103 protein-coding genes, 2 tRNA genes and 1 pseudogene (1 of these 106 running past the window's edge) are annotated in these 114,476 nt (G+C 60.3%); 75 read left to right on the top strand and 31 right to left on the bottom strand.

The annotated features are described in order from the left end of the window. From hrpB to proX, 5 genes are all read left to right on the top strand, one after another. A protein-coding gene (gene hrpB, locus ACODTY_RS04165) for an ATP-dependent helicase HrpB (RefSeq protein WP_488993025.1) crosses the window boundary here: on the top strand, nt 1–1,075 show its final stretch. Its footprint begins 1,406 nt before the window's first position; the window shows 1,075 of its 2,481 coding nt (coding positions 1,407–2,481); the start codon falls outside the window, past its left edge; the stop codon is at nt 1,073–1,075. A gap of 100 nt (nt 1,076–1,175) precedes the next feature. After that, nucleotides 1,176–2,093 carry a LysR substrate-binding domain-containing protein gene (locus ACODTY_RS04160; protein ID WP_488993024.1) on the top strand — a complete coding sequence of 306 codons (918 nt, stop codon included), beginning with the start codon at nt 1,176–1,178 and terminating at the stop codon, nt 2,091–2,093. Between the two features lie 278 nt (nt 2,094–2,371). Next, nucleotides 2,372–3,466 (top strand): quaternary amine ABC transporter ATP-binding protein, encoded by a 1,095-nt coding sequence (locus tag ACODTY_RS04155; protein WP_488993023.1) that lies wholly within the window; start codon nt 2,372–2,374, stop codon nt 3,464–3,466. A 5-nt stretch (nt 3,467–3,471) separates the two neighbouring features. Continuing rightward, nucleotides 3,472–4,389 carry an ABC transporter permease gene (locus tag ACODTY_RS04150; protein WP_488993022.1) on the top strand — a complete coding sequence of 306 codons (918 nt, stop codon included), beginning with the start codon at nt 3,472–3,474 and terminating at the stop codon, nt 4,387–4,389. 75 nt (nt 4,390–4,464) lie between these two features. Beyond that, on the top strand, nt 4,465–5,499 hold the full coding sequence (gene proX, locus ACODTY_RS04145) for a glycine betaine/L-proline ABC transporter substrate-binding protein ProX (RefSeq protein ID WP_488993021.1): 1,035 nt from the start codon (nt 4,465–4,467) through the stop codon (nt 5,497–5,499). A gap of 73 nt (nt 5,500–5,572) precedes the next feature. Here proX and yidC read toward each other — a convergent pair whose 3' ends face one another. From yidC to rpmH, 3 genes are read right to left on the bottom strand one after another with little or no spacing between them, the layout of a single operon-like run. After that, nucleotides 5,573–7,375, bottom strand: a complete 1,803-nt coding sequence (gene yidC / locus ACODTY_RS04140; protein ID WP_488993020.1) for a membrane protein insertase YidC — start codon at nt 7,373–7,375, stop codon at nt 5,573–5,575. 8 nt (nt 7,376–7,383) lie between these two features. Next, nucleotides 7,384–7,737, bottom strand: coding sequence for a ribonuclease P protein component (gene rnpA / locus ACODTY_RS04135; RefSeq protein ID WP_488993019.1), 354 nt, complete (start codon nt 7,735–7,737; stop codon nt 7,384–7,386). A 16-nt stretch (nt 7,738–7,753) separates the two neighbouring features. Continuing rightward, nucleotides 7,754–7,888 (bottom strand): 50S ribosomal protein L34, encoded by a 135-nt coding sequence (rpmH, locus tag ACODTY_RS04130; protein WP_008833937.1) that lies wholly within the window; start codon nt 7,886–7,888, stop codon nt 7,754–7,756. A 404-nt stretch (nt 7,889–8,292) separates the two neighbouring features. Here rpmH and ACODTY_RS04125 point away from each other — a divergent pair, with 404 nt between their 5' ends. Together ACODTY_RS04125 and ACODTY_RS04120 are read left to right on the top strand one after the other, a co-directional pair. Next, nucleotides 8,293–9,780, top strand: a complete 1,488-nt coding sequence (locus ACODTY_RS04125; protein WP_488993018.1) for a sensor histidine kinase — start codon at nt 8,293–8,295, stop codon at nt 9,778–9,780. A 167-nt stretch (nt 9,781–9,947) separates the two neighbouring features. Beyond that, nucleotides 9,948–10,024, top strand: a tRNA-Arg gene (locus ACODTY_RS04120). A 173-nt stretch (nt 10,025–10,197) separates the two neighbouring features. Here ACODTY_RS04120 and ACODTY_RS04115 read toward each other — a convergent pair. Beyond that, nucleotides 10,198–10,365 carry a hypothetical protein gene (locus ACODTY_RS04115; protein ID WP_488993017.1) on the bottom strand — a complete coding sequence of 56 codons (168 nt, stop codon included), beginning with the start codon at nt 10,363–10,365 and terminating at the stop codon, nt 10,198–10,200. A gap of 208 nt (nt 10,366–10,573) precedes the next feature. On the opposite strand from ACODTY_RS04115, the gene ACODTY_RS04110 reads away from it, so the two are divergent. The 9 genes from ACODTY_RS04110 to ccmE all read left to right on the top strand — a co-directional run bounded on the left by ACODTY_RS04110 (nt 10,574) and on the right by ccmE (nt 20,653). Then, entirely contained in the window at nt 10,574–12,277 is a 1,704-nt protein-coding gene (locus ACODTY_RS04110) for a multiheme c-type cytochrome (protein ID WP_488993016.1), read from the top strand. A 21-nt stretch (nt 12,278–12,298) separates the two neighbouring features. Further along, nucleotides 12,299–13,309 (top strand): hydroxylamine oxidation protein HaoB, encoded by a 1,011-nt coding sequence (gene haoB / locus ACODTY_RS04105; RefSeq protein WP_488993015.1) that lies wholly within the window; start codon nt 12,299–12,301, stop codon nt 13,307–13,309. Between the two features lie 114 nt (nt 13,310–13,423). Then, complete coding sequence (pdxR, locus tag ACODTY_RS04100; RefSeq protein ID WP_488993014.1) at nt 13,424–14,926, top strand: MocR-like pyridoxine biosynthesis transcription factor PdxR; 1,503 nt, start codon at nt 13,424–13,426, stop codon at nt 14,924–14,926. After that, nucleotides 14,919–16,928 (top strand): heme lyase CcmF/NrfE family subunit, encoded by a 2,010-nt coding sequence (locus tag ACODTY_RS04095; protein WP_488993013.1) that lies wholly within the window; start codon nt 14,919–14,921, stop codon nt 16,926–16,928. The genes pdxR and ACODTY_RS04095 overlap by 8 nt, the downstream gene beginning before the upstream one ends. Beyond that, nucleotides 16,925–17,485 carry a DsbE family thiol:disulfide interchange protein gene (locus ACODTY_RS04090; RefSeq protein WP_488993012.1) on the top strand — a complete coding sequence of 187 codons (561 nt, stop codon included), beginning with the start codon at nt 16,925–16,927 and terminating at the stop codon, nt 17,483–17,485. The genes ACODTY_RS04095 and ACODTY_RS04090 overlap by 4 nt, the downstream gene beginning before the upstream one ends. Next, complete coding sequence (locus tag ACODTY_RS04085) at nt 17,482–17,940, top strand: cytochrome c-type biogenesis protein (RefSeq protein ID WP_488993011.1); 459 nt, start codon at nt 17,482–17,484, stop codon at nt 17,938–17,940. Before ACODTY_RS04090 ends, ACODTY_RS04085 begins: the two co-directional genes overlap by 4 nt. After that, nucleotides 17,937–18,899, top strand: coding sequence for a hypothetical protein (locus ACODTY_RS04080; protein WP_488993010.1), 963 nt, complete (start codon nt 17,937–17,939; stop codon nt 18,897–18,899). The genes ACODTY_RS04085 and ACODTY_RS04080 overlap by 4 nt, the downstream gene beginning before the upstream one ends. 10 nt (nt 18,900–18,909) lie before the next feature. Further along, entirely contained in the window at nt 18,910–20,199 is a 1,290-nt protein-coding gene (gene hemA, locus ACODTY_RS04075) for a 5-aminolevulinate synthase (protein WP_488993009.1), read from the top strand. Between the two features lies 1 nt (nt 20,200). After that, a complete protein-coding gene (gene ccmE, locus ACODTY_RS04070) occupies nt 20,201–20,653 on the top strand; it encodes a cytochrome c maturation protein CcmE (RefSeq protein WP_488993008.1) in 453 nt (150 codons plus the stop codon). A gap of 77 nt (nt 20,654–20,730) precedes the next feature. On the opposite strand, the gene ACODTY_RS04065 is transcribed toward ccmE, so the two are convergent. From ACODTY_RS04065 to ACODTY_RS04050, 4 genes are read right to left on the bottom strand one after another with little or no spacing between them, the layout of a single operon-like run. Further along, on the bottom strand, nt 20,731–21,858 hold the full coding sequence (locus tag ACODTY_RS04065) for a DmpA family aminopeptidase (protein WP_488993007.1): 1,128 nt from the start codon (nt 21,856–21,858) through the stop codon (nt 20,731–20,733). A 2-nt stretch (nt 21,859–21,860) separates the two neighbouring features. Beyond that, the gene (locus ACODTY_RS04060; RefSeq protein ID WP_488993006.1) at nt 21,861–22,688 is read right to left on the bottom strand and encodes an ABC transporter permease; all 828 of its coding nucleotides are present in this window, start codon (nt 22,686–22,688) and stop codon (nt 21,861–21,863) included. Beyond that, nucleotides 22,685–23,605, bottom strand: coding sequence for an ABC transporter permease (locus tag ACODTY_RS04055; protein ID WP_488993005.1), 921 nt, complete (start codon nt 23,603–23,605; stop codon nt 22,685–22,687). Before ACODTY_RS04055 ends, ACODTY_RS04060 begins: the two co-directional genes overlap by 4 nt. After that, a complete protein-coding gene (locus ACODTY_RS04050; RefSeq protein ID WP_488993004.1) occupies nt 23,602–24,696 on the bottom strand; it encodes an ABC transporter ATP-binding protein in 1,095 nt (364 codons plus the stop codon). Before ACODTY_RS04050 ends, ACODTY_RS04055 begins: the two co-directional genes overlap by 4 nt. 155 nt (nt 24,697–24,851) lie before the next feature. Between ACODTY_RS04050 and ACODTY_RS04045 the strand changes: the two genes are divergently transcribed. The 9 genes and pseudogenes from ACODTY_RS04045 (at nt 24,852) to ACODTY_RS04005 (ending at nt 33,724) form a co-directional block, all read left to right on the top strand. Beyond that, nucleotides 24,852–25,913 carry a polyamine ABC transporter substrate-binding protein gene (locus ACODTY_RS04045; protein ID WP_488993003.1) on the top strand — a complete coding sequence of 354 codons (1,062 nt, stop codon included), beginning with the start codon at nt 24,852–24,854 and terminating at the stop codon, nt 25,911–25,913. A gap of 4 nt (nt 25,914–25,917) precedes the next feature. Beyond that, nucleotides 25,918–26,775, top strand: a complete 858-nt coding sequence (locus ACODTY_RS04040; RefSeq protein ID WP_488993002.1) for a MurR/RpiR family transcriptional regulator — start codon at nt 25,918–25,920, stop codon at nt 26,773–26,775. 233 nt (nt 26,776–27,008) lie between these two features. Continuing rightward, a pseudogene (locus ACODTY_RS04035) lies at nt 27,009–27,200 on the top strand (helix-turn-helix domain-containing protein); the annotation flags it as partial. Between the two features lie 15 nt (nt 27,201–27,215). Continuing rightward, nucleotides 27,216–27,959, top strand: a complete 744-nt coding sequence (locus tag ACODTY_RS04030; RefSeq protein ID WP_488993165.1) for a LysR substrate-binding domain-containing protein — start codon at nt 27,216–27,218, stop codon at nt 27,957–27,959. Between the two features lie 143 nt (nt 27,960–28,102). Further along, entirely contained in the window at nt 28,103–28,906 is an 804-nt protein-coding gene (locus ACODTY_RS04025; RefSeq protein ID WP_488993001.1) for a 5-formyltetrahydrofolate cyclo-ligase, read from the top strand. Between the two features lie 114 nt (nt 28,907–29,020). Further along, a complete protein-coding gene (locus tag ACODTY_RS04020; protein WP_488993000.1) occupies nt 29,021–30,028 on the top strand; it encodes a BMP family protein in 1,008 nt (335 codons plus the stop codon). Between the two features lie 102 nt (nt 30,029–30,130). Then, a complete protein-coding gene (locus tag ACODTY_RS04015) occupies nt 30,131–31,675 on the top strand; it encodes an ABC transporter ATP-binding protein (RefSeq protein ID WP_488992999.1) in 1,545 nt (514 codons plus the stop codon). Next, nucleotides 31,672–32,784 carry an ABC transporter permease gene (locus ACODTY_RS04010; RefSeq protein WP_488992998.1) on the top strand — a complete coding sequence of 371 codons (1,113 nt, stop codon included), beginning with the start codon at nt 31,672–31,674 and terminating at the stop codon, nt 32,782–32,784. Before ACODTY_RS04015 ends, ACODTY_RS04010 begins: the two co-directional genes overlap by 4 nt. A gap of 1 nt (nt 32,785) precedes the next feature. Then, entirely contained in the window at nt 32,786–33,724 is a 939-nt protein-coding gene (locus ACODTY_RS04005) for an ABC transporter permease (RefSeq protein WP_488992997.1), read from the top strand. 476 nt (nt 33,725–34,200) lie between these two features. On the opposite strand, the gene ACODTY_RS04000 is transcribed toward ACODTY_RS04005, so the two are convergent. Next, the gene (locus ACODTY_RS04000) at nt 34,201–36,465 is read right to left on the bottom strand and encodes a TonB-dependent receptor family protein (RefSeq protein ID WP_488992996.1); all 2,265 of its coding nucleotides are present in this window, start codon (nt 36,463–36,465) and stop codon (nt 34,201–34,203) included. A 257-nt stretch (nt 36,466–36,722) separates the two neighbouring features. Here ACODTY_RS04000 and ACODTY_RS03995 point away from each other — a divergent pair, with 257 nt between their 5' ends. From ACODTY_RS03995 to ACODTY_RS03980, 4 genes are read left to right on the top strand one after another with little or no spacing between them, the layout of a single operon-like run. Further along, nucleotides 36,723–37,745 (top strand): ABC transporter substrate-binding protein, encoded by a 1,023-nt coding sequence (locus tag ACODTY_RS03995; RefSeq protein ID WP_488992995.1) that lies wholly within the window; start codon nt 36,723–36,725, stop codon nt 37,743–37,745. Between the two features lie 11 nt (nt 37,746–37,756). Further along, on the top strand, nt 37,757–38,566 hold the full coding sequence (locus tag ACODTY_RS03990; RefSeq protein ID WP_488992994.1) for an ABC transporter permease: 810 nt from the start codon (nt 37,757–37,759) through the stop codon (nt 38,564–38,566). Beyond that, nucleotides 38,563–39,312 carry an ABC transporter ATP-binding protein gene (locus ACODTY_RS03985; RefSeq protein WP_488992993.1) on the top strand — a complete coding sequence of 250 codons (750 nt, stop codon included), beginning with the start codon at nt 38,563–38,565 and terminating at the stop codon, nt 39,310–39,312. Before ACODTY_RS03990 ends, ACODTY_RS03985 begins: the two co-directional genes overlap by 4 nt. Before the next feature lie 5 nt (nt 39,313–39,317). Further along, nucleotides 39,318–40,520, top strand: coding sequence for an NnrS family protein (locus ACODTY_RS03980; RefSeq protein WP_488993164.1), 1,203 nt, complete (start codon nt 39,318–39,320; stop codon nt 40,518–40,520). Between the two features lie 55 nt (nt 40,521–40,575). Here ACODTY_RS03980 and ACODTY_RS03975 read toward each other — a convergent pair whose 3' ends face one another. Continuing rightward, nucleotides 40,576–41,322: a Crp/Fnr family transcriptional regulator gene (locus ACODTY_RS03975; RefSeq protein WP_488992992.1), complete on the bottom strand. Its 747-nt coding sequence runs from the start codon at nt 41,320–41,322 to the stop codon at nt 40,576–40,578. Between the two features lie 170 nt (nt 41,323–41,492). On the opposite strand from ACODTY_RS03975, the gene ACODTY_RS03970 reads away from it, so the two are divergent. The 10 genes from ACODTY_RS03970 to ACODTY_RS03925 all read left to right on the top strand — a co-directional run bounded on the left by ACODTY_RS03970 (nt 41,493) and on the right by ACODTY_RS03925 (nt 50,064). Beyond that, on the top strand, nt 41,493–41,657 hold the full coding sequence (locus ACODTY_RS03970) for a hypothetical protein (RefSeq protein WP_164480455.1): 165 nt from the start codon (nt 41,493–41,495) through the stop codon (nt 41,655–41,657). Between the two features lie 21 nt (nt 41,658–41,678). Next, nucleotides 41,679–42,212 (top strand): cupredoxin domain-containing protein, encoded by a 534-nt coding sequence (locus ACODTY_RS03965; protein WP_056246256.1) that lies wholly within the window; start codon nt 41,679–41,681, stop codon nt 42,210–42,212. Nucleotides 42,213–42,229: 17 nt separating this feature from the next. Next, entirely contained in the window at nt 42,230–43,957 is a 1,728-nt protein-coding gene (locus ACODTY_RS03960) for a cbb3-type cytochrome c oxidase subunit I (protein WP_488992991.1), read from the top strand. Between the two features lie 23 nt (nt 43,958–43,980). Then, nucleotides 43,981–44,844, top strand: a complete 864-nt coding sequence (cyoE, locus tag ACODTY_RS03955) for a heme o synthase (RefSeq protein WP_488992990.1) — start codon at nt 43,981–43,983, stop codon at nt 44,842–44,844. 5 nt (nt 44,845–44,849) lie between these two features. After that, on the top strand, nt 44,850–45,662 hold the full coding sequence (locus ACODTY_RS03950; protein WP_488992989.1) for an SCO family protein: 813 nt from the start codon (nt 44,850–44,852) through the stop codon (nt 45,660–45,662). Between the two features lie 2 nt (nt 45,663–45,664). Beyond that, a complete protein-coding gene (locus tag ACODTY_RS03945; protein ID WP_488992988.1) occupies nt 45,665–47,269 on the top strand; it encodes a cytochrome b N-terminal domain-containing protein in 1,605 nt (534 codons plus the stop codon). Next, a complete protein-coding gene (locus tag ACODTY_RS03940) occupies nt 47,266–47,766 on the top strand; it encodes a hypothetical protein (protein WP_488992987.1) in 501 nt (166 codons plus the stop codon). The genes ACODTY_RS03945 and ACODTY_RS03940 overlap by 4 nt, the downstream gene beginning before the upstream one ends. Nucleotides 47,767–47,788: 22 nt before the next feature. Further along, nucleotides 47,789–48,193, top strand: coding sequence for a bacteriohemerythrin (locus ACODTY_RS03935; RefSeq protein ID WP_488992986.1), 405 nt, complete (start codon nt 47,789–47,791; stop codon nt 48,191–48,193). Between the two features lie 128 nt (nt 48,194–48,321). Beyond that, complete coding sequence (locus ACODTY_RS03930; protein WP_488992985.1) at nt 48,322–49,485, top strand: cytochrome P450; 1,164 nt, start codon at nt 48,322–48,324, stop codon at nt 49,483–49,485. 144 nt (nt 49,486–49,629) lie between these two features. Continuing rightward, the gene (locus ACODTY_RS03925; RefSeq protein WP_488992984.1) at nt 49,630–50,064 is read left to right on the top strand and encodes a hypothetical protein; all 435 of its coding nucleotides are present in this window, start codon (nt 49,630–49,632) and stop codon (nt 50,062–50,064) included. 19 nt (nt 50,065–50,083) lie between these two features. Here the strand turns inward: ACODTY_RS03925 and ubiV are convergent, their stop codons facing one another. Genes ubiV through ubiT form a run of 3 tightly spaced genes read right to left on the bottom strand, consistent with a single transcriptional unit; the run spans nt 50,084 to nt 52,524 of the window. Continuing rightward, a complete protein-coding gene (gene ubiV / locus ACODTY_RS03920; RefSeq protein ID WP_488992983.1) occupies nt 50,084–50,986 on the bottom strand; it encodes a ubiquinone anaerobic biosynthesis protein UbiV in 903 nt (300 codons plus the stop codon). Nucleotides 50,987–50,990: 4 nt separating this feature from the next. After that, a complete protein-coding gene (gene ubiU, locus ACODTY_RS03915) occupies nt 50,991–51,974 on the bottom strand; it encodes a ubiquinone anaerobic biosynthesis protein UbiU (protein WP_488993163.1) in 984 nt (327 codons plus the stop codon). Nucleotides 51,975–51,981: 7 nt separating this feature from the next. Then, nucleotides 51,982–52,524 (bottom strand): ubiquinone anaerobic biosynthesis accessory factor UbiT, encoded by a 543-nt coding sequence (ubiT, locus tag ACODTY_RS03910; protein WP_488992982.1) that lies wholly within the window; start codon nt 52,522–52,524, stop codon nt 51,982–51,984. A 207-nt stretch (nt 52,525–52,731) separates the two neighbouring features. Between ubiT and ACODTY_RS03905 the strand changes: the two genes are divergently transcribed. From ACODTY_RS03905 to ACODTY_RS03875, 7 genes are all read left to right on the top strand, one after another. After that, nucleotides 52,732–54,249 carry a UbiD family decarboxylase gene (locus ACODTY_RS03905; RefSeq protein WP_488992981.1) on the top strand — a complete coding sequence of 506 codons (1,518 nt, stop codon included), beginning with the start codon at nt 52,732–52,734 and terminating at the stop codon, nt 54,247–54,249. Continuing rightward, complete coding sequence (locus ACODTY_RS03900; RefSeq protein ID WP_488992980.1) at nt 54,234–54,806, top strand: UbiX family flavin prenyltransferase; 573 nt, start codon at nt 54,234–54,236, stop codon at nt 54,804–54,806. Before ACODTY_RS03905 ends, ACODTY_RS03900 begins: the two co-directional genes overlap by 16 nt. A 388-nt stretch (nt 54,807–55,194) precedes the next feature. After that, nucleotides 55,195–55,809 (top strand): glucose-6-phosphate isomerase family protein, encoded by a 615-nt coding sequence (locus tag ACODTY_RS03895; protein ID WP_488992979.1) that lies wholly within the window; start codon nt 55,195–55,197, stop codon nt 55,807–55,809. A 73-nt stretch (nt 55,810–55,882) separates the two neighbouring features. Beyond that, nucleotides 55,883–56,875, top strand: coding sequence for a sugar ABC transporter substrate-binding protein (locus tag ACODTY_RS03890; RefSeq protein WP_488992978.1), 993 nt, complete (start codon nt 55,883–55,885; stop codon nt 56,873–56,875). Nucleotides 56,876–57,088: 213 nt separating this feature from the next. Continuing rightward, nucleotides 57,089–58,603, top strand: coding sequence for a sugar ABC transporter ATP-binding protein (locus ACODTY_RS03885; RefSeq protein WP_488992977.1), 1,515 nt, complete (start codon nt 57,089–57,091; stop codon nt 58,601–58,603). Between the two features lie 131 nt (nt 58,604–58,734). Beyond that, nucleotides 58,735–59,700 carry an ABC transporter permease gene (locus tag ACODTY_RS03880; protein ID WP_488992976.1) on the top strand — a complete coding sequence of 322 codons (966 nt, stop codon included), beginning with the start codon at nt 58,735–58,737 and terminating at the stop codon, nt 59,698–59,700. Nucleotides 59,701–59,752: 52 nt separating this feature from the next. Beyond that, nucleotides 59,753–61,297 carry an FGGY-family carbohydrate kinase gene (locus ACODTY_RS03875; protein ID WP_488992975.1) on the top strand — a complete coding sequence of 515 codons (1,545 nt, stop codon included), beginning with the start codon at nt 59,753–59,755 and terminating at the stop codon, nt 61,295–61,297. A 7-nt stretch (nt 61,298–61,304) separates the two neighbouring features. Here the strand turns inward: ACODTY_RS03875 and ACODTY_RS03870 are convergent, their stop codons facing one another. Continuing rightward, a complete protein-coding gene (locus ACODTY_RS03870) occupies nt 61,305–62,342 on the bottom strand; it encodes a sugar-binding transcriptional regulator (protein WP_488992974.1) in 1,038 nt (345 codons plus the stop codon). Nucleotides 62,343–62,730: 388 nt separating this feature from the next. After that, the gene (locus ACODTY_RS03865; RefSeq protein WP_488992973.1) at nt 62,731–63,993 is read right to left on the bottom strand and encodes a pyridoxal phosphate-dependent decarboxylase family protein; all 1,263 of its coding nucleotides are present in this window, start codon (nt 63,991–63,993) and stop codon (nt 62,731–62,733) included. A 351-nt stretch (nt 63,994–64,344) separates the two neighbouring features. Between ACODTY_RS03865 and ACODTY_RS03860 the strand changes: the two genes are divergently transcribed. After that, complete coding sequence (locus tag ACODTY_RS03860) at nt 64,345–65,049, top strand: GntR family transcriptional regulator (RefSeq protein WP_488992972.1); 705 nt, start codon at nt 64,345–64,347, stop codon at nt 65,047–65,049. A 45-nt stretch (nt 65,050–65,094) separates the two neighbouring features. Here ACODTY_RS03860 and ACODTY_RS03855 read toward each other — a convergent pair whose 3' ends face one another. The 7 genes from ACODTY_RS03855 to ACODTY_RS03825 all read right to left on the bottom strand — a co-directional run bounded on the left by ACODTY_RS03855 (nt 65,095) and on the right by ACODTY_RS03825 (nt 75,263). Continuing rightward, entirely contained in the window at nt 65,095–66,225 is a 1,131-nt protein-coding gene (locus tag ACODTY_RS03855) for an ABC transporter ATP-binding protein (RefSeq protein WP_488992971.1), read from the bottom strand. After that, nucleotides 66,225–67,109, bottom strand: a complete 885-nt coding sequence (locus ACODTY_RS03850; RefSeq protein WP_488992970.1) for an ABC transporter permease — start codon at nt 67,107–67,109, stop codon at nt 66,225–66,227. The genes ACODTY_RS03855 and ACODTY_RS03850 overlap by 1 nt, the downstream gene beginning before the upstream one ends. Further along, complete coding sequence (locus ACODTY_RS03845) at nt 67,040–67,996, bottom strand: ABC transporter permease (protein ID WP_488992969.1); 957 nt, start codon at nt 67,994–67,996, stop codon at nt 67,040–67,042. Before ACODTY_RS03845 ends, ACODTY_RS03850 begins: the two co-directional genes overlap by 70 nt. Before the next feature lie 223 nt (nt 67,997–68,219). Beyond that, complete coding sequence (locus ACODTY_RS03840) at nt 68,220–69,371, bottom strand: ABC transporter substrate-binding protein (protein ID WP_488992968.1); 1,152 nt, start codon at nt 69,369–69,371, stop codon at nt 68,220–68,222. Between the two features lie 142 nt (nt 69,372–69,513). Then, nucleotides 69,514–71,064, bottom strand: coding sequence for a N,N-dimethylformamidase beta subunit family domain-containing protein (locus tag ACODTY_RS03835; RefSeq protein WP_488992967.1), 1,551 nt, complete (start codon nt 71,062–71,064; stop codon nt 69,514–69,516). 779 nt (nt 71,065–71,843) lie between these two features. Beyond that, entirely contained in the window at nt 71,844–73,136 is a 1,293-nt protein-coding gene (rhaI, locus tag ACODTY_RS03830; protein WP_488992966.1) for an L-rhamnose catabolism isomerase, read from the bottom strand. A 24-nt stretch (nt 73,137–73,160) separates the two neighbouring features. After that, the gene (locus tag ACODTY_RS03825; RefSeq protein WP_488992965.1) at nt 73,161–75,263 is read right to left on the bottom strand and encodes a bifunctional rhamnulose-1-phosphate aldolase/short-chain dehydrogenase; all 2,103 of its coding nucleotides are present in this window, start codon (nt 75,261–75,263) and stop codon (nt 73,161–73,163) included. Nucleotides 75,264–75,451: 188 nt separating this feature from the next. Here ACODTY_RS03825 and ACODTY_RS03820 point away from each other — a divergent pair, with 188 nt between their 5' ends. From ACODTY_RS03820 to ACODTY_RS03790, 7 genes are all read left to right on the top strand, one after another. Next, nucleotides 75,452–76,261, top strand: a complete 810-nt coding sequence (locus ACODTY_RS03820; protein ID WP_488992964.1) for a DeoR/GlpR family DNA-binding transcription regulator — start codon at nt 75,452–75,454, stop codon at nt 76,259–76,261. A gap of 55 nt (nt 76,262–76,316) precedes the next feature. Further along, nucleotides 76,317–77,312, top strand: coding sequence for a rhamnose ABC transporter substrate-binding protein (gene rhaS / locus ACODTY_RS03815; protein WP_488992963.1), 996 nt, complete (start codon nt 76,317–76,319; stop codon nt 77,310–77,312). 63 nt (nt 77,313–77,375) lie between these two features. Continuing rightward, on the top strand, nt 77,376–78,917 hold the full coding sequence (locus tag ACODTY_RS03810) for a sugar ABC transporter ATP-binding protein (RefSeq protein WP_488992962.1): 1,542 nt from the start codon (nt 77,376–77,378) through the stop codon (nt 78,915–78,917). Continuing rightward, nucleotides 78,914–79,891: an ABC transporter permease gene (locus tag ACODTY_RS03805; RefSeq protein WP_488992961.1), complete on the top strand. Its 978-nt coding sequence runs from the start codon at nt 78,914–78,916 to the stop codon at nt 79,889–79,891. Before ACODTY_RS03810 ends, ACODTY_RS03805 begins: the two co-directional genes overlap by 4 nt. Continuing rightward, nucleotides 79,888–80,889: an ABC transporter permease gene (locus ACODTY_RS03800; protein ID WP_488992960.1), complete on the top strand. Its 1,002-nt coding sequence runs from the start codon at nt 79,888–79,890 to the stop codon at nt 80,887–80,889. Before ACODTY_RS03805 ends, ACODTY_RS03800 begins: the two co-directional genes overlap by 4 nt. Beyond that, on the top strand, nt 80,889–81,206 hold the full coding sequence (gene rhaM, locus ACODTY_RS03795) for an L-rhamnose mutarotase (RefSeq protein WP_488992959.1): 318 nt from the start codon (nt 80,889–80,891) through the stop codon (nt 81,204–81,206). Before ACODTY_RS03800 ends, rhaM begins: the two co-directional genes overlap by 1 nt. A 2-nt stretch (nt 81,207–81,208) precedes the next feature. Continuing rightward, complete coding sequence (locus tag ACODTY_RS03790; protein ID WP_488992958.1) at nt 81,209–82,582, top strand: FGGY-family carbohydrate kinase; 1,374 nt, start codon at nt 81,209–81,211, stop codon at nt 82,580–82,582. Nucleotides 82,583–82,603: 21 nt separating this feature from the next. Here the strand turns inward: ACODTY_RS03790 and ACODTY_RS03785 are convergent, their stop codons facing one another. Next, complete coding sequence (locus ACODTY_RS03785; RefSeq protein WP_488992957.1) at nt 82,604–83,296, bottom strand: FadR/GntR family transcriptional regulator; 693 nt, start codon at nt 83,294–83,296, stop codon at nt 82,604–82,606. Between the two features lie 180 nt (nt 83,297–83,476). Here ACODTY_RS03785 and ACODTY_RS03780 point away from each other — a divergent pair, with 180 nt between their 5' ends. From ACODTY_RS03780 to ACODTY_RS03750, 7 genes are read left to right on the top strand one after another with little or no spacing between them, the layout of a single operon-like run. Further along, nucleotides 83,477–84,472 carry an ABC transporter substrate-binding protein gene (locus ACODTY_RS03780; RefSeq protein WP_488992956.1) on the top strand — a complete coding sequence of 332 codons (996 nt, stop codon included), beginning with the start codon at nt 83,477–83,479 and terminating at the stop codon, nt 84,470–84,472. Nucleotides 84,473–84,483: 11 nt separating this feature from the next. Continuing rightward, a complete protein-coding gene (locus ACODTY_RS03775; protein ID WP_488992955.1) occupies nt 84,484–85,308 on the top strand; it encodes an ABC transporter permease in 825 nt (274 codons plus the stop codon). 35 nt (nt 85,309–85,343) lie between these two features. Then, nucleotides 85,344–86,114, top strand: coding sequence for an ABC transporter ATP-binding protein (locus tag ACODTY_RS03770; protein ID WP_488992954.1), 771 nt, complete (start codon nt 85,344–85,346; stop codon nt 86,112–86,114). Nucleotides 86,115–86,120: 6 nt separating this feature from the next. Further along, nucleotides 86,121–86,873, top strand: a complete 753-nt coding sequence (locus ACODTY_RS03765; RefSeq protein ID WP_488992953.1) for an ABC transporter permease — start codon at nt 86,121–86,123, stop codon at nt 86,871–86,873. Further along, nucleotides 86,873–87,577: a fumarylacetoacetate hydrolase family protein gene (locus tag ACODTY_RS03760; RefSeq protein ID WP_488992952.1), complete on the top strand. Its 705-nt coding sequence runs from the start codon at nt 86,873–86,875 to the stop codon at nt 87,575–87,577. The genes ACODTY_RS03765 and ACODTY_RS03760 overlap by 1 nt, the downstream gene beginning before the upstream one ends. Then, on the top strand, nt 87,537–89,090 hold the full coding sequence (locus ACODTY_RS03755) for an acyl--CoA ligase (RefSeq protein ID WP_488992951.1): 1,554 nt from the start codon (nt 87,537–87,539) through the stop codon (nt 89,088–89,090). The genes ACODTY_RS03760 and ACODTY_RS03755 overlap by 41 nt, the downstream gene beginning before the upstream one ends. Further along, a complete protein-coding gene (locus ACODTY_RS03750) occupies nt 89,090–90,076 on the top strand; it encodes a 2-dehydropantoate 2-reductase (protein WP_488992950.1) in 987 nt (328 codons plus the stop codon). Before ACODTY_RS03755 ends, ACODTY_RS03750 begins: the two co-directional genes overlap by 1 nt. A gap of 105 nt (nt 90,077–90,181) precedes the next feature. Here the strand turns inward: ACODTY_RS03750 and ACODTY_RS03745 are convergent, their stop codons facing one another. Beyond that, entirely contained in the window at nt 90,182–91,714 is a 1,533-nt protein-coding gene (locus ACODTY_RS03745) for a YifB family Mg chelatase-like AAA ATPase (RefSeq protein ID WP_488993162.1), read from the bottom strand. A gap of 177 nt (nt 91,715–91,891) precedes the next feature. Next, on the bottom strand, nt 91,892–92,833 hold the full coding sequence (gene gshB / locus ACODTY_RS03740) for a glutathione synthase (RefSeq protein ID WP_488992949.1): 942 nt from the start codon (nt 92,831–92,833) through the stop codon (nt 91,892–91,894). A 216-nt stretch (nt 92,834–93,049) separates the two neighbouring features. Here gshB and ACODTY_RS03735 point away from each other — a divergent pair, with 216 nt between their 5' ends. The 11 genes from ACODTY_RS03735 to ACODTY_RS03685 all read left to right on the top strand — a co-directional run bounded on the left by ACODTY_RS03735 (nt 93,050) and on the right by ACODTY_RS03685 (nt 104,282). Then, a complete protein-coding gene (locus ACODTY_RS03735) occupies nt 93,050–94,399 on the top strand; it encodes a putative bifunctional diguanylate cyclase/phosphodiesterase (protein WP_488992948.1) in 1,350 nt (449 codons plus the stop codon). 131 nt (nt 94,400–94,530) lie between these two features. Then, complete coding sequence (locus tag ACODTY_RS03730) at nt 94,531–95,298, top strand: SDR family NAD(P)-dependent oxidoreductase (protein WP_488992947.1); 768 nt, start codon at nt 94,531–94,533, stop codon at nt 95,296–95,298. Beyond that, complete coding sequence (locus ACODTY_RS03725; RefSeq protein ID WP_488992946.1) at nt 95,295–96,239, top strand: 2-dehydro-3-deoxygalactonokinase; 945 nt, start codon at nt 95,295–95,297, stop codon at nt 96,237–96,239. The genes ACODTY_RS03730 and ACODTY_RS03725 overlap by 4 nt, the downstream gene beginning before the upstream one ends. Beyond that, nucleotides 96,236–96,874, top strand: a complete 639-nt coding sequence (locus ACODTY_RS03720) for a 2-dehydro-3-deoxy-6-phosphogalactonate aldolase (RefSeq protein WP_488992945.1) — start codon at nt 96,236–96,238, stop codon at nt 96,872–96,874. Before ACODTY_RS03725 ends, ACODTY_RS03720 begins: the two co-directional genes overlap by 4 nt. Continuing rightward, a complete protein-coding gene (locus tag ACODTY_RS03715; protein ID WP_488992944.1) occupies nt 96,874–97,752 on the top strand; it encodes an SMP-30/gluconolactonase/LRE family protein in 879 nt (292 codons plus the stop codon). The genes ACODTY_RS03720 and ACODTY_RS03715 overlap by 1 nt, the downstream gene beginning before the upstream one ends. Before the next feature lie 106 nt (nt 97,753–97,858). Beyond that, nucleotides 97,859–98,929: a D-alanine--D-alanine ligase family protein gene (locus ACODTY_RS03710; RefSeq protein ID WP_488992943.1), complete on the top strand. Its 1,071-nt coding sequence runs from the start codon at nt 97,859–97,861 to the stop codon at nt 98,927–98,929. A gap of 142 nt (nt 98,930–99,071) precedes the next feature. Then, complete coding sequence (locus tag ACODTY_RS03705) at nt 99,072–100,715, top strand: ABC transporter substrate-binding protein (RefSeq protein WP_488992942.1); 1,644 nt, start codon at nt 99,072–99,074, stop codon at nt 100,713–100,715. A gap of 18 nt (nt 100,716–100,733) precedes the next feature. Beyond that, complete coding sequence (locus tag ACODTY_RS03700; RefSeq protein ID WP_488992941.1) at nt 100,734–101,795, top strand: ABC transporter permease; 1,062 nt, start codon at nt 100,734–100,736, stop codon at nt 101,793–101,795. Beyond that, complete coding sequence (nikC, locus tag ACODTY_RS03695) at nt 101,792–102,709, top strand: nickel transporter permease (protein ID WP_488992940.1); 918 nt, start codon at nt 101,792–101,794, stop codon at nt 102,707–102,709. Before ACODTY_RS03700 ends, nikC begins: the two co-directional genes overlap by 4 nt. Beyond that, a complete protein-coding gene (locus ACODTY_RS03690; protein ID WP_488992939.1) occupies nt 102,706–103,539 on the top strand; it encodes an ABC transporter ATP-binding protein in 834 nt (277 codons plus the stop codon). Before nikC ends, ACODTY_RS03690 begins: the two co-directional genes overlap by 4 nt. After that, entirely contained in the window at nt 103,536–104,282 is a 747-nt protein-coding gene (locus tag ACODTY_RS03685; RefSeq protein ID WP_488992938.1) for an ABC transporter ATP-binding protein, read from the top strand. Before ACODTY_RS03690 ends, ACODTY_RS03685 begins: the two co-directional genes overlap by 4 nt. A gap of 3 nt (nt 104,283–104,285) precedes the next feature. Here ACODTY_RS03685 and ACODTY_RS03680 read toward each other — a convergent pair whose 3' ends face one another. After that, nucleotides 104,286–105,116: a DUF2189 domain-containing protein gene (locus ACODTY_RS03680; protein ID WP_488992937.1), complete on the bottom strand. Its 831-nt coding sequence runs from the start codon at nt 105,114–105,116 to the stop codon at nt 104,286–104,288. A gap of 214 nt (nt 105,117–105,330) precedes the next feature. Between ACODTY_RS03680 and ACODTY_RS03675 the strand changes: the two genes are divergently transcribed. The 3 genes from ACODTY_RS03675 to ACODTY_RS03665 all read left to right on the top strand — a co-directional run bounded on the left by ACODTY_RS03675 (nt 105,331) and on the right by ACODTY_RS03665 (nt 108,830). Continuing rightward, nucleotides 105,331–106,875: a VOC family protein gene (locus ACODTY_RS03675; RefSeq protein ID WP_488992936.1), complete on the top strand. Its 1,545-nt coding sequence runs from the start codon at nt 105,331–105,333 to the stop codon at nt 106,873–106,875. A 189-nt stretch (nt 106,876–107,064) separates the two neighbouring features. Next, nucleotides 107,065–107,718 carry a N5-glutamine methyltransferase family protein gene (locus ACODTY_RS03670; RefSeq protein ID WP_488993161.1) on the top strand — a complete coding sequence of 218 codons (654 nt, stop codon included), beginning with the start codon at nt 107,065–107,067 and terminating at the stop codon, nt 107,716–107,718. Then, entirely contained in the window at nt 107,715–108,830 is a 1,116-nt protein-coding gene (locus ACODTY_RS03665) for a hypothetical protein (protein WP_488992935.1), read from the top strand. Before ACODTY_RS03670 ends, ACODTY_RS03665 begins: the two co-directional genes overlap by 4 nt. Before the next feature lie 23 nt (nt 108,831–108,853). On the opposite strand, the gene nadE is transcribed toward ACODTY_RS03665, so the two are convergent. The 5 genes from nadE to ACODTY_RS03640 all read right to left on the bottom strand — a co-directional run bounded on the left by nadE (nt 108,854) and on the right by ACODTY_RS03640 (nt 113,934). Then, complete coding sequence (nadE, locus tag ACODTY_RS03660; RefSeq protein WP_488992934.1) at nt 108,854–109,837, bottom strand: NAD(+) synthase; 984 nt, start codon at nt 109,835–109,837, stop codon at nt 108,854–108,856. Continuing rightward, a complete protein-coding gene (locus ACODTY_RS03655) occupies nt 109,834–111,375 on the bottom strand; it encodes a class I adenylate-forming enzyme family protein (protein ID WP_488992933.1) in 1,542 nt (513 codons plus the stop codon). Before ACODTY_RS03655 ends, nadE begins: the two co-directional genes overlap by 4 nt. Nucleotides 111,376–111,399: 24 nt before the next feature. Next, nucleotides 111,400–111,663, bottom strand: a complete 264-nt coding sequence (locus tag ACODTY_RS03650; protein WP_488992932.1) for an acyl carrier protein — start codon at nt 111,661–111,663, stop codon at nt 111,400–111,402. Between the two features lie 21 nt (nt 111,664–111,684). Beyond that, nucleotides 111,685–113,622, bottom strand: coding sequence for an asparagine synthase (glutamine-hydrolyzing) (gene asnB, locus ACODTY_RS03645; RefSeq protein WP_488992931.1), 1,938 nt, complete (start codon nt 113,620–113,622; stop codon nt 111,685–111,687). 227 nt (nt 113,623–113,849) lie between these two features. Beyond that, a tRNA-Leu gene (locus ACODTY_RS03640) sits at nt 113,850–113,934 on the bottom strand. Between the last annotated feature and the right edge of the window lie 542 nt (nt 113,935–114,476).

The raw sequence follows: 114,476 nt of genomic DNA, 5'->3' as shown, positions 1-114,476 counted from the left end.
TAACGCCGACCGGTCGACGCGCGCCAACGCCGCGCGAGAGTTGGCGAAGCGGCTTGCACGAACAGCGGGCGGCGGCAAGACGGATGTTGCGCATGCGCAGTTCCACGGTGTCGCTTCCGGCGCTCTTCTGCTGAATGCCTGGCCGGACCGTGTTGCCAAGGCGCGTGGGGAACGCGGCCGCTTCTTGTTGGCAAACGGTACGGGAGCGATGGTTGACGCTGCCGATCCACTGGCCGGGGAGACATATCTCGTCGTCGCCGACCTGCAGGGCAAGGCGCAAAACGCACGCATTACGGCGGCTGCCGCTGTGACTGAAGCCGATATTCGCACGGGCCTTGCCGACAGCATCGAAAGCCGGCGCGAGACTGCCTTCGATGTCGAACGAAAGAGCGTGCGCGTGCGCGAGCAAAGCAGGCTCGGCTCAATCGTGCTGTCCGAAAAGATGCTGCCGCCGCCGACCGGTGCGGAAGCCGACCGGGCGATTATAGAAGCAGCCCGCGCACATGGCCTTGCATCGCTGCCGTGGAGCAAGCCGGCCGAGACGCTCCGCCAGCGCCTGTCCTGGCTCTATCTCGGTCTCGGAACGCCGTGGCCGGATGTCTCCGATGAAGCGCTAAAAGAGCGGCTGGACGATTGGCTGCTGCCCTTCCTTAGCGGTTCGGCTTCGTTTGCCGCCATAAGCGGTGATGTGCTGACATCGGGACTGATGTCGCTGGTGCCGCACGATCTGCAGCGGCGTGTCGATACCTTGGCGCCGACGCATTTTTCAGCGCCGTCCGGAAGCCATGTGCCGATCCGCTATGACGGCGAACAGCCGGTGCTGGCCATTCGTGTGCAGGAATTGTTTGGCCTTGATGCCCATCCGTCGATTGCCGGCGGAACCGTGCCGTTGACGCTGGAACTGTTGTCGCCAGCGCATCGGCCGATACAGACCACGCGTGACCTGCCGAGGTTCTGGCGCGGATCGTGGGCGGATGTTCGAACCGAGATGCGCGGCCGTTACCCCAGGCATGTCTGGCCGGAAAATCCGGTTCTGGCTGCTGCAACCAGCCGTGCCAAGCCGCGCGGAACTTGACCAGGCAAGGCCTTCGGTCACGAAATCTTTGGGCAACAGAGACTTGTGTGCCATAAATTCCGGCGAGGTCGCCTCAAGACGTCAAGCATAAGGCAGGCTCATGTCTGGATTTCGCCGGCAGCTCCCCCCGATGACAGCTTTGGTGGTATTCGAAGCTGCGGCGCGGCGTATGAGTTTTACAAGGGCGGCCGAAGAACTGGGCATCACCCAAGCGGCCGTGAGCCGGCAGGTTCAAGCCCTTGAGCAGAGCCTTGGCTTCCAGCTTTTTCGTCGCCTTCATCGCTCCATCGAACTGACGGATCGGGGGCGCACGCTGTCGAAGTCGATGTCGGAATCTCTGGGCGCCATCGCCCGCACGGTCCGCTCGCTAACCGATGACAAGAATGCAGGAGAATTGGTCATTGCCGCATCGGTGGCCTTTTCGCATTTCTGGCTGCTGCCCAAGATTTCCGAATTTCGTAGGACAAACCCTCAGGTCCGTCTCAAGATTGTCAGCCAGGACAGCAACGTCAATTTGCTGCGCGAAGACATCGATATCGCCATTCGCTATGGAGACGGCCATTGGCCGGATGGCAAGGCGATTGCCCTGTTCAACGACGATGTTTTCCCCGTCTGCAGCCCCGAATATCTGGCCAGTCACGGTTCGCCTGATTGTGTTGCCGACCTCACGCGGCACAATCTTATCGTCAGCGACTCGCAGGATGCGAGCTGGATCGGATGGGAGGAATGGCTGAAGGCATTCGGCCACGACGCGGACCCTCGCCACGTGACGCTGAGCTGCAGCTTCTATACCGATGCCATCCACGCCGCCATGCGCGGCGAAGGTATTGCACTTGGTTGGCACAGGCTGGTGCGAGACCTGTTGCACCGCAACCAGCTGGTAAGAGTTTCCGCGGAGTCGCTGCGCACGCGCGAAGCCTATTTCATCGTCTTGAAGAAAACGCAGCCTGCCAAACCTCAAGTCGAACCATTCCTGCGATGGATTCGGTCTGAAACGGACGACTTGCCCAAGCCATAAATCCGCTCATCGGCCCTCAGTAGCATTACCAATGGTAATGCATACCATTCTCGACCGTGCAGTTTACAAGCATGGGACAGGCTTGAAATCATGAGCCTGTGCGGGAAGCCGTATCCGCAAGGCGGGTAGGCTCAAGAATGAGGGGTAGCGGCAGCCACCATGCTCAGAACCGAGATCCATTTTGACAGCGCAAGCCTGACGTGGCTGCGAACGTTTGCCCGAATTGGTCGCGCAAATCCGCGCGCTGCGCAGCTTGCCTTCATCGGTGGTGCGCGCTGATGCAGGAGGCTCCCAAAACGGCATCGGATGGCACCGGAGCGCAAGCCAAACGCATAGCGGTCAGGAACGTCAGCAAGGTGTTCGGCGCAAACGGTCAGGCCGCGCTCGCGCTTGCAAGGCAAGGGGTTTCCAAGAACGAGATTCTTGCCAAGACGGGTACGGTTGTCGCGGTCAACGATATTTCCTTCTCGGTCGATGCCGGTGAAATCTTCGTCGTCATGGGATTGTCAGGGTCCGGCAAGTCGACGCTCGTCCGTTGCCTGAACCGGCTGCAGGAACCTTCGGCAGGCGCAATCGAGATCGATGGCGAGGATATTGTCGCTGCGCCGGAGGAACGGCTCCGGGCCTTGCGGCTGGAAAAGATCACCATGGTCTTCCAGCACTTCGCCCTGTTGCCGCACAGGACCGTGGCAGAAAATGTCGAATATGGCCTCAAGATGCGCGGGCTCGCCAAGGCGGAGCGCAATGCCAAGGCCCTGAAGGCGCTTGACAGCGTCGGTCTTGGTGGTTGGGCTGAACGCTATCCCGCCAATTTGAGCGGCGGTATGCAGCAGCGCGTCGGGCTTGCCCGCGCGCTCGCGCTCGACCCCGAGATATTGCTGATGGACGAGCCGTTCAGCGCACTCGACCCGCTGATCCGACGCGACATGCAAGGTGAATTGCTGGAACTTCAGCGCCGCTATCGCACCACCATCATCTTCATCACTCATGACCTCAACGAGGCGCTGACGCTAGGCGACCACGTCGCGGTGATGAAGGATGGCCGCTTTGCGCAGGTGGGCCGCCCTGCCGACATCGTGCTGCAACCCGCCGACGACTATGTGGCCGCGTTCACCCGCGATATCGATAGTAGCCGCGTGCTGCCGGTGCGGTCGGCGATACGCCAGGCGGCGAGTGCAGAGGCACTGCGAAAGCTCTTGGCGGATGGAGCGGCGACCATCGAAGGTGCGCGTCCGTTGCATGAGGCGTTTGGTCTGGTGGCGGCAAACCGCCCGGCGGTCGTGGTGGATGCCGCAGGCCAGCCGGAAGGCCTGGTGACCGCTGCCGACATAACGAACGTGCTGGCGGGCGGCTCGCAAAGCGAAGGAGGTTGAGGGTCATGTCATCAGACGCTTTGGCTGGCCTGCAAACCGCCACCGATATTGCCCGCCCGTCGCACTACGGCACGCTGCCGCTCGATGACTGGATCCAGTGGTCGGTAAAGGACTGGCTGGTGCCTGCGTTGCGGCCATTCTTCCGAGCGCTGCAATGGCCGATCGCGCAATTGCTCGACGGGCTGCAAGCCCTGCTTCTGGCAATACCGTTCGTCGTTCTCCTCGTGTTGGCCGTGTTTGCCGCGTGGCGGGCGGCGGGCCGGGGCGTAGCGGTCTTTACGTTCGTATCCCTGCTGCTGCTGGACTGGATCGGGCTCTGGAAGGAGACGATGATTACGCTCGCCATGATCGTCACGGCGGTCGTGTTCTGCATAGTGGTCGGCATTCCCGCTGGCATCGCCGCGGCCCGCAGCGACCGCACGGCTGCAGTGATCCGGCCGATCCTCGATGTGATGCAGACCATCCCCTCCTTCGTCTACCTCGTGCCGATCGTCATGCTGTTTGGCGTCGGCATGGTGCCGGCGGTGATCGCCACCATCATTTTCGCGCTGCCGCCGCTGGTGAGGTTGACCAATCTGGGCATCCGCCAGGTTCAGGGCGAGTTGGTGGAGGCCGGCCGCGCCTTCGGCTCGACGCCGCGCCAGATACTTTGGGAAATCCAACTGCCTTTGGCGCTGCGCACCATCATGACGGGCGTCAACCAGACGCTGATGCTGGCGCTTTCCATGGCGGTCATCGGCGCGCTGATCGGCGCCGGCGGCCTCGGGCTTACCGTCTATACGGGTCTCGGCAGGCTGGATGTCGGCTACGCCGGTATTGGCGGCCTCGGCATCGTCTTGATGGCGATCATCCTCGACCGGGTCACCCAGGCGCTGGGCGACGGCCACAAGGGCGCGGGCACCTCCGGCAGCAAGGAAGGATAGCCCGCGAAATTCCAATGACACATGAGTTCGGGAGCAGATCTGCGCAAAGCGCAGCACAACAGGGAGAAGTGTGAAATGGCCGCAAACAAGTTTCTTTATTGCCTGGGAGGGGCGCTTACGGCCCTTGCGCTCAGCGCATCGCCGCTTCTGGCGCAATCGCTGCCGGGCGAGGGCAAGACCGTGAAAATGGGTCAGCCGACTTGGGATACGGAGTGGTTTCAGGCCCAAGTCTACAAGAAGGCCATGGAGACGCTGGGCTATACGGTAGAGGGGCCGACGGCGCTCGACAATCCACCCTTCTATCAGGCCGTAGGCCAAGGCGACATGGACTTCTGGGCGAGCGGCTGGTTCCCGCTCCACAACACCTATCTGGAAGAGATCAAGGACAAGGCCAGCACCGTCGGCTATGTCGCCAAGGGCGGCGCGTTGCAGGGCTACCTGATCGACAAGAAGACTGCCGATGCCCACAACATCAAGCTGATCGACGACTTCAAGAAGCCGGAGATCGCCAAGCTGTTCGACGACAATGGCGACGGCAAGGCCGACCTCGTCGCCTGCCCGCCGGGCTGGGGCTGCGAACTGACCATCACGCACCAGATGAAGGCCTATGGCTTGGGTGATACGGTTTCGCCGATCCAGGCGGCTTATTCGGCTTCGATGGCCGATGCGATCAGCCGGTACGAGCAGGGCAAGCCGATCTTCTTTTATACGTGGACGCCGAACTGGACGGTCGGCATGCTGAAGCCGGACCAGGATGTGGTGTGGCTGCAGGTTTCTCAGCCTTCCCTGCCCGACGACCAGAAGGCAATGGAAAACCAGACCGCTATTCCTGACGTGAAGGGGTGCGCCGACAATCCTTGCCAGATGGGCTGGCCGGCCAACGACATCCAGGTCGTCGCCAACAACAAGTTCCTCGAGGAAAATCCGGCAGCGAAGAAGCTGTTCGAAGTCATGAGCATTCCGCTCGACGACATCTTTGCCCAGAACGCGCAGATGTACAAAGGCGAGGACAAGCCTGCCGACCTGGAGCGCCAGGCTGCCGATTGGGTGAAGGCCCACCAGCAGGAATTCGACGGCTGGATCGAGGCTGCAAAGCAGGCTGCCAAGTAAGGATAGCGGCCACTGAAATGCAAAAGGCGGGATCGTGAAATCCCGCCTTTTTGTTTGATGTCTGGCCGTTAGGCTACTTCGCCGGAGACTCTTTCTTTCGGAACATGCCTATGAGGTTGTCCCAAAGCTCGATCTTGACGCCTTGCCGCTTCATGATGACGCCCTGTTGGATGATGGACAACAGGTTGTTCCATGCCCAGTAGATGACAAGGCCTGCCGGGAACCCGGCCATCATGAAGGTGAAGATCACCGGCATCCAGGTGAAGATCATCGCCTGTGTCGGATCGGGCGGCGTCGGGTTCATGCGCATTTGCAGGAACATGGTGACGCCCATGATCAGCGGCCAGACACCGATGTGCAGCAGCGTCGGCACGGCGAAGGGCAAAAGGCCGAACAGGTTGAACAGCGACGTCGGATCGGGCGCTGCAAGGTCCTGGATCCAGCCGAAGAACGGCGCATGGCGCATTTCGATGGTGATGTAGAGAACCTTATAGAGCGCGAAGAACACCGGGATCTGGATCACCACCGGCCAGCAGCCGGCAATCGGATTGATCTTCTCGGTTTTGTAGAGCTCCATCATCGCCTGCTGCTGCTTCATTTTGTCGTCCGCGTATTTCTCGCGGATCTCGACCATTTTCGGCTGCACCTTCTTCATGTTGGCCATCGAAGCGTAGGACTTGTTGGCCAGCGGGAAGAACACCGCCTTGACGATGACGGTGGTGGCGATGATGGCGAGGCCGAAATTGCCGAGCAGCTTGTAGAGCGTGTCGATCAGCCAGAACATCGGCTTGGTGATGAAGTGGAACCAGCCCCAGTCGATCAGCAGGTCGAAGCGGCGGATGTCGCGTTCCTGCTCATAGGCATTGATGGTGCCGACTTCTTTCGCGCCGGCAAAGACCAGAGATTCCACCGTGGTCGATTGGCCTGCGGCGATGGTGATCGGATCACTGAGGAAATCGGACTGATAGCGCGGGCGGCCGTCGTCGAAATAGGCGAAGCGCGGCTGGAAAGGCTGCTTTGCCGTCGGTACCAGCGTCACCGCCCAGTATTTGTCGGTGATGCCGAGCCAGCCGTCGGTGGACTTGCCGGGCGTGAACTGCTTGTCGTCCTCCATTGCGGAGTACTTGTGTTCTTGCAGGCCTTCCTCGCCAGTGACGCCGATCAGGCCTTCATGCAGGACATAGATCGAGGCGGTCGTCGGCTTGTCGAAACGCGTGACGCGACCGTAGTTGGAGAGCGTGATATCGGCCGCGCTCGTGTTCTGAACGGTGTCGGACACCGTGAACATGTAGTTGGCGTCAACGGAATAGGTGCGCTTGAAGATCAAGCCCTTTTCGTTGGTGAAGGTCAGCGTCACGGGCGTCGTGGGCGTCAGCGTCGCATTGCCATCGACCGTCCACACGGTCTGCGGGCCGGGAGCCGCGCCCGTTGCGTCACTGCCGACGAAACCGATTTCGGCATAGTAACCGTTGGGTAGCGCCGCCGGGTTGAGCAGTTCGATTTCGGGAGAGCTGTTGTCGACAGTCTCGTGGTATTGCTTGAGCTTGAGGTCGTCGAGGCGCGCGCCACTCAGGTTGATCGAGCCCTGCAGGCGTGGCGTGTCGATCTTGACGCGCTGCGTTGAAGCAATCAGTTCCTCGCGCCCGAGGATGCCTCCCGCTTCGCCGCCCGATGTCGTCGGAATGGCGCCTGGTGTTGCTGTTCCGGTGCCGGCGGGCGTTGTCGTCTTGGCAGCCTCGCTTTCGGCGCGGCTTGCTTCGACCTTGGCGGTTTCACGCTGCGCCTCTATGCGCGGGTTCATATAGAAGACTTGCCACAGCGTCAGGATCAGCACCGACAGCGCGATGGTGATGAAGAAGTTACGGTTGTTTTCCATTGAAAACCCTATCGTGATCCGCGCAAGCGGCGCGAGAGCTCGGCCTTAAGCAATCCGAACGGTGTACCAAGCACGTCTTCGCGCCCGACGATGACATAGTCATTGCCGGTCGCCATGTCATCCGCCGCGTGCGTGCGGACGGCCTCCTTGAGACGCCGCCTGATGCGGTTGCGCACGACAGCGTTGCCCACCTTCTTGGTGACGGTGAAACCTACGCGCGGCACATCAACGTCACCACGCGCCAGCGCCTCAACGAGAAAAAGCCGCCCACGACGCTTTTCGCCGCGCCGGACGGCCAGAAATTCCGCGCGTTTAAGAAGCCGACCTGGCTTTTGGCCTATTGGCTTGCCTGCAGCGGGCAAAGATCTCGTCTTCCGTTCAGGCGCTGAGACGCTTGCGGCCACGGTTGCGGCGAGCAGCGACAACGCCACGGCCTCCCTTGGTGGCCATGCGCGCGCGGAAGCCGTGCCGGCGCTTGCGGACGAGTTTGGACGGTTGGTAGGTACGCTTCATTTGTTTTAATACCGCGGCGTGCGGCCCTTCTTGGAACTGTCACTGGTGCAACAGGAGCTATGCCGGGTCCTGTTTGGCGCGACCGAAACCGCGCCGGGAGTGCTGGCCCGAGCGTGAGCGGGCTTATAGGGACAAGCATTTTGGAAGTCAATGCGCGGTCCGAATCACGGATTTTCCGCAATTGGAAGCAAAGCAGACGCAGTTGCGTTAGCTACCACACAGACATAGGCCGATTGTTTCTATATCTTTCAATCGCGGCTCGCGCCATTCACTTCTTTGGCAACGCCGCAGTGGAGTGGCCGGACCGATTGCATTCCAAAGGGTTAAGCTTGAACAGGCTGCACGGGACGGGAAGCGGATCGATGTTTGAACGGAAGCCGCAACTGCCTCTGGATCGGAAGTAAATGAGCCAGGAACTTCCTGCCGACGACGAAGCTTCCGTGGAGGGTCAACCGGCCCGCACGGTGCCGTTGGCGCGGGGGCTTTCGACAAAGCTTCTGTTCCTGACCATCGTGTTCGTTCTTCTGGCTGAAGTCCTCATCTTCCTTCCTTCTATAGCGAGCTACAGGATAAGCTGGCTGCAGGAGCGGCTTGGCACCGCGGCTGCCGTTTCGATCGTTCTTGTCCAGGGCGACCCGGCTTCGTTGTCGCGTGCAGCGCAAAACGATGTGTTGATGGCCATCGGGGCCAAGGCTATTGCAGTGCGTGACGACGGCGTGTCGCGCCTCCTGGTGGTGGCGGACATGCCGCCACAGGTCGACGAACATATCGACCTCGCCAACTCTTCAATGGTTGACGAAGTGACGGGCGCACTCGACACGCTGGTCTTCGGCGGTGAGCGCATGCTTCGCGTCACCGGCCCGGTGGGCGAAAGCGACAAGGAATTCGAACTGATCATGCCCGACAGGGGTCTGCGCAGCGCGATGCTCACCTATTCGCGCAACGTGGCTTTTCTGTCGCTGCTGATTTCGCTGTTCACGGCAACACTGGTTTATGCCGCGATTGATCGCATCATGATCAGGCCCATGCGCACGATGACCCGTTCGATGCTGGCTTTTTCGCAGGCGCCAGAAGATCCGGGCCGCATCATCCAGCCGGCTGCCCGATCCGACGAAATCGGCGTTGTCGAGCGGGAACTGTTCCAGATGCAGGAGCGGTTGCAGAAGATGCTGGCCGAACGCAAGCACCTCGCCGATCTCGGGCTGGCCGTTTCGAAGATCAATCACGACATGCGCAACATGCTGGCGACCGCCCAGCTTATTTCCGACAGGCTGCGGATGGCCAAGGATCCAACCGTGCAGGCCTTCGCACCGAAACTTTTGCGTGCACTTGACCGGGCGGTTTCCTATTCGGAAGGCGTGCTTGCCTATGGCCGCACGCAAGAGCCGCCGCCGTCCCGGCGCAAGTTGCGCCTGCACCAGTTGGTCGATGAAGTTCACGACGTTCTCGGCGCCGACAACGAAATCGAACTGGTGAATGCCATTGAGCAGGAATTCGAGATCGACGCGGATTCAGACCAGTTGTTTCGCGTGCTCACCAATCTTGGCCGCAATGCGGTGCAGGCAATGGCGGGCGATACTGAGAGCGTCATTGTTCGTCGCCTGACGATCTCGGCCGAACGCGTTGGGAGCGTGTGCCATATCCATGTCACCGATACGGGGCCAGGCCTGCCGCCGAAAGCGCTCGAAAATCTGTTCGCGGCGTTCCGGGGCTCGGCGCGCAGCGGCGGTACCGGGCTGGGCCTGGCGATTGCGCAGGAACTGGTCCGCGCCCATGGCGGCACGCTCGAGCTTGTAAGGAACACTGGCGGTGACACCACCTTCGCGGTCATCATTCCGGACCAACCGGTTCGCCTCGATCAGGCCCGTTCCGGACTGCGGCGCTCCGGTTGAGTGATGGTTAAACGGCGGTGCGCTTTGGTCAGCTTGTGGCTATTGCCCCTTGCAAATCTTTTGCCGGATCGGCTTGCATTTCCGAAAATCAGCCGCTAGTGAACACGGCACGTTCGCGACTGGCTGACGAAGCCGGTTCGCGTGGTCTGTCGATGCAGGCCTAGTGCGCGCCCGTAGCTCAGCTGGATAGAGCACCAGACTACGAATCTGGGGGTCAGGAGTTCGAATCTCTTCGGGCGCGCCATTTCAGTACAGAACTGCGAACGCCGCCGAATCCAAGCTGGAAGTGGCAACCAAGGCGCGGAGCAGTTCCGATTTCGATCTTATGATGCGAACTTCTTTGCGGGCAACCTCAACGCGCTGCGCAAGCGCGCGCAGGTGATCCCACCGATAGTCGCCGTCTTCAAGGTATAGCGCCTAGCGGGCCGTCCGCGAAAAATCATCGATCATAGCGAGGCTGATGGTTTGGCTATCGGCACTGTCGAGCGTCGCCTGTGTCCGCTCGGCGTTGGTCGTAGACTGATCCCGAAGCACCTTGAGGCCGGCGATGCGCTCTTTCGCTGCCGCATCGTCTTTATCGACCATGCGGGATTCGATGGCGTCAAAGAGCTGTTTGACTGAACTCACAATTTTTGGGGCGCCAGTTAGCCCGCGATATCCGAATTCCGTGGTTCACGCATTGGTAAACCTGCCTCTCGAGCGGCCCCATGGCTTTTGATCCCGATGGACCTACGCCTTTTTGGAGCTTGTGCAAATTTAAGGCGTGATCGGAAAGCCGGATCGGGGGATCTACATGCCACGCCATCTGTTTCACCTGCTGTTCGGGTTGTTTTGCTCGGCGCTACTTTTATTCTCCCTGCCTGCGCGGGCGGATATACCTGACGAGACCTATACGGCGCTCGGCCTGACCAAGGAAGCTTCCCCCAAGGAGCTCTACGATGCGCTGGTCAAGCGCTACCACGATCCCAAGCAGGGGCATGGCAAGGGCGCTTTCGGAGAACTTTGGGAACCGACGCCGTTTACGCGCTACCTCGATCCGAAGACACTCTACATCGCCCCCGACATGGATTTCGAAGCCAAGCGTGACGAATGCGTGGAATGCCATACTAGCGTGACGCCGGGCTGGGTCCATTCATGGCAGAAGAGCGTCCACGGCGATCTTAACGAAATCCGCAACCTGCCGGCTGAAGATTCCCGCGCCTACAAGAAGGAACTGATCGACCAGGTCGAGGCGAATCTTCATTCGATGGGCGTGCTGCCTGAAGGCCAGAAGCTTGGCGATGTCGGCTGTATCGATTGCCACATGGGCATCGGCAAGCAGGCAGGAAACCACAAGGCCGACCTCCACATGCCGGATGCGGCCAATTGCGGCCAGTGCCATGTGCAGCAGTTTGCCGAACGCGAATCGGAACGCGACACCATAACCTGGCCGCAAGACCAGTGGCCGGCCGGCCGGCCTTCTCATGCCCTGTCATGGCAGGCCAACGTGGAAACCGCGATCTGGGCCGGCATGGCGCAGCGCGAAGTTGCCGATGGCTGCTCGCTCTGCCACACCATGCAGAACACCTGCAATTCCTGCCATACCCGCCACGAATTCTCCGCCGCCGAGGCGCGCAAGCCCGAAGCCTGTTCGACTTGCCACAATGGCGTCGACCACAATGAGTTCGAGGCGTTCAGCCTGTCCAAGCACGGCGTCGTCTACAAGACGCAGGGCGCTTCGTGGGATTGGGAAAAGCCGCTGGCGGCCGCGCTTGGCGAAGGTGGCCAAACCGGCCCGACATGCCAGACCTGCCACATGGAATTCAACGGAGAATATGGCCACAACCTCGTGCGCAAGGTTCGCTGGGGCTTCGAGCCGAAGCCGGAGATTGCCGACAATCTCGACCACGAATGGTTCTCCGACCGCAAGGAATCCTGGATACAGACTTGTTCGAACTGCCACTCGCCGGCCTTTGCCCGCTCCTATCTCGATATGATGGACAACGGCACCAAGCAGGGCATCGAGCTGGTCAAGGAAGCTCGCGGCGTCATGAACAAGCTTTATGAGGACAAGCTCCTTGTTGGCCAGACAACCAACCGTCCGGCTCCTCCCAAGCCTGACGCCGACAGCGCGGGCGCCTTTGCCGGGCTGTTCTTCTCGGCTGGCAACTTCCCGACCGCGATCGACTATGAGTTCGCGGAAATGTGGGAGCAGCACGTCATGAAGCACTTCAAGGGCCTTGCCCATGTGCATCCCGGTGGCTTCACCTATTCGGAAGGCTGGTCACGCCTGATCCGCAGCCTGGCGCGTATCAAGGACACCGACACGCAACTGCGTGAGAAGGCTGCGCTCATGCAGCGGGTGGAAGCTCTTGAAGCCGCAGGCGGCAAACAAGGCTGGCTGGACCTCGACACGCCGATGAAGCGAGCGGCAGCAGGGGGAGCGGGCGTTACGCTCGCTGGGCTCGGGCTTGGCCTCATGCTCCTGCCGGCTTTCCGCCGCCGTCGTCGCGACTAGCCACGCAAAGGGGAGATGATGATGAAACTCTCCAGGATAGGAACCACTCCCGGCCTCGTTGCCGGGATTGGTGCGGCGATGCTGGTGGCCGGCGGCCTGCTGACCGCCTATGCGTTCCAGGTGGAGAAGCGTCCGACGCCTTATGTCTACGAGTTGAAGGATGTCGAAAAACCGGACGAGGCCAGCCTTGCCCTGGCGCAGATGTTGCCCGACGCGAAGCTGAAATCCGTCAGCCTCAGGACGGCTGATACCGGCAAGTTGCTTGTAAGTGGAGAGGTTCTCGAGCGAGAGGGAAAACCGGGCCTCATCATTGGCTGGAAGAGCGAAATAGGCGAACCGGTTCTTCGTTCGGATATTTCCGTCGAGGAAGACCGGAAACTCGCGCAAACGTTGCAGGCGCACTTGCCGGCGGACAGCCTCGTTTTCGCCATGCCCGGCTTGTCGCAAAGGCTGGCGGCACTGGTGCCGGCCCGTTTTCCGCTGGCCGGAGCCGACGACAGCGCCACGCTGCGCTCTCCTGACGTCTGGGTTGGCTCGAAAGAGGCGATCGCCGAAACGGAGAGGCAGTGGCGGCCTTCGGTCGACAAAGAGGCGGACGAAAAACTCGCCGCTTTCCTCGATGCGCTCGGGGCTGAAGACAAATATGGTGTCGCCCGCCTGCAGGTGATGGCGGATACACGGGAAAGCTATGTCGTCTTGCATGTGCGTGATGCCTTCGACATCGGCGTGGCGGCACCGGACCGATTTTCCGTCGGCCTGCGCGATTTTCCCGGCGCCAGCGATGTCCATGATGTCACCAAACTGGTGAAGACCTGGGTGAAGGATGAGGGCTTTGCCGCCTATGCGGTGATCCCGCGCGATGAAAACGCCGTGCGCGCCTACTACCTTGCCGACGCGGCCGGAAAGTCCTCGTTGCTCGGCCAGTTGCTCCCGTTCAATTCCGCCCAGATAGGGCAAGTTCCCGACGCCACGCTCGTCTACCAGAACGGGGGCTATTGGGTTTATCGGATTTCCGCCGTCCACGCTGGCTGATGCCTTGGCCTGCAAGACCTGAACCGGACCCATCCGGCATCAGCAATTTATGTTCCTGTGGTACCATGCATTGCCAGAATTTCAGGTAGTCTATGGAGCCAGGGAGGGCTCGCGATGCAGGTCGTGTTGACGATCAATCCGAGTGATTCCCGCACGTTGCAGCGTCAGTTGTTTGACCAGATCAGGGGATTGATCCTGGAAAACAAGCTGCGAAGCGGGGATCCGGTACCGGCATCACGCGCGTTGAGCGAACAGCTCGGCGTATCGCGCAATACAGTCATGCTCGCCTACGAGCAGTTGCTGAGTGAAGGCTATATTGAAAGCCGTCCCAATGTCGGCACCTTCGTCAGTTCGAGCCTGCCCGAAAATGGCATGTCGATCACGCTGCGTGGCTCAGCCGGCGAAGAATTCCAGGCCAACGACAACAACGGCGACATCCATCCGCTGTCGAGCCGTGTGAGGGCACAGACTGTCATCAGCCCGAACCGTGGCAGGTTTGAACACGACTTCTGGATCGGACGCGTCGACGCCTCGACCTTTCCCGTCAACGAATGGCGCAGGATACTCGATGCCAAGGTGCGCTATGGCGGGGCGCGCTTCGCGGAGTATCAGGACCCGCAGGGCCTGCCCGAGCTCAGGCAGGGCATTGCCGACCACATCGGTCCTTCGCGCGGCGTTTCGGCCAAGCCCGATGATATCGTCGTGGTCAACGGTTCGCAGGATGGTTTGGACCTCATTGCGCGGACCCTAAGCGGCTACGCAAAGCATTTTGTTCACGAGGACCCCTGCTACCAGGGCTCGCGCTTCCTGTTCGAAAGCTGTGGCTTCAAACCGGTTCCCGTGCCTGTCGATCAGGATGGCATCGACGTGTCGCGCCTACCGGAAACGCGACGCAACCTGCTCTATGTGACCCCGTCGCACCAGTATCCGCTTGGTGTGACGCTATCGCTGGAAAGGCGTTTGGCCTTGCTTGAATGGGCGGCGCGCACCGACAGCTATGTGATCGAAGACGACTACGACGGCGACTTCCGTTACGAAGGCGCGCCGCTTACGGCCCTACGCGGGCTCGATTGCCGGGGGCGGGTGCTTTACCTCGGTACATTCTCGAAATCGCTCGCAGCAGGCCTGAGACTTGGCTTCATCGTTGCGCCGCCGGCGTTGGCGCGCGCGTTGCGCGAATGGAAGTCGCTGACCAGCAATGGCAATCCCTGGCTGGAGCAATCGGCAATGGCCGAGTTCATGAACAGCGGCGGCTTCATGCGTCATTTGCGGCGCATCCGGGCGATCTACAAGGCGCGCCGCGACGTGCTGGTCGAAACGTTGAGGCCGACGTTCGCAGACGCGGAATTCAAAGGTATGCGCGGTGGTATGCATCTGTCGCTGCGCCTGCCATCCGGCTTCGGGGATGCACGCGATATAGAGCGGCGTGCCGCAGAACGCGGTGTCGGCGTTTACGTGCCGGGTTCGGGCGGAGCGTTCATCACTCCGGACAATCCGCGCGCCAAAGACACGCTGCTGTTTGGTTATGCAGCCCTTTCAGAAAAGAGCATCAGGATCGCGACTGCCCGCATTGCGGATGTGGTGACAGGTGGCGACACGGGAGCGGCGGATGGTTGAGTCTCTCATCAAGCTTGGCCAGCTCGCAACCTCGCTTGCGCTGGTGCTAAGCGTGGCGGCGGTTACCGGAGCAATACTGGCATCCCTGCGCTCCTCGCCGGCCTGGCTGCGTGCGGCGCGCAATGCACTGTTCGCCAACCTGCTTCTCGTCGCATTCGGGTGCGCGACCCTTATCTGGTCGTTCGCCACGCTCGACTTCTCGGTCGCCTATGTCGCGCAGAACAGCAATTCGCAACTGCCGATGATCTACCGCCTGACGGCGATGTGGGGCGCGCATGAAGGCTCGCTCATGCTGTGGCTGTTTTATCTGGTGCTGCTGTCGGCGATTGCGGTCAAGGTGCACTGGAAGGACCATCCGCTTTCAATGCCGTGGATCATCGCCACGCTCGGCGCGATCCAGTTCGGCTTCCTTGCGTTCATTGTCTTCTTGTCCAATCCGTTCCTGACCATGACGCCGGCGCTTCCCGACGGACAGGATCTCAATCCGTTGTTGCAGGACCCCGGCCTCGTTTTCCATCCGCCGGTTCTCTATCTCGGCTATGTCGGCTTCGCTGTCCCATTCGCCTTTGCGATTGCCTCGCTGGTCCGTACCCACTCGGGCGCCGAATGGGTTCGCGCCGTGCGGCGCTGGACGCTGTTTGCCTGGACGATGCTGACCAGCGGCATCCTGATGGGCGGGTTCTGGGCTTATTACGAGCTGGGTTGGGGCGGATACTGGGCATGGGACCCGGTGGAGAATGCGTCGCTGATGCCGTGGCTGACCGGCACGGCGCTGCTGCATTCGATGATGGCGCAGGACAAGCGCGGCCTGTTCCGAACCTGGAACGTGTTCCTCGTGGTGACGACATTCCTGCTCACCTTGATCGGCACTTTCCTCGTCCGCTCCGGCGTGCTGACTTCCGTTCATGCCTTTGCGGTAGACCCGGGGCGAGGGGCGTACATGCTGGGCTTCCTGTCGGTAACGATGGTGTTCGGCTACGGGCTGATCCTGTTTCGCTCCGATCGGCTCCTGTCGGATGCGCTGGTCGAGAGCCCGTATTCGCGTGAAAGCGCGATCCTCGCCAACAATGTGCTGCTGCTGGTTGCGGCAGCCACTGTTTTTCTAGGCACGCTTTATCCGCTGTTCGTCGAAGCGGTGTCGGGTGAACGGCTCAGCGTCGGCGCCCCTTACTTCAACAAGGTGGTCGTGCCGCTGATGCTGGCGGTCGTCTTCCTGCTCGGCATTGGGCCATCGATTCCGTGGCGCAAGGTAGACGCGCGGCGTCTTTCGGCAATGCTGCGCAAGCCGCTTGTTGGGGGTTCGTTGGCGGTCGGTGTTGCGCTGATAGCAGGCGTGCGTGATCTGCTGACGCTCAGTGCTATCGCGGCTGTAGCCTTTGCCTTCTCTGCGACCCTGGCCGATATCGGGATGGGTATCTATGCGCGCCGGCGCGTAACCGGTGAATCCTGGCTTCGCGCTGCGCGCAACGTGCTTTCGTTTGGGCGCCAGCGTTTCGGCGGGCTCATAGTCCATCTCGGCATCGCCCTGATCGGGGCTGGCATGATCGCCTCCGGCCTGTTCCAGACGGCCGTAACTGTGTCGCTGAAGCCTGGTGACAGTTTCGAACTGGCCGGCAATGTCATTACATTGCGCGAGGTTTCGGACGCCAGCGGCTCCAACTATCAGGGTCGCGCGGCCATCTTGAGTGTCGCGCGTGACGGCAAGCCTCTCTACGAGATGCAGCCGGAAAAGCGCTTCTACACCGTGCGCTCTATGGCGACGACCGAGATTGCGATCCGCTCTTCATTCAGCGGCGACCTTTACATGATCATCGGTGAAGAGACGCAGCAGGGTGGAGTAACCATACGCGGTTACTGGAATCCGCTGGTGAGCTGGATCTGGGCCGGCTGGGTGATCGTTGCCTGCGGTTCGCTCCTGTCACTGTCCGGCACGAGCAGGCGCAGGGCTGAGCGCTCGGCAAGGGCGGTTGCTCCGCCGGCAAGAGGAGTGCCCGCCGAATGACGATGCTCGCTTCACAAAAGCGCCCCATACCGCGCTGGAAATGGCTGCTCGGCGCTGCCGTGGTGGCGATCCCACTTCTGCTCGGCATCGGACTTACCAAGGATCCGTCCTTTATCCCGTCAATGATCGTCGGGCGCTCGCTTCCGACCTTTTCCCTGGAACCGCTGAGCGGCAGCGAACAGGTGGCGTCCGAAAAGCTGCTCGGCAAGCCGCTGGTCATCAATTTCTGGGCGTCGTGGTGCGTGTCCTGCCGCGAAGAGCATCCGCTACTGGTCCAACTTGGCGACCGCGCGGAACTGTTCGACGAGTTCGACATCGTCGGCATCAACTATCGCGATAGCCCGGTGGCGGCCGCGCAGTTCCTCGATCGGCAGGGCCACTTTCCTTACCCATCGGGGCAAGACAAGCGCGGGCGGCTGGGTATCGATTTTGGTGTCTACGGTATGCCCGAGACCTTTTTCGTCGATGCTAACGGCGTTGTGCAGGCGCGCCAGGTTGGGCCGCTGACACCGCAGGCGATCGAGCAGAACCTGAAGCTGATCGGAGCTGTGCGATGAAGCGATTTGCAGCGGCTCTCGCTTTCAGCCTCGCTACGGCGATGCCTGCTGCGACCGCGCCGTTCCAGACAGAGTCTCCGGTCGAGACGCAGGTCCGCGAGATTGGCGCAAAGCTGCGTTGCCCGGTCTGCCAAAGCGAGAACATTCTCGATTCGCAATCGGGAACCGCGCGCGAGATGATCGTCATGCTGCGTGAGCAACTCGTTGAGGGTCGAACTGAAGCAGAGATCGTCGAGTACTTCCGCAGCCGCTACGGGGATTACGTCCTTCTATCGCCGCCCGTTGCGGGCTTCGGCGGCATCATCTGGACGGTGCCACCGATTCTGCTCCTGCTCGCGGGCGGGGCCTATCTGCTTCTCGTGCGCCGCAGCGCCGACAAGTCCAGGCGAACTGACGACGAAGCCAGCATCCTCGAGCCGCTCAACGAACAACAACTGCGGAGACTGGAATTATGACCACATCGCTGATCGCGTTCCTGCTTTGCGCCGCTGCTGTGGTCATCATCGTCAGTCCGTTGTTGCGCAAGCGCGCCAGTCTTCCGCTCGGCACAGGCTTGGAGGACGCCAGCCCTGTGCGGCGCTGGCAGGAGGAAAAGGACCGGCTTACGGGCCAGCTGCGCGACAACGATCTGGCGCTTGCCGAAGGGCGTGTCGATGCTGCGCAGCATTCTTCGATCGCAACCCGGCTTGCCGGCGAAGCTGAGCATGCGCTTTCGCGACTAAGGGAGGTGCGCGGGGCATTGACGCCGACCTATCCGTCAACGCCACGCAGCGAGCGCTGGTGGACGGTTGCACTGATCGCCGGGTTTATCGTCGCAGCTGCCTACGGCGTCCATAGCTTTGCCTCGATGGGCGATATCGACATGACACGTTCGCCCCACGGCGACACGCCGCCTGTGGCCGACGCGGGCGATGCCGCTGGCGTGCCTGCCGGAATGCCGATGGGCACCGATGGGGCGCCCGATATCGGTGCAATGGTGGCGCGGCTTGAAGGGCGCATCGGAAGCGATGACTATTCGCCCGATGATGTCGCGATGCTGTTGCGCAGCTACCGTGTTCTGGGTCGCGAGACCGAAAGTGAAGCGCTGCTCGACAAGGCGGCGGCAAAATTCCCCGATGATCCTCAAGTCAGGCTCGCATTTGTCGATGCCGCATTGGCCGGCACCGACCAGACCCACCTCGACCGTGCTGAACAGATGCTGTCCGATCTTTTGGCCGCGCAACCGAACCTTGCGGAGGCGCGCTGGTATCACAGCCTGTTTTTGATCCGAAAAGGCCAACTCGACGTCGCCCGAAAAGAGTTGCGCGCGTTGGAGCCCATGGTTGCCGACAACCCGCAGGCGGCGGAAGCGGTCCGTACGCTTCTTGCCCGTATCGATATTCCCCAGCACGACCAGGCCCAGCCGCAGAATTAGGAGCAAGGATATGGAACGTCGCTTAGGCGAGACGCCCGTAAGAGATGACCGGCCCGCATACGCTTCATGGGGCGTTGGTCCGGACTATGATGGACTGCTCCATATGTCGTTGCTGGAATTGAAGCAGGAAGGGCGTTACCGGGTCTTTCAGGAGCACCGGCGCATCGTCGGCGAATTTCCCCTGTCGGTAGCCGTGACTGCCGAGGGTGAGCGCGTCGTCACCGTCTGGTGCTCGAACGACTATCTCGGCATGGGCCAGCATCCGGACGTGCGCGCCGCCATGCACGATGCCGTGGACGTCTATGGGGCAGGGGCCGGTGGCACCCGCAACATTTCCGGAAACCACTCGCCTATCATCGCGCTGGAGAACGAGCTTGCGGCACTCCACGGCAAGGAGGCTGCGCTCGTATTCGGCTGTGGCTATCTCGCCAATCTCTCGACACTGGCGGCTTTGGGCCGTCTCCTGCCCAACTGCATCCTTATCTCCGACCAGCTCAACCACGCTTCCATGATCCAGGGCATCAGCCCCAGCCGTGCCGAGAAGCGCGTCTTTCAGCATAACGATATGCTGCATCTGGAAGAAATCCTGCGCTCCATTCCCAAGCATCGCTGCAAGGTGGTGGCTTTTGAATCCGTCTATTCGATGGATGGCGACATCGCCCCGATCGGTGAAATCCTGGAGTTGTGCGAGCGCTATGGCGCCATGGCTTATCTGGACGAGGTCCACGCCGTCGGCATGTATGGACCTACCGGCGCGGGCGTCGCCGAGCGTGACGGGCTGGCCGACCGCATCGATCTTGTGCAGGGCACTCTCGCCAAGGCCTTCGGTGTCGTTGGCGGTTATGTCGCCGGGTCCAAGGTGATGATCGACGCCATTCGCAGCCACGCGAACGGCTTTATCTTCACCTCTGCGCTTCCGCCTGCCGTAGCCGCGGGCGCACTGGCAAGCATCCGGCATTTGCGTACCAGCGATACGGAGCGCGAGAAGATGCACGACAATGTGCAAAAACTGCGTGCGCGGCTGCGCGAGGAACGCATTCCTTTCCTCGAGGCGGAAAGCCACATCGTGCCGGTGATGGTGGGAGATGCGGCCCGCTGCAAGGCGGTTTGCGATCTCTTGTTCGAACGGCACTCGATCTATGTCCAGCCGATCAACTATCCCACGGTGCCCTATGGCAGCGAGCGCCTGCGCATCACGCCGTCGCCTTTGCACACCGACCGGATGATCAATGATCTCGTGACGGGTCTTGCCGATGTCTGGCGAGATCTGCAACTGCCGTTCGCGAGAAGGGCGGTTTGATTTGGCCAGAAGCAGAAAATCGAAACGCCTTTTCGTCCTTGGTGCGGCTGGTGTGGTGCTCGCCGTTTCGGCAACGCTGGTCTTGAGCGCGCTTCGCGATGACATCGTCTTCTTCCGTTCGCCCACCGAAATCGTCAGCGGTGCGGTGGCTGCGGGAACCCAGATCAGACTTGGCGGCATGGTCGAGGAAGGCTCGATCAGCCGTTCGTCCGACGGTCTGCAGGTCGCCTTCCGTGTCACCGACGGGACGGAGTCATTGCCCGTATCCTATCATGGCATTCTGCCGGACCTGTTCCGCGAAGGGCAGGGCGTCGTTGCCGAAGGGCAGATGCACGACGGCACGTTCAAGGCCGTCACGATACTCGCCAAGCACGACGAGAACTACATGCCGCGCGAAGTGCAGGCGGCGCTTGAAAAAGGTGGTTATCAGGCTTCGTCGATGAACCCGGAGTGACTTGCATCAAGAGGCCGTGCCGGTTTGAGAAGGGGCTCACCTTCCCGTTGCTGCTGCTCACGAGACAGCGTGAACATTCATTGTCCCAAACGGCCGTGTTGCTTCATGATTTCAAGAAGCGGCGTGATTGGGATAGCTTCGATTTTGCTGCGGTTGATACGCGTCCCAGCCATATCCTCGGCTGCGAGCATCGCATTGACGACGGATTCTTCCACGGCGTCGACCACCGCCATGTAGATTGGGTCGAAGGCGTCGTCGTCCAACATCTCAATGCTACGTAGAGGCGGCGCAACGTCAACCAGCGGTGCTGCGTTGGCCGTCGAGAAGGCTATGAAAATGTCGCCTGAATTGTTGCCGCCCGGGGTGCCGTTGCGACCGATGCCAATGGTGCAGCGGCGCGCCACACGTTTGAGCTGGTGCGGGGCCATGGGGATATCTGTCGCGACTACGGCAATGATTGAGCCGCGTTCGGCCGTGTCGGCACCGAGATCGCGCATATGCCGACCGACCGGCACGCCGCAAATCGTGAGCCAATCCCGCTGGCCGTGGTTGGCCTGTACCAACACGCCGACTGTATAGGGGCGCCCGGCGATCTCCACGCATCTCGAGGATGTTCCGGTCCCACCCTTGAAGCCATAGGTGATCATGGCTGTGCCGCCACCGGTATTGCCTTCAGCTACCGGTCCGTCGGAGGCGGCGTCGAGAGCGGCCAGCACATCGCCTTCGCAGAGCGCCAGGGTGTTGATGTCGTTCAGGATGCCGTCGAAGGTTTCGGCAACCACCGGCATGATCCAGCGCGGACGCTCACCATTGTAAGTTGTGCGATAACGTTCCAGCATCCACTTGACCGTGGCGTGGTGAGCCATTCCAACGCTGTGCGTGTTGGTGATGGTGATCGGACCCAGAAAGTAGCCGCCATCCTCGATCCAATGCGTCCCGGTCATCTCGCCGTTGCCGTTGAAGCGATGGATGCCGGCAAAGACGGGTATTGGCGTATCGGCCCCTGGATGAGGCACGATCGCAGTGATGCCGGTGCGCACCGGTAAAATGCGTCCCGGGCGAGGCGCAGCTTCACACAGGCTGTGCAGTCCCACTGCGACGTTCGGAACGTCGGTAATGGCATTGTGGAGCCCAGTCGTACCGGCAAAGGGCAAGCCCAGTTCGCGCGCTCGAAGCTTTCTGTCGGAATTGTGCCGTGTGTTCATGGTCATTTCTGGCGAGAGCGCAGGTAGAGGCCGAGCGATGCAACGAGGAAGGAGAATGTCAGCATCATTACGGCGATGGCATTGATCTCCGGTTTTATGCCGCGCCTCAGCATGGCGAAGATGAAGATCGGCAGGGTCGTCACATCGGTACCGGCGATAAAATAGGTTATGACCAGATCATCCATCGAGATGATGAAGGCAAGCAGTGCGCCTCCTATAACGCCAGGCATGAGCTGTGGCAGGACTACGTTGCGGAAAGTCACCCATTCGTTCGCGCCGAGATCTGCGGAGGCGTGTTCAAGGCTGCGATCCATGCCGGCAAGGCGGCTGGACACTACGACGAAGACATAGGAGATGAGGAAGGTGCATTGGCCTATGATGATCGTGCCGATACCCAGATGAATGCCAGCATTCACAAAGAAAATCAGCAGGGCGATGCCGAGCACGATGTCTGGCACGAGCATCGGCATGAACATCAGTACCCGATAGGTACGGGCACCAAGGAAATCATATCGGTAAAGCGCCAGTGCCAGAGCTGTTCCCAGCACTGTTGAGATCAGCGTGGTGCTGAAAGCGATCACAACGCTGTTGCGCAGCGCCGCCAAAAGCTGACCGGTGGATTCGATATACATGGCGGCTTCCGAGACGGTCGTCTTGAAGCCGAGTACCTGCCAATACCAGTCCGTCGTGAACCCTTCCCAGGTCATCATGTTCACCGGGTTGGAGTTGAACGAGTAAACGGCAATCAGCACCAGCGGCAGATAGATGAAGGCAAAAAATAGAGCGGTGTAAGCAACGAGGCCGCCCCGGAAAAGCCAGTTCAAGCTCATTGCGCCCCCCTCTGCCCGCCGCTCAAGGAAGCCACGGAGTTTCTGCGGCGCCCTGAGACAAAGACAAAGCCCATCATCGTGATAAGCATGACGCTCATCACCATCATCGCCAGAGCCGACCCGAACGGCCAGTTGCGCGCTGAAAGGAATTGCTGCTCGATGAGATTGCCGAGCATCATCACCTTCGCTCCGCCCAGAATAGCAGGCACGATAAAGTTGCCCAGCGCCGGGATGAACACGATGAGCGAGCCGCCAATGATGCCGGGGGCTGTCAATGGCAGGATTACGCGCACAAAGGTGCGTATGGGGCCGGCCCCAAGATCCTGCGACGCCCGGATCAGCGACCAATCCAGCTTTTCGACGCTAGCGTAGATGGGCATGAACATGAAAGGGATGAAGATGTAGACCATGCCGAGGATGATCGCGCCCTCTGTGTAGATGAGGTCCAGCGGCTGGTCGATCAACCCCAGCGCCAACAAGACGCCGTTGACGGGTCCACTCTGTCGCAAGATCAGCACCCAGACGAAAAGGCGGACGATCAAGCTCGTGAAGAAGGGCAAGGCTATGAGGAAAAGGCAGAAGCTTTTCCATCTGCCGGGCATCACGCTGATGCAAAACGCCGCTGGATAGCAGACAAGCAGTGTAGCGATGACAGTCAGGGCGGCGATCCGGACAGAGCGCAGGAAAATCTCGAGGTAAACGGGATCGAACTCTTCGAAAGCCGGATCGGCGAAACCGAATATGCGGCCGAAATTGTGTGGATAGAATTCCCATTCGACCCCGCCATAGAGACCAGGCGCAAGGAAGCTGGTGACGACCATGATTGCGAGCGGAATGAGGAAGAATACCGCGAGGAAGATCGTGGCAGGCCCAAGCAGAAGGCCCAACTGCATACGGTCGCGCGTGGAAGCGATCATTGGCCGCCTCCTTCGCCGGGCATGATATGAATGTTTGCCGGGTCGTAGATGAGGCGTGCGCGCCTCTCTGATTCTGCTCGTGCAACCGCGTCGCGCGCGGAAGCAGGTGCCGAGGCGACAAGCTCCCGGCCGCTTCGGGTCCTTGCATACAGCTCGAAACCGGCGCCGACGAAAATGACCTGGTCGATGGTGACGTCGATGCCGGCGCGGGTGTCCTGCTCGAAGGAAAGCGAGAATTGCTCCGGCCTTATGACGGCGGTGGCGCGTCCCTTGCTGTCTTGCAGCGTGCTACCCAGTCGCAGGGTTTCGCCCCGATCCATGACCAGGTTTCCATTATCGATGTTGCCCTCAAACATGTTGCTCACACCGATGAAGCTGGCCACGAACGGGTTCGATGGTCGATCATAGATTTCGCGCGGCGCGGCGATCTGCTGGATACGCCCATGCTGCAGGACGGCAATCCGGTCCGACATCGTCAACGCTTCCTCTTGGTCGTGGGTGACGAACACGAACGAGATGCCAAGCTCGTTCTGGAGGTTTTTCAGTTCGATCTGCATGGAATGCCGCAGGCCACGGTCAAGGGCAGATAGCGGCTCGTCCAGCAGCAACAGCTTGGGGCGCGCCACGATTGCCCGGGCAAGCGCAACCCTCTGCTGCTGGCCACCGGAAAGCTGGTTCGGGCGTCGCTTCTCCATGCCGCCGAGCCCTACCATGACCAGTGCGGCGCCTACTTTCTCGCGCCGTTCGCTTGCCGGGACACCTCTCACTTCCAGGGCGTAGCCGACATTCTGCTCGACCGACATATGCGGGAACAGGGCGTAGTTCTGGAAAACCGTGTTGACTGGTCGCAGATGCGGCGGAACCCGCGTCATGTCGGCGCCGTCGATGGAGATGGTTCCCGCATCCAGCCGGACGAACCCGCCGATCGATTGCAGGAGCGTGGTCTTGCCACAGCCGGAGGGACCTAGCAGCGTAAGGAATTCATTGCGGCGCACCTTGAGGTCGATGTTGTCGAGCGCCCTGACTTCGCCGCCCTCTGGCGAGGCGAACACCTTTCTGGCACCGGCAAGGTCGACGATGACATCCTGCATTTTGTTCCCTGCTTTTTTGTTATTAAAGTAACGCTTGCGTCATTTTGGGATTTGGATATCTTTTTTGGATCGAAGTCAACGGGCTAAAGAAACCGGGCTGCGACACACGGGATAGTTGCGAGGCCACAGGCTCCGCCGCAAAGAGGAGAACTTTCATGGGTCAGTTCGGATCGGGACTACGCAGGGGCCTTTGCGCGGCTTTCTGCGCAAGCGTCGCGTTCTTGGTATCGGCAGGAGGTGCATTTTCTGCCGGCGAACTCAACATCTACAACTGGGGTGAATACATCAATCCAGAGGTGCTGAAGAAGTTCGAACAAGACACGGGCATCAAGGTGAACCTGTCCACCTATTCGTCAAACGAGGAGATGCTGGCCAAGATCCAGGGTGGAGCGACCGGCTACGATATCGTGTTCCCATCGGTCCATATGCAAGACATCATGGCCAAGCTCGACCTGCTCGAAAAGACCGACATCAACCAATACGAGGGGTTCCAGAACATCGACCCGGCGTTCCTGCGGGCCAAAAGCGACCCGAAGGGCGAATACTGCCTTCCTTATGCGTGGGGAACGGTTGGCATCATGTACAATCGAACCAAGCTGGGCAAGGATATTACCGGTTGGCGCGACCTGATCGAGACGGTCAAGGCCAAGAACCTGAAATTCACCCTGCTTGATGACGTCCGCGAGGTGATGGGCGTAGGCCTGATGCTCAACGGCCATAGCGTCAACTCGACAGACTCGGCAGAGTTGCAGCAGGCAGCTGATTCCATCATCGAGATGAAGCCATACGTCGCCGCCTTCACCTATGATTCAAGGCCCATGGTCGTATCTGGGGACGTCGCTGCCGCGCACTATTTCATTGGCTCGATGATCGACGTCTTTGCGCACCAGAAGGACCTGGGTTATGTCATTCCTGAAGAAGGAGCGACCATGTACCAGGAAGATATCTGCGTCCTGAAAACTGCGCCGAACAAGGAAAATGCCATAAAGTTCATGCAGTTCTACACGCAGCCTGAGATACCTGCCCTCAACATGGCCCAGCAGACCAACGGCACGGCGAACATGAAGGCGCGCGCCTTGACGCCGGACAACATCAAGAACAGTGAAGAGATCAACCCACCGGCCGAAACCATGAAGCGTCTGCAGATATTCCAGGATCTCGGCAAGGATATCCGCCAGTACGATCGTCTGTGGACCAAGATCAAAACCGCGCAATAGGTCCATGTCGAAAGCGATCCTCGAACGGCTTGGCGACGAAGACCTTCGTCGATCGAAATCCGACAAGCTTCTGGCCCAGTACCTGGAAAGGCACTTGGCGGAGCTTCCGTTCGAGACCGCCCGTTCGATCGCAACCAAGGTAGGTGTTAGCCCGATGACGGTCGGCCGGTTTCTGCGCCGGATCGGCTTTGATGGGCTGGAGCCGCTCAAGCAGGAACTGCGCCATGCCCGTTCGAACCCCGCCTGGCAGGTCAAGGGCGAGGTCGACGGACTGCAGGCAGACATCCGCGAAGGAAAACTGCTTGCCAAGCTGATTACCCAGCAGATCGACAATCTGCGCCAGGTCTACGAGGTGACAACCGCCCCTGAGTGGCAGGCTTGCGTCGAGACATTGATAGCCGCGACCGAGGTCTACGTCGCGGCCTACCAGAATATCCGCGGTACGGCCGAATACATGGCCGCTCAGCTTTCCTATGCACGGCCGCGCGTTCAATATGTCGATGGCCTCAATGGCACCTACGCCGAGGTGCTTGACGGATCAGTCGAAGGCCGCGTGCTTTTCCTGATTGAAGCCCGGCGCTTTGCTGCCAAGGCGCTGCCGTTGGCACTTGAAGCGCGCAAATCGGGCGTCAAGGTGATTCTGCTTACCGACGAGTTCTGTCCTTGGGCCAAGGAAGCCTCGGATATCGCCTTGATCATACCCGGCCCACATGGCCCGCTCTGGGATGGTTCAGCGACAATCATGGCGGTGATCGACCTGCTGCTTTCCAACCTTATCGTGGTGCTTGGCGACAAGGTCCACCGCCGGGTGGAAATGCTGACACGTCTGCAGGATTTGTTTGGTGACTTCGAAGACGATTAATAGGTCCTGACCCTAGCGCCGATCATCTTGGTGCGACGGATGGCAGTTGCCGAAGCCGTGTGAGAGGTACCAGAAAACCGATCCCTTGTTGCGAAGATCAACAGAAGCCGCTGCTGCGCTTCTTCATTGCCGGACTGACATTGCGCACGCCTCGTTTCAATTTGGATCATAAAGATTGATCTGAAACCCGAGTCTCCGGCAGAATTGGCGCACTTTCGTTTGGAGCGTCGTTGATGACTGATCTCAAACAGATCGATGGGCGTCAGTTGCGGGTGTTGCTCACGCTTCTTGAGGAATGCAGCGTTACCAGAACCGCGCAACTTCTGGATCAGTCGCAACCCTATGTCAGCCTTGTGTTGAAAAGGCTGAGAGAGGCTACGGGCGACTCCATTCTAGTGCGAAGCGGCTCCAAGCTGGTTTTGACCGAGCGCGGTCGAGGCATGATCGCGCCGACCCGTTTGGCCCTTGCCGGTATCGAACAGATCATTTCCGAGCCGCAGGCATTCGATCCTTTGACCGAACATGGTGTTTTCCGGGTTGCATCAAGTGATTGCATCGAGACGCTGGTGATGCCGCGCCTGATCGAGAAAGTACGAAACGCCGCTCCCTCTGCCCGCCTTGTTATCCGTCCTGTCGATCAGGCTTTTGATTATGCCGGTGCCTTGGAGCGTGATGAACTGGATGTGCTGATTTCCAATTGGCCCGGCGCACCCAGGCATCTCAAGACTGCGCATCTCTTGCGTGACGACGTTGTCTGCATGTTCTCGCCCGATCATCCTTTTGCAAAGAAGGATGAAATCACCATTGCCGATTACTTGGCGGCTGAGCATGTGGCGCCGGTCGCACGCTCGAAGGCCGATCCGGGTCCCATCGACAGCCAACTGGCCGAACATGGCTTGCGGCGTGACATCCGGGTCATGGTCCCCGAATTTAACCTGATCCCCTACATCGTGCTGTCATCCAACCTTGTCTTCACCAGCAGCCGTCATTTCGCGGAACATTTCTGCTCGCTTCTTCCTTTGAATAAACTGCCTGCTCCGGCCGAATGCGGAGATCTTAGCTTCTACCTGCTTTGGCACGAGCGCGCGCATGTCACAGGGCGCAATAGTTGGCTGCGCCACCAGATAATGACGGTGGCGAAAGGGGTCCAGGCCAGGGGCGGCCTTATAAGCAGATCGATATAGAGTCCTTATGCGGTAGTCGACTAACCACATACCGGTTCGGCTGTTAGCGTCCCGGTAGATGGTTAGGTCATGCACTGTTCCCGGCCCTAATCGAAGCGGCTTGGGATGGCGCGAAACAGCGAGGACGCCGAATGCATTCAACGATGCAATCAACCCTGGAATCGACCGACGAAGAAAAATCCGGTCGCTGGGCGGGCCGCAATGCCGACAAGGATCAATTGCGCAAGGAAATATGGCAGGGGCTTGAGGACAGCGGCGTCAACATCGGTCCGGTATGGAGCCGCATCTCCAACTGGGTGGGCGCCGACGAGGCAGCGCGTCGCCTGTCTCAGCTTGAAATCTGGAAGAATGCGAAAGTCGTCAAGTGTAACCCTGATCCGCCGCAAATTCCGGTGCGCCTGCGCGCGCTTTATGACGGCAAGCTGCTCTATATGCCTGTCCCAGAATTCGGCACCGGCGAGTTGCCCTGGGTCTTGCTCGACCCCAACAAACTGGCAGCCGACGGCGTCCAGTTTGAGCTTGCCGCCACGTCGGCCGGCGCGGTTCAGGTGGGCCAGAAGTTGCGCTTCGAGGACATGCAGCCGCTCGATATCGTGGTTTGCGGATGCATCGCTGTCACTCGGGCCGGCGGACGTACCGGCAAGGGCGGCGGATTTGCCGATCTTGAGCTTGGTCTGTTTCGCGAACTCGGCAAAATCAAGCCGGAAACGCCTATCGTCACTACCGTGCACTCCAGCATGGTTGTCGATGACGACCGACTACCGATCCTCGAACACGATTCATTGCTCAACTGGATCGTGACCGAAAAGGACGCCATTGAAACCCGCACCACGCGCGCCCAGCCGAAGGGTGTTGTCTGGGATCTGGTGCAGCCGGACCAGCTTGAAGACATCTGGTTCCTGAAGCAGTTGAAGGAAGACATTCTCGCAAGAAATTCAAACAGCTAGCAACCCCCTTACGGTGACCGCCGTTTGGTTTGACGAATGACCGACGCCAGATAGGGCGTCGGCCTCACTGGAAAAATAATCGGCAGAAAGCCAACCTACAGAGGGAAAAAGAGCATGATCAATCGTCGTACTTTTCTGAGAAATTCTGCGCTGGCCATAGCATCCACCGGGTTGGCTGGCACCGGAACGCAGCGCGTTTTCGCAGCCAATCAGCGGGTGGCGCTGATCATGACGGGAGCGATCACTGATGGCGGCTGGAACCAGTCTGCTCATGAGGGTCTCGAAGCCATCAAGGCGATGGGATTTGAAACTGCCTTTGCCGAGAACGTGACGCAGGCAAAGATTCCACAGGTCGTCGAGGGATATGCCGGTGATGGCTATGACCTCATAATCGGCCATGGTTTCGAGTTTGGCAGTGCCTTTGTCGAGCTTGCGCCCCAGTACCCGGATCAGAAGTTCTTTGCTTCAACGTTCAAGCCTTCGGACGATATCCCGGGCAATGTCCGCTACATCGACCTCGCTTATTTCGACGCGGCTTACGCCGCAGGCGCGCTCGCCGCTTTGATCTCCGATGCTGGTAAGTCGGTGGGGTTTGTCGGGGGTGGTGACAATCCCACGCAGCAACGCATGATGCGGTGCTTTGTGGGCGGAGCGGAAACGACGCGCCCGGGCCTCAAGGCTTCCGGCATCGTGACGGGTGACTATGACAACGCGGCGCGCGGAACCGAAGCTGCAAAGACCATGGTCGCCAATGGCGCCGATGTGATCTGGCACGCTGCCAACGTCACAGGTCTTGGCGCGATCCAAGGCGCGGTTGCTGCGGGCGCCAAGGTCATCGGATGCTATTCGGACCAGTCGGGTCTGGCTCCGGGCAAGATGGCGACCAGCTTTGTCCTCAACCTTGGCTGGATGGTGCAGGAAGTGGCCAAGACGATTGCCGACAACTCCTTCGAGGGCGGCGCGGAATGGGCTCCAAAAGTCACTGATATGTGGTCGCCGAAATCCGGCGCTCAGGGTGATCACGACCCCTCCGTTGTCGATGCGGAAACCTGGGCGAAATTCACCGGTATCTGGCAGGATCTTGGCTCGAAGAAAATTGACGTGGCCAAACTGGTTCCTTGAACGCAAGGATGCGAGACGGAAAGCTGCCTTGCTGGGATGGACGCTACGCGGACAAATCAGCCGCGTGGCGATCCGGTGCCGTGATCGAACCGGAACATGTATATGGCGACAGAACCAATTCAGGCCGCCTATAGCCTCAGGCGCATCGTCAAGCGATTTCCTGGCGTGCTTGCCAACGACCATGTCGACTTCGACGTCCGCGCCGGTGAAATCCACGCGCTACTTGGCGAAAATGGTGCGGGTAAGTCCACCTTGATGCAAATCCTCTACGGTCAGTATGGTCGCGATAGCGGCGACATATTGATCGATGGAAAGATATGTCATCTCGAAAACACCCGTGATGCGATCCGGCTTGGAATTGGCATGATCCATCAGGAATTCATGCTGGTACGGCGGTTCTCGGTTGTCGAGAATCTGGTCATGGGCATGGATGACCGTCAGGGCCCGGTGATCGATCTCAACAAGGCGGCCGACAGACTGCGTGAACTGTCGAAGCTTCACGGACTCCAGGTCAATCCGACAGATATTGTCGAGCACTTGCCGATAGGCGTTCAGCAACGCGTCGAGATCCTGAAGCTTCTCTACCGCAACGCGAAACTGCTCATCCTGGATGAGCCGACGGCGGTGCTGACGCCTCAGGAAACGGCGGGGCTTTTCTCGGTCCTGCGCAGCTTGGCCAGCAAAGGCCATTCGATTGTGATCGTGACCCACAAGCTTCACGAGATTCTCGAGATCAGTGACCGGGTCACCATTATGCGAGATGGTCGGGTAGTGGGATCGGTGGAAACGCGAGAAAGCTCCAAGGATGAACTTGCGCGGCTCATGGTCGGGCGCGACGTCGCCTTGCGGGCGACCAAATCGTCTCGGATGTCCGGGCGACCGCTGCTTGAAGTGACTGACCTTCATGCCAATGACGGACGTGGCAACAGGGCGCTCGCCGGTATCGATCTGAAGGTTCACGAAGGCGAGATACTTGGCATTGCCGGCGTCGACGGCAACGGCCAGACCGAACTTGCCAACGCGATCATGAATCTCACCACGATAACCAGCGGCCGCGTCCTGCTGGGCGGTGAGGATCTGACGTCTGCAAGTCCTGCCGCACATCACAGGAAGGGTCTCGCCTATGTACCCGCGGATCGGCGCCATGTCGGTGCATTGGGCGATCTGCCCGTTCACCAGAACGCCATTTTGGGACGGCACCGGGAATTTGCCTCTGTGTCGGGGATCATGGACCAGAAGAAGATCGCCTCGTTTGCCAATACACTTGTCGAACGCTTTGGCATCCGGCCCAACAACACAAACTATCTCGCCGGCAAACTTTCGGGCGGCAATCTGCAGAAATTGATCCTTGGCCGGGAGGTGATGAGCGATCCGCGCGCAATTGTCATTGAGCAGCCGACGCGTGGACTCGATGTGGGGGCTATCGAGTCCGTTTGGCGCGAAATCATCGCCCAGCGCGATGCGGGCAAGGCGATCTTACTTATCTCTGCGGAACTGGAAGAGATATTCAATCTCTCGGATCGAATTGCCGTCATCTATGAGGGTCGCATCATGGGTGTTGTCAGAACGTCCGCAGCGACGGTGGAGCAGATCGGCTTGATGATGGCCGGAGAAGCCCAGGCGGATGTGACCGGAGTGGGCCAATGAGGCGGCTATCCCTTCAGCGGCGCTTGACGCCTACGGATTCACCCCTTGCCTTGGCGCTCATCACAATCTTGTCGGTACTCGCTGCTCTGTTTATCGGCGGATTGCTGATGATTCCTTTCGGGGCAAACCCTCTGCATGCCTACTTGCAACTATTCGAAGCCGGTTTTGCGACGTGGAGAGGGTTTGGCTTCACCTTGGTCAAGGCAGCGCCGCTCATCCTGGTTGGCCTCGCGACGATCTGTGCCTGGCGCACAGGCTTTGCGTTTCTTGGTTTTGAAGGTTGCCTTCTGGTTGGGGCCGCGGCGGCGACATGGACTGCGATGCAGGCGCTGCCGGGAGGTTTCCTCGAAGGCCTCCCCTACTACCTCTTCCTTCCTCTTGTCATCATGATCTCGATGGCTTCCGGAGCGTTTTGGAGCGGCATTGTCGGCCTGTTCAAAAGCCGTTTCGGTGGAAACGAAGTCATTACCTCACTCATGATGAACTATGTCGCGATTTTCCTCGTGCAGTATCTGGTTTCCGGTCCTCTGCGGGCGCCCGGTGACCTGCCGGTGAGTCCGCGCCTTCCCCAGGAGACATGGCTGCCCAATCTTTTCGAAGGGTCGCGCGCGCATCTTGGTATCGTTATTGCGCTTTTGGCCAGCTTTCTCGTCTGGGTCCTGCTGCTGAAAAGCCGGATCGGCTACGAACTGATCATTACCGGCCTGAATCCAAAGGCTGCCCGCTACGGCGGCATCAATGTGGGATCCCGGCAGTTGCTCGCCTCATTCCTTGCCGGCGGCCTCGCGGCGATGGCCGGAATGGTGGATATTCTGGGTGTACAGCATCGTTTGGTCGACGGTTTGGCCGAGGGCACCGGGTTCATCGGTATCGTGGTAGCGCTTCTTGGCAAATTGAGCCCGCTAGGCTGTGTCGTTGCCGCATTCTTATACGCCGGCTTGACCGTTGGTGCCGATGCGATGCAGCGCCAAGCCGGCTTGCCCGCGTCCGTCATCTTTATCGTTCAAAGCCTCATTATTCTTTTCATTCTGGCAAGCGACGTTCTCCGCTTCTACGGGGTGCGTAGATCGACACCGACGATCACTCCTGTGGTAGAGGCGAGGGGCTGACATGGCCGAGGAATTCGCCTTTTCGGTATTCCTTGTAGCGTGGCTGTCTTCGGCCATTCGGCTTGCCGGCCCGCTGTTGCTTGCCGCTCTAGGCGAAACGTTTTCCGAACGGTCAGGCGTTCTGAACATCGGCATTGACGGGACGATGCTGCTCGGTGCGCTTTCCAGCTATCTCGTCACTCTGTGGAGCGGCAACCCATGGCTGGGGCTGCTTGCGGCGATTCTCGTTGGGGTCGTGTCCAACCTGTTTCTCGCCTGGATGTATGTGCACGTACAGGCGAACCAGGTGGTTGTAGGTATCATCTTCAATATTCTGGCGCTTGGCGTGTCCAGTTATACCTATCGCCTCGGTATTGATGGGGTGACGGGACCGCAACGTGTTGCCATGTTCGAGCCCATCGCCATTCCTGGTCTGTCGACAATTCCAGTCATCGGACCCGTGCTCTTCAATCATTCGATATTGCTCTACATGACGGCGGTTCTCGTCGTGGTAGCCGCTTTTGTTCTTTACCGGACGCGTTTTGGACTGCAACTTCGTGCGGCTGGTGAGAACCCTCGTGCGGCCAGTGCGGCAGGCATAAATATCGTCTTGTTGCGGTATGCAGGCGTGTTGCTATCCGGTGCGGCCGCTGGCGCCGCTGGCGCTTACCTGGTTCTTGTACAGGTCGGCTTGTTCCGTGAGACGCTGGTTGCAGGACAGGGGTTTATTGCCCTCGCTATCGTGATCTTCGGTCGTTGGGATCCGTGGAGGGCAGCCATCGCCGCACTGGTTTTCGGCGCAGCCGATGCACTCCAGCTTTCGCTCCAATTGTTCGAGGTTGGGTTGCCACCTCAGCTGCTCTTGTCTCTGCCGTATGTCCTGACAATAGTTGCCATGTCTGGCGTTCTAGGCAAAACCAACCAACCTGAAGCTTTGATGACACCATATCGACGGGAGTAGTGACGAATACTGACTATGAAATCTGCAGCTACTCGACCGAGGATTGGAACAAAGCTGCGCCGGTCAAGCCTCCCAATTTCCTGACCTACTGATCTGTTAAACGAACTGACTGGATAGGTTGCGATCTGGCAGATAGGGTAGTCCGCATACAAAAATGGCATCGGCATTTATCTTCCGTCCACTGCCGCGAGGTCGATTTATCGCGCACAGGCGGCTCCCGTCACCAGATTTTTGGGCAACGGCTCGAACGGGCAGGTCGCTGGCGCTGCTTCACGGATTTCGTGGCATGTCCCATCGACCGTGCAAGGCTGGCTATTGTTTTGAGCGATATGTGGATCGGCCGCAACCATCGCATTGTCTGTGGGAATCCCATCCGTGGCCAATACATAAGCGGTGGCTCGGTGCGGAATCAGCGCAGATCGTCATCACCGATGCCCCGTTGAATCCGAGCGCGGAATGTATCGGGAACGCCGCCGTCAATACTCCGCTTTGACCCCGACGAAGAAGCCGCGGCCATCCCCCGGCAGGAAGGCAGCCTGATCCGGGCGGGCCTGATCGACGATCAGGGTTGAACCCGCATAGGTCTCATCGAACACGTTGGTGATTTCGCCAAAGACCGTAAGATGGTCGCCCACCTTGAATTGTGTGCGCAGGTCGACGACCGCATAGGGGTCTGCGTAGAGCGTGTTCATATTGTCTACGGGCGTCTTTTCAGGGTTCCAGCGCACGCCTGCCTGGACCGACCATGCCTCGCTTACATCGTAGTTCAGCATAGCGTTGATGACGTGCCTTGGCGCTCCGGCAAGGCGGTTGTCGCCGCGAAGCGGATCGTCATGGAACCGGAAGTCCTGATAGGTGTAGGCGAGCCGCGCGGTCCAGTCGGTTGCGATCTGAGCCGTTAGTCCGAGTTCGATGCCGAAGTGGCGGGTATCGTCCGCGTTGATCGCTCCGAGCGATGCACCAGTTGCATCGCGCAGGCTCAGCAACTCGTTGTCGACCCAGGAATAGTATGTGACCGCGTCCCAGGCGAAATCTCCGGCGCTGCCACGCCAGCCAGCTTCAATTGTGGTTGCCGTCTGCGCTTCCAGGTCGGGAGTTCTGAAGGCATCGGCCGCCGTGCCAGGAGCACCCGGATTGGGCCGGCCGGCACTGCTGTTGGGCGTGCCGTTGATGGTGGCAAGCAGGTCATCATGGGTTGGCGGCTCGAAGCTGGCACTGACCGCGCCGAAGAAGGTATTGGTCTCGTCAGGTCGATACGTCAGCCCGAGGCTTGGGCTCCACCCGTCATAGCTGCGCGCATAGCTGGTATCCTGCGTAGGCACCGCTCCGTTCGGCAGACGCTGTGTCGGATTGGCCGGATTGAAAGCGTTGGTTGGGCGGGTCGGCGCACCATAGCGGTCCGTGTTGTCTCTCGTGGCATGGGCATAGGAGATCGCGGGCGAAACCGTGAATGCATCCCCCACCGGGACATTGAAACCGGAATGCAACGACAGCGTTGCCGCGTCGAGGTCGTTTTTACCGAACAGTGCGCCCTGTGCGCCGGCATCATTGAGATAGTAGTCGCGTTCGGCCGACCCGATCGAGTACTGGGCGGTTGTCTCGAAAAGCGGAAGCAACGCGCCTTCGTCACCGCTATAGGCATAGCGCACCACGCCGGTGAAATCGCCGCCCTTGGTGTCGCGTATGCCTGCCGAGATCGGGAAGCGGAACATGTCATCGGTAAAGGTATAGCCAAGGACAACGTCAATCAGATGCCGGTCGAATTCAGCGGTGGTACGAGAGCCAATGAGATACTGGCTCGCCTCGCGGCGTGGTTGGTCGCGAATGACATTTGGCCCGGGATTGATCGCGCCGCCAGGGGTGACGGTCGGGCCGATATGGACCTGCCGGGGATTGGCTTCCAACTGGCTCTTCGTCAAAGGGCCGGCGACGTCGAAGCCGAGGTCGGTATAGCCGGCGAAGATCCTAGTCTTGATGTTATCGGAAATCTCGAAGCCGACATTGCCGCTTATGCTTGCCCGGTCGGAGGAATTGTAGTCACGAAATCCGTCGCGCGTGGTGAGATCGAGCTGAAGCATTCCGTCGAGCGTATCGTTCTGGAAGCCGGCACTACCTGAAATTCCGGCTTGGCCAAATGACCCGCCGCTCGCTTGCATGGATATACCCGGGTTTTGCGAGCCGGTCGGAGAGACGAAATTCAGCGCACCGCCTAGAACCGTGGCACCAAGGCGGTTGGCCATGTAGCCCTTGTAGACTTCGATTGAATCGGCTCGGGCGGGATTTGCGAACCCTACGGCATAGGAGCCGTCTGCGCGATTGAGCGGCAGGCCGTCCTGGAGCACCAGGATGCCGCGCTCGACCGGGTTCTGTTGCAGGCCCGAACCTCGAAGCTGGATGCGTGGCTGATCATTGCCGCCGAAAAAGTCCTGGACAACGACGCCCGGAACCGAGCGCAGAGCGCTTGACACGGTCTGGTTTGCGGTCACCGGCTTGTCTGTTTTGCCGACTAGCGTCACACCACCCGGCATGACGCCAAAACGTTCCGCGATCGGCTCGGAGGCGGCCGCATCGATGACGATGCGCTCCAGCATGACGGATGAACCCGGTGTCGCCGATTGTGCCAGAGCATAAGTGCTGGCGCTTGCCAGCAGCAGGCCCGACATAGCCGATAGCCGGAACAGGCCGCGACATGTGGCATTGATGTTTCCGAGCTTGATGCTTGCCCCGGTGCTATACTGCATGAACGCTCCCGTCTTCGGCAGGCGCCTATGTGCGGCCTGCTATCCCCTGATCCGACAATTTTGGGTACCCCAAAGGTATCCGCTCGGCCGCAGGCGCGACGACGGACGATCTGGCCCCTCGACCAGATCCTCATCAACGCCAGTAATCTTGATGAAAATGCTCTTCTTTGCGCTAGCGCAAAGTTGATTGCTTTTATCCGGTTTAGCGATGTTCGGCCTTGTCGCTCGGCCGAAGATCCAATGCTCAGGAGAATTTGATGTCGAAAACGATGCAGGCAATCCTCGCTAAGCCCGTCGATCGGCGGTTGGCGCTAACCGGCTTGGGAGCGGGTCTCGCGCTGGCGAGCCTGCCTGCAATTGTGCGGCCGGCAAAGGCGGCATCGTTGCAGGAGCTCGTCTTGTTTGGCCCGCCGGCTGGCCCCTCGATCGTTCTTGCCCGGGCGGTCACATCAAATGCGCTGGCGGGCGTTGCCGAAAAGGTTTCCCTGAAAATCTGGCGAAGCCCCGATGAGATGCGCGCCGGCCTGACGTCGGGAACGATGTCGGCCGTGGTACTGCCGGTTCAGGTGGCTGCCAATCTCTACAATCGCGGCATGAAGCTGAAGCTGCTCAACATCATGACCAAGGGGCTGATCTATATAGTCTCGACCGACGCTGGCCTCACCGATATCAAGGCGCTTAGGGGCAAGAGGCTGGCGGTTCCGTTCCGTAACGATATGCCCGATCTTGTCATAAAGCGGCTGCTTTCCGCTTACGAGATGTCGCCGGAAAAGGACATCACGCTTGAAAGCACGGGCTCGCCGATCGAGGCTATGCAGATGCTTGTTGCCGGCAAGGTGGACGCCGTTCTGGCGCCCGAGCCGGCGGTGTCTGCCGCGATCATGCTGGGAAAAATGGCCGGCAAGGACATAAAGCGCGTTATCGACGTGCAGGAAGTATGGGGCGAGGTTACGGGCAAAGCTCCCATCCTGCCTCAGGCGGGGCTTGCACTTACCGATAGCCTTACTGCTCAGAACCCCGATCTTGCCGATGCCTTGCAGGGCGCATTGGCGGATGTCGCAGCCCGCGTCAACGCTGATCCGCAGGCTGCTGCGCAGGCGGCAGCTTCCTCGCTCGATTTTCCTGAACCGGTCATCGCCGCGTCCATCGCAACGTCGAAGCTGGTTGCAATCCGGGCCAGCGAAGCGCGCCCCAGCATCGAAGCGATGCTTGAGACGCTTGCCGCGAGCGATGCGGGTATCATCGGTGGCAAGCTGCCGGACGACGGCTTCTATCTGTAACCGGGGCGGCAGTGACTGAATGGCTTGAGCGTCTGGGCCGCAGCGGCCGCTTCGTGTGGTCGGCGTGGTCCGGCCTCGCTGCCCTGGCGTTGTTGGCGGCCTTGTGGCAGGTCGGCCACGAGGCCTACGGCGATTTCATCCTGCCTTCTCCGCTGGCAACGATCGAGGCGGCGCTCGCCATGCTTGCAGACCCTGCTGCATGGGAAATTGCGCTCCTGACAAGCCGTCGCGCGTTGAAGGGGTTTCTCGCTGCGAGTAGCGTGGGAGCGGTTCTCGGTCTTGCGGCGGGCTACTTTCCTGCCGTGCTGCGGGTGGCGCGACCCTTGGTTACCGTGCTGCTCGGCGTGCCTCCCATCGCCTGGATCGTGCTCGCCATGATCTGGTTTGGATCGACCGACGGCACCGTGGCCGTAACCATCCTGGTAGCTGCCTCGCCGCTGGTGTTCGTCTCCGTTGCCGAAGGCGTCATGAGCCGCGACCGCAAGCTTGACGATATGGCTCGCGCTTTCGGTGCCAATGCGTTCAAGCGACTGACGACCTTGAGCCTGCGCCATGTCGCGGCGCACCTGTTCCCCGCGCTGGTCGTTTCGCTTGGATCGGCATTCAAGGTGGCTGTCATGGCTGAGTTGTTGGCCAATGTCGGCGGTATCGGTGGTGAACTTGCCCGCACGCGCGCCAATCTCGACATCACCGGAGCCTTGGCCTGGGTACTGATTGCCGTGGCTGCCCTGATCGTCGTCGAATACGGCCTCATCCATCCGGTCCGAGCCGAGTTCGAACGCTGGCGCGCCGCCGCCCAGCCATGGGGCGTGAAGCGATGAGGGCGCTTCAACTCACGCGCATAGGCCACGCGTATTTTGGCCGCACCGTGCTGGATCACATCGATTTTCAGGTGGATTCCGCTGAGGTCGTGGCACTGGTCGGTCCATCTGGTTGCGGCAAGAGTACGTTCGTTCACATCGCTGCCGGCATCGTGGAGCCACTGCGCGGACGTGTGGAACGTGGTTATCGACGCCACGGCATGATCTTCCAGGAACCGCGCCTGCTGCCGTGGGCCACGGCGAGGGACAACATCGCCTATCCGCTGCGTCTTGCCGGCGTGTCGCGATCCGAACGCAGGGAGCGCGCGGTGAAGGCTGCGCTGGCGGTGGCCTTCGAGCCGTTCGATCTCGACAAGTACCCGTCCGAGCTTTCGGGCGGTATGCGCCAGCGCATCGCGATTGCCCGGGCGCTCGTCATCGATCCGGATTTCCTGTTTTGCGACGAGCCGTTCACAGCGCTCGACGTAGCGTTGAAACGCCGCATGCAGGACATCGTCATCGAGACGTCACGGCAGGCCCGCTTTGCCGCCGTCTTCGTCACTCACGACCTGATGGAGGCCGCAAGGGTCGCGCATCGCATCGTGGTGCTGGACAGCACCGGCAATGGCATTGCCGGTGAGCGCCGCTTGCCGCAGGCACCCGGTGAACGGCCCGATGAAATGATCTTCGAGACCGTGCAATCGTTTCTGCGCGACGATCCGATCTTCCGTCATATCGACGATGTCGACGAGCGGAGGCTTCCTTGACCGCCGTGGCACAGCAGCGATTGCCCAACGCCTTGCCGCTTCTTCGTGCGGTCAGCGACGAAGGTCTTCGGCTGTTTTTTCCTCTTTCCGCGCTCTATTGCGCGCTCTGGCCATTCCAGTGGGTGTTGGTCTTTTCGCTGGACCTGCCTTTTGCCCGGACAACGCCGCCGGCATTGTGGCACGCGCACGAAATGATTTTCGGGGCGTTCGGCGCGGCGCTGATCGGGTTCATCACCACAGCGGTTCCCGAGTGGACGGATACCCCACGGCTCCGAGGCAGGCGGCTTTTCGTGCTGGCAGCATTGTGGGGAGGTGGCCGGCTCATCGGCTTTGCGGGCGCAGATTTCGCCGACACGCTCGGCACCATATGTGACCTGACATGGTTGATCCTGCTCGTCGTTTACATGGCGCATGTTTCCATCATCAAGCGAACGGACAGGCTGCTTGCCTTCATCGGCTGGATCGCCGCTCTGGCAATATGCGAGGCCGCCGTGCGACTCTGCTTTCACTTGGGAGCGATCGAACTGGCTAGTCACCTGCTTCGGATTTCGGGGTTGGTGTTCATCGGATTGCTTGGCGTGGCGCTTGCGCGGATTACCGTGCCGGTGACGAATCTGGTTCTTGATCCGACGGAGCAGACGTCTCCATTCCGCCCGCATCCCGGTCGCCTCAACCTTGCGCCTGGGCTGGTCGCCGTGGCGGTAGCCGTGGATCTGACAGGGTTTTCGGATGCCGTGTGCGGCTATACGCTGATTGCGGCCGGTGCCGCCTTCCTGGATCGCGTTGGTGAGGTCTTTATCGGACGTTCGGCCTTGCGCGCCGAAGTCGCTTCCCTCGCCGGATCGAGCACTTTTGCCGGGGCCGGCCTTCTGCTTTTGGGTGCTGCCCAACTTGGCGCCCCGATCTCCGCGGTGGCAGGCTTGCATGTCGCTCTCATGGGCGGCCTTGGCCTCGGCGTGCTGGCCGTATTCTGTATCGCGGGCCTGCTGCACACCGGCCATTCTCTAGGCTTGAGTTGGAGCGCCAGGCTGGCGATGATCTGCCTGGTCGTGGCCGTAGGGCTGCGGGCTTTGCCGGACCTTGACTTGATGCCGCAACCGCCCGGGCCGCCTTATGCGTTGACGGCATGTTTCTGGGCGGCGGCATTTCTGCTGTGGCTGAAAGACTATTGGCCACGCCTGCGTCATTCCTTCAAGACCTGCGAATGATCGTTCACGCGGGTCCGCTTTCCATATCGTCTGGAAGACGGGTCAGGCAGAACCGTCAAGAAAAGCTGCTGCAGCCGGCGCGGAAGGCGGGGCACTTGAAGGCCATCACACGTTCACGGCCGGCAAATTCGGCGAGCCTGGCGATATCTCCCACGGCGACTGTATTCTGATTGATCCGCACCCCCAGAGCCCGCAACCGTTGGAACGCGCGTGACAGGCTCTCCGGCTTCATGCCGAGCCGGCCTGCTATCAACAATTTCTCATACGGCAAGGCGATCGTGCAGGCACCCCGCGCTGTAGGCGCCAAGTCGACGAGGAAGGCCGCCAGTCGCTGCGGGCCGGTACGCGCCTTGAGTTCTTCGATCTGATCGACGAGCCTCCTCAAATGAGCCGATGTGGATGCCAGCATGGCCAGTCCGATTTCGGGGCTAGATCGGTTAAGTTCCATGATCTTTCGTGTCGGCACCGCGAGCAGGCGCACATCGGTCACCGTTTCTCCGCTGACGGGATAGTTGCCACCAGCGAGGCAGGGTACCTCCGCAATGGAATCTCCGCGCGTGAAGACGCCGACCACAGCCTCGTCGCCACCTGTGGTCATGCGGAAAAGTTTCACCCATCCTTCCATGACGACGTAGAACGTACTGGCAGGTTCGTCCTGTTCGAAAAGTGCCATACGCCTTGGTCGCACCTGAAGTTCAGATTGCGCCAGAAGGGCGTCGAGCACCGCTCCTGGCAGGCCGGAAAACATCGGTGCTGCTTGGATTATCCCGCGATCACGCGGATCAATTTCCAGTCCGCTCATCGTCCCCATCCTTCGCCGGCAGATAAACACAGTCCGGGGTGGTGCACTTTGCTGCAACGCAATCGGCTGGTGGTTGTCCGCCGGTGTCGAAGGGATGCTTGACTTCGGTCAAGAGGTCTCTGCGGAAGCCTCTGCTACATCGCTGCAAGCCACCTTTGAGGAGAAATGCGATGAGCGACCATCCGGAACCGGAAGTGCAACCGCAGCGGGTCCCCGCGATGCAGCAGCTTCTGGATAACCCGTTTCTGCTGCTCTTCATCGGAATCACGATTCCGACGGTTCTCTATATCGTTTGGGGCGTGATGGAGATCGCGTCCATTCCGGTTGCACCCTGACAGCGGTCGGAGGATCCAGGCATGGCAATCTCACCGCCCCGAAACCGACTCTGGTGGAATGAACCGATCGAGCGTGTCGAGATCGGATGGATCGTTGTCGCCTTCCTGTGGGGCCTGTTCATGTTCTTCTTCATGATCGCCTGGCACTTCATCGGCGGTCAAAACCTCTCGACGGAAACCTACCGCATCAAGCCGCCAGCTTACGAAGAAAAGGTCGTCGCCTTCGCTGAAAAATACCAGGTTGCGGAGGAGGACGGCACGCCGGTGGTGCGTCCGCCGGCAGGCGAGGATGTCTATTTGCTTGCCAGACTGTGGGAGTGGTGGCCGCTGCTCGAGTTGAAGAAGGGGCAGAGCTACCGCATCCATCTTTCGTCGCTTGACTGGCAGCACGGCTTCTCGCTGCAGCCCGTCAACATAAATATCTCGGTTCATCCCGGTTACGAGCAGATCATCACGCTGACGCCAACCCAGGCAGGCGAGTTCGGCATTGCCTGCAACGAATATTGCGGCATCGGCCACCACATGATGACCGGCCGCATCCGCGTTGTCGAATAGCTCATAGGAGAGGGATCATGGCAGCTATAGACGCGCCCTATCCAGGATCGGCAGCGGCTGCTGCTAACTTTCGCACCTGTCGCTTCACCGGCCTGAAAGTTGATATCGCGGCTCAGCGGTTGATCATGGCCAATGCGGTTGCGGCAGTAGTTTTCTTGGCCGTTGGCGGCGTGATGGGCCTGTTGGTAGCGCTCACGCGCTGGCCGGCGGTTCACCTGCTGCCGTCAGAATGGTTCTACCTTGTGCTCACCGGCCACGGCGCCAACGTGCTGTTGTTCTGGATCATCTTCTTCGAAATCGCGATCCTTTACTTCGCTTCCGCAGTCCTGCTCGGGTCTCGAATCGCAACACCGAAGATCGCATGGGCGGCTTTCGTCCTGATGCTGGTCGGCGCGGTAATGACGAATGTCGCCGTGTTCCAAGGCGATTCAAGCGTCATGTTTACGTCCTATCCGCCCATGCAGGCATCGCCGCATTTTTATCTCGGCCTGATCATATTCGCTGTCGGGGCGCTTATTGGTGTAGGCATCTTCTTTGGCACGCTGGTGATTGCGCATGGCGAACACACCTATGAGGGATCTATCCCGCTTGTTACGTTCGGCGCGCTGACGGCGGCAATCATCGCCGTTTTCACGCTGGCCTCCGGCGCGATCATCCTCATTCCAACCTATCTGTGGTCGCTAGGTCTCATCACCGAAATCGATCCGCTGATGTACAAGGTCGTGTGGTGGGGAATGGGCCACTCCTCGCAGCAGATCAACGTCGCCGCGCACGTGTCGGTGTGGTATGCGATCGGCGCACTTACCATCGGTGCCAAGCCTCTGTCCGAGAAGGTGAGCCGCTCGGCCTTCCTGCTTTACATCCTGTTCCTGCAACTTGCCTCGGCGCACCATCTGCTGGCCGATCCGGGCATGAGCGCGACTTGGAAAATCGTCAACACCAGCTATCTGATGTATCTCGCCGTGCTCGGCTCGTTGATCCACGGCCTGACAGTGCCCGGTGCGCTGGAGGCTGCCCAACGCCGCAACGGCTACACCAAGGGCGCGTTCGAGTGGCTGCGCAAGGCACCGTGGGGCAATCCCGCCTTTGCCGGCATGTTCCTGTCGCTCGTCATGTTCGGTTTTATTGGTGGCATCTCTGGCGTGGTGCTCGGAACGGAACAGCTCAACCTCTTGATGCACAACACCATTTACGTCCCCGGCCATTTCCACGGAACGGTGGTGGCCGGTACCACGCTCGCCTTCATGGCGATGACCTACTACGTGCTGCCGCTGATCTTCCAGCGCGACGTCATCTGGCCGAAGCTTGCACGCTGGCAGCCCTATCTGTTCGGTATCGGCGCCGCCGGCATTTCCCTGTTCATGATGGGAGCGGGGACGCTGGGCATACCGCGCCGGCACTGGGACATCACGCTGACCGACGCCATGCACCCGTTCGACCTGCCTTCGGGTGGGTTCCTGATGATGGGATTGAATGGACTTGCAGCCGTGATCGCGGCCGTTGGCGGCATCCTTTATATCGTCATCACGGTTGGCACGGTGTTGTGGGGCAAGCGCCTCGACAAGGGAGACGCGCCACTGAACTTCCCGCTGCACAAGCAGGCGGCGACTGTGGCCGAATACGGTAGTCACACCACTGTGAAGTTGCCGGGCACCATCATTCTGGTCTCGATCTTCTTCCTCTCGTTCGTCCTCTACTACTTCGTCAACTGGAAGTACCTGTCGGAAATCTGGCTTCTGCGCTGACGCGAAAACTGGAGGGATCAGGCATGCTTGCCGCCGCAAGGATTGTTGTCACTCTCCTCAAACTGAGGATAGGCGTTGCCATCGCAGCGAGCGCGCTTGCCGGCCTCGCTGCTACCGCGGGCGAGCCGGCCTCGCTTGCCCAGATCGCGGCGCTTACGCTGGCCGTGCTTGGCGCGGCGGGTGCCGCGGGGGCGTTCAACCACTACTATGAGCGCGACAGCGACCGGATGATGGTGCGCACCGCCGGGCGTCCGTTCGCAAGCGGGCAACTCAAGCCCGGTCTGGTCTGGCCGGTGACGTTCGCTGCGTTGCTCGGTGCCTCGATCATGCTTGCTTGGGCGTCGTCAGGTGGCGTGGCAGCGCTCTATGTCTTTCTGGGTGCGATCACCTACGGGCTCTTCTATACCGTCTGGTTGAAGCGTCGCACGACATGGAACATTGTCGTTGGTGGATTGGCGGGGTCGTTTGCCGTCCTGGCCGGCGCCGCAGCAATCGATCCCGCCCCACAATGGGTTCCAAGCATTCTCGCCGTCGTTCTGTTCCTGTGGACGCCTCCACATTTTTGGAGCCTAGCCGCCGCCAAGGCCGACGATTACGCCGCTGCAGGCGTTCCGATGCTGCCGGTCGTCGCGCCGCAACGGGAATGGACAACCGCGATCCTGAGCTACACGGCCACTCTTTTTGTGTTGTCGCTCGTTCCGCTCTGGTTCGGCATGGGTTGGATCTACGGCGTGTTCGCGGCGGCTGGGGGAGGTTGGTTCTTGTGGAAGAGCTGGCGGCTCCACCGTGCGCCGTCGCGCAAAACAGCAATAGCCAACTTCCTCGCTTCACTGGTGCAGCTTCTGTTGCTGGTGAGCGGCATCTTCCTGTCGGCACTGGTGGAATGATTTTCATGCCTTTGCGTGCGGTGGGCGTTGCAGCTTTGCTGCTTGGCTTTCTGGCAACCGGTGCGGTTTTGGCGGCCACCCGCATCGATCCCGCTGAGGCGCTTGAACGAAGCGAGGCAGCGATAGGAACAGTGACCGGCGACCACCGATTGCTGCGTTCTGACGGTCGTCCATTGATGCTGTCGGAACTCAGGGGAAAGCCGCTGGTGCTGAGCTTGATCTACACAAGCTGCAGCACAGTCTGCCCGACCGGCACCGAGACGCTGAAGATCTCCGTGGCGAAGGCGCGCAAGGCGTTGGGCAACGGGTCCTTCGCCGTACTGACGCTCGGCTTTGATGCGCGCAACGACACCCCGCAGCGTATGCATGCTTTCGCCGTGGATCACAGCATCGATGGCGATCCGCTCTGGCAAGTCGCTAGCGCTTCACCGGCGGTGCTTGAGGCCCTGCTGGATCAGGTGGGCTTCAGCTATGCGGGGGTCGCCGGTGGTTTCGACCATGTTACGCAAACGACGATCCTCGACGCTGACGGTCGCGTCTATCGCCAGGTCTACGGCGACGACTTTCCGCTTCCCGTCTTGGTCGAGCCCTTGAAGGAGCTGGTCTTCGGCACGAGCGCCGCCTCTTTCACGCCGACGGCGCTGGTCGACCGGCTGCGCTTCCTCTGCACCGTCTATGATCCGAAGTCGGGTCGCTATCGCACCGACTACGGCATCTACATGGGCATGGCCGCCGGCGCTCTCTCACTTGTGCTGATGGCGTGGGTCATCGTGCGCATGTGGCTTGGCAACCGGCGCGCAGAGCAGGCGAGGGCCTGACCGTGACAGCGAGCCGGAAGAGCGCCAACGACTGGCTGCCTCTGCGCCTGCTCAAGGCCGGCTTGCGGCGAGGCTTCGATGTTCTGGAGCGTGGGGCGGAGCGGCTGTTCTCGCCGGCGCTCAACCCGCTGGCGCAGATCGGCGCAATCTCCTTTTTCCTGTTCTGGATCGTCGCGGTCAGCGGCATCTATCTTTTCATCTTCTTCGATACCGGCATTGTCGATGCCTATTCCTCGGTCGAATGGATCAGCGGCCCGCAATGGTATCATGCGGGGGTAATGCGCAGCTTCCATCGCTACGCTTCCGACTTGATGGTGGTAAGCGTTGCCGTGCATCTGCTGCGAGAGTTTTCGCTCGACCGCTATCGCGGCACGCGCTGGTTTTCCTGGTTCACCGGCATCCCGCTGATCTGGTTCCTCTACATTTCCGGCATCACAGGGTACTGGCTGGTGTGGGACATGCTGGCGCAATATGTGGCGCTGGTGTCGGCAAAGCTGCTCGACATCTTCCCGATATTCGGCGAGCCGTTGGCCCGTAATTTCCTGACCCCGGAGCATCTGAGCAGCCGCTTCTTCTCGCTGCTGGTGTTCCTGCATATCGCCGTGCCGCTCATCCTCCTGCTCGGCATGTGGATCCATATCCAGCGCATCTCACGGCCGAAGGTTAATCCGCCGCGGCTTCTTGCGGCCCTCGTTCTCGTAGCGCTTTTGGCCGTCTCGCTGTGGAAACCGGCGCTAAGCCAAGGACCAGCCGACCTGACGCGCGTGCCGGTTGAGCTCGGCTTGGACTGGCTGTTCCTCCCTCTCTATCCGCTGGCCGAGGTTTGGGGCGAATGGGGCCTGTGGGCGTTGCTCGTAGGGGTCTCCATCATGCTCGCCGCCATGCCGTGGTTGCCGCCTTTCCGACGGGCGCCCGCAGCCGAAGTGGACCTGCCCAACTGCAACGGCTGCAACCGCTGCGTAGAAGACTGCCCTTACGAGGCAATCCGGCTTGTGCCGCGCACCGATGGCGAGCCGTTTCCGCACCAGGCCGAGGTCAATGAAGATCTTTGCGTCTCTTGCGGTATCTGCATGGGGTCCTGTCCATCCTCGACGCCGTTCCGCCGCGTGCAGGACCTCAAGACGGGCATCGACTTGCCTGGCCAGCCGCTTGGCGAAGTGCGTGAGAGCGTGATCGCCGCCGCCACGGAGCTGAAGGGCGAGCATCGCGTTATGGTGTTTGCCTGTGAACATGGCGCGGGTGGAGCGGATATTGGCGGCGTCGTCACTTTCCCGTGCGTGGCCATGGTGCCGCCGTCGCTGATCGATTTCGTCCTGAGCAAGGACCTCGCCGACGGCATAGTCGTCGCCGGATGCAGTGAGAGCACCTGCTACAACCGCCTCGGCGTCGAGTGGACAAAGCAGCGCTTTGCAGGCGCGCGCGACCCCTATTTACGCAAGCGCGTTCCGCGTGAGCGGCTTGCCACGATATGGGCGTCTCCCTTCGAAGGCGGACGCTACAAGACTGAGAAGGAGGCGTTCGCTGCAAGCCTCTCCGGTCCGCGGACAGTTACGCCTCCGCTGATGACGGCAGAAGAGGATAAGCCTCGCCTGGAGGCGGAAGGATGAAGAACGCCATCAAGATGCTGGCTCGCATGGCCGTATTGACGCTCGTCTTCCTGGGTGTGGCGGCTCTTTCGAATTGGCCTTCCTACCGCAATCTGCCCGAAGGGACTGGGGTGCTTACCCTCTCTTTCAGCCACGGCGCCGACCGTCGCGCATCTTGCCGCAAGGCAACGCCAGAGGAACTTGCCAAGATGCCGCCAAATATGCGCCGGCCGGAAATCTGTCCGCGCGACCGGCCGTCGATCCGGGTGGAATTCGATATCGACGGCAAGCGTATGTACGAGGCTGAAGTGCCGCCCTCGGGGATTGCGGGCGACGGGCCGTCGCGGGTCCACCAACGCTTCATGCTGCCGGCAGGCAGCTACGATGTCGCAATACGCATGAGCGAGCGGTTGGAAGGTGATTTCACCTGGGTCGGTGAACGGACGATCCGGATCGAACCCGGTGCAAACCGCGTCATTGATTTCCGCAGCAACGCCGGCGGCTTCGTATTCCACTGACACCAGAAAAAGGGAGCGTGCGATGGGCCTGATCGAATGGAAAAGCCACTATAGTGTTGGCGTCGAAGCGGTAGACCATGAACACCGCGAGTTGATCGACCTCATCAATGAATTGCACGAGAAACTGGTCGCGGGCGCGGAAGAACCTGACGTGGCCGCGTTTCTCGGCGAGATTTTCCGCGGCATCTCCGCTCATTTCGCGCTCGAAGAGAAATTCATGCGCGAACATCGGTACGACCAATTGGATGAGCACAAGCAGGCGCACGAGCAGCTTCTGGAGGACATCCGCGATATCATGGACGGCTATGAAGCCGATCCGGTGGCGAGTTCTCGTGAGCTTTCAAAACGCCTCGATGACTGGTTCACCCAGCATTTCAAGACCCATGATGCGCGGCTTCATCATCGTCTTGGCACGCACGATCACTAGCGTTCCCAAGGGGCGTACGCGCGGATGTGTTTGAGCCCGCTCAAAGACCTGACCCCGGCTGCAGCATAGTGAAAGTTTATGTGCGCCAAGGCTCTGGCCGGCGCGGGAACCCTCAACAAAGGACTGCCATGCGCCGGACGTCGGACAAGCCACCCCCGGAATGGGATCCTCGGTCGTCCGAGGTGCTTTCCGATCAGATCGAGGCCTACGACAGAGTGCGCCGCCGCTGCCCGGTTGCGTACAGCGACTACCTCGGCTGGTCGCTGTTCAGGCACGAGGACGTGGTGCGCGCCCTGGACGATCATCATACATTTTCGAATGTTGTCTCAACACACCTTTCCGTGCCCAGCGGCATGGACCCGCCTGCGCATACTGCATACCGGCGATTGATCGAACAGCATTTCGACCCTTCGCGCGTCGAGTCCTTTGAGCCGTTGTGCCGGACCATCAGTGCCGACCTCGTGGCGAACCTGGAAAGGGGCGCGGAGATCGACCTGGTGACGCAGCTTGCGCAACTTTTTGCGGTTCAGATTCAGTGCGCCTTTCTCGGTTGGCCGGCGAGGTTGCATGAGCCGCTGCTCTTATGGGTCCGCAAGAACCATCGGGCCACCTTGGCGAAGGATACCAAGGCGATGGCGGCCATAGCGCTGGAGTTCGACGACTATATCAGCGAGTTGCTGGAAGAGCGGCTCGATGCGGAAAGCAAGGCGCCGGAGGACATCACGACGGAACTGCTACGGCAAAAGATCGATGGCAGGTTGCTCAATCATGAGGAGATCGTCAGCGTCCTGCGCAACTGGACTGTCGGCGAATTGGGTACGATCACCGCATGCGTGGGAATTCTGGCTCACTACCTTGCGGAGAAAGCCGATCTCCAGCAGCAACTTAGGGAAAACTCACATCTTCTGCCTGCCGCCATAGATGAAATATTGCGGATTCACGCGCCATTGATCTCCAATCGACGTGTGACGACCACGGAGGTGGATATTGGCGGGCGCAAGATCGAGGCAGGGCAACGTGTAACGCTGATGTGGGCATCGGCAAATCGCGATGAAGCGGTTTTCGGTGACCCCGATGAATTCCGCCTGGATCGCGATCCGGCACAAAACCTTCTCTATGGCCGAGGCATCCATGTATGTCCCGGCGCGCAGCTTGCGCGGCTGGAACTGCGGGTCGTGATGGAGGAGTTGCTGAAAGCCACCCGGCAAATCGCGCTTGTTCCCGACCGCGCCCCGGAGATCGCAGTCTATCCAGCCAGCGGATTTTCCTCGCTGATTGCACGGATATCTTGAAGTTTCTGCTTCGAAAGCTGTGTCCAATCTTTTTGTTCCGGCTCAACGAACCCCGGTGGCGTTTGTTCTACCCATGACCAACCGGCATCTTCTTGTGCTTGCGACAGCGAAGCGCTCGAGACCCGCTCAAAGGGAGGTTGGCATATGATCAACGCAATCCGGACAGCAACGAAATTTACCGTCGTCTACGTCAAGGACTGGATGGCAAGGGCTGCGTCGCTTCGTGAATTCGAAAAGATTGCGCCGGAAGACAGGGCTCGCACCTTGCGGGACTGGAACCTGACGCCGTTTGAATTTGGAAGTTCGATGCGGCAGGCATTTGCTTCGCAAGACCTTCTCTCTGGCGCGATGCGCGCACTCAACCTTGAACAGGGCCAGCTCAGTTCCCGCCACGCGGCGTGGTATCAGGACATGCAAAGGAGTTGCGTGACATGCCCGCATCGAAGCCGGTGCAAGCACGAACTGATGACATCGGGTTTTGCCAGCAGCTATCGGGATTTCTGCGCCAACCGTACCAATTTTGCGGAGATATTGACCGACAGCCGAAAAGCGCCCCAAGGCGCTTCTCTCGCTGCATAAAGCGGTTCACGTCCCGGCGTTACTCCGCTGCAATCGCGCGGCTGGCACCTGCTTCGCCTCGGTAGTAGCCGTCCACGAGAATGCCCGGCAGGTTCATGCAGCTTAGCAGGAAGCGCGCTTCGTCAGGAGCCGACTTTCCCTCGGCCAGCGACTGATAGATTCTCGCTACTTCCACCATGTCGCAGTCATGCGGTGAGAGCCGCAGGCGGCGTACGTGGTGGCCGGTAAGCATATCCGCATGGTCCACCACGGCATGCACCTGGGCCGACAGTGTCTGGACGCCATTGATGGCGAGGAATGCCTGGTCGTCGAGGGTATCGACCACAAGACCATCGGGGTCCTTCTCACAGGTGAACTGGCACGAATCCTTATGCAGCCCATGGAGGCGTGCATGATAGCAGCGGCCGGAAAGCGCCAGCGGCAATCGCCCGAAAGCAAACATCTCGAAATCGGCTTCGGGGCATGCCGCCGCGATCGTGCCGACCGTCGTCAGCGAAAGCTCTACGGGAGGGCAGATCGTGGTCGCCCCATGCCGGATTAGAAAGCGCGCCGTCGCCTCGTTGTAGACGTTGAGAAACGGGCCCGTCACAAATGCCCTGCCGGAACGGGCGGGAATTGCGGTGATGTCGTTGATCTCGACCAGTCGCTCGTCCGTGCACAATTCCTGAACCGCACGGCGTTCGCGTGTCGTGGCGGGAACTGCCAAAGTGGACAGAACGACCTCCTTGCCGCCACGTTCCAGCCTTTCGATGATGTCGGGCCAGGCCGGGTCGGAAAACGGCATGCGCTTGCCGCAGACGACTTCGCCGACGTGGACGCGCTGCACGGGCGCTTCATCTGCGATGCGGAAATAGAAGCTTTTCAGCTTGTCCGCCGGCCAGTGGAAAAAGAGCGGCCCCAAGGTTAAGGCGACTGGCTGCATGAATCTATCTCCAGGCCTTGCGATAGGCGCCGGTTGTCTGGCGACCACCTTCGGACATGCTTGCAAGAATGCTGTCGATCTCGATCGCATCACCGCCGCTCTCGGCTATATCGACCGCCTTCCTGAAGGCACGTACCACTTCAGTTACGTAGCCTTTGCCGCGCTGGCGTCCTTCGATCTTGAGGGCTGTGACGCCTGCCGTCTTGAGCGATACGAGCATGCTGCCGGCATTGAGGCTGACCGGATCCTCGAACAGGTAACCGGTCTTGCCACCGGCACTGAACCTACCTTTGCATAGGGTCGGGTAACCCGCCGGCTCATCGGGCTCGTAGCGATCTATGGTGAAATCGGCCAGCCTGGCAGCCGTACCGCTTTTGTCTTCGACATAATTCACCATTTCCGGTGGAGAGCAGACCCCATTGAGATTTGGAGATTTGCCTGCGGCATAAGACGACAAGTAGCAACGGCCTTCGATCATCACGCACAGGCCTCCGAAAACAAAGGCTTCGGTTTCAACGTTTATTGCCCGGTTGAGTGCGCCGATCTCCTGCACGGACAGCACGCGCGGCAGCACGACGCGCCGAACGCCAAAAGCCTCTGCGTAGAACTGGATCGATTCCGGCGTTGCCGCCGCAGCTTGTACGGACAAGTGAAGACGGGTCTTTGGATGGTTTTGGGCCATGTGATCGAGCACCGCGATATCGGCCGCAATCACCGCGTCGGCGTGGCATTGTGCGGCAGTGTCGGCGGCCCTTCGCCAAGGCTCCGTATCTCCGGCGCGTGCGAAGGTGTTGATGGCGACCAGCACCTTTTTGCCGTGATCGTGGACAAAGCGTATTCCCTCGGCAAGTTCGTGCTCCGAGAAGTTGAGACCCGGGAAGTTGCGGGCGTTCGTCTCGTCGCGAAATCCGCAGTAAACCGCATCTGCGCCAGCCTGAACGGCGGCACGCAAAGTCGCGGGAGTGCCGGCGGGGCAGACCAGTTCCATGCGCGTGCTACCGTTCATGGACGTGTCCCTGCTCAATTTTTGCGCCGGCCACGACCCGCCTGGCAAACGCAAGCCCGCCAAGGATGCCAGTGTCGGCGATCTGTGCAAGCTTGCCGCCGATACCCAGCATATCCGAGGGGCGCAGCTCCGCATCCTCGATGGCATTTCGCAGCGCAACCACGGCTTCAGTTCGCCCGCTGACGGAGATCGAGCGATGGAAGAACAGGGCGTCGCCATCCAACGTCCCGTCCAGGATGCCAAGCAGCATCAATATCGGGCCGCGAATGATGACGTCGCTGCCTGCGCTTTTGCCGGTTGCCTGCACGACGGAGGCAGGTCCATCCGGGGTGACCGAGAAAGCGAAAGGCAGATCAGTCGGGTCGATGAGGAAGTGGGCCTTGCGATGTTCGCCCAGTCGCTCAAACGCCTGCGGCCTGCGCCGTGCCAGCGATCGCAGCGACATCGTCAGCAGCGGTCCAAGAGGCTGACCGGAAAAAGACGGCAAGAGACGCCGGATGAAGCCTGGCAAACTCGCGTCGTCTTTTGTCACTCTCGATGCCTCCTGCCGCTATGCCGAGGCAACCTAAATTGAGCGGCTGGATTCGAGTTTGCGCCGCAACAAAAAGAAACCAGTATTTTAATTATCCGACTAAGTAGTTTGCAAAAGGGCGACGTTTCTTTGCGCGTCCTCAACGTCAGCATGCCTTTGCGGTGGCAAGGTGTCGCTGTCGGTGGATCAACTGCCGCCGGATTGTTCATGTATCAGCGCAGACTTCCACATTTTCCAACTCTCGGCTCGTTCCTGTCCTATCTGGAGGGCAGGCAAGCATTGAGTACGGTTACAGCGCCTGTTTCGATGCGGCTTGAAGTTACGGAGCTTCACCGCAGGGTGATCTCCGCTAATGGTCCAGCTCTTCGTTTCACACGACCACTTGGCTCCAACGCGCGCCTGTCCGGGCTACCAGTGGTAGCGAACCTGTTTGGCACCAAAGAGCGTGTCGCCTGGGGGCTGGGTACTGAGCCGGAAGGGCTTGAAGACCTTGGCGCACTGCTTTCATGGATGCGCTCGCCGCAGCCGCCACGCAACTTCAGCCAAGCTCGCCTGCTTCTGCCCGCCGCGCTCAATGCGCTTCAGGCTAGACCCAAGATTATTAGCGCGCCAAAGGACTGGCGGGCAGTCGATCCGGACTTCTCGCTCTTGCCGATCCAGACATGCTGGCCGGGTGATGCCGGGCCTCTCATCACATGGCCGGTCGTGGTGAGCCGCCCACCGGGCGAAGACGACCCGAGCACCTACAATCTGGGTGTCTACCGCATGCAGGTTATAGGCCGCGACCGCGCCATCGTGCGCTGGCTTCCTATGCGCGGCGGCGCAGCTCATCACCGCATGTGGAAAGCTGTCGGCAGGGAAATGCCTTTGGCGATAGTCATAGGGGCAGATCCTGCAACTTTGCTTGCCTCGGTGATGCCGGCGCCTGAAGGCGTATCGGAACTTGCCCTCTCAGGCATTATCGGCAACCGACGGGTGGGGCTTACCCCCTGTGCCAGTATCGAACTCAATGTACCAACCAGTGCGGAGATCGTGCTTGAGGGTCTGGTTTCGCCCACGGAGACAGCACTTGAAGGGCCATTTGGCGACCATACCGGTTACTACAACGCGCCCGAACAGTACCCGGTATTCAAACTCTTGCGGGTACGAATGCGTGAGAATGCGAATTATCTGACCACCTTTACGGGTCGTGCGCCCGACGAGCCATCAGTCATGGGCACCGCACTTCTCGACGTATTCAAGCCGCTGGTGCGCCAGCAGATACCCGAAATCGTTGACCTGTGGCTGCCGCCCGAAGCGTGTTCCTACAGGATGGCGGTGATCTCGATCAGCAAGAAGTATGCAGGGCAGGCGCGGCGCGTCATGATGGGTTTCTGGTCGCTGCTGCCGCAATTCTCAATGACCAAGATGATCGTCGTGGTGGACGACGACATCGACATCCGTTCATGGCAAGACGTGATGTGGGCGCTTGCAACGCGCATGGACCCTTCGCGCGACGTCCTCCTGGCTGACCGCACGACCATCGATCAACTCGACTTTGCCTCGCCGCTTGAAGGTCTCGGCGGGAAAATCGGCTTCGACGCGACGCGCAAGATCGGCGCAGAAACCAGCCGCGAATGGGGCGTCAGGCTGGATATGGATGCAGCTATCACCCGACAGGTCGAGGAGCGCTGGGCGGAGTTCTTTCCGGCGGGCTCGGTGGAGGCATCATGCGCAAGCGCCTGATCGTTGGCGTCACAGGGGCGTCGGGCTCGGCGCTGGCCCTGGAGACGCTTTTGCAGCTTGCCGGTGCGGGAGTGGAAACGCATCTGGTCATTTCGCAAAGCGCACAACTGACCATTGATCATGAGCTTGGCAGCGATGGAATTGCCCGGCTAAGGGCGGCAGCCGATCAAGTCCACTCCTTTCGCAATCTGGCGGCTCCGATAGCCAGCGGTTCGTTTCGCACCGAAGGTATGATCGTGGTGCCATGCTCGATGCGGAGCCTCGCGACTATCGCCTATGGCGTGGGCGACAGCCTTCTGACAAGAGCAGCCGATGTTGTGCTGAAAGAGCGGCGGCGACTGGTCGTGGCGCCGCGTGAAGCGCCTCTTCATGAAGGCCACCTTGAAGCCATGCTGAAACTATGCCGAATGGGTGCGACTATCGCTCCGCCCGTGTCGCCATTCTACACGCGTCCTGCGTCGATGGAGGATCTAGTCCGCGAAATTGTAGCCCGGCTGATAAATTGGGCAGGCATCGACCCTGCCGGGCAGATGACGCGGTGGGAAGGCTTATCCTGACGAAGCAAAGACGGATTGTTCTCTTACGGACGAAAAGGACTAACTGGTTGGCTCTCTCCACCCGCAAAATGCGATCCTCGAATTGGCTTTCAACCTGCCCGATTTCTACGTCTGTGCCATCTTGAAATCGAACAGCCGGCTACACCTGCCCGGCACATCCATTGCAGTCGCTTCGGACGTCCAACAGTTCGGTAAACTTCTGACCACGCGCACGGCCCGAATAAATTGCTTTGTTCGACCAGCCTAGTTTCCCAAAACCGGTTCTTCGATGGAACTTGATCGGTGAAGAGCACTTGACGTGCGTCAAGGCTGCTGATACGTGTCGCGTCAATGGGACATATTTAATACCTATCGGGACAAAATAAGTCCCATATACGGAGGCGTGCTGATGCGAAGCGAACCTGTTCTGGCGTCAAAGGACAGTACGAGCCCGGTACTGAGTGTGCCGTGGGCGGCAACACTCGATTTGAGGTCGGGTGCTCTGTGGCCGCCGTCGCACGTTGTCACGTGCCGCCTCAGCGACATGGCGGGGCGCTATGCTGACCGCGCCGCGGAGCAGGAATTGCTGAACCAATCCGATCCGCTGATCTATCGTGCCGACGAGATATTGGCGCCGGAAACGCGAGGCGAACTGCACACCAGCGTCACCGTGGTTTTTCCGGGCAAGGTTGGCGACGAATATTTCATGAGCAAGGGCCACTACCAGGTCGATGATGCTGCGGTGAAGGTCTATCTGGCAGTCGCCGGCACCGGTTACATGCTGATGCAGAACGTTGATGGCGACACCATGGAGGTACCCATGGCGCCGGGTACGATCGTCTATTGTGCCGCAGGCTGGGCGCAGCGGACCGTCAATGTCGGCAATGACCCATTCGCCTACTTCAAATACTGGCCGGCGGATGGAGGCCATGACTACGACCGCGTCATTCGCGAAGGCGGCTTTCTTAAACGGGTCGTCGAGCGCAACGGTCGCCCGCAAGTCATAGATGCCAAGGATATCTGACCGCACAAACTGGTCCTGAGCAGTCAGAGGCCAGTGAACCCATGCAGCAATTCAATAATAATAGGGAGGAAGAATGATGTATAAGAAAATAACCACAGCAATCGCGTTCGCAACAACTCTCACATTGCTACCGGCGGTGCTTGCTACCGGTTCCGGTCCGGCCTCTGCGGACGAACCGCTGAAGGTTTCATGGATCTTGTCCAAGGCGGCGGCGCAGGCCGACCACCGGGCTCTCGATGGCTTCAACAGCTACATCAAGGAAAACAATCTGAACTGGACCGTCGACGTATCCGACGGCAAAGGGTCGCCGGCCACAGCCGCTGAACTCCTTGAAAATGCGGTTCAGCGCGGTTCTTCGGTAATCATCCTGTCGATGGTTGACATGCGTGCCTCACAGGCGTCGCTTGACAGTGCAAGCGCGGCCAAGATCCCGGTGTTCACCATCGATGCCGGATGGACGCCTGGCGTGGTCGTCGACATTACCGCCAACAACTTCGCCATGGGCGCGATCATCAACGCCTATATGGCCGATCGCCTGGGTGGAAAAGGCGGCGTGATCGCGTTCAAGGAAAACTCACACCACGGCGTGCGCAAGCGCGGCAAGGAATTCGACGTCGTCATGGGCGAGGCCCCCGGCATCAAGGTTCTTGCCGACCATCAGATCGATGTCACCAATTTCTACGCCGATTCCAAGAATGCGATGGAGGATTTCATCACCCGCTTCGGCGATGAGATCAACGGCGTGTTTGCGGGGTGGGATGAACCGGCGATGGCTGCTGCAGACGCGATCAAGGAGGCCGGACTGAAGAATGCCTTCGTGGTTGGCATCGACGGAAACACGGCTGCGATGAAATACATTCGCGACGGCGGTCCCTTCGTGGCAACGGTTGCGCAGCCTTTCGAGAAGATGGGTTCTCAAACGGGCCAGTACATCTCCGACATCGTCGTCAACGGGAAGGATCCGGATACCGTCATACCGGTCAAACAGGTTTACCTGCCCACCTGCCTGATCACGGCCCAGAACGTGCCGGCCGAAGGCGAACTGCCGTGGAAGGCATGTGAATGACCTCTTCGACAAGAGCGAAGCTGGGTTGTTCCGCATAGAGAACGGAACTGCACGTCTCCCGAAACGGGAGCCCGTTTCGGAGGCGTGCGCGTCGGCAGAACCAAAGCGTGCAGGGCGACCACAAAAGATCGCAACGCGCTTTGGTTTTCGATGCCGAGATTACCTTCGCACGATACGGTACACTAGCCGACCAACAGCCGTGGACACTTTGGTATGAGCACAGTGGAAACAGACTTTGGCGCCTCCGATGCTATTTTCCGGGCCGAAGACATTTGCAAGCAGTTTGGCCCGGTCCGCGCGCTCAACAACGTCAATCTGACGGTCCGAAAAGGCGAAGTGCATGCGCTGCTGGGCCAAAACGGTGCCGGCAAATCAACCTTGGTCAAGATCATTGCCGGTGCCGAGCGCCCCGATTCCGGTCGGCTTCTGGTAGATGGCGAGCCCTTGCGGGTCGGAGATCCGGACGCTGCGGTCAGCCGCCGCGTCGCCTATGTCAGCCAGGAAGGCAGTCTCAATCCCGGTTTCACCGTCCCGGAGAATGTCTTCCTTGGACGGGAGAAAACGCGCTTTGGACTGTTGGACCGCAAGCGTATGCGCCGCGAGGTTGAAGAGGTTCTTGCCGAGTTTCACCTCGATCTGGATTTGCACCATGAGGTGCGGGCGCTTGATCCGGCCAAGCGAAAGCTTGCCGAAATTGTCCGGGCGCTTGCGCTGCGGCCACGATTGCTGGTCCTCGATGAGCCGACCGCCGCGTTGCCGCAACCGGATGTCGATCATCTGTTGTCGATCATCCGCCAATTGGCCGAAAGCGGCATCGGCGTCCTGTTCATCTCGCACTATCTGAGCGAGATTTTTTCCGTCGCTTCAACGGCAACGGTGCTGCGCGACGGCGAACTTGTTTGGACCGGGCCAATGATTTCGACCAACGCCAACGCGCTGGTTCGGCACATGATCGGCAACGAGGTTGAGGCCGTGGCGCCGCCACGAGGCGGTGCGGTCGCGGGCACACCAGTCCTGGAGGTGCAAAATCTGTCCACTGCGGATGGTCGGGTGCGAAGCGCGGACCTTGCGGCGCGCTCCGGTCGTGTTCTCGGCATTTTCGGTGTCGTAGGTGCCGGCAAAAGCGAATTGCTCGAAGCGATTTTTGGGCTCTATCCGACAACTGGCGGCGAGATCAGCCTGCGAGGTCGAAAAGTCGACCGGTGGGGGCCGCGAGAAGCTATCAGGGCAGGCATGGCACTTGTGCCCGAGGACAGGCTGTCCAAGGCGCTATTGGCCAATCGCAGTATCGCGTGGAATGTTGCGATGCCTTACTGGAACAAGCTGAGCCGCAGATTTGCGATTGGTAGCCGGGAAACCAGGCTGGGCAACGAAGTTGTTGCCGAACTCGGCATTGCCGCCCCGGGCAGCCACACCCTGGTCGAACATCTGAGTGGCGGAAACAAGCAGAAGGTTTCGGTTGGCAGGTGGCTCGGCGCACACTCCGCTGCCCGTATCTTCCTGTTCGACGAGCCCACCCAGGGACTGGACGTTGGAGCGCGGGCAGGGGTCTACCGGCTCATGCGCAATCTGGCTGACACTGGCGCATCAATCATCGTCGCCTCGTCGGATCTCGATGAAGTGCTGGCGATTAGCGATGACGTCACCGTCATCAAGAACGGCCGCACAACTGCCATGGATGAAAATGAAAGCCGTGAGGCTGCAGCGGTTCTAGCCGCGGCGACTTGACGAAGCTGCCTTATGCGACAGCGTACAACGGTTGAGGATATATGATGGCAAAGACTGTCGATGCGGCGCAGGATACTCAGGCGTCGGCCCGATTAGATAAGGGCTCGCAGCGGAACCAACATGCGGCAAAAATGAGCTTGGCCGAAGGGCTTCGTCGGTACGGCACATTGCTGGCGTTGCTCGTGATCTGCGTTCTGCTTGCTGTGACAACGCCGCGCTTTTTGACCGTCAGCAATTTGTCGACCGTGCTGGTGCAGCTATCCATGCTGGTTGTGGTCGCAAGTGGTCTCACAGTCGTGGTGGCGTCTGGCGAGTTTGACCTTTCGGTGGGTGCGGTCGCCGGCCTTGCGGGGGTCCTGACCACCGGGCTGCTTGCCCATCTGGGCACCGATGTCGGGCCGGCGGTTGCGGCCGGCATCGCGGCGGGTGCGGTAGTGGGCCTGCTCAACGGTATTCTGGTGGCAGTTGTCGGGCTGCCTAGCCTTATCGCCACTTTAGGGATGATCTCCGTCGTTACGGGTCTGAACCAATGGTACACCAAGGGGCAGGCGGTCTACGGAGGATTGCCGGAGGGCTTCGCGGTTTTGGGTCGAGGTTCCCTGTTAGGAATCCCCGTTCCGATCCTCATCATGCTGGCAATCGTCGTCATCTCCTACATTCTGCTTGAGCGCTCGGCGACCGGTCGGCACCTTTACACAATCGGCGACAACAAGGACGTTGCCCGGCTCGCCGGCATTTCAGTCCGTTGGAACAAGATCTTCGCTCTGGTGTTCTGCGGAGCCTGTGCCGGATTGGCCGGCGTCATCATGGCCTCGCGCCTCGGCTCGGGCCAGCCCGCGGCTGGCGATCATTTTCTCATGGACGGTCTTGCCGCCGTATTCCTGGGCATGACCGCTTTCTCCCTTGGGCAGGCGAACCTGCGCGGCACTGTCGTCGGTGCCCTCATCATCGGCGTGCTTCGCAACGGCTTCAATCTGTTGGGTTGGCCCTACTACATTCAGGACATCGCGATGGGCGTCATCATGATCGGCGCCATCACCGTCGCTGCCTCCAAGGGGGCGGTGCGGATGCCTAGTGTTACGGCAATGTTCAAATGAGGTGCGCGTACCCAATCTTTTCCGGGTCCAGGGCAACGCTTGCGGTGACACGATGACAGGCGCAGCGACGCTCGGCCTTGATTTCGGCACGGGTTCTGCCCGTGTCGTCATGATCGACCTGAGCACGGGCGGCGTCGTCGCAGAGCACACGGTGGCGTATAAGAACGGCTTCCATGACGAGACGACTGCACCGGAGATGGATCTTGCGCCAAATTCGGCAATTCAGGACCCTGCCGACTTTGTTGGTGCAGCGGAAAAGTTGCTGATCTGGGCGTCACATGCCGCGGCAGACCGCCGTTTCGAGCTTCGCGCGATTGGTGTTTCGGCCACATCGTGCACCATACTTCCGGCATTGCGCGATGGCACTCCGCTTCTGCACACGCCAGCCTTTGCAGGTCGGCCGCACGCCTTCGCCAAGCTTTGGAAGCATCATGCTGCGGATCACTATGCAAAGCGGATTGCGGCAACCCGCCCTCGCTTTCTGGAGCGATACAACAACCAGACGAGTTCCGAATGGTCTCTTGCAAAAGCCTGGCAGACGATGGCCGATGACCCCGCGCTATGGGAAGCGACGGAACGCTGGATCGACGCCGGTGACTGGATCGTGTGGCAACTCACGGGCAGCGAAACGCGCTCGGCCAGCCATGCCGGATGCAAGAACCATTGGCAGCCGGATTTCGGCGGTTATCCGGAAGAGGACAGCCTCGAAGCGATACAGCCTGGGCTCGGAAGTTGGCTCGACAAGCTTGCGCCGCCCCATCCGCTTGGCACGTCCGCGGGTCCGCTGACGCGACACTGGCAGGAAGTGACAGGCATCGGCGCAACAGCACTTGTGGGCGTTGCCATGGTTGATGCCGAGGCGGCCGTGCCGGGTTCGGATGTCGATACGCCCGGCATTTTGGTGGCCGCCGCGGGGACGTCGACCTGCCATATGAGCCTGTCGGCAAAGCCGACGCCGGTGGCGGGGATCGAAAGCCTTGTCTATGGCGGTGCCGTGGACGGGCTATACGACTACTGCACCGGCCAGGCGGCCAGCGGCGATATGCTGGCTTGGCTATCGAGGATGCTGGCGTTTGGCGGCAGTTCCAGCCCCGCGGCAATTCTTGAAAAACTTGTCGATGAACTGGAAGGCTCGGCCAGCCCAAGCCCGATCCAGGTGATGGACTGGTGGAGCGGCTGCAGGACGCCTCTGGGGCGAGCGGACCTTGGCGGCATTGTTGCCAATATCAAGACGACAACCACGCCGGTCGAAATCTACCGGGCAATGCTGGAAGCGGGAGCGATGGGCATGCGCTATGCTTATGACCTCCATCGCCAGGCCGGGCCCATCGACGAGATACGCATAACCGGGGGCATGGCCAGGTTCCCTGCCATCATGCAGATTTATGCAGATGTCATGGGTCAAACGATCCGGGCCAACTCGACTGTGCTGGGTTCAGCCCGGGGGGCCGCCATTTCCGCAGCGAAAGCAGCCAGGTGGGTCGTGCCCGCCAGCCTCGGCTATACTGACTACGAGCCGCGCGAGAGCGAACGCTACGGCGAACATTACCGGCAGTATTGCCGGCATATCGAACTGGCGTCCGCGTCAGCATGTTGAAGGCAGTTCAGCGGGATGCGCTCTCGTCGGAGAGAATGGCGCGCGCCGTCGCTTCGTCGGTGACCAGAACGTGCTGCAAACCAGTGCTGAGAAGTGATCTTATCGCGGCTGCTTTTGACGTGCCGCCGCCAACTGCGATTACATGGGCGGCATGACTTAGATCTTCCAGCCGCATTCCAACACCCCCCGCTGCTTCCACAACCTTACCTTTGATATCGAAGAAGTAGCCGAGGGATTCGCTGACGGCGCCACGCTGCTCAAGGGTCTTGATGCGTGCGGCGGAAAACCGACGGCGTGCGGCAACGCTTTTCAGCGTCCCGACCCCTTGCACCACGATGGTCGCAGAACGGATGAAATCGAAAATCTCGCGGATGGCGGGTTGCGCATCGAGCAGGATGCTGACCGATTGTTCGCCGAGGTCGCTTGGCAGATGCAACAGGCGGTACTTTGCGCCGAGCGCCCGGGCAAACTGGGCAACGACAGTGTTGGCCTCCGTCTCCAGCGCATCTCCCAAGCCGCCGCCGGTCGGCGCTATGGTCACGCCAGGGTAGTCCTTGTGGCTGAAAAGATGCCGCGCCACGTCGGCCAATGTGGACCCGCCGCTCACCGCAACCACATCTTCGTGACCAAGGACTTCCAGAATGGCCTCGCCGGCCGCGCGCGCCAAGGCATCGCGTGCAACCACCTCTGTTTCGGAATCGCCTGGAACGATGAACACCCGCCGCAAGGAAAATTCCGCCGCCAGCCTGCGCTGTAGGCTGCGCAATTGCTGAAGCTCCGAAACGATCTGTGCAAGATCGGCAAGGATTTGGCGGCCGGCTGCAGATAATGACACGCCAGACCCGCCCAACTCGGTCAGCCCGATCTCGCGCAAAATCTCGACTTCAGACCTGGTAATGCGCTCGGACCAGCCCAGACGGTCGGACAGGATGCGGCGGCCGACCGGTTCGCCTGCCGCGACCGCACGCAGTACGGTGTAGCGTCGCTCGACCAACTCCGCCATCTCTGGCGCTACCGACATGAGCACCGACAGCGGACTTTGCATTGGCTTATCCGGGAATTTCGACGGGACAACGTCTGATCCGAAATTAGGCCCGTTCTGTCAACCGGTTATCCTGGGCGCAGGGTGATAGCCTTGGATGCTGGATAGACCGGATGACTACCCTGATGGAGTAGTTGGCGTTAAAACCGCGTTCGGTCCTTCCGATTTTGACACCTGTCGGAACCTGCGCACTGAGGATTTGCGGTACCTTCGTATCGTCAAGGACAGCGGTGCCCTGAAACCTGGTTGACCTGGGTTCGGCCCTATGCCGTTCATTCTGATGGATTTAATGGTCACCCCAAGGCAACGGGCTTTCTCACGTGTCATTTGACGGGCAAACAATCGCGCGTGGACCAGACAGCCAAGAATTCAGTAATGTGTGCGAAACTGACTACGCACCATAGACATGACCGCCGTCTGCAACTTCGCGGGCGAGACCGCGCCTGACAGCCTGCATTGCATCGGATACGGCCGCTACATAATCACTGACCAATCTGTCGTCCTCGACTGGATCGAGCAGGAAATGCAGGCTCGGCGGATCGGCGGCGCGGCCTACCTGGAAGCCCCGCTTCTGGATTTCGCTGACCAGCGTGGCGATTGAAATCGAGGGATCGACTGCCGCGCTCAAGACACCGCAGTGCGGCGCGACGTTGAGCGTCAATCCATCGATCTGCGCCAAACCTTGCGCCATTTCCTCAGAGGCCCGTGCGATTTTTTCGGCGATCGCCGTGAAGCCGCTTTCACCGAGATGCTTGAAAACGGCCCAGGCCGCACCGACGACGCTGCCTGACCGGCTGCCGACAAAAGTCTTGCGGTAATACCGGCCGGTTGGCCAGATGCCGTCCGTGTCATAGGCCTGATGTTCGAGGTTCGCCACGTCGCGCAGGGTGAAGGAAGATATGCCGTTGAGGCAGTATCCAAACTTGTGCAGGTCTGCCGATATCGACGAAACGCCCGGCACGGAAAAATCGAAGTCGGGAAGGTTGTTTCTTTTCTTCAGGAATGGATGGAGAAACCCTCCCACGCACGCATCGACATGCAGCCAGACATTGCACTTGAGCGCCAAGGCGCCCAAGGCGGAGATGGGGTCGATGGCACCATGCGTATAGGAGGGAACGGAACCCACGAGCATGAAGGTGCTTTCGGTCATCGCCGCTTCGATGGCACGAACATCGGCTTGCCAATCCGGTCCGACGGCCACGCGTACGACATCCAAGTCCATCATCTGCGCATGTTTATCGAAAGACGGATGCGCGGTGTAGGGAACAACGATGTTGAGCCTGGTTTCGCGAGACAGGCCACGCTCGCTCCGGAACTTGTCGCGCGCTGTCTTGACGGCGAGGAAATTGCTCTCGGTTCCCCCGACGGTGATGGTCACACATTGCCCGGATGGCGCATTGAGTATCTCTGCAATCATGGATCGCAATTCGCCGTCCACATGCCCCAGCGCCGGGGAGGCGGAGGTGAAGAACCCATTCAGGTTGCGAAAGGAGCGCTGAACATCCAGCGCAAGCTCGGTAACGCCTTCCGGCCCGTTGGGCCACGCCACATTGAAGGCGTCTTCACGCGCAGAGCGCTCCTGTTTCAGAAAGCCGGCCACCTCCGATTTTACGGCTTCGGGGGCGAAACCGTGCCGGGGAAAGACCTGGTTCATGTGATATGCACTCCAACATCTTTGTATCACAATAATCCATCTACGCGGGTGAGGCAACCCTGCCCAAAGGGCACTTCACCCCTCGAAGTATCCTTTCTTGTTGATAGAAAAGCTAATGCGTCAAATCAAATGCGCGCGTTTCCGTTACAAAACGGCGATCAGCGGATATCGGAGGCGATTGCACGAAAAACTATGCGCCGATGCTCATTTGTGATACATTTCTGCCGATATTATCTCCATTCCCAAGCTGCGGCGCTTGCGGGCGGGTGCCGTGGGGCTTAGATCGACATAGAACAATTTGAGGGCCATCCCCTCCACTGCCAGGCAAGAGGCCAAGCGGAGTACTGGAAATTGCAAAACGACGAGGCCCAGGACGCAACCCTGCCAGGCGAACAGGCAGATGCCGCAGCTTCCAAGAAGGTTGCGAGGGAGATGAGTGCGGAAATCATCTCTGGCCGGTTGCGGCCGGGCACGCCGTTGCGCGAAGTCATGCTGACCGAGAAATACGGCACTGGGCGCTATACCATCCGGTCGGCTCTTCGAGAGCTCGAAATAGCAGGTCTAACCGAGAGTCGCCGCTTTGCGGGCTACCGCGTGCGGGAACTGACGCGCAATGATGTGAAGGACATCTTTGCGGTCCGCCTTTTGCTGGAAACGGAAGCGGCGCGCCGCGCTATGGACCTTCCGGAAACCTGGCCGGAGATAGGCCACAGGATCGATGAGCTTCGCAGGCTCGAGGAGCTCCATGTCGAATCGCACAACAATGGTGACGATCGTTTCAACGCCGTATCGCTTGAGGCTGACCTTGCGGTGCACATGGCTGTCATCGAAGCATCCGGCAGCCCGCGCCTGAAGGCTGCCTACAACCCGCTTCTGAGTGAACTGCGCCTCTGCTTCAGCTGGGGCTCGGTGACCGATTCCCGCTTCAAGCCCGGCCACCATGATGAGCTTCTCATGGCCATCCAAAGCGGCGATGCCGTGCATGTGGCATCTGCTTTCCGCAAGCACATCATCGAAAGTCTCAACGACATTCTCACCCAGATCAAAGACCGGTAGGCCGAGACGAGCTGGGGCCGCTTTTTACGCAGCGGTTGGCAAACCTCAGTTGCCGGCCCGCGCTCCTTCGAAGAGCATGGTGTCGGTATGACGCCACGAAAGCCCGACCGTTTGCTCTTGGGAAAATGCCACTGCGGACGGATCGGTGTTTTGGACCACGATCTGGAATTCTTTTCGATCCTGGCCGATCTCCATCGAAAGAAGATATCGGTCGCCCTTGAAGGCGGAACGCAGGAAGCGCGCGGCTATATGGTTGTGGGTGCTTCCATCTGGTGCTCCGCCATTTGCGACGGAAATCTTTTCCGGGCGGATACCGATCACCACATCGTCTCCAGACCGGACGTCACGATCCGTCTTTGCCGAGACGATGCGGCCGACGCCCGCCACTTCGACCGCAACGCTGCGGTCGGTAACTTCAGTGACATGACCCTGCAAAAGATTGATATCGCCAACAAATTTGGCGACCTTCAGCGATGCCGGCTGTTCGTAAAGAGCCAGCGAATCCGCAAACTGCATGACGCGCCCTTCCGACATCACCATCACCCGGTCGGACAGCGAAAGCGCTTCTTCCTGATCGTGCGTGACCAGCACGAACGAGATTCCGACGCTTCGCTGGATGCTGCGCAACTCGGTCTGCATCGCTTCGCGCAGTCCTTTGTCAAGCGCGGAAAGGGGCTCGTCTAGCAGCAACACTTTGGGCTGACAGGCCAATGCCCGCGCCAGGCCGACGCGCTGGCGCTGGCCGCCGGAGAGCTGATGCGGAAATCTGAGGTTCAGGCCATTCAGTCGAACCAGATCGAGCATCTTGCTGACCCGATCCGTCGTCGCCTGCCGCGAGAGGCCCTTGCCGTACAATCCATAGGCAATGTTGTCTTCGATGTTTAGGTGGGGGAAGAGCGCGTAGGACTGGAAAACCATGTTGGTGGGGCGGCGGTTGGCGCCGACCGCAGTGCAGTCGTCGCCGTCGATATGAATGGTGCCGGTCGAGGGGATCTCGAGCCCTGCCAACATGCGCAGCAACGTTGTCTTGCCGCAGCCGGAGGGACCGAGGATCGAGACGAATTCGCCCCGCTTCACTTCCAGCCCGACATCGATGACGGCGTCGAAGGAGCCATAGCTTTTGCCAAGATCCCTCGCGACCAGGATAGGAGCTGAAGATGCTTCTGATGGGTGCACTATTTGCCCTTCCCAAGTCCGAACGCTTCCGGCCCGGCTAGCCGCCGTGCCACGATCAGGATGATTACCGATGCAGCAATCACGCAGCTGCTCAAGGCCAGCAGCTCCGGGAACCGCGACGTGAGGCGCAACTGTCCAAAAATGTATACCGGCAATGTCGCCCGCTCTGCGCTGAGTAACAAAGCGATGGTGAATTCATCGAATGAGGTGACAAAGCAGATCAGCAGGCTGGCGACGATACCGGGCAGGATTATCGGAACCGTCACATGGAAAAATGTGTTGAGCCGGCTGCGGCCCAGATCCAGCGATGCATCGAGCAGGCTTTTGTCGAAACCCTCAATGCGCGGGATCATGATCAGCAGTGCCAGCGGCAGGCAGATAAGCATATGGCCGATGGCCACCGTGGCCCGCGACAAGGGTATTCCCAATATGTTGAGGAATACGAGCAGCAGGCCGATGCCGACTATGATGGACGGAACCGCCATGGGCGTGATCAGGACGGCGCTGATCTGGCCGGCCCAACGCAATCTGCCGGACAAGAGCCCCATGCCGGCCAAAACGGCCAGGGAAGTGGATGCCACCGAGGTCACAGTTGCCACCACGATGCTGTTCCACAACGCGTCCCATATGCCGCTGTTGTCCCACAGCACGGAGTACCAGCGCCATGTGAAGCCGCGCAGCGGGAAGGCAACAATCACGCTGTCGTTGAAGGAGAATATCGGCAGGAGAAATGACGGCGCGTAGAGGAACGCGATAAAGAGAAAGAACAGCGATCTGGTCAGGATCTTGAGGCCTGAAACGTTGCCCATTTCAGTCACCCCTTCGCCGTGCGGCCGAGCTTGAACATTGCGTTGAACAGCAGGATCAAGATGACCACGGCGCATAGGCTGGTCATGATCAGCGCCGATCCCATCGGCGGGTAGTTGCCGGCCTTGAAGAATGACAAGACGGCGTTGCCGACCATGGAGCCGGACGTGCCGCCGATGAGCGACGGCGCTACGAAATCCCCAACCGTGGGTATGAAAACCAGTAGTACGGCCGAACGCACGCCGGGGCGCGACAAGGGCAGGGTAACACGCCGAAAGGTTCGCCAGGCATTGTCGCCGAGATCAGCCGAGGCGTCGTAAAGACTGCGGTCGATCTTGTCGATGGACAGGAAAATCGGAATGATGGCCAGGGTCACCCATGTGTGGACCAAGGTGATGGTGACGGCTGTTGGGCTGTAGAGCAGGAACTCGAACGGCGCCGATATGATGCCAGCCTTGATCAGTGTTCCATTGATCAGCCCGCTTTGTCCAAGCACGAACTTCCACGCGAATATGCGCAGCAGATAACTGGTCCAGAACGGCAGCGTGATGATGAACAGGTAGAGGGCCTTCCTGTTGTCGGGCAATCGCGACATGTAGATTGCCACAGGATAGCCGATCAGTATGGTCGCTGCGGTCACGACAACGGATACGAGGACCGACTTGACGATGAGGGCAATGTAGACCGGCATTTCCGGCGGCAAGGAAAGGCCAAAGACGTTGATCGATTTGCTCATGATCGATTTTTCGGTCAGCACGCGCTGGTAGTGTTCCAACGTGAATTGCCAGGTGACATTCAAGCCGTCGAACTGCGCGGAACTGACTGCCACCAAACCGGCGAACGGAACGACCAGGAAGAGCAGTACGAACGCCAGGGCAGGCGAGACCAGCAAGAAGGATCGCGTCTCCGGCGTCGATGCGGTCTCCGCCCGGCGCGTTCGCTTTGCCCCTGCTTCTATCTGCATTCCTGTCCTCCACAGGCACCGGGTTGCGGCATGTTTCGCCAACCGTGCCAGATGTTCGCACCCTGCAGCGGTTGTTGTCGATCACCGGAAAGTGCTCGCGGCACCTGTGTCGAGAAGTTTGCTACCCGATATTGCGCAGACGCCTGCGGCACAGATGCTCTGGGCCGCAGTGCCCGCGCTGCATTGGCGCAAAATCCGGTGCCATGTTCCTCGGCAAATGGGGTCAGCGTTGAGCTTTCAACGCTTCCCACATCTTGATCAGATCATCCAGGTTTTCCTGATTGCCGGGAGCATGAATACTGAAATTGGCAAAGGCAGCTGTGGGGTCCTTGGTGTCGAGGCCCAGATTGTCCAGTTCCTCGGGAGACATCTGTGCATAGGCGCCGGCATCGACCACGAACATGCCGTTGGCTCTCAGGAGTTTTGCCTGGGCGTCGGTATCGAGCGTGGCGTTGATGTAATCATAGATCTGGTCGAGCGGCGCCGTATGGTTCTTGGGAATGCCCAAGCCGCATTGCCAGGCAAAATAACCCTCGGTCGCGTCCATCTGCACCACGACGTCCAGGCCTTCCTTCTTCATGAGGCTGGCGCCGTCGTTGTAGGTGTAGATCGCATCGACCTCGCCGCCGGCAAGCGCCTGAACCGCCTCGGCACTCGACGAAATGAGCAACCGTGAGTTCGAGAGCATTGTTGCAAATGCCTGCTTGAACTTTTCAAGCTGCTCAGGAGTGAACCTTTCCGATTGATAGGTATCGACTCCCGCTAAATGCCCACCCAGCCATACAATATCCTCGGCCGGAGACAGGAGCGCTATTCTGTCCTTGTGCGACTCATCGAAGAACTCCACCGCAGTGGTTGGTTTCTTCGCAAACTTGTCTTTCAGGTATACCCAGACGTTGGATCCGTGCTCGCGCGGCACGTAGTAGGATTTTCCATCTGCTGCTTTGTAGGGATCGAGCTTCTGCATGACCGGCAAGACGTTCTTCATGTTCGGGATTTTGCTGTAGTCGATCGGCAGCAGGTAGTTGTTATCTGCCATCATGCGATATTGATGGTTGACACAGGGCGTCACCACATCCGTCGGGAAGCCGGCGACGATCTTCTGCTTCATTTCTTCGGACGAGCCGGAAATCGAAAATTCTACCTCTCCATATTTGTCGAAATAGGGTTGGTAGAATTCGCTTTTCTCGTTTCCGGAATATCCGAAATACTTCAGCTTCTCCGCCGATTGGGCGACGCCCATCGCCAGCAGGGAAAGAGGGGCAGACAGGAGCAGGGCGGAACGGAGCCTTCGAAATTGCGTCATTTTGAGTTCCCCTTTTATGGACCCTCTGACGGGGCCGCGCTTATCATTTTGTAGCACATAATATGGCAATATCGCTCATGGTCAACCCGTATTGTATCACTATTTAGGTTTCGGGTGCAGATGTGGCTACCGGCCAATTGCAAAATGACGGCGCGGTTTCAGCCGGTACGCCGCCAGTGAAGCAAGGCGTCCGAACTGAACGGTTGCCCGACTATCCCATCAGCCGCGTAAGGATGTTGCGCGTAACCTGCTGCGCCGCGTCATCCTGCCTAAGAAGCCCGGCGACCCACTCGCAACTTCCAATTGTGACGACCCTTCCTGCGCCTCTGGTGAACTCGACAATTATCCCGCAGCCGCGCACCGCTGCCGCTCCCGCTGCTTCGCCATCGAGTTCGGCATAGAGGTCGGTTAGGAAAACGCCGTCCAGATCGCCGATGTACAACTGATCGGTGTCGCTACCCGTCTCGACCGAGGTCGAGAGACCGAGCGCCACGATGACCAGATTATCCGGTACGGCTTCCTTGCCGGATGGCCTCGGCAAGCCGCCTTCGATCACATAGTCGAGACCGTCGACCTCGTAGCCGAAGCATCGCCCTTCAGCGCCAAGCGAATCGCCATAGCCGAGGCCTGTTCCAGCAAAAATCCAGTGCTGAGGCCGGTACACCGTGAAGGCGCGCGGGCCGTGCGAAACAACGCCACCCCAGCCGGCATACATGCCGCGCGTTGCGTTGACGCCGAAAGTCAGAGACCCCGGCCTTGCGACCTCTTTGGCTTCCCAGCATGTGGTCGTAAATCGTTGCTGGTCGGAACCGAAAAGCGGGTCCATCTCGCGGGCGGAATATTTGTAGGTGGTCTGTTGTTGAGCGGCCGTATCAAGCCGCGTTTGCCACATGAAATTCCCGGCAAAACGGGCGACATTGCCACCGCTCTCGACGTAGCGATCGATGGCGTCCCGCATCTCCCAGGTCCAGTATTCATCGTGGCCGACACAGGCGACGCAGCTATAGCCGTTCATGCAATCCGGTTCGTCATGCAGCGTGTGTTGGCACACGATGTCGACAACAAAACCTTCGTGCTCTGCCCATTCGACGAATATGCGCTCGTAATTTGCCCAGCCCGCCGCCGCAAACGATCGCGTGTAGCCATGCTCGCGAGCCCATTCCAGGTGCGGGTAGCGCACGGCTTCCTTGTATCGTGGCCGGAAATCCGGAATCCGCGGTGAGCCGGCGGGCAGGGAGATGGTACCTCTCCCCCACGGCCGTTGGTTACTGACGACGAAGGCGGGTTCGCTGCCGTCGTCGCCCAACCCGCCATAGTGGCTGGCGCCGCCCCAGTTGTTATAGGCAGCATAGGTGTTGGTTGCCGCGATCAGAAGCAGGCGACCGGCCTTGTCCGAGTTGTTCTGCTTCAGGAAGAACAGATGATGGTACGCAAACGCGCAACCCTCACCCATAACCTCGATAAGATAGGCACCTGCCGGCGCACCTTCGGGAACTTCAAACCTATAGAGAATAGGCCAGCCGCAGCCTTGCGCATATGAGTCCGCCGGCGTTTCGGTCCATCGGCAATTATCGGCAGAACCCGAGTGAAGAAGCTGCTGCTCCGCGCCTTCGCGCGTCACGCGGACCGCATAAGACCTGCACGCACCTGAGACATGCAGTTGGACGGTGTCGCCGCCCGAATAGGTCATCTTGTCTGTGTAGCACCAGATACGCGTCTGAGACGCATCGGGCATTTCAGACCACCATGCAAAAGCATTCACGCGTTCAACTCCGGCCACAGTTCGATTGACCGCGCCAGCTATCCTTCGTGGCTGGTGCGATGGCGACCCGGTATTCATCTCGACTGGTGAAACAGGTTTGCGATCTGTCGTTCAAATCCCGTCGATTACAAATATTGTATCACAATATTGACATCGTCAACACGGATAGTTCGATAAAAGCCATTTCGGATCAGCCGAACTGCCCAGCCCGATCTGATATCCTCCGATCGATACTGTGCTACGTTTCTGTCGCGTCCCGAGGAATAGCTGGACGCTGTTTCTACCGATAGAAATCGTGATCGCGGGTTTCCGATGGGCGCAAGATGTGCTGCGGGCATGATGCGCGGGCGAAGTCGCCGAGCTACAAAAGATCTGACGTCAGATTTCTGAGACCCGTACCCGTTGGCAATGCTATCTGCGATTTCACCCCAAGCGTCAGGAAATGAGAAGACATCCATTGCTCGACGTAGAGACTCACCCATGTCACGTCATAAGCTTCCGTCCAATGCTTCGCAGAGTCTCTCTATGATCGCAGCGCGGCCAAATCCCTCGTTACCATCTGCTGTTTGAGTGACGCGCTGAAGAGCTGTGATTGGGGTTTCACGATCGTAGTCTTGTAGGCAACGAGTTGGTGCCCCGACCTTGCGTTTGTCACCGGAAAATTAGGTCAGGTAATGTGTTCGCGCTTCATTGCGGCGTGCATGGACAATTGCCTACGGCTCACGGCCGTCGGCTGACCATCAAACCCGAGCCTGACGCTCGAAGTTCCAGATAAGAGATCATACAATTCCGCCGCTGCCGCCGGTGACCGCAGGACGCTCAGCCGCCACCTTGGCGCGATAGCCGGCAGCGCGGTAGGCGGCGACCGGGTCGATCGCGCCGCCACTTTGCAGGCGTGCCATGGCCAGAATGGGTTCGACATCGGTGCGGTAGGCGACCTTTAGTGTCTGCGTGGCCATCAGGGCATCGTTGGCGTCCTGGAAACCTTCGAGAGCGGTGCGGTCGACCAGCAACGCCTGAGCGTAGGCGCGCTGGACTTCGATCGCCGACAGCATGAGGCTTTCGATGGGGTCGGTGACGTTGTGGCTCTGGTCGAGCATGTGGGCCGGATCAAAACCCTTGGCCCCATCGATTTCCGCGTCGACCAGTTCGTTGAAAACCAGGAACAGGCGATAGGGGTCGATCGAGCCGGCATCGAGGTCGTCGTCGCCATATTTGGAATCGTTGAAGTGGAATCCGCCCAGTTTGCCGAACTGGATCAGGCGCGACACGATCATCTCGATGTTGACGTTGGGCGCGTGATGCCCAAGGTCGACGAGGCAATACGCCTTGTCGCCGAGTTCGCGAGCGATGATGTAGTTGGTGCCCCAGTCCTGAACCACCGTGGAGTAGAAGGCAGGCTCATACATCTTGTGTTCGGTAAACAGCTTCCAGTCGTCGGGAAGCCCGGCATAGATCGAACGCATGGCGTCGAGGTAGCGTTCGAAAGAGCGCGCGAAATTGACCTGGCCAGGGAAGTTGGAGCCGTCGCCGATCCACACCGTAAGCGCCCTGGAGCCGATCTCGCGGCCGATTTCGATGCATTCCAGATTGTGCTCTACCGCCTGTTGCCGCACCGCTTTGTCGGCATGGCTGAGAGAGCCGAATTTGTAGGAATGCTTCTGGTCAGCGGCGTCGGAAAAGGTGTTGGAATTCATGGCATCGAAGCCGAGCCCGAAGCGGGAGGCGGCCTGCTTCAGCCGCTTTGGGTCTGCCTTGTCCCAAGGAATGTGCAACGACACATTCGGCGTGGCGCGCGTGAGTTGCTGGATGACGGCGCAGTCCTCGATCTTGTCGAAGATATCGCGCGGTTCGCCCGCACCGGGAAAGCGCGCAAAGCGCGTGCCGCCCGTACCGACACCCCACGATGGGACGGCGACGTGGAACGCGGCCACTCTGTCGCGAATGGCGTCAATGGCGACGCCGCGCCGGGACAATTGCTCGCCAAGCACCTCGTAGTCGCGCTTGAGATCGGCTGCACGCGCGTTGTTGGCCTTCTCGACGACCGCGGCCGCAATGATCTGCTCGCTCATCAATTTTCCTCCCGCTTGGCCGTTCTACCGCGTGAAGCTCTGGGCGTTGCCTGCATCGACATTGACGATGTTGCCGGTCGACTTGGCAGACATGTCGGAAGCGAAGAAATAGACGGCCTCGGCGATGTCCTCGGGAAAGACCGAACGCTTCAGCATCGAGCGCGAACGATAATGTTCTTCGAGGTCATCGGTGGACATCTTGTAGGCTGCCGCGCGCTGCTCTTTCCACTCGCCGGTCCAGATTTTGGAACCGCGCAACACGGCGTCGGGATTAACGACATTGACCCGGATCTGTGCTTCCGCGCCTTCAAGGGCGAGGCAGCGGGCAAGGTGGATTTCGGCGGCCTTGGCGGTGCAGTAGGCCGATGCGTTGGGCGAGGCAGCAAGGCCGTTTTTCGAAGCCACGAAGACGACATTGCCGCCGATTTTCTGGACTCGGAACAGCTTGAAGGCTTCACGGCTGACGAGGAAATATCCGGTCGCCAGAATATCCATGTTCCTGTTCCACAAGGCGAGCGTCGTCTCTTCGACAGGTGCCGAGGAGGCGAGGCCGGCGTTCGACACGAGAATGTCGATGCCGCCAAATTCAACTGCGGTGTCGGCAAAGCCGTCCGTCACCTGTTGCTCGGCGGTGACGTCGATGCGCACGGGACGCACGAAATCCTTGCCATGTGCGGCGGCAAGCTCAGCGTGGGCATTGGCGAGTGCGGCCTCGTCAATATCGGCAAGCACCACGCAGGCGCCTTCGCGCAAGAGGCGTGTGGCGGTCGCGCGGCCGATGCCGCCGGCGCCGCCAGTGACCAGCGCGATCTGGCCGGCGAGAGCCTTGGGCTTGGGCATGCGCTGGAGTTTTGCTTCTTCCAGAAGCCAGTATTCGATGTTGAAAGCTTCCTGCTCGGGCAGGCCGACATAGGTCGAGACGCTTGACGCGCCCCGCATGACGTTGATGGCGTTGACGTAGAATTCGCCGGAAATGCGCGCGGTTGCCTTGTCGCCGGCGAAGGTGAACATGCCGACGCCGGGCACCAGATAGACGACCGCGTTGGGATCGCGCATCGCCGGAGAGTCGGCGTGTTTGCAGCGCTCGTAATAGGCTTGGTAGCCGGCGCGGTAGGTGGCGATGTCATCGGGAAGGCGCGCTGCCACGGCGTCGGTGTCCAGCGTTGCCGGATCGAATTCGATCACTAGGGGCCTGATCTTGGTGCGCAGGAAATGATCCGGGCATGAGGTGCCGAGCGCCGCCAGTTCACGCAGATTCCTTGAGTTCACGAATTCGAGGACTGTGTCGGAATCGTCGAAATGCCCAACCTTGTGGGATTTCTCGGATATGAGGCCGCGGATGGCCGGCATCAGCCTGGCAGCGACGGCCCGTCGTTGGTTCTGATCCAATGACTTCGCGACCGCGCCGCCAAAGGCCGGCTTGCCCTCGGTCTTGCGTTCGAACCAGTCCATCGCCTGGTTGATCATCGCAATGGTCGTTTCGTAGCAGGCCTTCGGCGTGTCGGCCCAAGTAAACAGACCGTGGCTCTCAAGGACCACGCCCTTGGCCGCCGGGTTTTCGAGGCAGAACTTTTCCAGCCATAGGCCGAGCTCGAAGCCGGGCTTCTTCCACGGCAGCCAGCCAATCTCGTCGCCGAATATCTCCTTGGTCAGTTCCCTCGAGTTCTTCGATGCGGCAATAGCGATAATGGCGTCCGGGTGCATGTGGTCGACATAGGCGTGCGGCACATAGGCATGTAGCGGCGTGTCGATCGAGGCGGCGCGCGGGTTGAGGTTGAAGGTGCAGTGCGGCAGGTAGCCGACCATCTCATCCTCGTGGTCAAGCCCGCGATAGAGACCTTTCAGCGCCCGCAGCTTTTCCATGTAGAGCGTGGCAAAGCCGTCGAGCTTGATGGAGGCGCTGTCGCCGCCAGAGCCCTTGACCCACAGGACTTCGACCTGTTCGCCGGTCAGTGGGTCGGCTTGCACGATCTTGGACGACGTGTTGCCGCCGCCATAGTTGGTGACGCGCTTGTCGGAGCCAAGGATGTTGGAACGATAGACGAGCCGTTCCGCCTCGCTCATCTGGGCAGCCTTGGCATCATCCCACAAATTCGCGAGGCGCGAGCCGGTGCGCTTGTCGAGCATGATTCAAATCCTCCCAAGGAGCGCGCGGATCATCGCGCAACATAGGCCGCAAATTTCCACGATTGCGCCTCTACGTCAATCAAAAACAATCAAAATCAATCATATTGCGCTGCACAATGAAATTATTTGATTGGAAATGATTGACAGTGAGCGAGGTGCATGCGTAGATGAAAGGGCAGGGAGGAACCATGCACGAGAAAGAACGTCACAGGATCATTCTGTCCGCCGTCCAGGAAAAGCCTGTCGTGACGGTGCAGGAACTGGTCGATCTGACGGATGCGTCGGAAGCGACGATCCGGCGCGATATCGCCGCGCTGCACGTTCAGAAGCGGCTGCGCCGCGTGCGTGGCGGTGCCGAGGCAATTTCTCCGCCAGCATTCGTTGGTTTGGCTGGGCGTACCTTCTCCGTCAACGAAACCATAAATGCCGCGCAGAAGCGTGCGATCGCTCGCGAAGCCGTCGAGCTCTGCAAGGATGGCGAGCCGATCATCATCAATGGCGGCACCACCACCTTCCAGATGGTGCATTTCCTGATCAACCGGCGCATGCCGATCTTCACCAATTCGTTTCCGATCGCCGAGCATCTGCTCAAGCATTCCAAGAATACGGTGATGCTGTCCGGCGGTACCATTTACCGCGAACAGAACATCATCCTGTCGCCGTTCGAAAACGACGTCACGCGCAACTTCTATGCGCGTCGCATGTTCATGGGTGCGCAAGGCCTTGGCCCGCTCGGCCTGATGGAAGGCGATCCGCTTTTGATCCAGGCCGAGCAGAAGCTGATCGACCAGGCGGACGAACTGGTCGTGCTGGTCGACTCCTCAAAGTTCCGCCAGCGCTCAAGCCTGATTTTGTGCGGTCTGTCGCGCATCGCGACCGTGATTACGGACGAGGGCATCGAGGATCGTGAAGCGGCCATGCTGGAAAGCGCGGGGGTGACGCTGGTGGTTGCCAGCAAGGGCGCGACCGCGCGGGAAGAATCTTCGCTGCAGGCCTGAGCTTTTTTCACGCCGCAGTGCTGATGGGAATGTAACGCTCAAGGGAGGTATTTCGATGAGCATCTGGAAAAAACTGCTGGTAACAGCAGCGTTTTCGGCCGCCATGGTCGTCAACGCAGCCTATGCAGACAACGTCAAGATCGCACTGGTGGTGAAATCGCTGGGCAACGGGTTCTTCGACGCCGCCAACAAGGGCGCAGAGGAAGCTGCCAAGGAACTGGGCGACGTTGACTTGATCTATACCGGCCCGACGAAAGCCACTGCCGAGGCACAGATCGAAGTCATCAATTCGCTGATTGCCCAGAAGGTCAACGCGATTGCCATTTCGGCCAATGATGCCGATGCGCTTGTACCCGCGCTGAAGAAGGCGATGGAACGCGGCATCACCGTCATTTCCTGGGATTCCGGCGTGGCTCCAGAAGGCCGCCAGTTGCACCTCAATCCCTCCGACACCAACCTGATCGGCGAGACCATCATCAAGCTCGCCGCCGACTATCTGCCTGAAGGCGGTGACGTCGCCATCCTGTCGGCTGCTTCAACGGCAACCAACCAGAACGCCTGGATCGATGCAGCGAAGAAGGTGCTGCCGGAGAAGTTTCCGAAGATCAACCTGGTCGCAACCGTCTATGGCGATGACGACTCGGCCAAGAGCACCGATGAGGCCAAGGGCCTGCTGAAGTCCTATCCGAACCTCAAGGCAATCATCGCGCCGACCACGGTCGGTGTTGTTGCAGCCGCACAGGTGGTGACCGACGAAGGCCTGATCGGCAAGGTCAATGTAACGGGTCTCGCACTACCTTCGGAGTTCAAGAAATTCATCGACAATGGCGCCAGCCAAGCGGTTGCGCTGTGGAACCCGATCGACCTCGGCTACTCGGCGATCTACCTCGCACACGACCTCGCCGTGAAGAAGGAAGAGGCAAAGCCGGGTGCGACGCTCTCCATCGGTCGCGTTGGCAAGGTGACGCTCGACGACACCAATTCGGCTGCGATGGCCCCTCCGTTCCAGTTCGACAAGTCGAACATCGAAGAGTTCTCGAAGATCTACTAATCGAGACGGAGGCGGCGGCCTGTCCGCCGCCTCCATGCTCCAACCTCAGGGCTTGATACGCACATGGACACGACAGCCCAGCGCAACGGAACAGAAAGACCGCAAGGTTTGAATGCACCGCGCCTGGCGCTCGCGGGCATCGGCAAGAGCTTTCCCGGCGTGCGCGCGCTGCACAATGTTTCCCTGTCGCTCTATCCTGGCCAAGTGACCGCCTTGATCGGCGAAAACGGTGCCGGCAAGTCCACGCTGGTCAAGATCATGACCGGCATCTACCAGCCGGACAGCGGCAGCATCGCCGTGGACGGTAGTCCGGTTTCACTGGCGAGTGCCCACGCGGCCTTTGCCAACGGCATCACCGCCATCCATCAGGAAACGGTCCTCTTCGACGAACTGTCGGTGGCGGAAAACATATTCCTCGGCCATGCCCCGCGCACGCGCCTCAGCCTGATCGACTGGTCGACAATGCGGGCCAATGCGCGTGAAGTTTTAACCACAATGCAGGCCGGCCACATCGACCCGGAAACGCGCCTCAAGGACCTTGGCATCGCCAACAAGCATCTCGTGGCCGTCGCGCGCGCCATGTCGATCGATGCCAGTATCGTCATCATGGACGAGCCGACGGCGGCTCTGTCGATGAAGGAGATCGAAGAACTTTTCCTGCTGATCGAATTCCTGAAGGGGCAGGGTAAGGCGATCCTGTTCATCAGCCACAAGTTCGATGAGATATTCCGCATTGCCGACCGCTACACCGTGTTCCGCGATGGCGAAATGGTGGGCGAGGGCCTGCTGGCCGACGCCAGCCAGAATGACATCGTGAAGCTGATGGTGGGCCGTTCGATCGACCACATTTTTCCGCAACGGACAGCTTCTGTTGGAGGCCCGGTGCTGGAGGTCGAGGGCCTGTCGCATCCGACCGAGTTCGACGATATTGGCTTCAAGCTGCACAAGGGCGAAATCCTTGGCTTTTATGGGCTTGTCGGCGCGGGGCGAAGCGAAGTCATGCAGGCGATTGCCGGTATCACGCGGGTCAACCGCGGAACGATTTCCCTCGAGGGCAAAGCAATATTGCCGAAATCGGCAGCCGACGCCATCGACGCCGGCATCGTCTACGTGCCGGAAGAGCGCGGCAAGCAAGGGGTGGTGATCGGCCTGCCGATCTTCCAGAACGTGTCGCTGCCGTCATTGAAGCGCACCAGCAAATCCGGCCTGCTCAGGCTTGCGGAAGAGTTTTCCGTGGCGCGCAAATACACCGAGCGGCTGGACCTGCGGGCATCCTCGCTCAGCCAGGACGTCGGCACGCTTTCGGGCGGCAACCAGCAGAAGGTGGTCATTGCCAAGTGGCTGGCAACGCAACCGAAAGTCATCATTCTCGACGAGCCCACCAAGGGCATCGACATCGGCTCGAAGGCCGCCGTGCATGGTTTCATGGCCGAGCTGGTCGCTGAAGGCTTGTCCGTGATCATGGTCTCTTCGGAACTGCCCGAGATTCTTGGCATGTCGGACCGTGTCGTCGTCATGCGCGAAGGGCGCATTGCAGCCGTCTACGACAATGAAGGGCTCGACGCTGAAACATTGGTGCGAGCCGCCGCGGGGATCGCCGCATGAAGGGCCTGTTCAGATACCGCGAAGCCTGGCTGTTGCTGGCAATCGCCGTCGTGGTTGGCCTGATCTCCACAAGGTTCCCGGCCTTTGCGCGGCCGGGCAACCTCGCCCAGGTTTTCAACGATACCTCGATCCTTATGATCCTGGCGCTCGGCCAGATGGTGGTGATCCTGACGCGTGGCATCGATCTTTCGATGGCCTCGAACCTGTGCTTCACCGGCATGGTCGTGGCGATGTTGAACGCGGCCTATCCCGGCATTCCGATCACAGTGCTGATTTTGATAGCACTGGCGGTTGGCCTGGTGCTTGGCGCCATCAACGGTCTGCTGGTGTGGCGCCTCAACATTCCTTCGATTGTGGTCACGCTTGGAACGCTGACGATCTATCGCGGCGCCACTTTCGTCCTGTCGGGCGGCGCTTGGGTCAATGCCGACAAGATGAGCCCGGCATTCATCGACTTCCAGCGCGCGGCATTCCTTGGTGTTCCGGTGCTGTCGTGGATTGCCATAGCAGTCATTGCGCTGTTCTTCGTACTGATGACGCGCACGCCGCTGGGGCGCTCGATCCATGCCGCTGGCGTGAACCCGACGGCGGCTGTCTATACAGGCATCGATGTCGGCCGCACGCAATTCCTTGCCTTCGGCATTTCCGGCATGATTTCGGGTCTCTGCGGTTATCTGTGGGTGTCCCGCTATGTCATCGCATCGGTGGAGGTGGCGAGCGGCTATGAACTCAACATCATCGCTGCCTGCGTGATCGGCGGCATTTCGATTGCCGGAGGTATCGGCTCGGTTGGCGGCGCTGTTCTGGGGGCGCTTTTCCTCGGCATCATCGCCAATGCCTTGCCGGTCATCAACATCTCGCCGTTCTGGCAGATGGCCATTTCCGGCTCGGCGATCATCCTCGCGGTTGTGCTGAACGCGCGTGGCGAGCGTCGGCATGGCCGCATCATCCTGAAGAAGGCGGAAGCGACATGACCGAAACGCCCACGCCCCGCCGCATACCCGATCGGCTCGACAAGCCGTTGACGTCTGCGATGTTTTCCTGGGAAGCGTTGCTCGCGGCAGTCGCTATCGCCATCTTCATCGCCAACAGCCTGGCTTCGCCCTATTTCCTCGACCCGTGGTCGCTGTCGGACCTGACATTCAATTTCACCGAAAAGGCGATCGTGGCGTTCGCCATGGCGCTGCTCATCATTGCCGGCGAGATCGACCTCTCGGTTGCTGCCATCATCGCCCTGGCTTCGACGCTCATGGGCATGGCCGCGCAGGTGGGCGTCGGAACGCCGGGCCTGGTGGCGATAGGTATAGCTGTTGGCCTCGCCTGTGGAGCCTTCAATGGTCTGCTGGTGACGCGCCTCGGCCTGCCGTCGATTGTCGTGACCATCGGCACGATGACGCTTTACCGCGGCATCGCCTTCATCATCCTCGGCGACCAGGCCTACAAAGGCTATCCGGCAAGCTTTGCTTTCTTCGGACAGGGTTATGTCTGGTGGGTGGTTTCGTTCGAATTTTTGCTTTTCGTCGTCGCTGCCGTCGCCTATTGGGCCCTGCTGCACCGCACGAGCTTCGGCAGGCGTGTCTTCGCCATCGGCAACAATCCGGTGGCCGCGCAGTTTTCCGGCGTGCGTGTCGGGCGCATCAAGTTCATCCTGTTTTGCCTTACCGGCCTGATGTCCGGAATAGCTGCGGTGCTGATCACCTCGCGGCTCGGATCGACGCGCCCTTCCATCGCGCAGGGTTACGAGTTGGAGATCATCACCATGGTGGTGCTTGGCGGCGTCAACATCCTTGGCGGTGCAGGCAGCATTCTGGGCGTGGTGCTTGCTGCGCTGATCATGGGGCTGGTGACTTTTGGCCTTGGCCTGCTCAATGTGCCCGGCATCGTCATGTCGATCTTTGTCGGCCTGCTGCTCATCGTGGTGATAGCATTGCCGATCGTATGGCGGCGGATGCGGCGGGAACGGGTTGCCTGATGGCCGAGAAATACGCCTTCCGCATGCGGCTCAACCCCGGCATGAAAGCCGAATACAAGCGGAGGCACGACGAAATCTGGCCGGAATTGCTGGTGCTGTTGCGAGATGCGGGTGTCTCCGACTACTCCATCCATCTCGACGAAGAGACAAACTGCCTGTTCGGTGTGTTGTGGCGCAAGGCCGGCCACGGCATGGACGACCTGCCGAGGCACCCCGTCATGCAACGCTGGTGGGAGTATATGGCTGACCTGATGGAAACAAAGCCGGACAATGAACCGGTGGCGGTGCCTCTCGAAACCGTCTTCCACATGGAATGACGATGGCCGCCATTCGCCACGTCGCTGTCATCGATATCGGCAAGACCAATGCCAAGGTGGCGATGGTCGATCTGGATACGATTTCCGAAACAGCGGTGAGGAAAACACCCAATCGGCCGGTCGTCGGTAGCCCCTATCGCCACCATGACGTGGAAGCCATCTGGCGCTTCATTGTCGAGAGCCTTCAAGCGCTCGGGCATGAACAACGAATTGAAGCGATATCCGTCACCACGCACGGCGCGACTGCCGCCTTGATCGACGCCCAAGGCGACTTGGCCTTGCCGGTTCTCGACTATGAGGACGATGGCCCCGATGTTCTGCGCGCGCGCTATGACGCGGTGCGCCCCCAATTCGAAGAAACCGGCTCGCCGGCCCTGCCTCTTGGACTGAACCTTGGAGCCCAGCTTTTCTGGCAAAACGAGACGTATCCGGAAGCGTTTGCCAAGGTTTCTCATGCCCTTGCCTATCCGCAATATTGGAGCTGGCGGCTGACCGGTGTCGCGGCAAGCGAAGTAACGTCACTCGGCTGCCACACCGATCTATGGAACCCTCATAGCCGGGATTTCTCCACGCTCGTCGACGGCATGGGGTGGCGTAACCTCTTTCCGCCAATACGGGCCGCGGGGGAAAGGCTGGGTTTTGTTCGATCTGACATTGCGGAGCGCATCGGTGTCGATCCGTCGACGCCGGTCTTTTGCGGCATTCACGATTCCAACGCGTCGCTTCTGCCGCATCTTTTGGCGCGGAAGGCCCCGTTTTCGGTGGTCTCGACGGGCACCTGGGTCATCTCCATGGCAATCGGCGGGCGCGCAATCGACCTTGATCCGGCGCGCGACACGCTGGTCAACGTCAATGCGCTGGGCAATCCGGTTCGTTCAGCCCGGTTCATGGGAGGGCGCGAATTCGAACTGCTGTCTAACGGGGTGACCGCAGGGACAAGTGAAAGCGCGCTTCAATCCGTTTTGGACCGCAAGATCATGTTGCTGCCCTCGGTGCAACAGGGCTCGGGACCATTCCCGTTTGCGCGATCGCGCTGGGTTGGCGAGCCTTCCGACGAGGAGCGCGCGGTTGCGATCTCGTTCTACCTTGCCATGATGACGGCGACCTGCCTCGAACTGATTGGAGCGAATGGGGCTACCGTTGTCGAAGGTCCGTTCGCGCTGAATGCGCAGTATTGCGACATGCTGCGGGCTGCGACTGGACGCCCTGTTCTGCCGCAAGCTGCCCAGGCAACCGGAACCAGCATCGGCGCTGCCATGTTGGCTGGCGCGAGCGTCAAAGCGTTGGCTGCCGACGACGGATCGAAAGTCTTGCCGGCGAAATGGCATGCCTATGCGCGCGCATGGCATGATGCCGTCAACGCGGCAGCTATCTAGGCACCTTGTGCTTCGGGTAAATTACTCGGCCGCTTGCCGTACCGACATGAGGCGTTGCTCGACCTGCTGAAGGTGATGCCGCATCGCCCCGGCTGCTCCCGCAAGGTCGCGCTCGGCAATCGCACCGACGATCTTTTCGTGGTCCCCGAAGCTGTGGTGGTCAGCGGGTGGGCGTGCGCCTTCCGCGCGCAGGCGCCCCCACACCACGGTGCGGCGGATGGCGTTCAAGACGTCGAACAATCCAAGCAGCACATTGTTGCGGCTGGCTTGGGCGATCTGCCGGTGCAGCAAGTTGTCGATATTCTCGTACTGACGCCAGGTCGCCGCTTCTCGCGTTTGGGCAAGCGAATGGCGCATGGCAGAAATGTCGGCCAGCGTGGCGTGCAAGGCAGCTTCGCGCGCGATCTCCGGTTCGATGATCAGGCGCGCGCGCATCACGTCGGCTGGGTTCGTGCGGCCAGCGATTTCCGAGATGCCGATGGTCTCCTCGACCGGTCCGCTGCCCACGAATGTGCCCTTGCCGACATGGCGCCAGATGTGACCGTCCTTTTCCAGCACGTCCAGCGCCTTGCGCAGGTCACCGCGCGAAACGCCAAGGCTTTCGCATAGCTCGCGCTCCGATGGCAGCCTGCCATCGCTCGGCAAGTCTATCTGCGCCAGATAGGCTTGAAGCTGCACCAGGGCTGCATGACCGCCATTTCCAATTTTGTCCATTGGTTCGACCAATCGGGAATCCGTTCACATCCAGTTTTAATAGTGCGAATGCCGGAATCGGTCAACAGTGGCGAAATTTAAGGGTTTCGAGCTTTAAATTTTCGGTTGACACAAAATCATTCTTGACCAATCTTGTTTGAAAATTAAACCAATCATGAAATTGGTTAGGGAGGAAGTGATATGATCGGACTGTCCAGACGCACCGTACTGGGTGCAGCATTGGTTGCCGCGCTGGGAAGCGCAATGACGCTGCCGGCGGCCAGCGCGGGTGAAATGAAGATTGCCTTCGGCGATCTTCCCGGGATCGAATCCATCCAGACGCTTGCGGCTATCGAGCGCGCCAAGGAGCGCGGTGTTGGCGTCGGGTTGATCATCCTCAATGACGAGGATCTCGCCGCGCAGGCCATTGTTGGCGGGCAGGCCGATGTCGGCATCGGTTCGCCCTACACGCTGATCCAGAAGGTTGGCGTGCCGATCCGGATGTTTGCGCAGATTTCGACCCAGCGCTTCTTCCCGGTGGTCAACGCCGAAGCCTACAAGACCTGGAAAGACCTCGACGGGCAGGAAATCGCTGTGCAGGCACGCGGATCCGGCACCGAGGCGGTGATGATGCTGATGGCCAAGAACAACGGCATCACTTACGGCAAGGTGAGCTACGTGCCCGGTTCCGAAGTTCGCCGCAATGCGCTGATCCAGGGCACCATCAAGGCTTCCATCGTCGATGCGGCCAATCGCCGTGCTCTTGAAACCGAGGCTCCCGGCAAATTCACCGTGCTTCCGGTCGAAAATGTCAGCGCCACCGACGAGGCTGTCTTTGCCACAGCCGACTATCTGAAGAACAATGCCGCCGACGTCGACATTCTCGTAGAAGAGCTAATGAAGACCGGGCGTGAAATCACCGAAAACCCGGACGCGGCCGTTGAACTGCGTAACAAGTACAAGCTGTTGCCGGACCTTGGCGCTGAAGCCGATGCTGAAATCGCTGCATACTACAAGGAGACCGCAGAGGCAGGCAGTCTTGCTCTGAATGGTGGCGGTGCCGATGCTGCCGCCGATGACTTTGCCTTCTTCGGTGCGGCAGGCCAGATCGAAGGCGACCCGGCTTCGCTCAAGGTCGAAGATTTTTGGGATGTTGCCTCGATCGAGCGAGTGCTGGCCAACATCGGCAAGAAATAGGCGAAGGCTCGATGGTGGCAGGAACAGAAGTGGGTCGGACGGCGGGTGTCGCGCCCTTGTCGCGAAATGCGCAGGCAGTGCGGTTGTTCGAGCGGCCCATTGTGCCGCGGCTGGTGTCGATCGGGTTGTTTGCCGCGGTTTGGCAGATAGCGGGGCTCATTCCGGTGAGCTTCGCTTTCCCCACCTTTTCCGACACCATGGCGGCCTTCGTGCGGATGATGGCCGACGGTAGCCTGGTCACGGCCTATGGCTCGACTTTGCAGCCATTGATACTCGGCGTTGTCCTCGCAACCTTTGCCGGTGTCGCCATTGGCACGCTATGTGGCCTCTGGCGTCCCGGGGAATGGCTGCTCATCCCCGTTTTCATCGTACTTCAGGCGGCTCCTGTTGCCGCGTTCATTCCGCTTGTGACCTTCATCTACGGTATCGGCATGACGGCCAAGACGCTGGCCGTGATCATCCTCGCTTTGCCGGTCATCGTGCTCAACACCTACAAGGCCGTGCGCAACGTCAATGGGTCGCTGCTGGTCATGAGCCGGTCCTTCATGGGCACGCGCTGGCAGGAAGTGTTCAAGATCATCCTGCCAGATGCCAGCCCGGTGATCTTTGCCGGCTTGCGTCTCGGCGTCGCCGCCGGATTTGTCGGCGTCGTGCTGGCCGAACTCCTGATTACGCCGACCGGCATCGGCGACCTGATAACCTTCGCGCGCTCTCGCGCCGACTATGCCGGAATGTACGCCACGATCGCTTCGGTGATTGCGCTTTCGACCGTGACGCTGGTGGCCCTGCAGTGGATTGAAGTCCGTGTCTTCAGGCCGGAAAAAAGGGGAGGCTGAGGATGCGCGCCGCCGTTGTTCGAAACGAAGCCGTCATGAACGAACCCGCAGCCGATGCAATCGTGGAGGTGCGCGGCATCTCCAAGACCTATGGCGGTGTCGAGGCGCTGCGCGATGTCGATCTGGATTTCCCGCGTGGCAAGCTGACAAGCCTGCTGGGACCGAGCGGCTGCGGCAAGACAACCTTGCTCAAGATCATCGCCGGATTGATCGATGCGGACCGCGGATCCGTTGTGGTCAATGGCAAGAAGGTCAGCGCGCCAGGCCCCGAGCGCGCCTTCGTGTTCCAGGATTTCGCATTATTGCCCTGGGCAACCGTGCTGCGCAATGTCGCCTTCGGGCTGGAATTGCGCGGGACAGCCAAGGAGGAGCGTGAGGCGATTGCCCGCCGCTATGTCGCCGATGTCGGGCTGGCCGGCTTCGAAGACAAGTATCCGCATGAATTGTCGGGCGGCATGCGCCAGCGTGTCGGATTGGCGCGGGCGCTTTGCGTGGATGCCGACGTGCTTCTGCTCGACGAGCCGTTTTCGGCGGTGGACGAGCAGAACCGCCGCAAGTTTCAGGAAGACCTGATCCGGCTTCGCACCAACCAGAACAAGACCTTCATTTTCGTGACTCACTCGATCGAGGAAGCCGTCTATATCTCGGACCGCATCGTCTTGCTGTCGCCGCGGCCTGGGCGGGTTTCACGGATCATCGAGCCGGATATCGACCGCTCCGGTGACCCTGACCGTATCCACCGTGACAAGCATTACCTCGATACGGTCCAGGAAATCTGGCAAGGGCTGAAGCAATATGTGGAGTAGCCGGCGATGACCCTTTTCGGTTACCGAGTGCCGATGATGGCCTCGTTGCTGGTCTGGTGCGTGCTTTGGGAGATCGTCGGCCGGCTCGACCTGATGTTCATCCTGCCGCCATTCAGCGATGTCCTTGTCGCGGCGGTCGATCTTGTACAACTGCCCTCCTGGCAAAGCGCCACTGTCACGACGCTGCGGGCCTTCCTCGTCGGCATGGTACTGGCGATTTGCGTTGGCATCCCGCTCGGCATGCTGATGGGCCGGGTGAAGATCGCCGACGACCTTCTCGGCATGTGGGTCAATATCTTTTCAAGCGCGCCGCTCTCGGCCATCGTGCCGGTGCTGATGATCCTGTTCGGCTTTGGTGAGAAGACCATCATCGCCGCCGTGTTCCTGTTTGCGATCTGGATCATCGTGCTGGATACGCGCGCCGGCGTGCGCCACATCTCGCCATCTCTGATCGAGATGGCGCGTTCCTATGGCGCTCCGCGCTGGGCACTCTACGGCAAGATCATCGTATGGGCGGCGCTGCCGGAAATTCTGGCCGGCATCCGGCTCGGCCTGATCAGGGGCGTCAAGGGCGTCGTCATCGGCCAGTTGCTGGTGGCAATCGTCGGCTACGGTGCGCTGTTCGAGACCTTCTCGCGCAATTTCCGCATGTCCCAGTTCTGGGCGCTGACCATCATTCTGTTTGCCTTCGCGCTCGTGGTTTCCGCGTTGATCGAGCGAGCCGAGGCCAAAGTCGAATTCTATGCAGGAGTAAGATAATGAACATCCAGGGTGCGGCCTCCAACTATGTCATCGAACCGACCGCAATGGCGGTGTTGCCGGTGGTCGGCTCAGACCGCCTGTTTCCGGTTCATCGCGTCTACTGCGTCGGCCGCAACTATGCTGCGCACGCCGTGGAAATGGGCCATGATCCCAACAAGGAGCCGCCATTCTTCTTCCAGAAAAACCCCGACAATCTCGACGTCGGCGGGAAGTTTCCCTATCCCCCGGCTTCCAGCGACGTCCATCACGAGATCGAGATGATGGTGGCGCTGAAAAGCGGCGGCACGGATATCGCGCTGGATAAGGCGCTCGACTGCGTCTACGGCTACGGCGTCGCCTTGGACATGACGCGGCGCGACCTGCAGGGCAAGGCGAAGGACATGGGCCGACCCTGGGAAGTGGGCAAGGCCTTCGAGGCATCCGCGCCTTGCGGCGCGCTGGTGCCGGCGGAACGGATCGGCCACCCGACGCAAGGCGCGGTGTGGCTCGACGTCAACGGCGATCGCAAGCAGACCGGCGACCTCAACCAGATGATCTGGAAGGTGCCGGAAATGATCAGCTATCTGTCGGGGCTGTTTACCTTGATGCCGGGCGATGTCATCCTTTCGGGAACGCCGGCAGGCGTCGGCCCGGTCAATCGCGGCGACGTGCTGCGCGGCCATGTCGACGGAGTTGGCGATATCGAGGTTCGCGTTGTCTGAGGCAGGATCGATCATCGAGCGGCTGGTGCGGGGGAAAAATGACGCGCCGGCCGTTTCGGCACCGGACAGGACGACGCTGACGCATGGTGGACTGCGCCGGCTGATGGCGGGGGTTTCTGAGCAATTGCATGCGCGCGGCGTCGGGCGCGGTGATCGTGTCGCGATCGTGCTGCCCAACGGGCCGGAAATGGCGACGGCATTCCTGAGCGTCGCCGCAGCCGCCACGACTGCGCCGCTCAACCCTGCCTATCGGGCCGAGGAACTCGAATTCTATCTGACCGACATCGGCGCCAAGGCAATCCTTGTCGCCGAGGACGAGGCAGGCCCCGCCGTCACCGTTGCCGAACGGCTGGGGATCGGCATTCTTCGGCTTTTTGCGCTTGGCGATGCGCCGGCGGGCAGCTTCCGGATCGAGGGCGATGCGGTCGGTCCTGCTGCCGCGCCCGATCTTGCGCAGGCCGAGGATGCAGCACTTTTGCTGCACACTTCGGGCACCACCTCGCGGCCGAAACTGGTGCCGCTGCGCCATGAGAATCTCGCAGCTTCCGCTGCCCATATCGGCGCGACGCTGGGACTAGGCGAGACGGACCGCTGCCTCAACATCATGCCGTTGTTTCATATCCACGGGCTGGTCGCAGCGGTTTTGTCGTCGCTTGCCGCCGGTGCCGGTGTGTTCTGCACACCGGGCTTCAACGCGCTGAAGTTTTTCCAATGGCTGAGCGAGGCGCGGCCAAGCTGGTATACGGCGGTGCCGACCATGCATCAGGCGATCCTGGCGCGAGCGGCGCGAAACCAGGAGGCGGTGGCTGAAGCGCAGCTCCGCTTCATCCGCTCGTCTTCAGCCTCGCTGCCGGCGCAGGTGATGGCCGAGCTTGAGGCAATCTTTCGCTGCCCGGTGGTTGAGGCCTATGGCATGACCGAAGCGGCGCATCAGATGACGTCGAATCGGTTGCCACCCGGCAAGCGCAAGCCCGGCAGCGTCGGACCCGCGGCCGGGCCGGAGGTCGCTGTGATGGCGAATGACGGACGGCTGTTGGGACCGGGCGAAATCGGCGAGGTGGTCATTCGCGGCCCCAATGTCACTGCCGGCTATGAGAAGAATCCGGGAGCTAACGAGACCGCCTTCGCGCATGGGTGGTTCCACACCGGCGATCAGGGCGTGCTGGACGAGGACCGCTATCTGCGTGTCACAGGTCGGCTGAAGGAAATCATCAATCGCGGCGGCGAGAAGATTTCGCCGCTCGAGGTCGACGAGGTGCTGATGGATCATCCAGCCGTCGCCCAAGTGGTGACCTTTGCCATGCCGCACGACAAGCTCGGCGAAGAGGTGGCGGCAGCGATTGTGCTGCGTGACGGCAGCACTGCCAACGAGAGCGAAATCCGCGATTTCGCGTCCGGCCGTCTTGCAGACTTCAAGGTGCCGCGGCGCATCGTGATCTTGGAAGAGATACCCAAGGGTGCCACCGGCAAGCTGCAACGCATCGGCCTCGCAGCCAAGCTCGGCCTCGGCTGATGCGCATCGCAGTTTTTGGCGCCGGGGCGATCGGCGGCTATGTGGCGGCGAAGCTCGCCTCGGCCGGCCGCGTCGATCTGTCGATCGTGGCGCGGGGCGCGCACCTCGAAGCCATGCGGGATGGGGGACTGCGCCTGATCGAGGGTGGACAAGAGAGCGTCCACCCGGTGCGCGCGGCGGCTGATGCGCGCGAACTCGGGGTCCAGGACTGCGTCGTTCTGGCGCTCAAGGCGCATTCGCTAGGTGGTGCGCTCGACCAGATTGCGCCGCTTCTCGGTGAACGCACCGCCGTCGTCACCATGCAGAACGGTGTGCCGTGGTGGTATTTTCACAAGCTTGCCGGGCCGTGGCAGGATGCGCGCGTTGCCGCGGTTGACCCGGATGGCGCGATCTGGGATCGCATCGGCCCCGAGCGGGCAATTGGCACTGTTGTCTATCCGGCGGTTGAAGTCGACGCGCCGGGCGTCATCCGTCATGTCGACGGCACACGCTTTTCGCTTGGAGAACCATCCGGCGAAAAAAGCGAGCGAGTAACATTGCTTGCCACGGAGCTGATCGCGGCCGGGCTCCAGGCACCGGTTCGCGATGACATTCGCAGCGAGATTTGGATCAAGCTCTGGGGCAATCTGTGTTTCAATCCGATTTCGGCGCTGACCGGCAGCACGCTTGCCGAGATCGTTGCCGATGAGGCGACGCGTGCGCTGGCACGCGCCATGATGCTGGAGGCGCAAGCGATCGGTGAAAGCCTCGGCGTGAGGTTTCCGATTGCCGTTGACCGACGCATCAAGGGTGCGGGCGAGGTCGGCGCTCACAAGACTTCGATGCTGCAGGACTTGGAGCGGGGTCGTCCGATGGAAATCGATGCCCTGATCACGGCCGTTCAGGAGCTTGGCCGGCTCACCGATCAGCCGACACCGACGATCGATACGGTACTGGCGCTGGTGCGTCGGCTTGCCATCCAGCGCGGTTGCTATCCAGCATATTGAATGTCTCCTGAAACTGGGAACCGGTTTCGGGATAAAGACATGCATAAAATCAACGAGCTAAAGCGTGCAAAGCGAATCTGAAAGATCGCGACACGCTTTAGCCAATCAAGCGGCTTGAGCCATTCGCTCGTTGTTCATGCGGTAGGAAATCGCTTCCGCCAGATGAATGCGGCCGACTGTTTCGCTGCCATCGAGGTCGGCCAATGTGCGGGCGACTTTCAACACGCGATGATAGGCTCGGGCCGAGAAACCCAGCTTTTCGCTGGCGTCGTGCAACAGCGCGAGGCCAGCCGTATCGGGCATCGCAATTTCCTCGATCAGCGCCGGCGGACACTGCGCATTGGTGGCCGCACTGCCGATGCCCAGCCGCTCGAACCGCTCGCGTTGCAATGTCCGGGCCATGGCCACTCGCTCGGCGACGGCGGCACTGGTTTCGGCCTTGCCGGGGCGGATGAGGTCCGCTGCCGAGACGGCCGGGACCTCGATCCTGAGATCGATGCGGTCGAGCAGAGGTCCGGAGATGCGCGCTTGATAGTCTGTGCGGCAGCGCTCGCCGCGTGCGCACCGGTAGCCAGGTTCACCGGCCATGCCGCACCGACACGGATTCATCGCCGCGACCAGCTGGATACGCGCCGGATAGGTGACGCGGTGATTGGCCCGCGCGATCATGCATTCGCCGGTTTCGAGTGGCTGGCGCAAGGCGTCGAGCGTCTGCGGCGAGAACTCCGGGAATTCGTCGAGGAACAGGACACCGTGATGGGCGAGCGACACTTCGCCCGGGCGAGCGCGTAGTCCACCGCCGACCATCGCCGCCATCGAGGCCGAATGATGCGGCGAGCGGAACGGCCGCCGGTCCGTCAACCTTCCCTCGGCCAATTCTCCCGCGACCGAGGCGATCATCGAGACTTCCAGGAGCTCCTTTGGCACCAATGGAGGCAGGATCGACGGAAGGCGCTGCGCCAGCATCGACTTGCCGGAACCGGGCGGACCGACCATCAGGAGGTTGTGCCCTCCGGCGGCCGCGACTTCGAGCGCGCGCTTGGCGCTCTCTTGCCCTTTGATGTCGGCAAGGTCTGGCAGATCATTGGGAGCAGCGCGAACACCTGCCTCTGGCCGCGACAGGACTTGTGTGCCGCGAAAATGATTGGCGATCGCAATCAGGCTGCGTGGGGCAAGGATATCGATATCGCTGCCCGCCCATGCGGCTTCCGGCCCGCATGCATGGGGGCAGATCAAACCCTTGCCATCCGCGTTGGCGCCGATCGCAGCCGGCAGTGCGCCTGCAACGGCAGCGATGGTGCCATCGAGAGACAGTTCACCAAGCACCACATACGCCGCCAGCATGTCGCCGGGAATGGCGCCGAGTGCCGCCATAAGCCCGAGCGCGATCGGCAGATCGTAGTGGCTGCCTTCCTTCGGAAGATCGGCTGGCGCGAGGTTGACGGTAACCTTCTTTGCCGGCATCGACAGGCCCGACGCGTGAAGGGCTGCCTGCACTCGTTCCCGGCTCTCGGCTACTGCCTTGTCCGGCAACCCCACGATAGACATGCCGACCTTGCCGGGTGCCACCATGACCTGAACATCGACTGGAACGGCCTCAATCCCCTGAAAGGCCACTGTGCGAATACGTGAAACCATCATGCCCCCGAAACGCCTCGTACCCGCGCGATGGCAGACACTTTTGACGCCCCATCTGGAAGCAAATCACAGCCGCTCGATCAAATCAAGAACATTTAGTGAACAATCTAAAGCATAGGCTGCAATTCGGTTGTGTAGAGTTGCAGAAGCGGAACAAACGACCGTTTGCGCAGCATTTTAGGGGCGCTTTGCTTCGACTGCATCCCAGAACAACGCCGCGATGTCAGCACCGCCGAAGCGCTTCACTTCGCGGATACCGGTAGGGGAGGTGACATTGATCTCGGTCATGTAGTCGCCGATGACGTCGATGCCGACGAGGATGAAGCCGCGGTCTCTCAAGGATGGCCCAATCTCCTGGCAGATTTCGCGCTCGCGCTTGGTAAGTTCCGTCTTTTCGGCTCGGCCGCCGACATGCATGTTTGAGCGCGATTCCGATTCCGCCGGCACACGGTTCACAGCGCCGACCGGCTCGCCGTCGATGAGGATGATGCGCTTGTCGCCGGCGCGCACTTCCTTCAGGTAGCGCTGGACGATGAACGGCTCACGAAACAGTTGCGAGAACATTTCAAGCAGCGATGCGAGGTTGCGATCCGCCTCGTGCAGATGGAAAATTCCGGCGCCGCCATTGCCATAGAGCGGCTTGACGATGATGTCGCCGAACTCCTTGCGGAAGGCAGCTACTTCCCTCGGATCCTTGGTGATCAGGGTTTCCGGCATCAAGTCCGCAAACTCGGTGACGAAGATCTTTTCCGGGCTGTTGCGTACCCATGCCGGGTCGTTGACCACCAGCGTCTTCGGGTGAATGCGTTCCAATATGTGCGTGGTCGTGATGTAGTTCATGTCGAAGGGCGGATCTTGCCTCAGCAAGACCACGTCCATCTCCGAAAGATCGGTGCGCACAGGTTCGCCGAGCGAGAAGTGGTTGCCCTTCTCGTCGCGCACGGTCATCTCCTCGACACGTGCAAAGACCTTGCCGTTGGCGAGCGTCAGCCGGTCAGGCGTGTAGTGGTAGAGCGTGTGGCCTCGCCGCTGTGCCTCAAGGGACAATGCAAACGTCGTATCGCCGGCAATCGACACGGTGGAGATATGGTCCATCTGGACGGCGATCTTGAGCGGCATTGCAAAGGCTCTCCGAAGTCATGACGCGTGTCATATAAGGGACTTGCCGCAGCCTGCCAATGCGGTTGCCCAGGCCGTCACCGACAGACATGGAATGTCAGGAAATCGGTGTCGGATCATCCATGCTCCGCGCAGGAAATCATTCTCCCAAGATACGTTTCCTAAAGAGTTTCATGCCACTGTCGGCCCATACTTTGCGTTAGAACAGGAAAACCGATGCAAACGCCGTTTAGCACCGGGCAAATAAGCAGGGACGGCAGCGACCTGGCCTTTACCGATGCGTTGACCGGGCTGGGCAATCATCGCCGTTTTTTCGACAAGGTGGACCGGCTGATCAGCGACCGGGCCGACGATCCGGCGCCGTTTGCAATCGGCATACTCGATCTCGACGGCTTCAAGCCGATCAACGACCTTTTCGGCCACAAGGCCGGCGACGACATCCTCGCGCAGGTGGCGATGCGCCTGCGCGCGTCGATGGACAGCTATTCGACGGTCTGCCGTATCGGCGCCGATGAATTCGCTTTTCTATACCCGATGGTCTTCAGCGAGGAAGCCGCCGCAGAGCGTGCGCGCATGCTGATCGAGATACTGTCGGCGCCCTACGATGTCGGCGAACGAACCGCACGCCTTTCGGCCTCTACGGGTTGCTCGCTGTTCTACTCCGGCGATGAAACCACGGAAATTCTCATTAACAAGGCTGAGACCGCGCTCTACCACGCCAAGCGCTCGGGCCGAGGGCAAGTCGTCGTCTATACACGTGAGATGGAAGAAGCCGCCAAGCGCGTGACGCGCATTGAGCAGGCCTTGCGGCGTGCGGTTTCTGGTGGAGAGGTGGAGCCGCATTTCCAGCCAATCGTCGATCTCCATACGCGCCGCACGATCGGCTTTGAAACGCTTGCGCGCTGGACAGATCGCGATCTCGGGCCGGTCTCGCCCGTCGTCTTCATTCCAATTGCCGAGGAACGCGGCATTATTGGACCCCTGTCGCAGCTGGTGCTGCGCAAGGCGACGGAAGCGGCAAGGAACTGGCCGAAGGATTTGTTCCTGTCCTTCAATCTGTCACCCTCGCAGCTGGTCGATCAGAACACCGGACTCCATATTCTTTCCATTCTTGACCGGACAGGTTTCGATCCGCGCAGGCTGGAGGTTGAGATTACGGAAACCGGCCTGATGAACGACCCCGCTTCGGCCGAAAAGATCGTCGACGATTTGCGACGGGTCGGCATCCGTGTAGCGCTTGATGATTTCGGCACTGGCCAATCGTCGCTTGGCCGCTTGCGTGAGTTTCATTTCGACAAGTTAAAGATCGACCGCGCGTTCGTCTCCTCTATTCTGGACGATCGACCGTCCGAGCATATCATCCGTGCCATCCTCGCCATGTGCGAGGGGCTTGGCATGGATGTCGTCGCGGAAGGCATTGAGGAGGAAGCTCAAGCCGCCCGACTTGTCGAGTTCGGATGCGGTGGCGGGCAGGGTTTCCTGTTCGGCAGGCCGGTCGATGCGGATGCCACGCTGGGATATCTGCGGGATCAGTTTCGGGGCGCACAACGCGCCGCCGGACTCTAACGCCGAATTGCTGCCCGACTTCTCTTTTGTCTGACAAAATAACCGAAATTCGATATTTGCGCTTGCCCATATGTGGCTGATGGATAGGATGCGCCGCCGACAAAAGCGAAATCGGCGGAAAGGTCTCGCACATGATGCCATCGGCGCGCTTCGCCGATCTCGAAGGTGCCTCCGTGCTCATCACGGGCGGCGGTTCTGGAATTGGCGCCAAGCTGACCGAAGGCTTTGTCCTGCAGGGCGCCAAAGTGGCGTTCATCGACATTGCCGATGGGCCGAGCCTGGCGCTGTGCGATGAACTCCACCGCACAGCCGGCACGCGACCGCTTTACCTGAAGGCCGATCTTCGAGACATCGAGGCCCTACGTGGCGCGGTGGCAAAGGCGGCGTCTGCTCATGGGCCGGTGACGGTGCTGGTCAACAACGCCGCCAACGATGTTCGCCATGCCGTGGAAGAGGTCACGCTCTCGGATTGGGATGACAATCAGGCGGTCAATCTCAGGCCATATTTCTTCGCGGCTCAGGCCGTGCTCGACGGAATGTTCGAGGCGGGCCGCGGCAGCATCGTCAACTTCACGTCAACCTCGTTCATGCTGAACATCGGCGACATGCCGGCCTATACGGCGGCCAAGGCTGGCATCATCGGCCTGACCAAGGCGCTGGCCGGGCGCTATGGTCAGAACAACATCCGGGTCAACGCCATCGCGCCGGGCTGGGTAATCACCGAGCGTCAACGTGACTTGTGGGTGACGGAAGAAAAACTCGACGCCCATATCGCCCGCCAGTCCATTCCAAGGATGATGCTTGCCGACGACATGGTGGGTCCTTGCCTGTTCCTGGCCTCTGACGCTTCGGCCATGCTGACCGCACACACATTGATCGTCGATGGAGGTATGCTGTGAGCGCTGTTCCGTCCATCGCGGCCGTTGACTGGGGAACGACCCGGCTTCGCATCTGGCTGCTTGATGCAGACGGCAATGTTGTTGGCGAGCGGCGTGGCGATGACGGCCTCATCTCTGCTCGGGAGAAGGGCTTCGCGGATGTGCTGGAAAGCCATCTCGCCGAGCTTGGTGCACAGCCGGCACTGCCTGTTGTGATCTGTGGCATGGCAGGGTCGCGGCAAGGTTGGGTCGAGGCGCCCTATGTCGATACACCGGCGCCGATCACGGCAATTCTCGAAGGTGCGGTACGCGTCGTCGGAACGGCTCGCGACATTCGCATCGTGCCGGGTCTTGCCCAAAGGGCGGCAGGGTTTCCGGACGTCATGCGCGGGGAAGAGACGCAGCTTGCCGGCGCGGAGTTGTCCACTTCAGGACGACATCTGGTCTGCATGCCGGGCACCCATTCCAAATGGGTCGAGGTGGAGGACGGTGCTGTTGCCAGCTTCGGGACATGGCCGACCGGTGAGCTTTATTCTGTACTCGGCGCACATTCCATCCTGCGCCATTCGCTGGGTGAAAACCCGGCATCGGTTGCCGCCGAAAGCCCCTTCTTCCGCGATTGGTGTTTGTCCGCCCTCAATGAGGGTGGCGATATCACATCCAGCTTGTTTGCAATCCGCGCGGCAGGACTCCTGCATGGCCTGCAGCCGGGCGATGCCGCAGCTTGCCTCTCCGGGCTGTTGATCGGCGGTGAGATTGCGTCCGCCCGTCGCCGCTACCGGCACACGAGCGCGCCGGTTGTGCTGATCGTCTCAGGTTCGCTGGGTAAGCTCTATACGGCCGCTCTTCGCATTGCCGGCATTCCGGTCACCGAAATCGATGCCGATCAGGCCGTACGCTCCGGGCTGTTCGAGGCAGCGCGGCAAAATGGAATGGTTGCTTCCAAAGGAGCTACTGCATGACGCAGACCGCACCGTTTCCATCCCTGAAGCGTGGCCTGGTCGCTATTCTGCGCGGCTTGAGGCCCGAGGAGGCGATTGAAATCGGCCGCGTCGTTTATGAGGCCGGTATCCATGCGATCGAAGTGCCGCTGAACTCGCCCGATCCATTCACGTCAATCGCCAGCCTGGTTTCCGCGCTGCCGGAAACCGCGCTGGTGGGGGCGGGCACGGTGCTGACGCCGGCCGATGTCGATAAGCTCGCCAAGGCCGGTGGACGCCTGCTGGTCAGCCCCAACATCGACGCTGCTGTCATGGGCCGCGCCGCCTATCACGGCGTGGTGACGATGCCGGGCGTGTTCACTCCAACGGAGGCTTTCCAGGCCATCAGGCTCGGTGCTTCCGCGCTGAAGTTCTTCCCCGCCAATGTGCTTGGCGCGACAGGCATTGCAGCAATGCGGGCGGTGCTTCCGCGCGAGGTGAAAGTAGGTGCCGTTGGCGGCGTCTCGGAGAAGGACTTTTCTACCTATCTCGCCGCGGGAGTTTCCGTGTTTGGACTTGGCTCCAGCCTGTTCAAACCCGGCATGCGGCCCGACGAGGTGGGCGAACGGGCACGCGCGGCCGTGGCCTGCTGGGACGCGGCAACGAGAGCTGCCTGATGGAACATGTCGGCGTCTCCATCCTTTCCGATCATGCGTGCGAGCTTGGCGAAGGCCCAACCTATGACCCGCACAGAGACGTCTTGTTCTGGTTCGATATCGTCAACGGCAAGCTGATCGAACAGGCTTTGTCCGGTGGCCCCGCCAAAGTTCACGCGCTCGGCCAGATGGCCAGTGCACTTGCCGTCATTGACGATGGCCGGCAACTCATCGCCACGGAAACCGGGCTACATGTGCGCGATATCGCTACGGGAAAGCTGGCGCTGCATACGCCGCTCGAGGCCGACAATGCCGTGACCCGTTCCAACGACGCACGCGTGCATCCAAGTGGTGCGTTTTGGGTCAGCACCATGGGCAAGAAGGCTGAGACAGGGGCCGGTGCGATCTACTGGTTCTTCAAGGGAGAGTTGCGAACGCTGTTTTCTGGTCTGTCCATCCCGAACTCAATTGCCTTCTCGGCTGACGGAGCTGTCGCATATTTCACCGATTCCGCGACCGGCTTCATAATGCGGACAGCCTGCGATCCGGGCACTGGCGTGCCGGTCGGTGAGCCGATGGTTTTTGCTGACCGAGGCGGCGGAACCGGCGACCATGATGGTGCGGTCGTGGATCTCGACGGCACGCTGTGGAATGCCCGTTGGGGGGAAGGCCGCATTACAGCCTACGGGCAGGATGGCAAACTGCTGCGCTCCATTGCTACGCCGGTTGGGCAACCGACTTGCCCAGCTTTCGTCGGCAAAAATGCCGATCGGCTGGCCGTTACTTCGGCGTGGGCGGGTCTCGATGAGCGCCAGCGCGCCTCGCAGCCGGATGCCGGCAAGACCTTCCTGCTCGACTTGCCTGTACGGGGCCGCTTCGAACCGCATGTCCTGATCTGAATTTTGTCGAAGCGGCGTCGATGCCGTGTCGGTTTCCTCGCAAACACGCATCGTCGGGGATGCCAGATTGCGAGACGGTTTCGAAAGCATTCCAGGACCATTTGCCATGCCTGCTGCCACACTTTTCCTTGTCCATGAACCTGAGGCTGCGTGTGTAAAACGGTTGCTTGGCGAGGGGTTTGACAAGGCCCATGCTGCAGAGATTTCTTCCTATCTGGCACAGTCAACCGATCTTGCCGAGGAACTCGACGACATTGCCAAAGCCTGCGATGCGCTTGGGCTGAACTTCCGCCCCGTCGAGCTTGACGACGCCTCCGTTGCCATGGCTGACCAGGACCCGAAGCAGAGTTTGGTCTGGACGCTGACCGATGGCATTGCCTATTTTCGAGGCGGTGCCGCGCCCGCGTTGGCGCGCCTCAACGGCTTGCGAACCATCGGCGCGGACGACTCCCTGTTTGCGCTTTGTCAGGACAAATTCCGCTCCGGCGCAGTGCTCGGCGCGCTTGGCTTGCCCGTGCCGCAGGCCGGCTTGGCCCGCAACGGCGAGTGGCTGGTCGAGCCGCCGCCGTCGGCCAGCGGCTGGTTCGTGAAACCGAACCGTCTCGGTGCAAAGATCGGCATCTGGTCGGATTCCCACTGCCGGGACCTTGCCGGCGCGCTTGAGATTAGCCGGCGTATTTTCAGCGCCTATCGGGACGACGCGCTGGTTCAGCCTTATGTGCCGGGCCGAAATGTCAGGGCAAGCTTCCTCGGGTTGGACCGGAATACCGGCGTTGAGGCTCTTGGCATTTCGTTTGTCGATTCCGGAGCGGATTTCCAGACCATGAGCGACAGCCTCGCCCTCTACGGGGAAACCGGCGACACCGCCAAAACCCAAGGTACATATGTCGAGCCGTTGCTTGAAGCGGTCATCGAGGGCCAACCCAATGCCGATCGCAGGATACGGCAACTGGCCAGCAAGCTGATGCAAGGCCTTGGTCTGCGCGACGTCTTCTCGATCGACCTGCGCGTGGAGGCGGACGACACCTTGCACCTGATTGAATTTGAGGTCTGCCCGGGCCTTCCCTGCTTCGACTTCCGCTCCTACTGCCGTACCCAATGGCATTTGAGCTTGCCCGAAGCGATTGCCAAAACGGCCGCAAATCGCCTGATCGATAGCGGTTCGAAACCGATCTGAACCCCGCCGAACGCAGTTCGCAAAATGCCCGTTGCCGCGCCGAAAACGGACGGATATGGTTGAAGGAAATCGAGGTTGTGGCTCTGCGTTACCACACCTCGAAGCCACTTCTGATCGGCCAACAACAACAGGGAACACGAACATGATGATGGATAAGATTGCGCTTCGCTCTCGTCTGTGGCTGGCCGGTGCGGCCATGTCGGCGATACTCGTTGGAGCCATGCCGGCCTTCGCAGTCACGCCTGCCGATACGCTGGTCGAAGGTTTTGCAATTGACGACATCATCACCATGGATCCCGGCGAAGCTTTCGAGCTTTCGACCGCAGAGGTGACCGGAAACACGTACGATCTTCTCGTCCGTCTCGATCTGGCCGACACGTCTCAGGTCAAGGGTGATTTGGCCGAAAGCTGGACTGTTTCCGACGACGGCCTGACCTACACTTTCAAGCTGAAGCCGGGCATGAAGTTCGCCTCCGGCAATCCGATTACTGCCGACGACGTAGCATGGTCGTTCGAGCGGGCGGTCAAGCTCGACAAGAGCCCGGCTTTCATCTTGTCGCAGTTTGGTTTGAACGGTGAAAACGTAGCCGAAAAGGCCAAGGCTGCCGACGAGACGACTTTTGTCTTCACCGTGGACAAGGCCTACGCGCCGAGCTTCGTGCTGAACTGCCTGTCGGCGACGGTTGCTTCGGTGGTCGACAAGAAGACCGTTCTCGAGCACGTCAAATCGGTAACGCCGAGCGACGACTACAAGTTCGACAACGACTTCGGCAACGACTGGCTGAAGACCAACTCAGCCGGCTCCGGTGCGTATAAGCTGCGCGAATGGCGCGCCAACGAAGCCGTCGTCATGGAGCGCAACGACAACTACCACGGCGACAAGGCCAAGCTTGCCCGCGTCATCTATCGTCATATGAAGGAAAGCTCCGGCCAGCGTCTGGCGCTCGAGGCCGGTGATATCGACGTGGCCCGCAACCTCGAGCCGAACGATCTCGAGGCAGTCGCCAAGAATACCGATCTCAAGACGACAAGCGCGCCCAAGGGCACCGTCTACTACATCAGCCTCAACCAGAAGAATCCGAATCTTGCCAAGCCGGAAGTGCGACAGGCATTCAAGTATTTGGTCGACTACGATGCGATTGGCTCTACCCTGATCAAGGGCATTGGTGAAATTCATCAGTCGTTCCTGCCAAAGGGCGATCTGGGCGCGGTCGATGACAACCCGTTCAAGCTGGACGTGGCCAAGGCCAAGGAATTGCTCGAAAAGGCCGGGCTGAAGGACGGCTTCAATGTCACCATGGATGTGCGCAACACGCAGCCCGTGACGGGTATTGCCGAGTCGATCCAGCAGACGGTCGGCCAGGCAGGCATCAAGCTTGAGATCATCCCCGGCGACGGCAAGCAGACGCTGACCAAGTACCGTGCCCGCAATCACGACATATACATTGGCCAGTGGGGCCAGGACTATTTCGATCCCAATTCGAACGCCCAGACCTTTGCCAGCAACCCCGACAATTCGGACGAGGGCAAGAGCAAGACGCTGGCATGGCGCAATGCCTGGGACGTGCCGGAACTGACCAGGAAGACTGAGGCGGCGCTGCTCGAAAAGGACTCGACCAAGCGAGCCGACCTGTACAAGGAACTGCAGAAGACGATCCTTGACGAGGGTCCGTTTGTCGTCATTTTCCAACAGACCGAAGTTGCCGGCTTGCGGGCCAACCTCAAGGACTTCAAGCTTGGTCCGAGCTTCGACACCAACTTCGTCGGTCAGATTTCGAAGGAATAGCTGAAAAGGGCGCCTCGCGTGAGCGTGGCCGAACTTGAAGCGACGGCGCGTCGACGGCGCGCCGTTACCATTGGGGCGTCGGTTGGGCGCTTTCTCGTCATTGCTGCGACGACCTATCTCGGTCTGCTCGCGGTTACGTTCTTCATTGGTCGAGTTATTCCGATCGATCCTGTCCTGGCTGTGCTGGGTGACCGGGCGCCGTCGAACGTCGTCGAGCGGGTGCGGCGCGAAATGGGTCTTGACCTGCCGCTGATCCAGCAATTCTACATCTATCTGAAGAGCGCCCTGAGCGGCGATTTCGGTACGTCCGTGCTCACGACCAATCCGGTTATGACGGACATACGCCGGGTATTTCCGGCGACCATCGAGTTGGCGACGCTGGGAACGATCATCGGCTCGGTCGTAGGTATTCCGCTTGGTGTTCTGGCGGCGGTCAAACGCGGCAGCCTCATCGACCAGATCGTGCGCATCGTCGGCCTTGTCGGCTATTCGGTGCCGATCTTCTGGCTCGGCCTGCTTGGACTGGTGCTGTTTTATGCGCAATTGCAGTGGGTAGCCTACCCCGGGCGCATCGATATCGTTTTCGAATACACATTCTCGCCAATCACCGGCTTTTATCTGCTCGACGCGGCATGGCAGGGGCAATGGGACGTGTTCTGGGACCTGTTGCGTCACATCATCCTGCCGGCCTCGCTGCTCGGCTATTTCTCGCTGGCTTACATCAGCCGCATGACCCGCTCCTTCATGTTGAACGAGCTGTCGCAGGAATACATCGTCGCGGCGCGGGCCAAGGGCCTGTCTGAAACACGCATCATCTGGGGGCACGCGCTGCGCAATGCCGCCGTTCCGATGGTGACTGTCATCGCCTTGTCCTACGCAGGCCTTCTGGAAGGTTCGGTGCTGACCGAAACGGTATTCTCCTGGCCCGGCATCGGCCTCTACATCACCAATTCGCTGCAGAATGCCGACATGAACGCCGTGCTTGGCGGCACCATCGTCATTGGCTCGGTCTTCATCGGCATCAACCTGCTTTCGGATCTGCTCTATCGCATGCTCGATCCAAGGACGAAGGACGAATGAGCACCGTTGCCGAAACACGACGCGAATGGCTCTTGTCGGAGCGGCCAGCTTCGCGCATGCAGGCCCGGCTCGGACGCGCCTATGTCACTTGGCGACGGTTCTCGGCCAACCGGCTGGCGATGGTGGGCCTGTTCATCATCGTGGCGCTCATTGTCGTTGCGGCGCTGGCCGATGTGCTGGCTCCGTATTCGCCGACCATCGGTGATTTGAAGAATGCACGGTTGCTACCGCCCAGTGCGCAGCATTGGTTCGGCACCGACGATCTTGGCCGCGATATCCTTTCGCGCATCATCCATGGGTCGCGCTGGACATTGTTCGTGGTTGTGCTGGTTGCGATCATCGCCGCGCCGATCGGGCTTCTTGTCGGAACGGTGGCAGGATATGCCGGCGGCTGGATCGATGCCGTCCTGATGCGCATCACCGATATCTTTCTTGCCTTCCCGAAGCTTGTTCTGGCGCTGGCCTTCGTTGCCGCCCTTGGACCGGGCATCGAAAATGCGGTGTTGGCGATTGCCGTTACCTCCTGGCCGCCTTATGCGCGCATCGCCCGTGCAGAGACGCTGACTGTGCGCAATTCCGACTACATCAAGGCGGTGCAACTGATGGGGGCTTCGCCTCTGCGCATCGTGTTGCGCCACATCATGCCGATGTGCATTTCTTCGCTCATAGTCAGGGTCACGCTCGACATGGCCGGCATCATCCTGACTGCCGCTGGCCTGGGCTTTCTTGGCCTTGGCGCGCAGCCGCCCTTGCCGGAATGGGGTGCCATGATCGCCTCCGGACGCCGCTTCATCCTCGACCAATGGTGGGTGGCCGGCGCTCCCGGTTTTGCGATCCTGATCGTAAGCCTCGGCTTCAACCTTTTGGGCGACGGCCTGCGCGACGCGCTCGACCCAAGGAGCGGCGACCAATGAGCGTGCTGCTTGAGGTTGAAGACCTGCGCGTGACGTTCCCGACCCGAACCGGCGTTGTCGAAGCGGTGCGGGGCGTATCGTTCTCGCTTGGGCGGGAACGATTGGGGATTGTTGGTGAGTCCGGATCCGGCAAGTCGCAGACCGGCCGGGCCATCATGGGCCTGACACCGCCGCAGGCACGCGTCTCTGCGGCCAAGCTCTCTTTCGACGGTCTCGACCTGATGTCGTTGCCCGGGAAGCAGCGGCGCGCCCTGCGCGGCAATCGCATCGCCATGATCCTGCAGGATCCGAAATATTCGCTCGATCCCGTCATGACCATAGGGCGGCAGATCATGGAGACCTTGCGTACCCATGAGAAAGTGACCAAGACCGAAGCGCGGGAGCGTACGCTGCAGATGCTGGAGGCGGTCCAGATCCGCGATCCGAAGCGCGTCTTCGACCTGCATCCGCATGAAGTGTCGGGCGGCATGGGCCAGCGCGCGATGATCGCCATGATGCTCATTGCAGAACCGGAACTGATGATTGCCGACGAGCCGACCTCGGCGCTCGACGTCACGGTGCAGCTTGATGTTCTCAACATTCTCGACCGGCTCGTTGCCGACCGCGGCATGGGCCTGATCTTCATCTCGCATGACCTGCGCCTGGTTTCATCCTTCTGCGACCGGGTCATCGTCATGTATGCCGGCAAAGTTGTCGAGGAACTGAAAGCCTCCGACCTTGGCCGCGCCGAACATCCCTACACCCGCGGCCTGCTCGACTGTATGCCGAGGATCGACGCAGACCGCCACCCATTGCCGGTGCTTGATCGCAAGCCGGAGTGGGCGGCATGACCTCCATGCTGCGCGTCGATCAACTGAACGTGGTGTTCGACCGTTTTCAGGCTCTGCGCGGCGTCAGTCTGGATGTTGCCCAAGGGGAATCTTTTGGACTTGTCGGAGAATCCGGCTCCGGCAAATCGACGCTGCTGCGCGCCATTGCCGGTCTTGTTCCGGTTGCGTCTGGCACGATTGCCGTTGGCGGCCAGAAGCTCGGCAAAAAGCGCGATAAGGCATTTTATCGCAAGGTGCAGATGGTGTTCCAGGACCCCTACGGTTCCCTGCATCCACGCCAGACGGTCGACCGCCTGCTGCAGGAGCCGCTCGCCATCCACGGCTTCTCTGATGGCGAGCAGCGCATCCGCCGGGCGCTGGACGAGGTCGGCCTCGGCTCCGGTTTCCGCTTCCGCTATTCGCACCAGTTGTCGGGCGGCCAACGCCAGCGCGTGGCGATTGCGCGCGCGCTGATCGTGGAGCCCTCGATCCTTTTGCTTGACGAGCCGACCTCGGCACTCGACGCCTCGGTTCAGGCAGAGGTGCTCAACCTACTCGAACAGGTGCGGCGCGACCGCGAATTGACCTTCCTGATGGTCAGTCACGACCTCGCCGTCATCGCCCATATGTGCGAACGGTTGATGGTGATGCAGAACGGCGAGGCGGTTGAAAGCCTCGCCGCAACTTCCTTGGCTAAGCGCGATGTCTGTCAGGACTACACGCGCCGATTGCTCAAGGCGAGCGAAGGGTTCGTGCGCGCTTAGCGTCTACATCCGCAGCCGCGTTCTGTTCGTCTCCGGCATCGGTACCACCAGCTTGCGATAGAGGTGCCATGTGGAATGCCCCAGCACAGGCAGCACCACGGCCAGCCCGACCAGAAGCGGGATGGTGCCAATGACCAGCCCGACCGCCACGATCACGCCCCATAGCAGCATCGGTCCGGGGTTTGCCATCATAGCGCGGGCCGAAGTCACGATGGCGGCGTAGGCACCCACATCACGGTCAAGCAGCAGCGGAAAGGCGACGACCGTCGTGCTGAGGACGATCAGCGCGAACAGGAAGCCGAGGCCGTTGCCAAGTATGATGAGGGCCCAGCCGCGCCGGGTCGTCAGTACGTCTTCGACAAAGCCCATGAAGGAAGCTGGCGCCGAGTTGCCATAGAGGTGCGTGTAGAGCGTCTGGGCCGTCACCATCCAGACCGCGAAAAGTACCACCAACATTATTCCGATGACAATGATCGCTGGCATGGCTGGCGATTTCCTGACATCGAAGGCGCGTCGCCACGATGTGTCCAGATGCTGTTCACGGCGGCGGCTGATCTCATAAAGGCCGATTGAGGCGAACGGACCGAGCAAGGCAAAGCCGGTCATCAGCGGATAGATGAGTTGAAGCGCATTTCCGCCGGAGGTCCAGCTTATGAGGAAACCGCCAACGATCGGGTAGATCAGGCACAGGAAGACATAGTGCGAGGGCTTGTCCCAGAAATCCTCGATGCCGCGATTGAGCGCGTCGAAAACATCCGACATGCCAATCCGTCGGATTGCTGGATATTGTACGGTGCTGCCGGCTCCGGCCGCGTAGACATGGAAATTTGCCATGACCATTCCTCCGATCGGTTTCGGGCCGGTCGCGGCTATGGATTGGTCGGCGTGACTGGTCACGCCAATCCGCAACCTGCCCCGTGGACAATCATACTATCTGTGGTTCGTTTTGTCGCCCTTGGATGCGATTGCTGTATTGGTAGCTGCTGCGCGGATTGCCGATCTGCCTGAACCCATTACCTTAGCGCACGAATATTCGAGGTTTCATTGCATGAACGATCCTGTCGCGCACGGCATTCACCACGTCACGCTGATCACGCGGAACGTGCAGAAGAATGTCGATTTCTATGCGGGATTTCTCGGTCTGCGCCTTGTCAAGCGCACGGGCGGCTACGAGGACGCCACCCAGCTTCACCTCTTTTATGGCGACCGCCTCGGATCGCCCGGTTCGCTGGTCACATTTCTGGTATGGGAAGACGGCGCGCCGGGTCGCGTCGGCAATGGCCAGGTTTCTGAAATCGCCTTTGCGGTGCCACAGGCAAGCCTTGGTGAGTGGATGACGCGTGCCTTGAGCCACGGTGTATCCTTCGAGGGACCGTCGCGCGAATTTGGCGAACCGCTGCTGCGACTGAAAGACTCCGATGGCATCATTGTAAAGCTCGTCGGTATCGACCTTCCCTCGGCCGAACCATGGGGCGATGCAGCTATAGCGCCACGACGGTTGCGCGCGGTGACGATACTGACCGAGACACCCGAGGAGACAGGGTCTTTCGTCGAGCGATTTGGCTATCGACCGGGGCCACGTTCCGAGAACACGCAGCGGATGTTTTCCGACACGGATGTGGTCGATATACGGGATGCAACGGGATATGTCGCGGGAATTCCCGGCACCGGCACTGCCGATCACGTTGCCTTCCGCGCTGCGGATGTGGCGGCAGTCCGGTCGGCGGAAGCAGATTTTTCGAGGCTCAATTCGTCGCCGACGAACTTCCACGACCGCAACTATTTCACCTCGCTCTATGTGCGGGAGCCGGGAGGGACGCTGTTCGAACTGGCAACCGACAAGCCGGGTTTTGCCATTGATGAAGCGCCGGAACGGCTTGGCGAGACGCTGATCGTGCCGCCACATGACGAGGCGCAGGCCGAAGATCTCAAGATAATGCTGCCGCAGTTTGCCATGCCGGGTGAACCCCGGCTGCCGCAGCGCGACCTGCCGTTCGTGCATCGCTTCTATACGCCGGACAATCCGGATGGCAGCACGATTGTGCTTTTGCACGGCAGCGGAGGAACCGAGGCCGACCTGATGCCGCTGGCTCACCGCGCCTCGCCGCGAGCGACGCTGCTGGGCGTGCGTGGGCGAAGCCATGAGGAAGGAACCGCCCGCTGGTTTCGCCGCCACACGGCAACGACATTCGATCAGGCCGACATTCGCTCTGAGGTCGAGGCTTTCGCGGCCTTCGTGGAAGGGGCCATCGCAGGGTACGGCCTTGATGCAGCCCGCATGACTTTTCTCGGCTTTTCCAATGGAGCGAATTTCGCCGCATCCGTGATGGCGCTTTATCCGGAAACCATTCGCAAAGCTGCCTTGCTGCGCGCCATACCGGTGTTGGAAGAACTGCCCAAGCAAGATCTTACCGGCGCTCGCGTGCTGATGGTGACGGGATCGCAGGATCCCTTTGGCAAACTTGCTCCGGTATTGGCTAACTGGCTTGCCGAGTGCGGCGCCGATCTGGATGACCGCAAGATCGATGCAGGACACGATCTTGCTCCCGGCGACACCGAAATCGTCCGTGAATGGATCGGCGCTCACAGCTAAGGCTAGAACTGGCTTCCTTGCCGGCATGGAGCTCGACGGCAGCCGCAATGAAATGCGCAATGTCAGCTTCCATTTACCTCGAACTGGTAAAGCGTGAGGCTTCACCCACCGACCACGGGGCTGACAGTGCCGGATCTCGCAGACCCATCCCATGATGTAAAGCCCGTACAGGTGCGATTGCACCACTTCATGGGTGTCGAGATTGAGTTGGGGCCGGATGTGCTTGTTCCACGCGAAGAGACCGAACTGCTTGGCAAGAATGCGGTGTCGATCCTTGGCCGGATCGAAGGCGCGCCTGTCGTTGTGGATATGTGCTGCGGCTCGGGCAATCTGGCTGTTGCCATCGCCTGCCATTGCCTTGAGGCGCGTATATGGGCGGCCGACCTTACCGACAGCACTGTCGCTTTGGCGCGCTCGAACGTCCTGCGCCATTCACTTGCCGATCGGGTGGCAGTGCGTCAGGGGGACCTGTTTGAGGCGATAGAGCCCGATAGGCTGAAGGGGACGGTCGACATGGTCGTCTGCAACCCCCCTTACATCTCAACGTCCCGTCTTGAAAATGAGAGCGCTCACCTGCTGAACAGCGAGCCGCGCGAGGCGTTCGATGGCGGCCCATATGGCATCTCCATCCTGCAACGGATGATCAGGGAGGCCGTGGACTACCTCAAACCGGATGGATGGTTGCTTTTCGAGTTCGGGGAAGGGCAGGATCGTCAGGTCGCAGCGCTGTTGGCGCGAAGCAAGGCATATGACGAGCCGAAATTTGCTCTTGCGGATGGCAAGCCGCGTGTTGCCATTGTGAATAAACGTGCGGTTTCTGGGCTTTCGGAGACGATGGCTTGAGCCGGGTTCGCGCGCTTGAAGAAGCCGATCTTCCAGCCGTTGCCGGGATGTTTCAACGCGTGTTGCGTAAGAAGCCGTCGCCTGCGCCGGCATCGCTTGCCGACTATATGCGCCGCTTTTATCTTGATGCGCCAGGATGCGGCGAAGGGATCAACTCGCTCGTCCATGTCGATGATGCGGGCAGCGTGTCCGGCTTCGTAGGTGCGCATGTGCTGCCGATGACCTTCAATGGTCGAAAACTGCGCGCCGCGATCTGCGGGTCGCTGATGGTTTCCAATCCCGAAGCCGACCCGATGGCAGGCGCGCGGCTGCTCAAGGCATTTCTCGACGGTCCGCAAGACCTCTCGTTCAGCGAAACCGCGAATGATGTTGCAACGCAGCTCTGGACCCGTTTGCGCGGCGTGACGCTGCCGCAATACAGCCTCGACTGGGTGCGTGTTATCCGGCCTTTGGGATTTGCAGCCAGCCTCGCAGCTAGCCGCATTGGCGTGGTGCGGGTTTTTTCTCCGCTGGCTTCGGCCATCGATGGGCTCCACAACCGCCGCATAAAGCCTGGCACGCGTAACTGGTCAGGGGTAGCCGCTGGTCAGCTTGGGCCGACATCGTTGCAGGTATCGCAAATCGCGAGCAAGGAATTTGCCCAGCTTCTGGAGCCTTTGACCAATCATTTCGCCCTCAGGCCGGATTGGGAAGCAAGCGCACTCGACTGGATTTTCACCGATGCCGGGCAGAAGCTGGATTGGGGCGAACTTGTCTTTGCCTCGGTAGCTACGCCATCGAGAAGCGTGGTGGGCGCTTTCGCCTACTATGCGAAGCAGGGCGCAATCGGACGCGTGCTTCAGCTTCTGGCACGGCCTGGCCAAGCGGGCCATGTCGTCGATTGCCTTGTCGATCATGCAACGGCGCGCGGCGTGTGCGGTCTACGTGGTCGTACGCAGCCGTTGCTCATGGAAGCGATGCTGCCGCGGCGCATTGCGTTCGTGCCGGTCGCCTCGACGGTTGTCCACGCGCGCGACGAGGAATTGCTGAAGGCGATGACCGGATCGCAGGCTTTCCTGAACGGTATCGCAGGCGAACAGTGGAGCAGGCTGATCGGCGGGCGCTTTGGCTGATACGCCGCGACTACTGCGCCCGATCAACCCCCGATCTCTTCGACCTTTGAAATCAGTTGCGGGCCAAGGTGCAGATAGCGCGTTGCCTTGCGCTTTGCCGTGATGTCCGCCCAAACCCGCTCGACTTGCTCGGCGGTCAGTCCTGCTGCCTGGCCGACTACCTCCGCACCCATGCCGTTGTTAAGGCCGTGGAGGCATAGGTCCATGCGGTCGTAGGGCAGCGAGAAATAGAATTCCTCTTGCGTCTGCGCGAGCGAATAGGTGTCGGTCGTTGGCGGGCGCTTGCGGATTTCTTCCGGGATGCCGAGGTGCGCGGCAAGGGCATAGACCTGCGTCTTGTAGAGATGGGCGATCGGCTTCACGTCTGCCGCGCCATCGCCGTTCTTGACGAAGAAACCCTGGTCGTATTCGAGCCGGTTCGGCGTGCCGATGACTGCGAAATTCAAGCGGTCGGCATGGAAATATTCGATCTGCTTGCGCGTTCGCTGCTTCATGTTGGTGGCTGCGACGATGCCGAGATATACGGCAGGCGGCATGCGCAGTTTTGTCTGCCGGCCTTGCGGGTCCTGAACCACCAGCGATGAAATGTTGTAGCCTTCGCCTTCGAGCGCGTTCGCAATCACAATCTTCGACGCCCAGCCGGGACCATAGTCCGGAACAAGCTCACGGATGAAGGAATCGCGGCGTTCGTAGCAGCCCATCGCGCGCAAGGTCGCGCCTATATCTTCAACCGTTGCCTCGACACCGAATGTGTCGGCAACGAGCCGACCTAGCCGAAGGCTTTCCGGGTCTGAATCATCTTCCGGCATGAAGATGCAGAATACGTTCTTTGCCCCTACGGCGCGCACGGCCAAGGCCAGTGACACGCTCGAATCGATGCCGCCCGACAGCCCAAGCACCAGGCCGCGCTTGCGCATGGCGCGCAATTGCTCACGCAGGCCGGCTGCGATGCGGTCGATTTCCGCTTCCGCGTCGAATGCAAGCAACGCAGATGAATCGACGCTCATTGAACGATCTCCACGGATTCCGCCGCCAGCCGACGGCTGATCTTTCCCGTCTCGGTTTTCGGCAACTCGGAACGAAACTCGATGGACTTGGGCACCATGAAATCCTCGAGATGTTTGGCGCAGTGGCGAATGATGTCCTTTTCGCTCAACGCAGGATCCGACAGCACGACAAGGGCGCTGATCGCCTGCCCAAGCACCGCATCAGGCAAGCCGACGACGACTGCCTCCGCGATGCCGGGATGCGCATGAAGCACCGCCTCGACCTCCTTCGGGGCGACCTTTTCGCCGCGCGTCTTGATGATGTCGTCCTTGCGCCCGACAAAATAGAGGAAGCCATCCTTGTCGGTCTTGAACAGGTCCCCGGTGTGGAGGACCTTTTCCCAAGCATTCGGACCGGGTCGGAGCATGCGTTGGGTTGCGGCTTCGTTGCGCCAGTAGCCCTGCATCACATGCGGCCCGCGAATGACCAGTTCGCCCGCGACATCGGGCGCGGCCCGGTTGCCGTTTTCATCGACGACGAAAGCCTCGGTGTTTGGAATGGCGATGCCGACCGATCCGGGCCGCCGGTCCAGCTCTTCCGGTGGCAGATAGGTGCAGCGCTTGCATTCGGTCAGGCCGTACATTGAATAGAGTTGCACGCCGGGGAAAAGCGATCGCATCCGCTCGATGTGGGCAACAGGCAGGGCGGCGGCAGTGTTGGTGATGTAGCGCAGGCTGGGTAAGAAGCCCGGCTGAAGGTCACGCATCTGCAGGATCATCGCCGCCATTGTCGGCACCAGCGGCAGGCCGGTGACGCCCTCTTCCCGGATGCGGTCGAAGATCGCTTGCGGAAACGCGAATGATTTTTCAAGGACCAGCGTGGCGCCCATCCGGACCGCCATCAAGAGCTGATAGAGGCCGTAGTCGAAGGCCAGCGGCAGGACGTTGAGGATGACGTCGTCCGGCGTGTTTCTCAGATAGGTCGTGATCGAGTCCGAAGCCGCATCGCAATTGCGATGTGACATCATCACGCCCTTGGGTCGGCCGGTGGAACCCGACGTGTAGATCAGCATGGCGAGGTCGACATCGATGCCGTGATGGTCGACCTCTCGTCGCTCGCTAGCTAGGCAATCCGTGAAGGAAACCGCACCCGCCGGAGACTGGCCGGAGGGGCCTGCCGTAGACGCCACGAAGATCGGGGCTTTTCCTGCAATCGCCTCGGCAACCACGGGCATCAGCTTTGCCTGGGTGAGGATGGCGGAGGCTTCACAATCTGCGAGGATGAAAGCCAGCTTGTCGGCCTTGGTGGAGGCGTTGATCGGGCTGAAGGTGGCGCCGGCTTTCATCACGGCGAAGATCGAAACGGCGGCTTCCCAGCAATTGTTCATGAAGACCAGGACGCGGTCGTCGCGTTTCACGCCATTTTTGACAAGGGCGCTGGCGAGCCGGCTGGAGAGATCGTCCAGTTCCTCATAGCGCAGCCTTCTGCGCTCGGTCACCAGAGCCACCTTCTGCGGATGGCTGGCGGCCTTGTCGATCAGAAACTGTTCGATGCGCAACGACGTATCCCCACAAATGCCGGATTATGCCGCGACCGACCCGGCACGCGTCTCGATGAAGGACGAGATGCGGGCAAGCGAATCGAGATTGGCGGGAACGATGTCGGCATCGTTCATGGAGATACCGAAATTGTCCTCGATGAAGGCGACCAGTTCCAGCACGGCGGTTGAATCGATGATGTCGTTTTCGATCAGCGAAGCGTCATCCGCCAACTGGTAGGACGTGTCGCCGAACAGGAAGTTCTCGACGATGAAGTTGCGGACCTTGTCCTTGATTGTCTCGGCCATGTGTTTCCCTTCTTTTGTCTCTCAAGCTGCCTGTTCAGCCCGCTTGCCGTTTTCGGCGAAATTCCGTTGCCACAATTGCGTCGACAGGATGCCGACGAAGGCGGCATTGTCGCGGAAGCCCGACACGGGCTGTGTGCTGCATTTTTGATGGAGCTTTGCCACAGCCTTGGCGTTGAACAGGCCATCTGCCGCGATGTTCTTCTCGCTCAGGCATTCGCGGACATAGTCGAGACTACCGCTGCCCATGAACGCCTGGCTGTCGGGCGCGCGGTAGGGTTGCTTGGTGCGATCGAGAATGCGGGGCGGAAGCAGGTTGCCGGCCGCCTTGCGCAACATGTGTTTTTCCACCAGCCCCTTCAGCTTCATTTCAGGCGGGAGGCGCGCGGCGAACTCGACGAGGCGATGGTCGAGGAACGGGAAACGGCCCTCTATGCCGTGCGCCATAGCCATGCGGTCGCCCTGGCTGGAGAGGATGTAGCCCGGCAGGAGGAAGCGGCTTTCCAGATACTGCGCCTGGTTGAGCGGATGCCATTGCGCAAAGGCATCGGGCAGGCGGCCGGCGAGTTCGTCTGCCGCATCGTAGCCCTTCAGGGTCTCGCGCAGGTCGCCCGAGAAAAAGATCTTGGCGGCGGACGTGGTCTTGAACCGTGGCCGGTGCGAAAACAGCGGGTCGTCGGGTGCGGCGTCGTTGGCGCCGAAGAATGCGGCGAGATACTCGACCGACTGCTGCTGCAAGCCCGGCAGGTAAGGGTAGAGCTTGCGGAACAGGTGCGGCCTGATCCGCGAGGCCGGCTGGCGGGCGCAGAAGCGGCGCACGCGCGCTTCCTTGAAGACATCGTAGCCGGCGAAGACCTCGTCTGCTCCTTCGCCCGTCAGGACCACTTTCAGCCCGGCGTCGCGGACCAGCCCGGACAGTTGAAAAAGCGGAGCAGGGGCGGTGCGGATGATCGGCCGTTCGGCGAAGCGGATCACCTCTGGAAAGACGCGCGCTATGTCGCCTTCGTGACAGGCAACCATTCGATGTTGAGTGCCAAGGGCGGCGGCCATCTCCTGCTGGTAGGCGCTTTCGTCGTGTTCGGCGCTGTCGAAGGTGACCGAGAACGTCTTGAGACCCTGCGGCGTCATGCCGGCGGCAAGTGCCGAGACCAGCGAGGAGTCCAGCCCGCCCGAAAGGTAGGAGCCGACGGGTACGTCGGCGCGCATGCGCAGTTTTACCGCGTCGGTCAGGAGTGCGCGTAACTCTTCAGCCGCCGCGGCTTCGCTGGCAATCGGCGGTGGCGCATCGCGATGCGGATAGTCGAGTTGCCAGTAGGTCCTGATGCTGGTTCGACCCTGCTCGACGATCATCAGCTTGCCGGGCTCGAGCTCATCGATGTTGCGGAAGGCGGTGCGCGGCGCGATGGGCGCCCACAGCGTGAAAATCTGGTCGAGCGCGATCGGGTCGAGTTCCGCCGTCGCACCCGGCACCTTGAGCAGCGCCTTGATCTCCGAGGCGAAATAGAGCGTTCCGTCCTTCTGGGTGTGGAAGAGCGGCCGTACGCCCATGCGGTCGCGGGCCAGCATCATGCGCCGGCGCCGCTGGTCCCACAGCGCGAAGGCGAAATCGCCGTTGAGACGCGACAGGCAGTCTTCGCCCATGACGTCATAGAGATGCAGGATGACTTCGGTATCGCTGGAGGTGCGGAAGCGCCGGCCCTTGGCCCGAAGCTCTTCGCGCAGCTCGACATAGTTGAAGATTTCGCCGTTGAAGGCGATGGTCAATTGCCCGGTTTCGTCCGACATCGGCTGCTGGCCGTCGCCCAGCCCGACGATCGAGAGCCGCGCATGGCCAAGTCCTGCGCCGGGCACGATGAATTTGCCCTGCTCGTCGGGACCGCGATGCGCAATCGCCGCGGTCATCTGCGTCAGCAGTGTGTCCGCGTCATGCACATGGCCGACGTAACCAGCAAAACCGCACATGTTTCGAGCGTTTAACCCAGCGCTTCACATTGAAAGATCGCGCCCAGCATAAGGGGCGAGAGACAATCATGCGTTACCCGTCTGGTTTCGCTTCACCTATGGTAAACGATCGGTTGGCTGGAGCGGGCAAGCGTTGAATGCGCCAGCATGAACCGCGACAAATGCGGGTCAAACAGGCCGGATTGAAAGGGTTTGCCTTGTCGACCCCGTTGGCAGTCGGGATCAGATGGTGCCCAGAAGAGGACTCGAACCTCCACGCCTCGCGGCACACGGACCTGAACCGTGCGCGTCTACCAATTCCGCCATCTGGGCTGGTGCGGGCTCATGTAAGCGGGCCGGTCCATGCTGTCAACGCGCTTTTTGAAAACTGCGCTTGGCTTGCCGGCTATCGTCGCACTTTATGGTTGCCACGCCCGGCTAAAGCCGTCTGGCCATTGTCAAAGAACTGACCTCATCTGAGAGGTCGGGAGGACGGGCGGCCGTTCGGTCGCTCGTTTAGTTAAGTAATGCGGCCTTGCGGCCGCCCGTCCGGTGGTCTTGCCTCACCGGGGGCAGCACTCACGCCGAAGGCCCCGATCAAGGCCCGGACTTGGGGGCTCATCACCCAGCCGCACACCGTTATGCGACCAATCCGGCACCGACGCCCTTCCCTGATACCCGGTGCGCACCAGGTCTCCCGCAAGGGCGATGGGGCTGAGTATGCGGCGGACGGCGAGGGCGTGGATAAGTGGGGTGAAGGTTTTTGTGAGAAGTAAGCAGGATCAAGGGGTTGGATTAAGGTCAACCTTTAACCGATCCTCATTCTGAGGCGCTTTTACACTGCCGCGATGTCACGGAATGGATCCCGGACATTC

The sequence above is a fragment of the Mesorhizobium sp. FG116 genome (assembly GCF_057809835.1).
Note: the sequence above shows the minus strand (reverse complement) of the source record. Positions and strands in the feature narration are given on the sequence as shown.

Coding starts and splice junctions, on each gene's coding strand:
- ACODTY_RS03865 (WP_488992973.1), bottom strand. CDS start 63,993: ATGAACCAGGTCTTTCCCCGGCACGGTTTCGCCCCCGAAGCCGTAAAA.
- ACODTY_RS03690 (WP_488992939.1), top strand. CDS start 102,706: ATGAGCGTGCTGCTTGAGGTTGAAGACCTGCGCGTGACGTTCCCGACC.
- ACODTY_RS03925 (WP_488992984.1), top strand. CDS start 49,630: ATGATCAACGCAATCCGGACAGCAACGAAATTTACCGTCGTCTACGTC.
- ACODTY_RS03790 (WP_488992958.1), top strand. CDS start 81,209: ATGGCCGCCATTCGCCACGTCGCTGTCATCGATATCGGCAAGACCAAT.
- nikC (WP_488992940.1), top strand. CDS start 101,792: ATGAGCACCGTTGCCGAAACACGACGCGAATGGCTCTTGTCGGAGCGG.
- ACODTY_RS03705 (WP_488992942.1), top strand. CDS start 99,072: ATGATGATGGATAAGATTGCGCTTCGCTCTCGTCTGTGGCTGGCCGGT.
- ACODTY_RS03960 (WP_488992991.1), top strand. CDS start 42,230: ATGGCAGCTATAGACGCGCCCTATCCAGGATCGGCAGCGGCTGCTGCT.
- ACODTY_RS03895 (WP_488992979.1), top strand. CDS start 55,195: ATGCGAAGCGAACCTGTTCTGGCGTCAAAGGACAGTACGAGCCCGGTA.
- ACODTY_RS03745 (WP_488993162.1), bottom strand. CDS start 91,714: ATGGTTTCACGTATTCGCACAGTGGCCTTTCAGGGGATTGAGGCCGTT.
- ACODTY_RS03845 (WP_488992969.1), bottom strand. CDS start 67,996: ATGCAGATAGAAGCAGGGGCAAAGCGAACGCGCCGGGCGGAGACCGCA.
- ACODTY_RS04015 (WP_488992999.1), top strand. CDS start 30,131: ATGGCGACAGAACCAATTCAGGCCGCCTATAGCCTCAGGCGCATCGTC.
- ACODTY_RS03885 (WP_488992977.1), top strand. CDS start 57,089: ATGAGCACAGTGGAAACAGACTTTGGCGCCTCCGATGCTATTTTCCGG.
- ACODTY_RS03760 (WP_488992952.1), top strand. CDS start 86,873: ATGAACATCCAGGGTGCGGCCTCCAACTATGTCATCGAACCGACCGCA.
- ACODTY_RS03850 (WP_488992970.1), bottom strand. CDS start 67,109: ATGCGCCGTGGTCATCTTGATCCTGCTGTTCAACGCAATGTTCAAGCT.
- ACODTY_RS04020 (WP_488993000.1), top strand. CDS start 29,021: ATGATCAATCGTCGTACTTTTCTGAGAAATTCTGCGCTGGCCATAGCA.
- yidC (WP_488993020.1), bottom strand. CDS start 7,375: ATGGAAAACAACCGTAACTTCTTCATCACCATCGCGCTGTCGGTGCTG.
- rpmH (WP_008833937.1), bottom strand. CDS start 7,888: ATGAAGCGTACCTACCAACCGTCCAAACTCGTCCGCAAGCGCCGGCAC.
- ACODTY_RS03875 (WP_488992975.1), top strand. CDS start 59,753: ATGACAGGCGCAGCGACGCTCGGCCTTGATTTCGGCACGGGTTCTGCC.
- ACODTY_RS03780 (WP_488992956.1), top strand. CDS start 83,477: ATGATCGGACTGTCCAGACGCACCGTACTGGGTGCAGCATTGGTTGCC.
- ACODTY_RS03995 (WP_488992995.1), top strand. CDS start 36,723: ATGTCGAAAACGATGCAGGCAATCCTCGCTAAGCCCGTCGATCGGCGG.
- ACODTY_RS04110 (WP_488993016.1), top strand. CDS start 10,574: ATGCCACGCCATCTGTTTCACCTGCTGTTCGGGTTGTTTTGCTCGGCG.
- ACODTY_RS03975 (WP_488992992.1), bottom strand. CDS start 41,322: ATGAGCGGACTGGAAATTGATCCGCGTGATCGCGGGATAATCCAAGCA.
- ACODTY_RS03750 (WP_488992950.1), top strand. CDS start 89,090: ATGCGCATCGCAGTTTTTGGCGCCGGGGCGATCGGCGGCTATGTGGCG.
- ACODTY_RS03680 (WP_488992937.1), bottom strand. CDS start 105,116: ATGGCAAATTTCCATGTCTACGCGGCCGGAGCCGGCAGCACCGTACAA.
- ACODTY_RS03810 (WP_488992962.1), top strand. CDS start 77,376: ATGGACACGACAGCCCAGCGCAACGGAACAGAAAGACCGCAAGGTTTG.
- ACODTY_RS04025 (WP_488993001.1), top strand. CDS start 28,103: ATGCAATCAACCCTGGAATCGACCGACGAAGAAAAATCCGGTCGCTGG.
- asnB (WP_488992931.1), bottom strand. CDS start 113,622: ATGTGCGGTTTTGCTGGTTACGTCGGCCATGTGCATGACGCGGACACA.
- ACODTY_RS04065 (WP_488993007.1), bottom strand. CDS start 21,858: ATGAACACACGGCACAATTCCGACAGAAAGCTTCGAGCGCGCGAACTG.
- ACODTY_RS03880 (WP_488992976.1), top strand. CDS start 58,735: ATGAGCTTGGCCGAAGGGCTTCGTCGGTACGGCACATTGCTGGCGTTG.
- ACODTY_RS03890 (WP_488992978.1), top strand. CDS start 55,883: ATGATGTATAAGAAAATAACCACAGCAATCGCGTTCGCAACAACTCTC.
- ACODTY_RS04040 (WP_488993002.1), top strand. CDS start 25,918: ATGTCGAAAGCGATCCTCGAACGGCTTGGCGACGAAGACCTTCGTCGA.
- ACODTY_RS03765 (WP_488992953.1), top strand. CDS start 86,121: ATGACCCTTTTCGGTTACCGAGTGCCGATGATGGCCTCGTTGCTGGTC.
- ACODTY_RS04150 (WP_488993022.1), top strand. CDS start 3,472: ATGTCATCAGACGCTTTGGCTGGCCTGCAAACCGCCACCGATATTGCC.
- ACODTY_RS04155 (WP_488993023.1), top strand. CDS start 2,372: ATGCAGGAGGCTCCCAAAACGGCATCGGATGGCACCGGAGCGCAAGCC.
- proX (WP_488993021.1), top strand. CDS start 4,465: ATGGCCGCAAACAAGTTTCTTTATTGCCTGGGAGGGGCGCTTACGGCC.
- ACODTY_RS04160 (WP_488993024.1), top strand. CDS start 1,176: ATGTCTGGATTTCGCCGGCAGCTCCCCCCGATGACAGCTTTGGTGGTA.
- ubiU (WP_488993163.1), bottom strand. CDS start 51,974: ATGGAACTGGTCTGCCCCGCCGGCACTCCCGCGACTTTGCGTGCCGCC.
- ACODTY_RS04055 (WP_488993005.1), bottom strand. CDS start 23,605: ATGATCGCTTCCACGCGCGACCGTATGCAGTTGGGCCTTCTGCTTGGG.
- ACODTY_RS03670 (WP_488993161.1), top strand. CDS start 107,065: ATGGGTGTCGAGATTGAGTTGGGGCCGGATGTGCTTGTTCCACGCGAA.
- ACODTY_RS03800 (WP_488992960.1), top strand. CDS start 79,888: ATGACCGAAACGCCCACGCCCCGCCGCATACCCGATCGGCTCGACAAG.
- ACODTY_RS04045 (WP_488993003.1), top strand. CDS start 24,852: ATGGGTCAGTTCGGATCGGGACTACGCAGGGGCCTTTGCGCGGCTTTC.
- ACODTY_RS03900 (WP_488992980.1), top strand. CDS start 54,234: ATGCGCAAGCGCCTGATCGTTGGCGTCACAGGGGCGTCGGGCTCGGCG.
- ACODTY_RS03905 (WP_488992981.1), top strand. CDS start 52,732: ATGTATCAGCGCAGACTTCCACATTTTCCAACTCTCGGCTCGTTCCTG.
- ACODTY_RS03785 (WP_488992957.1), bottom strand. CDS start 83,296: ATGGACAAAATTGGAAATGGCGGTCATGCAGCCCTGGTGCAGCTTCAA.
- ubiV (WP_488992983.1), bottom strand. CDS start 50,986: ATGCAGCCAGTCGCCTTAACCTTGGGGCCGCTCTTTTTCCACTGGCCG.
- ACODTY_RS03770 (WP_488992954.1), top strand. CDS start 85,344: ATGAACGAACCCGCAGCCGATGCAATCGTGGAGGTGCGCGGCATCTCC.
- ACODTY_RS04050 (WP_488993004.1), bottom strand. CDS start 24,696: ATGCAGGATGTCATCGTCGACCTTGCCGGTGCCAGAAAGGTGTTCGCC.
- ACODTY_RS03650 (WP_488992932.1), bottom strand. CDS start 111,663: ATGGCCGAGACAATCAAGGACAAGGTCCGCAACTTCATCGTCGAGAAC.
- ACODTY_RS04095 (WP_488993013.1), top strand. CDS start 14,919: ATGGTTGAGTCTCTCATCAAGCTTGGCCAGCTCGCAACCTCGCTTGCG.
- ACODTY_RS03820 (WP_488992964.1), top strand. CDS start 75,452: ATGCACGAGAAAGAACGTCACAGGATCATTCTGTCCGCCGTCCAGGAA.
- rhaI (WP_488992966.1), bottom strand. CDS start 73,136: ATGAGCGAGCAGATCATTGCGGCCGCGGTCGTCGAGAAGGCCAACAAC.
- ACODTY_RS04090 (WP_488993012.1), top strand. CDS start 16,925: ATGACGATGCTCGCTTCACAAAAGCGCCCCATACCGCGCTGGAAATGG.
- ACODTY_RS03985 (WP_488992993.1), top strand. CDS start 38,563: ATGAGGGCGCTTCAACTCACGCGCATAGGCCACGCGTATTTTGGCCGC.
- ACODTY_RS04085 (WP_488993011.1), top strand. CDS start 17,482: ATGAAGCGATTTGCAGCGGCTCTCGCTTTCAGCCTCGCTACGGCGATG.
- ACODTY_RS03870 (WP_488992974.1), bottom strand. CDS start 62,342: ATGCAAAGTCCGCTGTCGGTGCTCATGTCGGTAGCGCCAGAGATGGCG.
- nadE (WP_488992934.1), bottom strand. CDS start 109,837: ATGAGCGTCGATTCATCTGCGTTGCTTGCATTCGACGCGGAAGCGGAA.
- cyoE (WP_488992990.1), top strand. CDS start 43,981: ATGCTTGCCGCCGCAAGGATTGTTGTCACTCTCCTCAAACTGAGGATA.
- ACODTY_RS03930 (WP_488992985.1), top strand. CDS start 48,322: ATGCGCCGGACGTCGGACAAGCCACCCCCGGAATGGGATCCTCGGTCG.
- ACODTY_RS03970 (WP_164480455.1), top strand. CDS start 41,493: ATGAGCGACCATCCGGAACCGGAAGTGCAACCGCAGCGGGTCCCCGCG.
- gshB (WP_488992949.1), bottom strand. CDS start 92,833: ATGCCGCTCAAGATCGCCGTCCAGATGGACCATATCTCCACCGTGTCG.
- ACODTY_RS03935 (WP_488992986.1), top strand. CDS start 47,789: ATGGGCCTGATCGAATGGAAAAGCCACTATAGTGTTGGCGTCGAAGCG.
- ACODTY_RS04125 (WP_488993018.1), top strand. CDS start 8,293: ATGAGCCAGGAACTTCCTGCCGACGACGAAGCTTCCGTGGAGGGTCAA.
- ACODTY_RS04115 (WP_488993017.1), bottom strand. CDS start 10,365: ATGGTCGATAAAGACGATGCGGCAGCGAAAGAGCGCATCGCCGGCCTC.
- ACODTY_RS03735 (WP_488992948.1), top strand. CDS start 93,050: ATGCAAACGCCGTTTAGCACCGGGCAAATAAGCAGGGACGGCAGCGAC.
- ACODTY_RS04005 (WP_488992997.1), top strand. CDS start 32,786: ATGGCCGAGGAATTCGCCTTTTCGGTATTCCTTGTAGCGTGGCTGTCT.
- ACODTY_RS04000 (WP_488992996.1), bottom strand. CDS start 36,465: ATGCAGTATAGCACCGGGGCAAGCATCAAGCTCGGAAACATCAATGCC.
- hemA (WP_488993009.1), top strand. CDS start 18,910: ATGGAACGTCGCTTAGGCGAGACGCCCGTAAGAGATGACCGGCCCGCA.
- ACODTY_RS03715 (WP_488992944.1), top strand. CDS start 96,874: ATGGAACATGTCGGCGTCTCCATCCTTTCCGATCATGCGTGCGAGCTT.
- ACODTY_RS04060 (WP_488993006.1), bottom strand. CDS start 22,688: ATGAGCTTGAACTGGCTTTTCCGGGGCGGCCTCGTTGCTTACACCGCT.
- ACODTY_RS03825 (WP_488992965.1), bottom strand. CDS start 75,263: ATGCTCGACAAGCGCACCGGCTCGCGCCTCGCGAATTTGTGGGATGAT.
- ACODTY_RS03685 (WP_488992938.1), top strand. CDS start 103,536: ATGACCTCCATGCTGCGCGTCGATCAACTGAACGTGGTGTTCGACCGT.
- ACODTY_RS03965 (WP_056246256.1), top strand. CDS start 41,679: ATGGCAATCTCACCGCCCCGAAACCGACTCTGGTGGAATGAACCGATC.
- rhaS (WP_488992963.1), top strand. CDS start 76,317: ATGAGCATCTGGAAAAAACTGCTGGTAACAGCAGCGTTTTCGGCCGCC.
- ACODTY_RS03950 (WP_488992989.1), top strand. CDS start 44,850: ATGCCTTTGCGTGCGGTGGGCGTTGCAGCTTTGCTGCTTGGCTTTCTG.
- ACODTY_RS03940 (WP_488992987.1), top strand. CDS start 47,266: ATGAAGAACGCCATCAAGATGCTGGCTCGCATGGCCGTATTGACGCTC.
- ACODTY_RS04010 (WP_488992998.1), top strand. CDS start 31,672: ATGAGGCGGCTATCCCTTCAGCGGCGCTTGACGCCTACGGATTCACCC.
- ACODTY_RS03720 (WP_488992945.1), top strand. CDS start 96,236: ATGACGCAGACCGCACCGTTTCCATCCCTGAAGCGTGGCCTGGTCGCT.
- ACODTY_RS04080 (WP_488993010.1), top strand. CDS start 17,937: ATGACCACATCGCTGATCGCGTTCCTGCTTTGCGCCGCTGCTGTGGTC.
- ACODTY_RS03710 (WP_488992943.1), top strand. CDS start 97,859: ATGCCTGCTGCCACACTTTTCCTTGTCCATGAACCTGAGGCTGCGTGT.
- ACODTY_RS03730 (WP_488992947.1), top strand. CDS start 94,531: ATGATGCCATCGGCGCGCTTCGCCGATCTCGAAGGTGCCTCCGTGCTC.
- pdxR (WP_488993014.1), top strand. CDS start 13,424: ATGCAGGTCGTGTTGACGATCAATCCGAGTGATTCCCGCACGTTGCAG.
- ACODTY_RS04030 (WP_488993165.1), top strand. CDS start 27,216: ATGATCGCGCCGACCCGTTTGGCCCTTGCCGGTATCGAACAGATCATT.
- haoB (WP_488993015.1), top strand. CDS start 12,299: ATGAAACTCTCCAGGATAGGAACCACTCCCGGCCTCGTTGCCGGGATT.
- ACODTY_RS03775 (WP_488992955.1), top strand. CDS start 84,484: ATGGTGGCAGGAACAGAAGTGGGTCGGACGGCGGGTGTCGCGCCCTTG.
- rhaM (WP_488992959.1), top strand. CDS start 80,889: ATGGCCGAGAAATACGCCTTCCGCATGCGGCTCAACCCCGGCATGAAA.
- ACODTY_RS03675 (WP_488992936.1), top strand. CDS start 105,331: ATGAACGATCCTGTCGCGCACGGCATTCACCACGTCACGCTGATCACG.
- ACODTY_RS03805 (WP_488992961.1), top strand. CDS start 78,914: ATGAAGGGCCTGTTCAGATACCGCGAAGCCTGGCTGTTGCTGGCAATC.
- ACODTY_RS03755 (WP_488992951.1), top strand. CDS start 87,537: ATGTCGACGGAGTTGGCGATATCGAGGTTCGCGTTGTCTGAGGCAGGA.